The sequence below is a fragment of the Actinocatenispora sera genome, from assembly GCF_018324685.1.
GTDB classification, from domain to species: Bacteria; Actinomycetota; Actinomycetes; order Mycobacteriales; family Micromonosporaceae; genus Actinocatenispora; species Actinocatenispora sera.
Map to the genome: position 1 here is coordinate 6,952,869 of NZ_AP023354.1, position 91,370 is coordinate 7,044,238.

Consider the following 91,370-nt stretch of genomic DNA (forward strand, 5'->3'; position numbering starts at 1 on the left):
CGTGACCAACCGGACACACCTGGAAGCGGCCGACACCAAGGTGACCGGCGGCCAGTACGGCTTCGTGGTGGAGGACGCCGGCGGGCTGCTGGACAAGTGCGAGATCACCAACGTCGCCGACGACGGCATCATCGTTCGACTCGGCGCCGACCCCACGATCCGCAACTCCACCATCACGGGGTGTGGCTTCCGCGGGGTGTACGTGTACCAGTCGGGGCGCCCGACCATCGAGCGCTGCGACATCTCGCAGACCGCCGACGCCGGCATCTCCGTCGCGCACGGCAGCTCCCCGACCATCGACGGTTGCTGGATCCACGACACCCAGGGCGTCGGCATCATGTTCGGCCGGGGTTGCGGCGGCAAGGTCGAGGAGTGCCGGGTCGAGAACACCGCCAGCCCGGGCATCCACGTCGACGAGGGCGCCAACCCCAGCATCCGGGAGCCGCTGTCCACCGCGCACCGGCCGAAGGTCGGCGTGGCCGCGCTGGAGGGAGCCACCCAGCAGGACCCGGCCCAGATCGAGCGGCTGCTGTCCGAGCTGGACGCCATGGTCGGCCTCGCCTCGGTCAAGGCCGAGGTCCGGGCGCTGATCGACGAGATCCAGGTGAACGAGTGGCGGCGCAACGCCGGCCTCGCGGTCGGCGCGGTCAGCCACCACCTGATCTTCACCGGCGCCCCCGGTACCGGAAAGACCACGGTCGCCCGCATCTACGGGCAGCTGTTGAAGGCGCTCGGGGTGCTGCCGGCCGGCAAGTTCAAGGAGGTCGCCCGCCGCGACATGGTCGGGCAGTACATCGGCCACACCGCGGAGAAGACCTCCAGCGTGATCGAGGAGGCGATGGGCGGCGTGCTGTTCATCGACGAGGCGTACACGCTGTCCCGGGCGGCCGGCGGCGGCAGCGGCGACTTCGGCCAGGAGGCCATCGACACCCTGGTCAAGATGATGGAAGACCACCGCGACGAGATCGCGGTCATCGTGGCCGGCTACACCCAGGAGATGACCGATTTCCTGGACGCGAACTCCGGTCTGGCCTCCCGGTTCGCCAAGACGCTCGAGTTCGAGAACTACACTCCCAAGGAACTGCTGCTGATCGTCAGCCGGATCGCCAAGAACGACGACTACCTGCTCGGCGACGGGATGGACGACGCGCTGTACGAATGGTTCAGCCAGATCCAGATGGGCCAGAACTTCGGCAACGCCCGCGAGGCGCGCAAGCTGCTGGAGGGCATGCGCAAGGCACAGTCCGGCCGGCTGCGCAAGCTCGGCCGGATGCCCTCGCGAGACGACCTGCGCACCCTGGAGCTGGAAGACCTGCTCGGCGCCACCCAGTAGCGACGCCCGAGCAGCGGCTCGACGGGAATGGCTATCGTGGCGCGCATGGCTGTTCCCCGTGCCCGCACGTTCGACGAGGCGTACCTCTTCATGGAGTTGCGGCCGTGCGTCTGCGGCGAGGCGCAGTTCGACCGGCAGAGCGACCACAGCTCGACCGACGGCACGTTCGTCGTCCGCTACACCGGGCAGTGCCCGTCCTGCGGCCGGAGCCGGAGCTTCACGTTCGAGCTGCCGCCCGAGACCCCCGCGATCTCCTTCGACGTGGAGTACGGGTCGGGCAACGCCCCGTCCACCCTGCTCGACGCGGGCGAGTGGCTGGGCGCGGCGGAGTTGTTCGCGGTGAACGCGGACGCGGTGCAGAGCTCCGGCGACCTGTCCGACGACGATCTCAGCACCGTCTACCACCTGCTCTCGGCCGCCGCCGCGGCGACCGCGGAAGTACTCAAGTTCGCGCCGGCCGGGGTCGGTGAGGTGCCGGAGGCGGCGTTCTGGACACCGGTCGGCCGGCTCGCGCTGCAGGTGGCGCCGGAGCGGTTCCGGCGCGACGCGATCGAGGCGGAGCTCGCCGACCGCCGCCGGGCGCTGTCCGACTTCGAGCAGCGCCACGGGCCCGGCTGACCGACCGGCCGCGGAGCCTGGCCAGACGCCGAGTTGGCGGTCAGGTCGAAACGGCCTGACTGCTCAGCGAGCCGGCCGACCGGGCAGCTCGTCGGTGCCGGCGGCGTCCGGCAAGCTTCCGTCGTCGCGCAACCGGGACGGCCGGCGACCGGCGACCAGCGTCTCGATCGCCGCGTCCACCGTCGTGCCGAGCAACCACTCGCCGGTGTGGTCGATCGAGAACACCCGGCCCCGCTCATCCATCGCCAGCAGCGCGGCCGCGTCCCCTTCGACGCCGAGCGGGTACAGCGGCACGCCGAGGACGGTGGCCACGTCGGCGAGGGTCTCGGCACAGGCCGGCGCCAGCAGCGGATCGAACGCGAACGGCTGCGGTACCTGGTCGACGCCGGCCTCGCGGGGCACGATCGCCAGGCCGCCGAACTCGTTCAACGCCGCGATCGCGGCCGGGAACGAGCGCAGCCGCGCGCCGTTCGCCCCGACCCGGCCGTCGGTGCGACGGATCGCCTCCGCGGTCGCGGTGGACACGTCTCGCCCCGGCGCCCACCCAGCCGTTCGCAGCGCCGTCTCGGCGGCCCGGCTGAACCGCGCGGTCACCGCGGCACCTGCGCCAGGTCGAAGCCGAACCACCCCAGCAGGTACTGGCAGGACAGGCACGGCGGCACGGTCCGGCCACCGAGCTCGTCGCCGGGTTCGCACACCCGAAAGGTGACGATCTCGGCGCCACGGAACAGGCCGGTACGCGCCTCGTCGGCGGAGAACGCCGGACGCCGGTCCGCCCGGCGCTGGGTGTCCGCCCGGTGCAGCACGTCGGAGAACGCCGCGACCTCCGAGCATCGCTCGCCGGCCCGCTCCCGGTACCGCGCCGGCGCCGCGCCCAGCGCCGACGCCACCAGCGGATGCAGGTTCGGCTCGCCGTCGCCCTTCATGCTGCGACTGATCTGGACCCGGCCGTCGGCGAGCGTCAGATGGGTGACGTGTTCCGGGAAGCCGGACCGGGTCAGGTCACGACGCGTCTGACGGGCCGGATCCCAGGTACGCGGGGCGGGGATCTCCCGGGCCCGTTCGTCCCGAAACAGCTCGACGACGCGGGAGACCGGCAACGACGGCCACCACGACAGTTCCCCGGTCAGCTTGTCCATGACGCCGCGGCCGGCGCCCACCTCGCGCCGGTCACCGTCGGCCGGGACGGCCCAGAGCACGTAACCGAGATCGAACTCGTGCACCCGTGGCTGCCAGCGGGTGCCGTCCGGCCGGGTGCGGCCGACCCACTGGGCGGCGATCCGCCGCGCCTCGTCCAGCGTGAACACGACCCCTCCCGTACCGTCGCCGCCGGGTTGAGGCTACCGAACCGGTGCACCCGGCTCGGCGCACCGACTGCGGAGCGGGCACGACCGCCGCCGTGCGAGCCCGGGTTAGGGTTACCGGACGGATTCGAGGGCGGTGAGAATGGCAGAGCGGGCACGGGGACGCGCGACCGACGGCGCCGGCTGGCGGCCGCCGCGGCCGGTTCCCATCACACTCCCGGACGAGGTGGCCGGATTTCGGTTCGCCAAGGTGATCGACGGGTTCGACGACGATCAGCGGCCCCGGCCGTGGGCGGCCCGCCCGTGGATCGACGACGACGGGGAACGTGACCAGCTGCTGCAGTACCTGCAGGCCGGCGCCCCGCTGCTGCCCTCCGACGAACGAACCTACGATCTGTTCGATCCCACCAACCCCACGCTGCGCTGGGCGGTCCCGGTCCGATACCTGACCGACGGCGTCTGGGTCTGGTCGACGATCTCGACCTACCAGCTCGAGCATCGCCGGCTGGCCCCGCAGCCGGCGTTCCTGGACCACATCGTCGCCCAGGGCTACCGCTGCCCGCCCGTCCCGGAGGACGTCCGGCTGGCCGCCCGGGAGGCCCTGTTCGAGTACGGCCGGATCGAGCAGAAACTCCGTGCCGAGCACGCACAGCGGCAGTACCTGGAGTCCACGCCGGCCACGCTCGTGCGCGGCGAACTGTCCAACGAGCCGCCGACCATCCCGATGAACGAGGACCGGTTCGGTGAGATCGACCCCGATCATCCCCGGTTCCACCCCGACGTCGAGTCCGCGCTGCTGGACGCGGGCTGGCTGCCCGGTCGGGACGCGGCGGCCCGGGTCGATCCGTGGCTGGCCGAGTTCTGCGCCCAGACCGATCCGACGGGCGCGCGGCACGAGCTGTTCGATGCCGCTCGGGACCTGTACCGGGAGTTCGGGCTGCTCGACGTCGTGCCGTTCGGGCGGGGTGAGCAGGTCGGCGCCTTCCCGATCCACTTCTTCCCGGCCGACGTGCGGGTCGGGGAGGTGTCGGCGTTCTGGCACGCCGGCAAGCTCGGAATCCGGACCTTCCCGATCGGGCGTACCGGCGACGAGGGCAGCATCCTCATCGTCGATGAGGAGGGCCGGCTCTACCTGAGCCACCCGGCGGCGGAGTTCTTCCTCGGCACCGGCATCGAAGCGGCGCTGGAGGTACTGGTCCGCGGCCTGACCGCGGATCTGCTGGAGAGCCGGCTGGACGAACTGCGTTCGGGCCGGCTGCCGGGCGGGAGGCGAGGCACCGATGACTGACGACGCCAGCGACGATCTCCCGCTGATCCCGGGCGCCCGGTACGCGGCCCAGATCCGCCAGTTCGACCAGCCCTCGCTGCGGATGCGCTACCGCGAGGGCGTGGTGATCAACGCGTACGGGTTCCCGGAGTGGGATCTGCTGGCCCGCGCGATGGTCCAGCTTCCCGAGCCCAACCCGGAACTCACCATCGACGAGCAGCGGGTGCTCGACGTGCTCACCGGCAACGAGGTGATGGTGAAGGCGAACGACCCGCTGTGGGCGTTCACCGCCGACGACTACGTCGCCCTGAGCCCGCCCGGATGGGTGTGGGCGCACGTGCCGCGCAGCCGCACGCTGGCGTTGGTACCGGCGGAGGTGCACGCCGCGTTCCGGCACCTCGGTGGTGCCGCGCTGCTCAAGGTGCCGCGGGCGCGTCGTGGGGTGCGCATCGACGACGCCACCCCGGTGCCGATGGAGCACACCGAGCAGCTCGCCGACTCGCTCGTCGATCGGCTGGAACGGCGCCTCGGCTACCCGCTGCCCCCGGCCTACCGCACGTTCCTGACCGGTACCAACGGCGCGACGCCGACCACCCCCGGCATCCACCCCGACCAGGGGTTCGTGCTCGACCAGCCGTTCTTCGGCGTCGGTCGCGACGATCGGATGCAGGACCTGGTGTACGTCAGCGGGTGGTTCGACGACCGGCTGACCACCGACTTCCTGCCCATCGGGTACGTGCAGGGCGGGCTGCTCGCGGTCCGGGTGGCGGGCGGCGACGTCGGCTCGGTCTGGTACCACGACGACGACGACTATCGCGACGACGATCGGTACGACGCCGAGTTCATCTCGGCCAACCTGCTCTACCGGTGCGCGGACGACTTCGACGCGTTCCTGCACGCGCTCGCGGTCGCGCCGAAGTGGCTGTTGCAGCTGCTCGACGACGCGGTCGAGGCCGGACAGGCCCGGAAGCTGGATTCGGACAGCATGGGCGCCGCGCTGCCGCCCGACGCCCGACCGCCTCGCTGACCCACGGCCCGGCGCGGGCCGCGGGTCAGCATGCCGGCACCGTCAGGCACCACCCAGCGTGGGCTTGGGATGGGCGAGCTGCTCCGGCGTCGGCGCGTGGCTGGACACGACGGGGCCGCCCGGCGTCTCGACGGCGAACGCCTCCTCGCCGTTCATCCATGCCCGGATCTTCTCGAACTCCTCGTCGGCCTTCTTCCGGCGTTCCTGCTCGCGCTGTGCCGCCTTGCGCGCCGCCAGCTCGGCGGCGCTGTCGGTACCCGGACGGGAGCTCGACAGGTTCGCGCCGCTCGGCATCCGAGCCGGGCCGCGCAGGCTGTTCGGCACCTCGCTGGTGTCTGCCGGGGCGCCCGGGCGCATCCACTGCGTCGGGTTCTCCAGCACCGGCGCCGTTCCGGAGGGCGGCGGGACGAACACGTTGTCCGCCGGCAGACCGCCGGTCGGTCCACCCGGCCGGGACTGTTGCCGTTCGGGCTTCCTCCCCTGCTTCGGGCCGCGGTTGTTCAGCACCGGCTTCGTCGTGTTCGGCGGACCGCTGCCGGGCCGGCCGGAGAGCCGCTGGGCATCTTCGGACGCCGGATCCGGCGGCCGGATCCGCTTGTTGTCCAGCACGGACGGTGATGTCCCGCCCGATGGGCGCCGGAACGCGTTGTTCTCGTCCAGCTCACCCGGTGCGCCGGGTCGCTGCTGCTGCTGGCCCGGCTTGCCCTTGGTGCCCTGCGGGCTCCCCGGCGGGCGGGAGCCGGGCCGGCCGCCACCGCGACCGGCTTCCGGCTCGCCCGGTCGGCCGGGAGTCTTACCGGTGCGGGCCGGCTTCGCTGGGCTGGCTGGCGGGCGACTCGCGTTGGGGCGACCCCCGGGCGAGTCACCGCTCGGCGCCGTTGGTCGGCTCGCCCCGCGATCACCGAGCACACCAGATCGGTTGAGGCCCGGTGGCCGGTTGGCATTCGGCCGGAATGCGTTCTGGGTCGTCGGCCGAGGCGCAGGCGCCCTCCCGGGGCCGACCTCGGTCGGACCGGTTCGCGCCACCGGCACCGGCGGCGCCAGCGCTGGCGCGGGTGGCGTGCCAAGGGCCGGCGGCGCCGTGTTGGGGGCAACCGGCGGAGCACCGGGGGCAGGCGGTTGGTCGGTCACCGGCGGCGCGTCCAGGGCCGGAGTCTCCGGCGGCGGGCCCGGTTTGGCCACACTCGCATCGGTCATGTTCGGCGGTGGAGCCACGTTCGGCTTGGCCAGATTCGCCGGTTTGAAGGTCGGTGCGGGACCAGGACCGGGACCGGGACCGGGACCGAAATTCAGGTTGGGCGGCACGAATCCCGGGGCGTCCATGATGGCGTTGGAAGGACCCTCGTATCGAGTTGATGAGCCGTCGTAGAGCATGGTGATGGCGGTCTGGTAATCCTGTGCCATGGCGAATTCGATGTCCTGGGCCCGCAGGCTGTAGATCGCTCCAACATCCTTCATGTTGGAGATGAAATTCCCCTTCTCTTCCATCGTGCCATGGGCCATCAGCTCGTCCACGTTGCGAAATGACGGCCCACCGTTGGGGTCGCGGATCATCGTGTCCTGTTCCTTGAAATAGTTCACCGCCTCGCTACGCAGCTCATTCTTGTATTCTTGGTAGAGGACATCGATCTGATGATGGTAACCGGGGATGATGGTGCTCAGGTGGTTGAACGCCTTGATGTTCTGCTCCGCCGCCGTCATCCAGTCGCTCAACGACTTGAGCGTCGCCCCGGGGCCCATCATGACGAACGCCTTGGCCGCGTCGCCGGTCCAGCTGCCCTGGTCCAAAAGCTTGTCGGTCGGGTCCTTCACCCCGAAGAACAGATCGAACAGATTGCCGTGGATGGTGCGCCACTGGTCGGCGATGGCGCCGGCGCCTTTGGCGTTCTGGCCAAGGATCCGGTGCCGGATGTGCTCGATCGTGTTGCCTTCCATGATCTTGCTGTATTTATCGTCATCGCTGACGTAATGGGCCGCTTTATGAGCATCGTCGCCCGCGTCCGGGCTGTTCCTTCCCCACTGGCTGTCGCCGATGTTGCTGGGGTCGAGGTGCCATTCGTCGTCATCGGCGCCCGGCATCTTGCTGCGATCCATGGTGGGTCTGTAGCGGCTGATCTCGTCTTCGCCGGCATGTTGAGTGTTGTAGTGGGTGATGTCACCAGCACCCGTCCGGTAGGCCATCTGCCGGTTGGTGACGAGATCGGTGTTCTTGTTGGTCTCGTAACCGTAATATGCGCTGTTCAATTCAGGATCGTTCGAACCATGCCCCATGTTGTAACTCCCTACCGGCTCAAAACGCGGCGTCGCTGCGGCTCAGTACCCTGAGTAAGTCTTGTTGAAAGGCGCCTGACTACCGTCGATTCGATCGGCCTGGTTCTCCCAGCCCTCCATCGGCCCGGTGTCCTGAGCGTTCTTGTCCTCCTCGGGCACGTCCGAGTGCGCGACCGTGACCTTTTCATGCCCCTCGGCGTCCTTGGTCGTGGTCTTCAGATCGACCGAACCGTCGTCGTGGATGACATTCTCGACGGTGGTGTCGCCGTGGTGTTGGGTGACCGTTCGATAGCCATTACCGTATTCGGTGCTCTCGCTCTCGCCGGATCCCTTGATCTCGCTGCCGCCCTTGTCGTAGAACGTCGTCTTCGAGCGAACGACCGACATCCCGTTCGCGCCGATCGTCGTGTACGACTCGACGACCCGATACGAACCGTCGGCATAGGTGGTCGTCGTCAGATAACCGCCGGGCTGGTGGAACGTGGTCGCGTGCGGATCGTCCGGGTCGGTGATCGCGTCCGGCAGGTTCGACGTGGCTTTGGACTGGTTGTCAGCAACGGTGCCCTGGCTGAACATGTCCTTCGGGATCCCGTCCGGCCGCTCGGCGCCCGGGTTACCGGATGCGTAGGCCAGCGCGGCCGTCACGTCCTCTGCGCTGATCTTGCCGGCGCTGCCACCGTCGGTGAACATCAGGATCTGGCCAACGCCCTGTGCCTGCATCGCGCAGCACTGGATGCCGTTCGTGACGTCCGGAATGAACTGCTGGAACGCGGCGACGTTCTGGGCGAGGTAGCCGGCGACCTTCAGGCCCTCCTGAAACTGGCCGGCGGTGTCGCCGGTGACGGACCTGGTGAACGAGTTGTAACTCAGATCGCTCATCTGGTTCAGTGCCTGAGTGCCGGACAGCGTGGCCATCATCGGCGCCACCTGCGCTGGCTTGGTTTCCTTGCCGGTCGGTTCGACGGAAATTTTCACCAGCTGGCCGGCATACTTGATGATCTCGGTGCAGTCGGCATGGACCTTGTCGGTCATCGACGCTCTCCCTCGCGCTGGCGGCACGACTCACGCAAGCGGGGGCGCCGAGACATCGCCCGGCGCCCCCGCTGCCGTTTCCTGCCCAGGAGGTTAACCCGCGCCGGCAAGAGCGGAGAAGATCCTTCCGGTTACGACCCCAGCATCGGCCTCGGATGCGCGATCTCGGCGCGTGGCTGGTTCGACACGACCGGGCCGCCCGGCGTCTCCACCTGCCACGCCTCCTCGGCCTGCAGCAGCGCCCGGATCTGCTCGTACTCGGCGTCGACCTTGCGGCGGCGCTCTTTCTCCCGTTGGGCGGCCTTGCGGGCGGCGAGTTCGGCCGGACTGTTCGTGTTCGGCCGGGCGCTGGTCAGGTTCGTCTCCGGCCGCATCGCTCCGGACGGACGCAGTCCGCGCGGGATCTCGTTGCCGTCGGTCGGCACCGCCGGCCGGGCCCGCAGGGTCGGGTTCTCCAACACCGACGGCGCCGTGGCCGGCGGCTCACCCACCAGTTCGCTGCCCGGCCAGCCCGAGGCCGGCGGCGCGTGTCCGGTCCGCGGGTCCCGCTTCTCCGCTCCCGGCTTCTTCGGCTGGCGGTTGTTCAGGATCGGCTTCGTCGTGTTCGGTGGTCCGCTGCCGGGCCGCCCGGACAGCCGCGGGGTGTCGGTCGAGGCCGGGTCGGCGGTCGGCTGGTGCGAACCGGTCAGCACCGACGGGCTGCGCGGGCCCGAGTGGGTGAACGCCGTCGACTCCTCGGTGCTACCCGGAAATCCGGGTGTGCGCTGCTCGGACGCACGGTTGGGCCGACCGGGGCTGGCCGGGTTGCGACCGCCCGGCGGGCGGCCCTGGCCGCCCCGCTGCGGTTCACCGCCGGGACTGCCGGGCGACCGGCCGCGAGTCGGCTTGGCCGGGCTGGGCGGCGCCCCCCGGCCCGGGCTGGGCGATCCGCCCCGCCCCGGGTTCGGATGCTCACCGGCACCGGTCGGTGCGCGGCCCGGCCCCGACGGCCGGTTCGCGTTGCCGGTCCGGTCGCCCAGCACACCGGATCGGTTGAGTCCCTGCGGCCGGGACACGTTCGGCCGGAATGCGCGCTGCGCACCCGGCCCGGAACCCGGCGCCGGTCGCCCGGCCAGACCCGGCGGGCCAGTGGGCGCCGGCGCCGCCACCGGTACCGGCGGCGGTGCGCCAGGTGCCGGCGGTGCCGCGGGCGGCGCCTCCGGGGCAGGCGGGGTCGCGGGCGGCGCCGTCGGCAGGTCCGCCGACACCGGAGGCGGCGTCTCGACAACCGGTGGCGTGTCCGGCACCGCCGGCGGATCGGCGACCGGCGGCGGCTCGCTCGCCGGCCGGAACGTGCGCGGCGCGGGGCCGTTCGGCGTCGCCCTCGGGCCGGTCGGGGGCGCCGAGCCGGGCGGCCGGCCGGGCAGGTCGAGGATCGGCATCCCCGGAGCATCGATGATCGAGTTCCGGATGCCCTCGAACGTGGTGGACCGGCCGGACTGCAGGTTGCCGATCGCGGTCTGGTACTCCACCGCCATCGAGTGCTCGATGTCCTGCGCCATCAGGTCGTAGATCGCGCCGGCCTGCTTGACGCTCTGCATGAACCGCTGCTTGTCCTCCATCTGTCCGTGCTTGAGGAAGTCGTCCAGCTGCGTGTAGGTCTTGATCTCGTGGTGCCCGCCGCTGCGCGGCGCGTTGGCCTTGAGCCAGCGCTGCGCCTCCGCCGTCACCGCCGCCTTGTACTGCTCGTACAGGTCGGAGATCGCCTGCTGCTTGGTCGGGATGACGCTCGCGATGTGCTGGAAGCCCTCGATGTTGTACTGCGCGGCGTCGATCCAGTCGTCCAGCGACTTGAGCGCGGCACCGGGGCCATTCTGCAGGAACGCCTCGGCCGCGTCGCCGGTCCAGGCCTGCTTGGCGACCAGCGCGTCGGTCGGCCGCTGGATGTCGGCGGCCATCGTCTCCAGCGACTGCTTGACCTTCTCCCAGGCGTGCTGGATGGCCAGCACCTGGCCCTGCTTCTGGCTGTCGATGCGAGCCTTGACGTGCTCGATCGTGTTGCCTTCCATGATCTTCTTGTACTTGTCGTCATCGCTGACGTAGATCCCACCCGCGGCATGCGCGTCCCTGCCGTCCGGGTCCGGATGCGGGTTGGACAGATCGATGTCACCGTCGTTGCCGCCGGGCATCTGCGACCGGTCCATCGTCGGCTTGTACTTCCCGAACAGGTCGCTACCGGCGCCGTCGACGTAGTAGTGCGTCGGATCGGAGCCCGGGTCGGTCTTGTACTGCATGTGCCGGCTCTGGATCAGCTCGGTGTTGAGGTTGGTGTCGTAGCCGTACCGATGGTGGCCCTGCGGCGCCTGGTGCCCCATGGCGGTGCGTCCCTTCGCGAACCGGTTCCGGATGCTGGTCTGTCAGTAGCCGCCGTAGGCGCCACCGAGGCTTCCGCTGCCGTCGACGTGGGTCTCGTCGTACCAGCCCTCGATCGGTCCCTTCTCCGGCTCGTCCTGCCCGGTCGGGGCATCCTCGTGCTGCCGGTTGACGACCTCGTGACCCTGGCCGTCCTTGGTGGTCGTGGTGAGATCGACCGCACCGTCGTCGTGGATGGTGGTCGTGGAGGTGGTGTTGCCCTCGCTGCGGGTGGTGGTGCGGTAACCGTTGCCGTACTCGGTGTCCTCGGTCTGCGCGGTGTTCTTGATCTCCTTGCCGTCGGAGCCGTAGAACCGTGTCGTCTGGTGCACCGTGGAGGATCCGTTCGGCCCGGGCACCGTGTACGACTCGACCACCCGGTACGAGCCGTCGGAGTACGTCGTGGTGGTCGTGAACTCGCCCGGGTAGTGCGTCGTCGTCGCGTTCGGATCGTTCGGGAACGCGATCGCGTCGAACTGGTTGCCGCCCTGGTTGAAGTTCTCGATGTCCTGGTCGAGCTGGGTCTTGGTGCCGAGTACCTGCTTCGGGATGCCGTCCGGCCGCTCGGCGTTGGGATCACCCATCGCATAGGCCATCGCGTCGGCCACGTCGGTGGCGTCGAACTTTCCGGCGCTGTCCGCGTCGGTGTAGTGCAGGATCGTGGCGATCGCCTGCGCGGCCATCGCGGTGCACTGGATGCCCTTGCCGCACGCCTGGATGAACTGCTGGAACGACTTGGTATTCACGGCCAGATAGCCGCCCACCTGGTACGCCTCGGCGAAGACCTCCGGCCCGCCCAGCATGCCGGTAGTCGCCAGCTCGCTCATCTGCTGCAGGGCCTGGGTGCCGTTGATCGAGGAGGACATGAGGCTGTCCTTGCCGTGTTGCGTCCCGCTGCCGAAGCTCGAGATGCTCTTGGCGTAGTCGATGATCTCCGGGACCTTCGCCACCACACGGTCAGCCATCGGCACGCCCCCTTCAGCTTCGCGCACCGTCGGCGGCTCCCGCCACGATGCGATCGCCAGTATGTCCTCTTGGCGAGAATAACCGCCATGCGCAATCCGTGAAGTGAGCGGTGCCAGGCGCCGGGCGGTCAGACGACCGGGGGGAGCCAGGCGAGCTGGACCAGCCGGTTGCCGTGCCGGCGGGTGGTCAGCCAGCCCCGGCCCGGCGGCAGCAGCTGCGGCTTGACGTTGCCCAGCAGCGCACCCTCCTCGCGCGGACCGGACATCGTGATGCCGGGCGAGGCGAGCTCCCGGATCCGGGACATCATCGGCTCGTACAGGGCACGGCTGGCGCCGCCGACCCGGCGGGCGAGGATGACGTGCAGGCCGATGTCGCGGCTCTGGGCGAGGAACTCGGTCAGCGGCGACAGCACGTGCGAGGGCCCGGTCGCGACCAGGTCGTAGTCGTCGACCAGCACGTACAGCTCGGGGCCCTTCCACCAGCTGCGGTCGCGCAGCTGCTCGGGGGTGACGTTCGGGCCGGGCAGCCGCTCCTTCATCACCTCGACGACCTGCCGGATCATGTCCTTGGCGACCTGGGTGGAGTGGCCGTAGCCGATCAGGTGCGGCCCCTCCAACGAACCCAGCAGGCTGCGGCGCAGGTCGATCATCATGACCTTGGCCTCGGCCGGCGTGTACCGCTCGCTGATCGACCGCGCCAGGCTGCGCAGGAACGTGCTCTTGCCCGACTCGATGTCGCCGAACAGCAGGAAGTGCGGCTCCGCCGCGAAGTCCAGGTACACGGGCTGCAGGTCGTTCTCGGCGATGCCGATCGGGATGCCGCGCTGCAGGTCGTGCCCGGCTGCCGGCAGCGCCTCGTACGGCAGGCGGTCGGGCAGCAGGCGCACTCGGGGTGCCGGCTCGCCGCGCCACTCGTTGCGGACCGTCTGGACGAACTTGGCGATCCCGTCGGTGAGGTTGCCCGCGTCCTGCTGCCCGTCGATCCGGGGCAGGCCGGCGAGGAAGTGCAGCGCGTCGTGGGTGAGACCGCGGCCGGGCGTGCCGGTCGGTACGTTCAGCGCCGCCCGCCGGTTGATCTCGGAGTCGGCGGGGTCACCCAGCCGCAGCTCCAGCCGGGTACCGAACATGTCCCGCACCGCGGGCCGCATCTCCATCCACCGGGTGCAGGTGACGATCAGGTGGATGCCGTAGCCGAGGCCACGGTTGGCCAGCTCGGTGACGCCCGGTTCGAGGTCCTCGAACTCGTTGCGCAGGGTCACCAGGCCGTCGATGACCAGGAACACATCGCCGAACCGGTCCTCGGTGAACTTGCCGTCCCGCTTCATCCGGCGGTACGTGGCCATGCTGTCGATGCCGTTGGCGGTGAACCGCGCCTCCCGCTCGGCCAGCAGGGTGCGCAGCTCGGCGACGGTGCGGCGGACCTGGTTGGTGTCCATCCGGCCGGCGTTCCCGCCGACGTGCGGCAGCTCGCGCAGCGTGCTCAGCCCGCCGCCACCGAAATCGAGGCAGTAGAACTGCACCTCGCGTGGGGTGTGGGTGAGCGCGAGGCTGCCCATCAGGGTGCGGATGATGGTGCTCTTGCCGGTCTGTGGGCCGCCGACCACGACCACGTTGCCGGTGGCGCCGGACAGGTCGGTCCAGAGCAGGTCGCGGCGCTGCTCGAACGGCTTGTCGATGATGCCGGCGACACCGCGCAGGGTGCCCAGCAGCTCCGGGTCGGTGACGGTCAGGCCGCGCCGCGGGTCGGCGGACAGCGGCGGCAGGATCTGGTCCAGCGTCGGCGGCTCGGCCAGCGGCGGCAGCCAGACCTGGTGCGCCGGCACGCCCTGCCCCTCCAGCCGGGCGACGACCACGTCCAGCAGCGTCTCCCCGAGCACGTCGTCGTCCTGCTCCGGGGTCTGTGCCGGCTTCTCGTCGGTGACCACCGGCGGCGTCGCGTACCAGGTGGAGTACGCCTGCACCGGGTCGACCTGCCGGTCCTCCCGGCGCTGGTTGCCGACCCCACGCCGGTAGCGACCCGACACGTACGCGGCGCGGAACCGGACGAGCCCCTCGGTGCCGGCCTTGAGGTAACCGTGGCCGGGCGAGCGGGGCAGCTCGTACGCGTCGGGCACGCCCAGCACGCTGCGGCTCTCCATCGAGGAGAACGTCCGCAGGCCGATCCGGTACGACAGGTGGGTGTCCAGGCCGCGCAGCCGACCCTCCTCCAGCCGCTGCGAGGCCAGCAGCAGGTGCACGCCGAGCGACCGGCCGACCCGGCCGATCTGCACGAACATGTCGATGAAGTCGGGCTTCGCGGTGAGCAGCTCGGAGAACTCGTCACAGATGATCAGCAGGCTCGGCAGCGGTGCCAGCGGGACGCCGGCCGCCCGGGCCCGCTCGTAGTCGCGCTGCGAGGCGTAGTTGCCGGCCGAGCGGAGCAGTTCCTGCCGCCGGATCAGCTCGCCCTGGATCGCGTCCAGCATGCGGTCCACCAGGGAGAGCTCGTCCTCCAGGTTGGTGATCACCGCGCTGGTGTGCGGCAACCGGTCCAGCGTGGTGAACGTCGCGCCGCCCTTGAAGTCGACCAGGACGAAGTTGAGCACCTCGGAGCTGTGCGTCACCGACAGCGCCAGGACCAGCGTGCGCAGCAGCTCGGACTTGCCCGAACCGGTCGCGCCGACCAGCAGGCCGTGCGGGCCCATGCCGTCCTGCGCCGACTCCTTGAGGTCGAGCTCGACCGGGCGGCCGTCCGGGCCGATGCCCAGCGGGACCCGCAGCCGGTCCCGGTTCGGCCGGGTCGCCCAGGTGCGGCCGAGATCGAACTCGTACGGGTCGCCGATGTTCAGCAGTTCGGCCAGGCCGAGTTCACCCGACATCGGCTGGTCGGCGAGCGACGCGGCGGACAGCCGCAGCGCGGACAGCTGCCGCACCAGCGCCTCGCACTCGACCGGATCCAACCCGTCGGCGGTCCCGATCTCGGCGGTGCCGTCCATCGTCGTACTGGTCATGGTGCCGTCGTTGGCGACATCGAGCACCAGCGAGGCCTGATCCAGCAGTCGCGGCGGCGGGTTGGTCAGATCGATGATGGTGACGCCCTCGACGCCGCCCTCGGTCATCAGGTGGTCGGAACCGGCGGTGTCGCCGCCGTCGATCACCACCACCAGGTGGGTCGCCCCGGACGGCGGTGCGGTCGGGTCGAACCGCGGCCGGTTGACCAGGACGTCGTCCAGCATCGCCTCCAGCGCGGTGACCGTGGGGGCCACCAGCCGGAGCTGGCCGACCGCGTCGACCTTGGTCGGGTGCAGCGCGTGCGGCAGCCACTTGGCCCAGTCCCAGGCGGCCCGGCGGTCGTCCGACACGCACAGCCCCAGCAGCGCGTCGTCCGGCGCGTGGAACGTCCCGTACTGCCCGAGCATCGCCCGGACCAGGCCACGGATCCGCTGGTCCGAGCCGCGCAGGTAGACCCGCGAGAAGCCGCGCAGAGCCATCGCGACCGGCAGGTCGGGGACGATCGAGTAGGTGGTCACGAACCGCCGCAACGCCATCGCGCACAACGGTTCCAGTTCGTCGACCGAGCGGGTCTGCGGCGGCACCAGCGGGGTCGCGATCTCCTGCGGGCCGAGCCCGATGCGGACCACCGCGAAGTCGCCGTCGGTGCTGCGGCGTTCCCAGAGCCGGCCGCTCGCCGCGGTGGACCACAGCGCGCCCGGGTCGGGATGGCGGTAGTACATCGCCTCGCGCTGCTTCTCGATCGTGTTGCGCACCTGTGCCCGCAGCTGGCTCAGCTTGCGCATGAACTGGCGGCGTGCCTCGATCATCTCCTTCTTGCTCTGCCCGCCCCCCTGCTGGGTGAGCTGCACGGCGATCATGCCGAGGATCGACACGCCGTACATCCCGCCGGCGACGTAGGCCATCGGGCCGCCCCGTTGGGTGCCCATCATCAGCCCCATCGCGGCCGCGCCCGCGGCCATCGGCAGGATCATCATCATCCGCTGCCAGCCCTTGGCGTTGGGCTGCGGCGCCTCGGGTGGCGGATCGAGGATCACCTCGCCGGAGGGCAGCTCCGGCGAGGGGCGACGCGGCGGTCGCTTGACGATCTCGGTTCCCACCCGTACACCTCCTGCATCGGGTTGTCCGCCCCGCGCGACGCAAAGTCTCTGGAAGATCACTCTGAGCGAGGCGGATACGAGGGAACACCGGCCTCGACGGAACCCTACCTGCCGAGGAAAGCCTGTGTCGCAACGCAGGGATGTCTGAATCGGCGCGGTGCGCCCGGCTGCTACCTTGGGCACTCGTGACCACCGGCCCTCGCCGGTGTCAGCACCGTGTTTCCCGGTCGGAGGTGACCTTCAGTGACGGCCCCAGTGGGCACCTCGGTGGGCATGGGTCTCGCCCGCGTCACCGTCTCCACCCCCAAGCGCCGCATCGACGTCGCGCTGCCGGAAGACATCCCGGTCGCCGAACTGGTCCCCAACCTGCTCCGGCACGCCGGCGAGAACGCCGCCGACGAGGGCGAGCTGCACGGCGGGTGGGTGTTGCGTCGGGCAACCGGCGCCCTGCTCGTGCCCACCCGCAACCTGGCCGCCCAGGGGGTCCGCGACGGCGAGGTCCTGCACCTCGTGCCCCGGCGCACCGAATGGCCGGAGCTCGAGTACGACGACGTGGTCGAGACCATCGCCAGCGGCGCCCGGCGGTACGGGCGGTCCTGGGGCGCCGCCGCCACCCGGCGCTGCGCGATGGCGGTCAGTCCGGCGATCTTCCTGCTCGGCACCACGATGGTGCTGCTCTCCGACCCGCCGTGGCAGGTGCCCGGCATCGTCGCCATCGGCTTGGCGCTGATCCTGACCGTCGTCGGCATCACGCTGGCGCGGGCGATGTCCGATGCGGTCGCCGGCGCCGTCGTCGCCGGCAGCGGACTGCCGTTCGCCTTCCTGGGCGGCCTGCTGGTCGCCGCGCCGAACGTCCGGCTGACCTCGCTCGGCCTGCCACACCTGTTGCTCGGTTCGGTGTTGCTGCTGGTCTTCGGCGTGATCGGGTACGTCGGGGTCGGCGCGTTCTCCCGGCTGTTCGCCGCCGCGGTCGCGGTCGGGCTGCTCGGCGGCGTCGCCGGCCTGCTCGGGTTCTCCTCGATGCCCTCGGCCGGGATCGCCGCGGTGGTGCTGACGGTCGGCATCGCGCTGATGCCCGGGTACCCGCTGATGTCGCTGCGGATCGGCAAGCTGCCGCTGCCGTCGCTGCCACAGCGGGCCGAGGACATGCTGGCCGACCCGCCGATGCCGCAGCGATCCACCGTGTACGCGGCGGTGGCCCGGTCCGACGAAATCCTCACCGGCACCCTGCTCGGCGTCGGCATCGTGGCACTGGCCAGCATGGCTGCCCTGCTGCTCAACGGCACGGCGACCGGGGTGATCCTGGTGTTGGTCGCCTGCATCGCGATGCTGCTGCGGGCCCGGCTGTTCCCGACCCCGCGGCAGCGCGTCTCGCTGCTGGTCGGTGGCATCGTCGGGATCGCCATGGTGGCCGTGGCCGGCGGCCTGGTCGCCGACTCGAACCTGGTGCGCTTCCTGCTGCTGCTCGGTGTGCTGGTGGTCGGGGCGTTGGTGCTGGTCGCCGGCATGCTGTTCAGCAAGCGGCCGCCGTCGCCCTATCTCGGGCGCTTCGCCGACATCTTCGACGTGATCGCGATCATCGCGCTGGTGCCGATCACTTGCAGCCTGGTTGGCCTGTACTCCTACATCCGAGGCGTCTTCGCCTCGTTCGGCTAGGCCGTCAAGGCTCGGAAGGACCGCGGATGGCGTCCAGGAAGGACCAGCTTCACTCGTACCAGTTCCTGCTGCGACGGGTGATCTCGGCCGTGGTGATGCGCGAGACCGACCCGGCGCAGGCGCCGCTGCGGCGCGGTACCGGCGCGGCGTTCGCCGGGGTGATGATCGCGGTGATCGTCGCGGCCGCGTTCGGCGTGATCGGCATCTTCACCAAGGTCGGCAGCACGTCATGGAAGCAGGACGGCACCGTCGTGGTGGAGAAGGAGACCGGCGCGACCTACGTCTACAACAACGAGTTGCTGACCCCGACGCTGAACTACGCGTCGGCGCTGCTGCTCGCCGGCAAGGAGACCCCGACGACGGTGACGGTGCCGCGTGACTCGCTGGCCGCGGTCGGCCGCGGGATCATGCGCGGCATCCCGGACGCGCCGACCGCGCTGCCGGACGCGAAGCGGGTCACCGGGGTGCCGTGGACCCTGTGTTCGGTGCCGAGTCAGGACAGCAACGGCCACGCCGTCACCCGTACCAGCCTGGCCGTGGGCCGGGGCGCCAACGGCGGTGCCGCCCTGGGCGACAAGGGGCTGCTGGTGAAGGACTCGCAGAGCGGCGACACCTACCTGGTCTGGCACAGCACGCGCTACCAGATCAAGAGCCCGGACCCGGTCGTGGCGTCGCTGTTCGGCGCGCAGGTCAACCCGACGACGGTGGGCCTGGCCTGGCTCAACGGGCTGCCGGCCGGAATGGACATCGGTCCGATCGACGTGCCGGACCGCGGCAAGGCGTCCTCGGCGGTGTCCGGCCACACGATCGGCGACGTGTTGTTCGACCGCACCGGCTCCGGCGACAAGCAGTACTACCTGGTGCTCTCGGACGGCGTCGCCGCGATCACCGACCTGCAACGCTCGGTCCTCGCCGGGCAGTACACGATGCATCCGCAGGAGGTGCCGGCCGCCGAGATCAACGGGATGACCAAGAGCCACCAGCTCACCCCGCCGAGCAACACCGGGGTGCGGCCGCCGAGCTCCGCGCCGAAGCTGACCGACGCCGGGGCCACCAGCACCTGCGCGCTGTACGAGAGCGCAGCACAGCCGCCGCAGATCGTGGTCGGCGCGGCGGAGAGCGCCGTCAGTACCCGGACGCAGCAGCAGACCGGGGACGGCAACGCCCTCGCCGACGCGGTCTGGGTGCCGTCGGCGCACGTCGCCGTGGTCCGGGCGATGAGTTCCAGCAGCTCGCTCACCGGCACCTACGCCCTGGTCACCGACAACGGCGTGCGGTACGGCGTGCCCACCGTCGCCGCCCTGCACATGCTGGGGTACCAGGAGCAGCAGGCGGTGAGCATGCCGGCCGGTCTGGTCAGCCGGATCCCGGCCGGGCCGACCCTCGACCCGAAGGCCGCCGCGGTGGCGGTGGACATGCAGAAATCCGGTAACTGAGCGGTATCGGCGAACCCCGGCCGATGCCGTGAGGTGGCTCGGGGTTGACCGTGCGGGTTATCGTCTGGGCTGGCCGGCCATCAGGACGGCACCACAACTACTCGCCCCGCGGCTGGGGGGCACGCTCAGAGAATGAGGTGACACACCTTGGGAGATCGCGCTCATGTGGGGCAGGCCCAGATCACCGCTGCCGCCAAGAAGGCGGACGATGTCGGTGAGGGCATTGCCGGGAACCTCAACGTCCTCATGCAGCAGATCGAGGCGGCCGAGGCCGGCTTCAAGGGCGGCGGTGGCCGGGCGTTCCAGCAGAAGTCGCTCGAGATCCACAACGACCTGAAGACCATTCTTCAGAACCTCAACAGGCTGGCCAATGCGGCCGACTCGTCGGTCACCGACTACGGCAGCACCGACGCCGACATCGAGCAGGAAATCAACCAGGTCGGCGCCGCCTACGGCGGCGGCTCGGTCGCCGACGGCCTTCGCGCCTGAGCCCGGTCGAAAGGTAGCCACACATGGGGTACAGCGACGACGATCTCGTCTACCACTTCTCCGGCATCACCGACGTCGCCGATGCGATCAACCGGTTCTGCTCGGAGATGCAGAGCAACCTCGACGAGGTGGATTCCCAGTTCAAGGCGCTGCTCGCCGGCGACTGGAACGGAATGGGTGCCGAGGCGTTCGACAGCGTCAGCGCCAAGATCCACAGCGCGGCGAACGACCTGGAAGCCACCCTGCAGAGCCTGTCGCAGAAGGTCGGCGACGCGGCATTCAAGTTCAAGGACGCCGACGCCCGGGCCGCCTCGCGGATCTATCAGGGCTGACCCGTTCTCGCACGACATCGGGCCCCGGACCTCGTCCGGGGCCCGATGTCGTGCGATGCGCTCCGCGGGTCGTCCGACCAGTCAGGCCGACCCTGGCGTCAGCGGTCGACGTCGGGCGTCCGGACCAGCACGCCGGGCGTCCGGCATCCCGTCAGGCGACCGGCCTCAGGGCATCTTGTCGAAGAGCTCCACCGGCGGGGCCGGCAGATCGTCCTCCGGGCTGTCCCGGGGTGGGGTGGCCAGCCGGACCGACCAGCGGCGGCGCCGGCCCCGCGGGATCGCCACCGCGGCGCCGACCACGACGAGCCCGGCGAGCACGCTGAGCGCCGCGATGAGCAGCGCCAGCCGGCTGCTGCCGGCCCAGACCCGCCCGCGCTCGATGTCGGCGGCGCTGCGGCGCGCCCGCTGGTAGCCGGGCAGTGCGGCCGGGCTGTGCTCGGACATGGTCTCGGTGATCGCACGGTGCGGGTTGACCATGCCCGCGCCGTACTCGTGGCTGTTCGGACCGCCCGGAGTCGGCGACGCGGTCGCCTTGAGCCGGCGTTCGATCTGCTCCGGCCCGAGCTGCGGCCAGCGCGCCCGGATCAGCGCGACGGTGGCGCTGACCTCGGCCGCGGCGACATCGCTCCCGCTGGCCGTGGTCAGGCCCTTCTTGCGGGCGGTCGTCGTCACGCCGGCTCCCGGCGCGACCAGGTCGACGTACGATCCAGTAGCCGAGCCCTCCTGCAGGGTCTCGTCCGGGCCGACCGCGCCGACCCCGAGCACGCCCGGGTAGGCGGCCGGGTACGGCGTCTTCTTCTTCGGCTCGCTGGCCTCGACGCCGACCGCGGCGACCACCACCCGCCCCTTGTCCAGCGCGTACGCGACGGCCGACTTGAGCGCGCTGTCGTCGGTGTGCACGACGATCGAGACGTTGACGACCGAGGCACCGTGGTCCACCGCGTACCGGATGCCCTTCGCGACGGTGGCCGGATCAGGGGTTCCGTCGTCGCTCTGCGTCGTGTCGTCGATCTGCTTGGTGACGGCCACCGGGAGCACCTTGGCGCCCGGCGCGATGCCGTAGAAACCGACGCTGTCGCTCTGTTGCGCCACGATGACGCCGGCCATCCCGGTGCCGTGGCCGACGCAGTCGGTGTCGCCGTCGCCGCCGCCCTTGAGGAAGCTGGTGCCCGTGCCGACGTGCCCGTCGAGCTGCGCGTTCGAGGCGTCCACGCCGGTGTCGACGACGCCGACCAGCACGCCGGCGCCGGTCGTGAACGGCCACACCGACTGCGGGTCCAGCGCGAGCTGCGCCCAGGAGACGCCCTTGGCGGACTTGCCCGGCTGCGCGCACTGATCCTCGGCCAGCGCCGGCGCGCTCGGCGCGAACGTACCGGTCAACGCGGCGACGCAGGCGGCCACCAGCAGCGCCACCGGCCGGCTCGCACCGGCGCGCCGCATCCACCGCGGACGAGCCAACATGGCTGCCAGCCTACGGCGGCGCGGGCCGGCCGCGGCATCGGCATCGGTCGGGTTCACCGGCGGCTCGGTGCGCCGAAACGTTGCTGCTCCACCGATGTCGGGGACACCCACACGTACCGGTCGGCTCCCCCGCCGATCAGCGCGAACATGTCGTCGCGCAGCGCGGTGAGCAGCTGGATCGCGCTGCCGTCGAGCCGCAGCACCGAGCCCAGCGAGAACGACTCCTCCTTGCCGAGCCGCTGCAGCATCACCAGGTTGGACTCCTGTACCGCCGGGAACCCGTACGCGGTGAGCTGGTGCAGCACCGTCAGCTGCGTCTGCCACGGACCGAGGTCTGGCCGACGGGCGGCGCCGAGCAAGCCCATGTCGTAGATCAGCAGCGCCGGACGCAACGAGTTGGAGGCGACGGTGACCGGCCGCTCCTCCGGCATCACCGCCATCCGGTCGGACCGGCCGGTCGCCCACTGGCCGAAGCCGTTCCAGTGCTCGGGACGGCGGGAGAACACGACCACCCGGGCGCCGAGCGCGAGCGCCCGGAACGCGAGGAGCCGGGCGCCCCACAGCCCGCCGACGAAGGTGAGCCGGGTCGGCTCCGGCCGGAAGGTACGAATCTGGACCGGCTTGCGGTCCCGGTCGTGCCCCAGCAGCATGCCCACCGCCGGCATGCCGAACCCGATCTCGTCCAGCGCGGCATCGGAGGCCAGGTGCGAACCGATCCGCAGCGGCGGCAGCGGGCGGACCCGGCTGCCCAGCCGGGCCTGGTCGTCGGCCGGGCCGTACCCGCCGCCGTACACGGTGCCGTGGCCGGAATCCGGCGGTACGAGCGTGCCGGTCGCGGCAGGCGTGCGGGCACTGGCCGAGCCGCCCTGCGCAGCGTTCGCCGACTGCGTGACACCGCCGGCGTTGCCGGTCGGCGCGAGCAGCAGCGTGCCGCCGGTCTCGCCAACGATCTTGCTGGTCGCCGCGGTGTCCGGCGCCCCGCCCTGAGCCGGCTCCACGGCCGCGCGCTCGGCCGGCTGGACCCGTTGCTGCGGCCCGGGGTCGGCCACCGGTGCCGGTGGCGGGAGCGCACCGAGCACCGGGCCGGCGGACTGCTGGGCAGGCCACATCGGTCTGCCCGGCACCGGGGCGGCCGGTGGCATCGACCGCGCGACAGCGGGCCCGTCCTGGGCCTGATCGCGCGGCGTGTCCTGACCGCTCACGCCGCCTCCTTCCCGCATCGTCGGGTGGCCATCATCGCGCACCGCCGCCAGTCGGCGCGGTCGCGTACACCGCTGGTGCCTGTTCGCCGTCGAGCCGGAACACGCTGCCGCCGGCCCGGGAGACCGCCTGCTTCACCGCCGTGCAGGTTTGGGCGAGCAGTTCGGGCTCCGCCGCCACCCGCAGCAGGCAGCGCACCTCGATCAGCTCCTCGTACGGGGCGAGGACGATGGACAGGCTGGTCAGCGCGGCCGGCACCCGGCTCATCGCGTCGAGGAACGGGCCGCTGTCGCGCAGCCCGGGCCAGGAGCTGACCCAGAAGCACGCGTGCGCCAGGCTGGTCGACTGCCACGCGGTCCAGCGCTCCTTGACCGCGGGGGTCGGCCCGCCGGCGGCGGACTGGCTCAGCTCGCAGGAGCGGGTCAACGCGTCCAGCAGGCCGTCGCTGTTGAGCACCTGGAAGTCGAGGCCGGCCCGGCGCAGCGCCTTGCCGACCCGGCGAACCAGGGCGCCCAGCATGACCGGGACCTGCTCGGACTCGTCCGCGCCGCCGACCGACGCCTCGGCCACCGCCCGGGCGTCGAACCGGATCGCCACCCAGGTGGCCTGGTCGGCCGCGCTGGTCAGACCGAACTTCGCGACGAGCTCCCGGTACGACTCACCGGCGGCGCCGCCGGCCCGGACCGGCAGGGTGTGCCGAACCACCTGGACCACCGCGCCCGGCTGTTCGGCGTCCTGCGCCAGGCTGGCGAGCTTGGTGAGCGGTACCTGGCCGAGCGCGTCGCCGTTCACGCCCTGGGGCGGGACGACGGCCACCACCGCGAACGAGCCGGCGCCGTCCCGGCCGATCCCGACATCGATGCCGTTCGGACCTTCGACGGTCCGTACGGTCAGGTCGGGGACGAGCCGCCGGAGGGCGACCAGCCGCTTGTCGTCGGCGGCCGGCTGGCGCCCGGTCTTGCGGCGCAGGTACTGGCGGCGCAGCAACATCCGCTCCACCCACCAGCGGCCGCCCGACCGGGCGAACGTGATCACCACGATCGCGACGCTGAGCACGATGCCGCCGATGAGCGCGTACATCGACTGCCCGAGCAGCAGCAGGATCCCGACGATCAGCACCTCGATGAGCACGAGTTGCAGCACGTTGACCGGGCCGAGGTAGCCGTGCCGCCGGCGGCGCAGGAACGTCACCGGCCGGCTCGCGGCGGCGGGCTCGGCGCTGATCCGCGCCACCGCGCGCACCCGCGACGGCGGCTCGTTCATCGTCATCCGCAGACCCTTTCCGCCACGTGCCCCTGCGACCAGACCGGTCCCCCGCCATCCTAAGGATCACCGCACGGTCCATGCCATGCGTGGCCGCCCAGACCGTTACAAGATCAAGTAGTCGCGCGGACACGCACGGCGACAAGAGCGTCCCGACCTCCATACGGAGCCGTCGCGGGGCGCGACGTGGCGCGCCGAGTTCCGCGACCAGAGCGGTCCCGTCGCCAGGTCAGGCCAGTCCGTCGGTGGTCAGGCCGGTGCGGCGGGCCGGGCCGACCGCACCGTCGGGTCAGTCCGATGGGCCCGCGGGTCAGTCCGGTGGGCCCGCGGGTCGGGCCGGCCGCCAGGTCGGGTCAGGCTGGTGCCGCCGGCGGGTCGGGTCGGCCACGAAGTCGGGTCGGTCCGGTTCATGGGCGAGCGGGCCGGCCCGGCGGCGGCTCGGGCCGGTCCGGGCGCGGTCGGTCCGGTTCCGTCGGCCGGTCCGGCGGCGGGGCGGCGAGGGCGGTGGGGATGTCGCGGTAGACGTGCAGCTCGACGGTCCTGGTACGGCGCAACACGTCGCGCGCCTGACCGACGTTGCGGGCGAACCTCAGGTCGGCGCCGGAGCGGGCCAGCTCGGCGTGCAGCTGGCCGAACATCTGGGCCGCGGTGACGTCCACGAACGGTACGGTCTCCGCGTCCACGACGACCATCCGCACCGGCCGTTGTGCGGCGAGCGCACGGATCCGGGTGCGCACGAAGTCCGCGTTGGCGAAGAACAGGCCGGACTCGATCCGGCACACCAGCGCGTCGTCCGGCGGTACCGCGTGTGGGTCGCGCTCGACGTCGATCCACGCGTCGAGCCGGTCCGGGCGCCGGCCGAGCACCGCGACGTTGGGCCGCGACGACCGGTACAGCAACAGCAGCAGCGCCACCGAGATCCCGATGAACAGGCCCGGCAGGGTGTCGAAGACGACGACGCCGGCGAGCGCCGCCAGCGCGGCGACGAAGTCGGCCCGCGCCGCCTTGCCGTAGACGCGGCCCAGCCCGCGGGTCGACACCCGCCACAGCTCGCGCAGCGAGCCGAAGTCGACCAGCTCGACGACCGCGGCGATCACCACCGCGGCCAGGGTCGCCTCCGGCAAATTCTCGAACAGCCCGGTCAGGAACAGCAGGGTGAGCAGTGTCAGGCCGGCCACGGTGGCGCCGGACAACTGCGATCTCGCGCCCGCGCCGCCGTTCACCGCGGTCTTGGACAGGCTGCCGTTGACCACCATCCCGGACGCCAGGCCGCTACCGAGGTTGGCCGCGCCGATCCCGATCAGCTCGGCGTTCGGATCCACCTCGTACCCGTGCTGCGCCGCGTACGTCTTCGCCGCCCCGAGGCCCTCGACGAACCCCACCAGCAGTACGCCGATCGCCGGTCCGGCCAGCTGGACGTAGCTGTGCGGCCCCGGAAGGTGTTGCGGCACACCGAGATGCGGCAGCCCGGAGTCGACCTTGCCGACGATGTCGACGCCGTGCTGGTCCAGCCGCAGCGTGGTCGCCAGCAGGATCCCCGCGACCACGACCACCAGCGCACCCGGTACCAGTGGCAGCCACCGCTTCAGCACCAGCAGTACGGCGAGCGAACCGAGCCCGATCGCCACCGTCGCCGGTTGCGCGTGCCCCAGTTGGCCGACCACGTGGCCCAGCTTGCGGAAGAAGTCCCCCTCCCCCTTGCTGACGCCGAACAGCGCCGGCAGCTGACCGACGATGATGGTCAGCGCCAGGCCGATGATGAAGCCCTTCAACACCGGCGCGGAGATGAACGAGGCGACGAACCCGAACCGCAGCAGCCCGGCGACGACGCCGACGACGCCGACCATCAGAGCCAGCGCCGCGGTCAGCGCGACGTAGCCTGCGGTAGCGCCCTTCGCCATGCCGCCGACGATCCCGGCGGACAGCGCCGCGGTCGCCGACATCGGCCCCACGATCAGGTGCCGGGACGAGCCGAACAGCAGGTACAGCACCAGCGCCGGCACCGCCGCGTACAGCCCGACGACCGGCGAGACGCCGGCGATCCCCGCGTACGCCAGCGATTCCGGTACCAGCACCGCCCAGACCGTGACACCGGCGATCAGGTCGGCGCGCAACCACGCCGGCCGGTACCCGGCGAACGACGGGAACACGAACCCCCACCGGCGGCGTCCACCGTCCGGCCCGCTCGCGGCCACCGCTCACCGCTCCGGACTCGTCGCGCGCCCTGCCAACACGCCCATCCGTCCTCCCGGACGCCGCACCGTGCCTGACCCGATGCTAGGGCCACAGCCGTACGAAGTCCGGCGATCCGGTCTTCTCCCCGCGCCCTCCCTACCCGCCCGGCATGGCGGCGGCCAGCTCCTCGTCCGCTGGCCAGCCGGCGAGCCCGGCGCGGTCCGGATCGGGAACCGGCCAGTGCAGCCGCAGGTCGCGGCGGCGACCGAACAGGCGCAGCACCACAGCCGGCGAGCCGAGCGAGGCGTACGTCGGGCGCGCGTCGCGGCAGCCGACGAAGAACGTCCGGGTGGCGAACGCCAGCCCCCGGCCGAACGCCACGACGTCGGACCGGTCCGGCGCCACCTCGTACACGGCGAACATCCGCGGCGCCTCCACCACCGCCAGCCGCGTGCTCGCCGCCTGACCGCTGATACACCACTGGCGCTACATGCCGTCATCGGCGATGCCGCGCTGAGGCTCGCCGTTGGCGACGCCGACCTGCGCAGAGCGCAGTATCAGCATCTCGTAGATCTGGCGAAGCAACCCAACGTCACGATCCAGGTGATCCGCCCAGAGGACGGTCCGCACCGCGCGGGTACCGGCCAGTTCGTGATCCTGGAGTTCGACAAGGCCCGACCGATCGCGTATTCGGAACTACTCGATGGCGCCAGTTACGTGCAGGACCAGGATCAGGTCGCCACGTACAGGATGGCGACTGACAGTGCGCGCACTGTGGCGCTGTCACCGGAAAAGTCCCTGGCGTTGATCCGGTCGATGGTCAACGGAGGTACCTGATGGAGGCCGTCGTGGCCACGCCCGATCTCACCAACGCCCGCTGGTTCAAGTCCACCCGCAGCGCCAACAACGGCACCTGCGTCGAGGTTGCCTTCGTCGGCGACGCCGTGGCGGCCCGCGACAGCAAGAACCCCACCGGCCCCGCCCTCGTCGTCACCCCCGCCGCCTGGACCGCCTTCCTCAGCACGGTTCGCCGCTGAGCGTCTGGGGTCAGGTACCCAGGGCCGGACGGTACTGGCGGGCCAGGAACTGGCTGCAGTCGGGGCAGTCGGCGAGGACGGGATGGCGGCAGGTCACGATGTGGGTGAGGAAACCGTCGGCGGCACGGAGCAGGTCGATCCGGTCGTGGATCTCGGCGCGCTTGGTGTCGATCAGCGCGGCCCGGTCGGCGTTGTCACCCCGAGCGATGCGCCGGATCTGATCCAGCGAGAGCCCGGCGCGCTGCAGGGTCCTGATCATCCGAGCCTGGTCCAGGGTCTGGTCGTCGTAGCTGCGGTGGCCGGACGAGGTGCGCGTCGGCGCCAGCAACCCGAGCGACTCCCAGTGCCGCAGTACGTGCGCGGCAATGCCCAACGCGACCGCCGCATCACCGATCTTCACCCCGCGCCCCTTTACTTCAGGTCGACCTGAAGTTCTACGGTAACGCCGCCATCGCAGTGCCGAGGCCGGCGCCGCGGAAGCCTGCAACGATCGGGCGCGGACGAGTGTGTCCGTCGCTGCGGAGCGCAACCGTGGCCGCGGAACCGTGCGCCGTAGTCGCGGAACCGTGCGCCGCCGCCGCGGAAGCGTGCGCCGTCGTCGCAGCCGCGGTGGCGGTGGCGGGAGTCTGGGGTGGGTTGCCGCCGAAGCCAGCGGCGGGTCGCGCCGCCCGAAACCTGGGAGTGATGTCATGCCTGATCCGGTAGCCACACCGAGCCTGCTCGCCTGCTGTTCCGCCGCCGCGGGGCTGGCCGCCGGGATGGTACGGCCGCGCCGGCGCGACGAGCGGCTGCTCGCCTCGATCACCGACGCCGGCCTGCCGAGCCCGAGCCGTACGGTGCGGGTGACGGCGCTGCCGCAGGTGCCCCGGGAGGTACCGACCCCGATGATCGTCGAGGGCACCTTCGCCCCGAGGCGGATCACGAACGCGCTGACCTCGTTCGTTGTCCAGCATCCAGAAGCGACGTTCCTGGTCGACCCGAGCGTGTGCCGGGACGCCGAGCACCGGGCGATCGCCCAACTCCCCGCGGTACTGCGGATGGCGGTACGCCCGCCCGCCGATACGGTGGCCACCGTCGACGCGCTGGATTCCCTGCCACAGCTACCGAAGCCGGACTTCGCGCTGCCCACGCACGCGCACTGGGACCACGTGTGCGGCCTCCTCGACTTCCCGGGTCTGCCGGTACGGCTGCACCGCGCCGAACGCGAGTGGGTGCTGACCGGCCCGGTCGCGCCGGTCGGCGGGGTACGCGACGGGCTACGTGACCGTACGCTCGTCGACTACGAACTGGACGGGCCGCCGGTGTCCACCTTCACCCGCAGCCACGACCTGTTCGGCGACGGCACCGTCGTTCTGGTCGACCTCGCCGGCCACACCCCGGGCAGCGTCGGCGTGCTCGCACACACCGAACGCGGCTGGCTGCTGCTCGCCGGCGACGCCGCCTGGCACCAGCTGCAGATCGACACCGTCCGGCAGAAGGCCAGCTACCCCGGCAACTTCGCCGACGCGGACCGCGACGCCACCTTCCGCACCCTGCACCGCCTGCACCTGGCCCGCCGCCACCTCACCATCGTCCCCACCCACGACCCCACCGCCACCAGCCACCTGCTCCCCGGGGATCGCTGAACCGGCGGATACTCGTACCGGTGGTGGATCTCGACGCGCTGTTGCCTCCTTCCCGCACGCCGCGCGACTACCTGAACGCCGTCACCGACCCGCGCCTCGACGCGGCCGGACTGCGCCAGCTCGCCCGCAGCCCGTACGGCTTCGTGCGGCTCGCGGTCGCCCAGCAACCGCGAGCCGACGCATCGGTACTGGCCGAACTGCTCACCGAACCGCTGGCCCCCTGGGACGCCAACCGCCTGTACCGCCTGGTCGCCGAACATCCGAACGCCGACCGCGCCGTCCTGCTCCGGGTGCTCGACCGAACCGAGGAACTGCTGCGCGCCGGCTCCCGCCCGTACGGGGCCGCGATCGCCCTGGCCGTCCGCACCGAACTCACCCCCGCCGAGATCGACCGCCTGCGCCACCTGCCCGGCGCCTCCCGCCGCCTGCGCCGCGGCCTCACCCGAGCCCTCACCCACGCCCGAACCCCTCGGGGCCACCGTGAACGGATCGAGTGGTAGGCCAACGGTCGAGTTCCCGGGCGGGCGGATAGCATCCGCTGATGCCGCTGGCCAGGATCAAGCACGGAATCGCGTACGCACGGCAACCCGTTCGGATCGCTCGGTGGGGCGTGGCGGTCGCCGTACTGCTCGGCGTGGCGGTGGGCGCCGTGGTGGTTCACCAGGTGGACGGCGCGCGAGCGGACGTGCCGCATCCGGTCACCGGTACGGTCACGGCGGTCGACGAGGACGGTACGGCGCTCGGCTTCCGCGCCGACGACGAGCCACACGGTGGCACCACGGGGTACGCGCTCGGGCCGGTGGACTGGATCGACAGCGCCGGCACGACGCACCTGGCCGGCACGCATCCCTCCTGCCTCGCGCCGCTCTCGCACGGTCAGCACGTCGAGCTGTGGCTGCTGGACGTCCGCGATGCCAACGCCGGCCCGCGTCAGGTCATCACCCGCGTCCGCTGCCTGTCCGACTGACCAACCCGGGCCTACGGCGGCCTGCCGCATAGGATGGCGCGATGTCGTTCTCGGTACGGTGGATTCGGCTGACGTTGGTGGCGTTGGCAGTCGTCTTCGCGTTGTCCGCCTACGGGATCCGCGCGGTGCTGGACGGGCCGATCGAGCAGTACTCGGGTGCCGCGCTGTCGGGCGCCATCGTGTACGCGATCGTGCTCTTCATCCGTCCCTCGATCACCCCGTGGATCGCCGGCGTCATCGCCGTTGCGTACTGCTGGTTCATCGAGTTCTCGCAGCTCACCGCGATTCCTGCGACGATCTCCGCGCACAGCTGGTTCGCCGGTCAGCTGGTGGGCGCCCGGTTCGACCTCGTCGACGTCGCCTGGTACCCGATCGGCATCGTCCTGTACATGGCCGTGCACTGGTACCTCCGCACCCGCTCCACAAGAACGGCCGACGCCCGCTGAGCGCGGTGCTGGCCGGCGGTGCCGGAGTCGAGCTGGCCGCGGCTACGAGCGTCTGGCCGATCCTCGCGACGATCGCCTTCTCTCTCCTGATCATGCTGTTCGGCTACCTCGCATTGCGCGGGAAGATCCCCAACCGATGGCACACAACGGGCTGGTTCGAGCGCCTCAGCGAGGAAGCGAGAAGACGTCTCGACACCGTCGACAGGCTGTTCGGCGGGTCGCTGTTCCTCCGTGTGGGGCTGGTCCTGTTGGTGTACGCGCTCTACTGCTTGATCCTGTTCCTCGGCCGCCTGCTGTGATCCCGTACCCGCCACGCAGAGGCGAACCGCCGATCGGCAGAGCGGGGTTCGATACGAGGAACTTCGGCGGTTGGGCGAACGGAGCGCCGGATGACCGAGGAACTGACCGGCGTGCGCGACACGATCGCGCAACTGATCAAGGAACTCGTCCCGCCGCACGCCTCGGCGAAACGCATCTACGAGGTGGTCGACGCCAGCGGCTACAGCCGCACTCTGGTCGAGGCCGTACGCGGCGGCGAGAACATGTGGTCACGGCTCCCTCGATGACCTGCCTCCGGCACCACGTCCTCGACAGGGGGCGACGAACGTGTTCACCGATGTCGTTCCGCCGGTAGTTTGCGGGGACGCTTCCCGATCGGGACCGACCATGCGCGGACATCCACCTGGTGCTGGCCCCCGTACCCGCGGGCGGCTGGCGATGTCGGAGGCTGGCGATACGGTCTGCGCGATTCGTGTGTCGACCATGGAGGACATCGATGGGTGCGTCTGGTTGGGACTATTTCGTGGCCTATCAGCCTGATCTCAACGAGGCCTTGCGCGCGCTGCGGGACAAAGTGCTCGCCGAAGGCGACTACTGGTGGGCCGTGCCCGGCAAGCCGGCCAGCGCCTATGGCAACCGCCCCCGGAGCTTCGCGGAGTTGTTCGCCGACGAGGGAGTGCAGACGGACGGAACCCATTCCATCCTCGACATGGACCATGTGCTGGCCGATGGGGAAGATCCCGACTATGGCACGGTCCAGCCGGTCACCGACGACGAGGCGCTGCAGTACGCGGGAACCAAGACGCTGACCCGGGAGCACGTGGCGGCGATCGATGACCTCGTCACCCGACGCTGGTTCGGCCGATGCGCCATCCTGCACGACGCCTCCGGCACCCCCAACGAGATCTATTTCTGGGGCTATTCCGGAGACTGACCCTTTCCCGACAGCGGCGTGGACGTTGGATGGTCGTACGTGGCACAGGTGCCGCACCGCCGAGATCGGTTACGCCGCAACCACAAAGACGAAACCCCACCGGGAGACCTGCCCGGCGCCGCCCTGATCAGGGTGGGCGCTGGCCGCCCTTTGCTCTGCTTCCTCATGGGAAGCAGCCGACCCTTGCTCTCCATGAGGAAGCAGAGCAAAGGGGCGTGTAGGGCGGTACCGCGTCCGGCGTTGCGGGGAGGGAACCAACCACGGATGACTACTCAGCGTCACCAACGGTCTGGGGGAACGCAACACTGACCTCACAGACCACCGCGCGGCATCCGCTATGTGGCGGGTGAGGCTACAGCCAGCGCACACCGCCGGGACGGGGTGCGCGAGCAAACCGATGATCAGCTCGGCGAGCGGCAGGGCCTGAACCTGCCCGTTAATCTCTATCGCTGCTCTCTCGCGAGCAGCGGCACGCAACGAGATCGAGCGGGACTCCGTCGGACACGGAGGACCCGCCAGGTCTTTTGTTTGTGCTGGTCAGCGGCTGTTTACGCTGATGATGTGCTGGGTGCCCCCGGCAGGATTCGAACCTGCGCACACGGCTCCGGAGGCCGATGCTCTATCCCCTGAGCTACGGGGGCTCGGGACGGTGTGAAGAGTAGCAGGTGGGTCCGGCGGCGACCCGCGGCGGGTGGGCGTACCACGGTGGGAGTAGGCGGCGGGTCGATCCGGGGACGATGTGCCGGGCGGGGTCGCGGCCTACCGTGGGGCAGGTGCGGTGGGGTGTGGTGGGGCGGGTACGCCACGGTACGGCCGGCGATCCGGTCGACTGCGGCGACCCGGCGTGCCCGCCGGCGCAGCGGCTGAGTGGCTGGCCGGCGCGCGGCTGGACGGTACCGATGGTCGCGGTGCTGGTCGCGGCGGTGTCGGTGGTGGGCACGCACTACGCGGCGAAGCAGGTGCACGAGCAGCTGGACGTGCCGACGCTGGTGTTGCTGTTCGTCGGGCCGGTGGCGTTGCTGTTCAGCCGGCGCTGGCCGGCGGCGGTGCTGGTGGTGACGACGGTCGCCACCGTCGGCTACTACGGGCTCGGCTTCCCGTACGGGCCGCAGTTCACCGCGTTCGCGGTGGTGCTGGTGCTGGCGGTGGTGGCCGGGTACCGGGTGCTGGCGTGGGTGTGCAGCGTCGGCGCGTTGCTGGTCTACTTCCTGCTCTACTGGCTGATCGAGCACGGCCCGGTGGGCTGGACCTGGGTACTCGGGCACGTCGCCGCGGTGGCCGCGATCCTGGCCCTGTCCGAGCTGTACCGGGTGCACCGGCAGCGGGTGGCGGTGCAGCGCCGGATCCGGGCGGAGCGGCAGCAGCGGCAGGCGAACGAGGAGCGGCTGCGCATCGCGCAGGAGTTGCACGACGTGCTGGCGCACAACATCTCGCTGATCAACGTGCAGGCCGGGGTGGCGCTGCACCTGATGGACCAGCGGCCGGAGCAGGCCCGTACCGCGCTGTCGGTGATCAAGCAGGCGAGCAAGGAGGCGCTGGGTGAGATGCGCTCGGCGCTGGCGGTGCTGCGCGGCGAGACGTACGCGGCACACTCCCCCACGCCGGGCCTGGACCGCCTGGACGAGCTGACCGGCCGGTTGGTGTCGGCCGGGCTGCCGGTGCGGACCACGGTGACCGGGGCGCAGCGCCCGCTGCCGGTGGAGGTCGACCTGGCCGCGTACCGGATCGTGCAGGAGGCGCTGACCAACGTGTACCGGCACGCGCAGGCCAGCGAGGCGGTGGTGTCGCTGACGTACCGGCCGGAGCTGCTCACCGTGCTGGTGACCGACGACGGTACGGGCGGGCCGGGCGCGACGCGCTCCGGCGAGACGTGGTCCGACGGAGACGGTGTGGATCCGGCGGCGGACGGCGGCGACCCGATCGGCGCGGGCGGCGGGAACGGCATTCCGGGCATGCGGGAGCGGGCCACCGCGCTGGGCGGTAGCCTGACCGCCGGCCCGCTGCCGGGCGGCGGATTCCGGGTCGTTGCGACGTTCCCGCTGGACCGGGAGGCATCGTGATCCGGGTACTGCTGGCCGACGACCAGGCGCTGGTACGGGCCGGGTTCCGCGCGTTGCTGGATGCCGAGGACGGCGTCGAGGTGGTCGGCGAGGCGGCCGACGGCGACGAGGCGGTCACCCAGATCCGCCGGCTGGTGCCCGACGTCGTCCTGATGGACATCCGGATGCCGGGCGCGGACGGGCTCGATGCCACCCGCCGGATCGTCGCCGACGAGCGGCTCGCCGCGGTCCGGGTGGTCATCCTGACCACCTTCGAGCTGGACGAGTACGTGTTCGAGGCGATCCGCTCGGGCGCGTCCGGTTTCCTGGTCAAGGACACCGAGCCGGCCGAGCTGATCGCCGCGGTACGGGCGGTGGCGCGCGGCGACGCACTGCTGTCGCCGAGCGTGACCCGGCGGTTGATCGCCGAGTTCGCCCTGCGCGCCCAGCAGCCCCGGCAGTACCCGCAGCTCGCGGCGCTGACCGACCGGGAGCGGGAGGTGCTCACGCTCGCCGGGCAGGGGCTGTCCAACGAGGAGATCGCCGCGAAGCTGGTGGTCAGTCCGGCGACCGCGAAGACGCACGTGTCCCGCGCGATGGTGAAGCTCGCCGCCCGGGACCGCGCCCAGCTGGTCGTCATCGCGTACGAGTCGGGCCTGGTGCGTCCCGGCTGGCTGACCTGAGCGAGGCGGTGGGTGGCCGGACGCCGGGCCGATATTGCCCGCCGGGCCGACCGGTCGGTTGGCATGATGGCGGCCATGGCAGAGGAACGACCGCTCGAGTTGCGCCCCAGGTACCCGATTCGCACCCCGCGGTTGTTGCTGCGGCCGGTGACGGCCGACGACGTCGACGCGATGGTGGCGTACCGGGGGCGGGCGGATGTCTGCCGTTACCTGCCGTTCGAGCCGATGGACCGGGCCGAGGTGGTGGAGTCGATCGCCACCCGGTGGACCACCACCGCGCTCACCGACGCCGGCCAGGCGCTGCTGCTCGGGGTCGAGCTGATCGCGACCGGCGGGCTGATCGGCGATCTGGTGCTGTTCTTCCACAGCCGGGAGCACCGGGGCGGCGAGCTCGGGTACGTGATCAATCCCGACTTCGCCGGCCAGGGGTACGCGACCGAGGCGGCCGCGGCGCTGCTGGACCTGGCGTTCGACGGGCTGGGCCTGCACCGGGTGGTCGCCCGGCTGGACGAGCGCAACGACGCCTCGGCGCGGATGGCCCGTCGCCTCGGCATGCGCCAGGAGGCGCGGCTGGTGCAGAACGAGCTGTTCAAGGGCGAGTGGGCCACCGAACTGGACTTCGCGCTGCTCGCCTCGGAGTGGCCGGCGCACCGCGACCGGCTGGCCGCGGCCACCGCCGCGGCAGCTCGCTGACCCGGCCGCGACCGGTACCCGGTGTTGATCGTGGCGGGAGGGCGCCGGTACCCGCTTTACGGAACGACGTGGCGCCATGATCGACCGCTCGGGTCGAGGTGGGGCGCTACACCGGGTGGCGCGGGCGGGAAGGCGTGGCGAGGCTGTGCCGGACGCCGGTGAGCGGCAGTTCGGCCCAGACGACCTTGCCGCCGTCCACCGGTCGGGCGCCCCAGCGCAGCGAGAGCCGTTCGACGATCAGCAGACCGCGGCCGGAGGTGCGCAGCACGGTGGGCACCATCGTCGGGCAGGGCAGCCGCGGGTCGGTGTCGGCGACCTCGATCAGCAGCGAGTCGGCGCGCCGGCGCAGCCGGAGCAGCGCGGCGGAGCGGGCGTGCAGGAACGCGTTCGCGATCAGTTCGTGGCTGACCAGGGTGATCTCGCGGGCACGGGCGCCGAGCTGCCAGTCGCGGATGGCGTCCTCGACGAACCGCCGGGCCGCCCGCGCGGCGCCCCGATGCGGCTCGATCCGTAGCTCCCGATCCACGTCCATCGGTCGTTCGGATACCCACCGACCGGCGGTTTCATGCCACCGATCGCGGGATTCCCGCTCTGGTGCGGGTCCGCGCGGCGGCACTACGGGTTTTGCCAGACATATCCCTCGGAACTTCCGTTGCATAGCTTGATTCACTACCTTGACCGATGAAAGCCGTCATGCATAGGCTGCGGGCGTGGTGGAGTCGGTACCGGAAAGCCCGTCGTCGCGGCTGCTCGCCCTGTTCGCCGGGCAGCGGCTGACGCCGACGCAGCGGCGCATCGCGCAGTCGCTCGTCGAGCACGCGCCGCGCGCCGGCTACCTGTCCGCGAGCGAGGTCGCCGAGCTGGCCGGGGTCAGCCAGCCGTCGGTGACCCGCTTCGCCATCGCGCTCGGCCACGACGGCTACCCGGCGCTGCGCCAGCGCATCCGCGAACTGATCGGGCTCGACACCACCGGTACCGCCGAGACCACCGACGAGGCGCGACGCAACGAGTGGCAGCGCGCGGTCGCCGCCGAGCGGGACAACCTCGCCAGCCTGTCGGACTTCCTCGCCGACCCGAAGCCGGTACTGGCGGCCGCCGCGACCCTGTCCGCCTCCCGGCCACTGCCGGTGCTCGGGCTGCGCGCGGCGCGTCCGATCGCCGAGTACTTCGGTTACTTCGCCGCGAAGGTGCAGCCCGACGTGCGGGTCCTCAGCGGCGGCGGCAGCCAGCTGGTGGACCAGCTCGAACAGGCCACCGACGCCGGCGCCGAGGCGCTGCTGACGTTCGTCCTGCCGCGCTACCCGGCCGAGGCGCTGGCCGCGATCCGGGTCGCCCGCGACGCCGGGCTGACCGTGGTGACGGTGACCGACAGCCCGATGAGCCCGGCGGCGGACGAGTCCGACCTGGTGCTGCCGGCGCCCGTCGGTTCGCAGCTGGTGTTCGACGTGCACGGCGCGCCGATGGTTCTCGCGATGGTGCTGCTGCAGGCCATCTGCGATGCCCAGCCGGCGCGCACCCAGGGGCGGCTGGAGCAGTTCGAGGCGTCCGCGGCCCGCCGCGGACTGTTCGTACCATGAGGAGGCATCCTGTGTGGACGGTGCACGATGGACGGTGAGCGCACCGCGGTGGAGCGGCGATCGATCGACATCGTCCCGGAGGCCGAACGGCACGGGTCGGTGCGCAGCCTGTTCACCGTCTGGTTTGCCGGCAACATGCAGATCACCACGGTGGTCACCGGCGCGCTCGGCATTGCGCTCGGGCTCTCGCTCGGCTGGGCGCTGGTGGCACTGGCCGTCGGCAACCTGTTCGGCGCGGTGTTCATGGCGCTGCACTCGGCGCAGGGCCCGAAACTGGGTATCCCGCAGATGATCCAGAGCCGGGCCCAGTTCGGCTTCCGCGGCGCGATCCTGCCGCTGATCCTGGTGTTGCTGATGTACGTCGGGTTCTTCGCCTCGTCCGCCGTCCTCGGCGGCGACGCGTTGCACGCGGTCACCGGCTGGCCCGACGTGCTGTGCATCGTCCTGGTGTCGATCGTCTGCACGGTGCTCGCCGCGTACGGCTACCGCCTGATCCACAGCTACGAGCGGTGGATCAGCCTGATCAGCGGGATCACCTTCGTGGTACTGACGGTGCTGTTGCTGGTGCACCACCCCGTCGGCGCATCCGTCCACTTCGGACATGCGAGCTTCGGTAGCTTCCTCGCCGTCGTGGCGGTCGCGGCCACCTGGCAGATCACGTTCGCCCCGTACGTGGCCGACTACTCCCGCTACCTACCGCGCCGCACGTCCACCTCGGCCGCGTTCTGGTGGACGTACGCCGGCAGCGCGATCGGTGCGATCTGGATGATGTGGCTGGGTGCCGCGATCACCGCGGTGATCGTGCCGAAGGGCGCCGACGTCGCGTCGGTGCTCGGGCTGGCGCCGGCACACACCGGCGACATCGTCTCGGTGGTGCTGATCCTTGGCGTGATCGCCATCAACGTGCTCAACCTGTACGGCATGTTCATGTCGGCGACCACGACGCTCACCGCGATCCGGCCGTTCGGCGTGACCACGCGGTTGCGGGTGTGGTTCGTGGTCGGTGCCGCGGTCGTCGGCACCGCGGTGGCGCTCGCGGGCCGGGGCGATTTCCTGGCCAACTACGAGAACTTCATCCTGTTCCTCGCCTACTTCCTGATCCCGTGGACGGCGATCAACCTGGCCGACTTCTACCTGCTGCGCAAGGAGCGCTACGACCTGGCCGCGATCTTCGATCCGAACGGCAGGTACGGCAACGTCAACTGGCGGGCGATGGCCGCCTACCTGATCGGCGTCGCGGTCGAGATCCCGTTCATCTCCTCCAGCTTCTACACCGGCCCGATGGTGAAACACCTCGGCGACGCGGACATCTCCTGGATACTTGGCCTGATCGTGTCCGCGGCCCTGTACTACGTCCTGATGCGTCCGGTGGTACGCGCCGAGCAGGCGGCCGGGCTGTTCCGAGAAGAAAGCGAGGCGCTCACGTGACCGCACCGACCGAACCGATCCGCGCACCGCGCGGCAGCACCCTGTCGGCGCGGAGCTGGCAGACCGAGGCGCCGCTGCGGATGCTGATGAACAACCTCGATCCGGAGGTGGCCGAGCGCCCCCAGGATCTGGTGGTGTACGGCGGATCCGGCCGCGCGGCACGCTCCTGGCCGGCGTACCACGCCATCGTGCGCACCCTGCGTACGCTCGGACCGGAGGAGACGCTGCTGGTGCAGTCGGGCAAGCCGGTCGGCGTGCTGGCCACGCACGAGTGGGCGCCGCGGGTGCTGATCGCGAACTCCAACCTGGTCGGTGACTGGGCCAGCTGGCCGGAGTTTCGCAAGCTGGAGCACCTCGGCCTGATGATGTACGGCCAGATGACCGCCGGGTCCTGGATCTACATCGGCACCCAGGGCATCCTGCAGGGCACCTACGAGACGTTCGCTGCGGTCGCCGCCAAGCGGTTCAACGGCACCCTCGCCGGCACGCTGACGCTGACCGCCGGTTGCGGCGGCATGGGCGGCGCGCAACCGCTCGCCGTGACGATGAACGACGGTGCCTGCCTGATCATCGACGTGGACCGCACCCGGCTGCAGCGCCGCGTCGACACCCGCTACCTGGACACCATCGCGGCCGACCTGGACGAGGGCATCGCCCTTGCGGTGCAGGCGAAGAAGGACCGGCGCGCCCTGTCGGTGGGCGTGGTCGGCAACGCCGCCACGCTGGTACCGGAGATCCTGCGCCGCGGGGTGCCGGTGGACATCGTCACCGACCAGACCTCCGCGCACGACCCGCTGTCGTACCTGCCGGAGGGCATCGATCCCGGCGACGCACCCGACTACGCGGCGAAGAAGCCGGAGGAGTTCACCGACCGGGCCCGCGCCGCGATGGCCAAGCACGTCGAGGCGATGGTCGGGTTCCTGGACGCCGGCGCCGAGGTCTTCGACTACGGCAACTCGATCCGCGGCGAGGCGCAGCTCGGCGGGTACGACCGCGCGTTCGCCTTCCCCGGCTTCGTACCGGCCTACATCCGGCCGCTGTTCTGCGAGGGCAAGGGCCCGTTCCGGTGGGCGGCGCTGTCCGGCGACCCGGCCGACATCCACACCACCGACCGCGCGATCCTCGATCTGTTCCCGGACAACGAGCAGCTCGGCCGGTGGATCCGGATGGCCGGCGAGCGGGTCGCGTTCCAGGGGCTGCCGGCGCGCATCTGCTGGCTCGGCTACGGCGAGCGCGCCCGGGCCGGCGCCCGGTTCAACGAGATGGTCGCCGACTGCCGGCTGTCCGCGCCGGTGGTGATCGGCCGCGACCACCTGGACTCCGGCTCGGTCGCCTCGCCGTACCGGGAGACCGAGGGGATGGCCGACGGCTCCGACGCGATCGCCGACTGGCCGCTGCTCAACGCGCTGGTGAACACCTCGTCCGGGGCGACCTGGGTGTCCATCCACCACGGCGGCGGGGTCGGGATGGGCCGCTCGATCCACGCCGGTCAGGTCACCGTCGCCGACGGCACCCCGCTGGCCGCCGCGAAGCTCGACCGGGTGCTGACCAACGACCCGGCGATGGGCGTGATCCGGCACGTGGACGCCGGGTACGAGCTGGCCGAGCACGTCGCCGAGCGAGACGGGCTGCGGATCCCGATGCGCGAGGGCGATGTGCAGTGACCACTGTGGACGAACGGGACGCGTTCCGGACGCTGTGGGAGCAGCTGCTGCCGATCGGTGCCGCCACCGACGGCGGCTACCTCCGGCACGGGTACACCGACGCGGAGCAGGCCTGCCGGGACTGGTTCACCGACCAGGCCAAGTCGCGGGCGATGGCGGTGGAGACCGACGGCAACGGCAACCTGTGGGCCTGGTGGGGCGACCCGACCGCCGGCAACGCGCTGGTCACCGGCAGCCATCTCGACTCGGTACCGCACGGCGGCGCGTACGACGGCCCGCTCGGCGTGGTGTCCGCGTTCCTCGCCGTGGATGCGTTGCGGGCGCAGGGCATCACACCGTCCCGTCCGATCGGTGTGGTCGCGTTCTGCGAGGAGGAAGGGTCCCGGTTCGGCGTCGCCTGCCTGGGTTCCCGGCTGCTGACCGGCGCGCTCCCGGTCGAGCGCGGCGCCGCGCTGACCGACCCGACCGGTACCACTTTGGTCGACGCGATGGCCGCGGCCGGCACGGACACCTCGCGGCTCGGCCCGGATCGGGCCCGACTGGACCGGATCGGCCACTACGTCGAGCTGCACATCGAGCAGGGCAAGGGGCTGGTGGACACCGGCGCGCCGGTCGGCGTCGGTACCGGCATCTGGCCACACGGCCGGTGGCGGTTCGACTTCACCGGCACCGCCGACCATGCCGGTACCACCGCGATGGCCGACCGGCACGACCCGATGCTCAGCTACGCGATGACCGCGCTGGCGGCGAACAAGCAGGCCCGGCTGCACGACGCGCGGGCCACGTTCGGCCGGATCGCGGTGCGGCCCAACGGAACCAACGCGATCCCGTCGGCGGTGACCGGCTGGCTGGACGCCCGCGCCGCGGACGCGACCGCGCTGGAGTCGATGCTGATCGAGCTGGAACGCCAGGCCCGGGACCGGGTGGGCCGGGACGGCACGGCGCTGACGGTGACCGCCGAGTCGGTCACGTCGCCGATCCGGTTCGACGCCGCGCTGGCCCAGCGGCTCGCGGCCAGCCTCGGCGGCGCCGGCATCGCGCCCGGCAGCACCGCGCCGCTGCCGCTGCTTGCCACCGGCGCGGGGCACGACGCGGGGATCCTGTCCGATGCCGGGGTGCCGACCGCGATGCTGTTCGTCCGCAACCCGACCGGCGTCTCGCACTCCCCCGCCGAGACCACCGACGACTCCGACTGCCTGGCCGGGGTGCGGGCGCTGACCGCGGCGCTGCGGGAGCTCGCGTGAGCACGTACTGGTGCGAGCACGCCTGGCTCGGCGATCCGCTCCGGCCGGCCGAGCCCGGCGTGCTGATCGAGGAGTCCGCGGGTCGGGTCACGGCCGTGTCGTCCACTGTGGACTCTGCGCCGGCCGGTTCGCACCGGCTGCCCGGGCTCACCGTGCCCGGGTTCGCCAACGCCCACTCGCACGCGTTCCACCGCGCGCTGCGCGGGCGTACCCAGGACGGCGGCGGCACGTTCTGGACCTGGCGGGAGCGGATGTACCAGGCGGCAGCGCGGCTGGACCCCGACTCGTACCTGCGACTGGCCCGCGCGGTCTACGCCGAGATGGCGCTGGCCGGAGTCACCGCGGTCGGCGAGTTCCACTACCTGCACCACGAACCGAGCGGCGCCGGCTACGCCAACCCGAACGCGATGGGCGAGGCCCTGATCGAGGCGGCCCGGCAGGCCGGCATCCGGATCTGCCTGCTCGACACGCTGTATCTGGCCGGCGGCCTCACCGACCGCGGCTACCAGCCGCTGTCGCCGGTACAGCAACGGTTCGCCGACGCCGACGTCGACGCCTGGCAGCGCCGGTACGAGAAGATCCAGCTCGCGCCGCACGCCACCCGCGGCGCCGCGATCCACTCGGTCCGGGCGGTACCGGAGACCGCGCTGCGCGGCTTCGCCGACCGGGTCGGCGACGAGCCGCTGCACGTGCACCTGTCCGAGCAGCAGGCCGAGAACGAGGCGTGCCGGGCGTTCCACGGGCGCACGCCGGCGCAGCTGCTGGCCGAGCACGGCCTGCTCGGGCCCCGCCTCACCGCCGTGCACGCCACCCATCCGACCGACGGTGACATCACCGCGCTCGGTACCGCCGGCGCCGGGGTCTGCCTGTGCCCCAGCACCGAGCGGGAGCTGGCCGACGGGATCGGCCCGGCGCGCGCACTGGTCGACGCCGGCTGCCCGCTCAGCCTCGGCAGTGACAGCCATGCGGTGATCGATCCGCTGGCCGAGGCGCGGGCGGTGGAGATGCACGAACGGCTCGCGACCGAGCGGCGCGGTCACTTCACCGCCGGCGAGCTGCTCGCGGCCGCGACCGGTACCGGACATGCCGCGCTCGGCCGCCCCGACGCCGGCCGGCTCGCCCCCGGTGCGCCGGCCGACCTGGTCACCGTGGCGCTCGACTCGGTGCGTACCGCCGGGGCGAACGATCCGCTCGCCGCCGCCGTGTTCGCCGCCACCGCAACCGACGTGCGTTCGGTCGTGGTGAACGGCCGCCCGGTCGTCGAGGACGGCCGGCACCTGATCGTCGACGACGTCGCCGGCGAACTGTCCGCCACCATCCGGGAGGTACTGGCATGACCGCGAGCTTCGCGCGCGGCGGAGACGCAGCCGGCACGGCCCCCGGCGGGCGGCCCGGCCGCGCCGCCCGCACGGTGGTCGGCGCCACCGGCTCCGGCCCGGTCGCGACCGGCACGGCGAGCGCGGAGGTGCCGGCATGACCTCGCTGCTGGTCGACCGGATCGGCGAGCTGGTCACGAACGAACCCGGTGGCCGCGATCCGCTGGCGATCCGCCGGGATGCCGCGGTGGTGGTCGTCGACGGCCAGATCGCCTGGATCGGCCCGACCGGCGGCGCGCCCGCCTGCGACGTCCGGGTCGACGCGTCGAACCGGGCCGTGATCCCGGGTTTCGTGGACAGCCACACGCACCTGGTGTTCGCGGGTGACCGGTCCGGGGAGTTCGCCGCCCGGATGGCCGGCGAGCCCTACACCGGCGGCGGGATCCGGCGCACGGTGGCCGCCACCAACGCGGCGCCGGACACCGAGCTGTCGGCGAACCTCGCCTACCTGCAGCGGGAACTGACCCGGCAGGGTACGACGACGTTCGAGACGAAGTCCGGGTACGGCCTCGGGGTGGACACCGAGGCCCGACTGCTGCGCATCGCGCGCGGCGTCACGCCGGAGACCACGTTTCTCGGCGCGCACGTGGTTCCCGACGAGTACAAGGACCGGCCGGACGACTACGTGGCGCTGGTGTGCGGACCGATGCTCGACGCCTGCGCGCCGCACGCCCGCTGGGTCGACGCCTTCTGCGAGCGCGGCGCGTTCGACGCCGACCAGTCCCGCGCGGTGCTCACCGCGGGCGTTGCCGTGGGGCTGGCGCCGCGGCTGCACGCGAACCAGCTCGGCGATGGGCCCGGGGTACGGCTCGGGGTCGAGCTGGGCGCCGCCGCGGTCGACCACTGCACCCACCTGTCCGACGCCGACATCGACGCGCTGGCGGGCGGCGACACGGTGGCCACGCTGCTGCCCGGCGTCGAGTTCTCCACCCGCTCGCCGTACCCCCCGGCGCGCCGGCTGCTGGACGCCGGCGTCACCGTCGCGCTCGCCACCGACTGCAACCCCGGATCGTCGTTCACCTCATCGATGCCGTTCTGCGTCGCGCTGGCGGTCCGCGAGATGCACCTGACACCCGCGGAGGCGCTGTGGTGCGCGACCGCGGGCGGCGCCGCGGCGCTGCGCCGTACCGACGTCGGCACGATCACCGCCGGCGCGTCGGCCGACCTGGTCGTGCTCGACGCGCCCAGCCATGTCCACCTGGCCTACCGGCCGGGAGTCCCGCTCGTCCACACCGTCGTGGCGAACGGGGAAATCGCTTACCAGCAGGGGAATTCGTGATGAAGCAGGTGACCGTCGGCCCGGATTCGGTGACGCCGGAGCAGGTGATCGCGGTGGCCCGGCACGGTGCCCGGGTCGAGCTGTCCGAGGCAGCGCTGGCCGCGATGCGGGCCAGCAGGTCCATCGTGGACTCGATCGAACGGGACGAGCGCGCCGTGTACGGCGTGTCCACCGGGTTCGGCGCGCTCGCCAACACGTTCATCGAACCGGCCCGGCGGGCCGAGCTGCAGCATGCGCTGATCCGTTCGCACTCGGCCGGGATGGGCGATGCGATGCCCACCGAGGTGGTCCGGGCGATGATGCTGCTGCGCATCCGGTCGCTCGCGATGGGCCGGTCCGGCGTCCGGCCGCTGGTCGCGCAGTCGTTGGTGGAACTGCTCAACGCAGGCATCACGCCGTGGGTGCCGCGGCACGGTTCGCTCGGCGCGTCCGGCGACCTCGCCCCGCTCGCGCACTGCGCGCTGGTGCTGCTCGGCGAGGGCTGGGTACGCGCCGCGGACGGCCGCCGCATCGCCGGCGCCGAGGCGCTCGCCACGGCCGGCCTGGCCCCGATCGCGTTGGCCAGCAAGGAAGGGCTGGCGCTGATCAACGGTACCGACGGCATGCTGGGGATGCTGCTGCTCGCGATCGCCGACGCCCGGCACCTGTTCACCATGGCCGACGTGACCGCCGCGCTCGCGGTGGAGGCGATGCTCGGCTCGGACCGGCCGTTCCTGCCCGAGCTGCACGAGATCCGGCCACACCCGGGCCAGGCGGCGTCCGCGGCGAACATCCACCGGCTGCTGGCCGGATCGTCCATCATGGACTCGCACCGCGACGATCTGACCCACGCGGTACAGGACGCGTACTCGATGCGGTGCGCGCCGCAGGTCGCCGGTGCGGCACGGGACACGCTGGACTTCGCGGTCCAGGTGGCCGCGCGCGAGCTGGTGTCGGTGGTGGACAACCCGGTGGTGCTGCCGGACGGCCGGGTCGAGTCGACCGGCAACTTCCACGGGGCGCCGCTCGGGTTCGCCGCCGACTACCTGGCGATCGCGGCGAGCGAGGTCGGTTCGATCTCCGAGCGCCGGGTCGACCGGCTGCTGGACGTGGCGCGCTCGCGCGAGCTGCCCGCGTTCCTGTCGCCCGACCCGGGGGTCAACTCCGGCCTGATGATCGCGCAGTACACCGCCGCCGGCGTGGTGGCGGAGAACCGGCGGCTGTCGGTACCGGCGTCGACCGACTCGATCCCGACCTCCGGCATGCAGGAGGACCACGTCTCGATGGGGTGGTCGGCGGCGCACAAGCTGCGTACCGTGCTGGCCAACCTGTCGCACCTGCTGTCGGTCGAGCTGCTCGCCGCCTGCCGGGGCCTGCAACTGCGCGCACCGCTGGCGCCGAGCCCGGCCGGTGCCATCGCGGTACGCCGGATCGCCGAGGTCGCCGGGGATCCCGGGCCGGACGAGTTCCTCGCGCCGATCCTGGAGCACAGCCGCTCGCTGCTGGTCGGTACGGAGCTGCGTACCGAGATCGAGGCCGCGATCGGCCCGCTGGCCTGACGCCCGCACCCGCGCCGCCGACCGCGCGGTAGGTCGGCGACACGCCGGGGTCAGCCGCGCCGGCAGCTCCCCCGCGTGCCGGCCCACCGCGTGCGACGCGGCTGGGTCAGCATGTGCGCCACCTGGCGGGGTCAGCCGCGCAGCAGGCCGCGGGCGAACGCGGTGGCGACGGCGGCGGCGCGGTCGTTGACGCCGAGCTTCGCGTAGATGTGCAGCAGGTGCGTCTTGACCGTCGCCTCGCTGATGAACAGCCGCCCGGCCGCGTCGCGGTTGGTGCAGCCCTGCGCGATCAGCCCGAGTACCTCCAGCTCGCGGTTGCTGAGCGGTTCGGTGGCCGGCTCGCGTATCCGGCCCATCAGCCGGCCGGCGACCGACGGGGACAGCACCGCTTCGCCGCGGGCCGCGGCCCGGATGGCCTCGCACAGCTGGTCCCGCGGGGTGTCCTTGAGCAGGTAGCCGGTGGCGCCGGCCTCGATCGCCGGTACCACGTCCTGGTCGGTGTCGTAGGTGGTGAGCACCAGCACCCTGGCCGGCAGGCCGCGGGCGGCGAGCCGGCGGATTGCGGCGACCCCGTCGACGCGTGGCATCCGCAGGTCCATCAGCACCACGTCGGGAGCCTGCACCGCGGCCACGTCCACCGCCTCGGCGCCGTCGCCGGCCTCGCCGACCACCTCGATGTCGCCGGCGTCGGCGAGCATGCCGCGCAGCCCGTTCCGGACCACCGGGTGGTCGTCGACGAGCAGCACCCGGATCATGCCGCGGCACCCGCCGGCACCGCCGGTACCGTCGCCGAGACCGCGGTGCCGGAGCCCGGTTCGGACTCGATGGTCAGCTCACCGGCCACCCGGGCCACCCGCTGCCGCATCCCGATCAGTCCGAACCCGCCGTCGCGGCGGCCCGCCACCACGGCATCGTCGACGGGTGAGCCACCGTCGCCGGGCCCGGCGCCGCCCCGCGCTGCCGGATCCGGCCGGCACCCGTCGGCCGGTGTCGCGGCGGCGGGGTCGAAGCCGACCCCGTCGTCGCGCACGTCCAGACTGATCACGTCCTCCATGTACGACAGTGTGACGCCGACCCGGGCCGCCCGCGCGTGCCGGGCGACGTTGGCCAGCGCCTCCTGCGCGATCCGCAGCAGGGTCGCCTCGATCTCCGGGTGCAGCGGCCGGGCGGTACCGGTGGTGACCAGGGTGGCGCGGGGCGCTTCGCGCTCGGCCCACGCCTCGATGGTCCGGCGCAGCGCGACCGGCAGGGTCGCGTCCTCCAGTTGCGGCGGCCGCAGCGCCTGCACCGAGCGGCGCGCCTCGCCCAGGCTGTCCCGCGCCAGCCCCAGCGCGGTCTGCACGTACCCGGTCGAGTCGGGTACCCGCTGCGCCGCCTGCAACTGGGTGATGATCCCGGTCAGGCCCTGCGCGATGGTGTCGTGGATCTCCCGGGCCAGCCGGGCCCGCTCGTCGCGTACCCCGGCTTCGCGGGCCTGGGTGAGCAGCTGCGCGTGCAGGCCGGCGTTCTCCCGCAGCGTCTCGGACAGCTTCCGGTTCGCCTCGGCCAGCTCCACCAGCGCCACCCGGCGCTGCTCGTTGCGCACCGCCACGTACGTGAACGAGGCGCCCATGGTCCCGGCGAGCACCAGGTTCAGCAGCAGCATGACCAGGTAGGCACCGACCAGAGCGCCGGAGACGTTCTGGAACCCGCCGACCTGGGTACCGGCGAGCAGCGCGGCGGTGACGGCGACACCGATCCCGGTGGTGATCCGGCCACCGAGCAGGTTCGCCCGGAAGAAGTCGACGAAGCCGAGCCAGGCGAACAGCCCCCACCACGGGTTCAGCACGACCAGCAGCGCGGTCAGGGCCAGCCGGACGAGCAGGGAGAACGTGGCCAGCGCGGGACGTTCCCGCTCCCACTGCGGGTGCAGGGTCTCGAACCAGCACACCCAGGCCACGGTGACCAGGGCGGCGCCGCCGATCCACAGCATCCGGGCCGCGCCGAAGCCGCTGACCATCGCGAGCAGCACCGCGGCGGCCGCCAGCACGTACGGCAGCAACCGGTAGATGGTCGAGAACCGGTCCTCCCAGGATGCCGGCCGTCGGTCGGGGCGGTGCAGCGCGCCCTCCGGGCCGGCACCCGACCGGGGCTGCTCGGACGCCACCACGACCCCCATCTCGCTCAGCTGTCCCACCGGAACGAACGCACTGCCACGGTACCGAACACGACCGCGTACCCGGCGAGTACGGCGAGGTGCACCCAGCCCGGCCAGGAGCCCGCGGCCGCGTCACCGAGCGCCTGGGTGGCCGCACCGGCCGGGGTGAACTCGGCGATGTGGCGCAGGGCGGCCGGCATCGCGGCGATCGGCAGCCACAGCCCGCCGAAGAACATCAGCGGGAAGAACAGGATCATCCCCAGCGCGTTGCTCACCTTCGTGTTCGGCGCGACCGCGGCGACCATCATGCCCAGCGCCAGCATCGCGCACAGCACCAGCAGGAACGCAACCAGGTAGCCGAGCGGCGCTCGCGGCAGCGCGACCCCGAGCCCGATCCGACCGATACCCAGCAGCAACAGCAGCACCAGCACCTCGACCGCGACGTTGACCACGACCTGGGCCAGCAGCAGCCGGGACGCCGGCATCGGCGTGGTGGCCAGGCGGCGCAGCACACCGCGCTCGCGGTAGAGGCTGATCGCGGCGGGCAGGGTGTTGACCGCGGTCATCGTCACCACGAACAGGATCATGATCGGCACGTACAGGTCGATCACCCGCAGGCCACCCAGATCGTGCTGATGCACCCGGAACGCCGGCACGCAGCCCAGGATGACCAGCAGCAGGGGCGGGAACGCGATCGCCCACAACACGGCCATCGGCTCGCGGCCGAACAGCTTCGCCTCGATGCGGACGAGCACGGCGAACGACGACATCACTGGTCTCCCTCGGTGTTCGACGTCAACGCCAGGTAGGCGTCGTCCAGGCTGGCGCTGTCCAGCCGCAGGTGTTCGGCCAGGATGCCGGCCGCCGCGAGGGTGCCGACCACCTCGGCCAGCACGTTGCCGGTACCGGTGACGTGCAGTTCCCTGCCGTCCCGCCGGATCGACGTGACGCCGGGCAGCGCGGCCAGCAGCGCGGTGTCGACCGGCTTCGACGGCAGGAACCGCAGCTGCTGGCGGTTGTCCACTGTGGACACCAGGCCGTCCGGGGTGTCGAGCGCGGCGAGCCGGCCCGCCTTGATCACCGCGACGCGGTCGCACAGCCGCGCCGCCTCCTCCATGAAATGGGTGACGAGCAGGATGGTCACCCCGTCGGCGCGGATCTCCTCGATCAGGCTCCAGGTGTCGCGGCGGGCCTGCGGATCCAGCCCGGTGGTCAGCTCGTCGAGCACCGCGATCCGGGGTCGGCCGATCAGCGCCAGCGCGATCGCCAGCCGCTGCTTCTGCCCGCCCGACAGCTTCTGGTACCGGGTGCGCAGCCGGTCGGCGAGCCCGAGCCGCTCGACCAGCGCGCGCCAGTCGGCCGGATCGGCGTAGCAGGACGCGTACAGCTTCAGCGCCTCGGCCACGGTGATCTTGTCCGGCAGCGCGGACTCCTGCAGCTGCACGCCGAGCACCCGCCGCACCCGGTCGCGCTCGGCGCGCGGGTCGGCGCCCAGTACCGAGACGGTGCCGGCGTCGCGCGAGCGCAGCCCGCTGATGCACTCGACGGTAGTGGTCTTGCCGGCCCCGTTGGGCCCGAGGATGCCGAAGATCTCACCCCCTGCCACGTCGAACGACACGTCGTCGACGGCGACCTTCTCCCCGTACGTCTTGCGCAGCCCGCGCACCTCGATGACCGGCACGGCCGGCCTCCCTCCCGACGTCTTCTCCGTCGGGTACGACGCTAGGAGCGCCACGGCGCGACCGGATCGACCACGAGACCGCACCGGTACCGGCAGGGCGGTGGAGGCCGGTCATCCACCGATCGGTGGATGACCGGCCCGGTTCACGGCTTGGGTACGTCGCCCAGCTTGTCCACCTCGCGGGTCAGCGCCTCCAGCACCGAGCGCAGCTGTACCTCGGTGACCTCGGCGAAGGTACGCAGGTAGGTGACCTTCTGTTCCAGCGCGGCACGGTCGGCCTCGGTGGCGTGCGCGGGCAGCGCATCCGCGGCCCGTTGCGCCTCCGACGCCGCCTGCTTCGCCTGGTCCTGCGCGTGCTGCAGCAGGTCCTCGTACCGCTGCCGGGCCTGCCCGACGAGCTTGCGGGCGTACTCCTCCGCCTGCGCGACGTGCGAGTCGGCGGCCTGCTGCGCCTGGCTCATCAGGTTGACCGCCTCGACGCTGACCCGGGACCGCTGCGCCTCCGCGTCCGGGTCCTGGCCGTGGTCCCGGTAGTAGTTGGTCAGCCGGCCGATCTCGGCGCGCAGCGCCGCCTTCTCCGCGTCGGCCGCCGCGAGGTCGTCGGCGACGCGGTTGAGGAACATCCGCACCTCGTCCTCGTGGAAGCCGCGGCGGCCGAACGGCGGCCGGGAGAACGTGGTGGTCCGCACCCGTTCAGCGCTGAGCGGCACCCGCCTCGGGGCACCCTGGTCGGTCACGGTCACTGTCCCCACCTTCCCCCGGCGATACCGGCCGGCGCGGTCACCGCCGGCTCCGGCGTCGGTTCCGCGCCGGCCGTGAACTCGTCGTACCGGACCTGGTCGGCGGACACGCCGGCCGAGGTCAGCGCGGACACCGTGTGCCGCACCATGTTCGCCGAGCCGCACACCAGGCAGCGCCGGTCGGACCAGCCGCCGGCGCCGGCCGCGACGTCGCCGACCAGGCCGCGCTGACCGGAGAAGCTCGCATCGTGCGACACGACCGGCACGTACCGGAACCACGGCCGGGCCGCGGCAAGCGCGCCGAGCAGCTGGTGCTCGTACAGGTCGGCCTCGGTGCGCGCGCCGTGGAACAGGTCGACCCGCCGCTGCGTCCGGTCGGCCTGCCACTGGCGGTCGATCTGTTCCAGCAGCGCCCGCAGCGGCGCCAGCCCGGTGGCACCGGCGACCATCAGCAGGTCGGTGCCGTCCTCGGGCAGCAGGAGCGCCGCCCCGACCGGGGCACCGATCCGCAGCGTGTCACCCAGGGCGGCAGACTGCACCAGCGCGGTGCTCACCTGCCCGCCGTCGACGATCTTGACGTGCAGTTCGAGCGTGTCGTCGGTGCGCGGCGCGTTCGCCGGCGTCAGGTACCGCCAGGCGCGCGGCCGCCGGGAGAACTCGACCGCCGCCGACTGACCCGGCTGGTACGGGTAGGGGTGGTCGGTGCGCACCTGCAGCACCGCCACGTCCAGCCCGCGCCGTTCGATGCCGACGATCTCGGCGTTCCACCACGGGGGAGCGTGCTTCGCCGACTCCGCCGCGGCCTCGATCATCACCTGGGCGACCAGCCCGTACGCCTCGGCCCACTGCCCGGCGAGCGCTTCTGTCCACTGTGGACCGGAGAAGTGCGCCAGGGTGGCGAGCAGCGACTCACCGACGGCCGGATAGTGCTCGGCCAGTACGGCGAAGCGTCGGTGGTCGCGGCCCAGCTGCTGGACGAACGGCAACACCTCGTCCAGCCGGTCGACGTCGCTGACGATGCGGCCGAGCGCGGCCACCAGCTTGTCGCGCTGACCGGCCATCGACATCGGAAACATGCCGCGGGTCTCCGGATGGGTCAAGAACAGGTGCGAGTAGAAGAACAGCGGCACCTCGTCGCCGTGCCGCGCCGTGTTGGCCCAACTGTCCTTGAGTGCCTGCGGATCCATCCGACTCAGGCCTCGACGATCTCCGTTTTGGTACCGCCGAGCACGTCACCGACCCGGCCGATGATGTCCTCCGAGACGCGCGCCTCGCGCAGCGCGGCGACCAGGTGCACCACCACCCGGCCGAAGTGCTCGGAGCTGATGCCCATGCCGCGGTGCGCGGCGCCGAGCGCGCGCCCGTCGTACTCGGCGGGGCCGCCCAGCACCTGGGAGATCAGCAGCGCCTGGTGCCGTTTGAGCCGGACCAGATCGGAACCGACGAAGTAGTCGGCCAGCTCCGGGTCGGCGAGCACCAGCTCGTAGAACCGACCCACCACCTGCCGGACCGCTTCGCCGCCGCCGATGCGTTCGTAGTCGCTCGTGTCCTCGCCCACATCATCCTCCATGTCATGATTTATCGACGATGGTCGATGGAGTGTAGTGAGCGAGCAGGGTCGGCGACACCCCGAAACCGCCCCAGTTGCGAATCGGGTGAGATAACTCAAGAATCGGTAACGTCCCGCGATTACCCGGCAGAACGCGCGGTCGGTCCAAAGTGGACGTTCAGGACTCGGGGCGTTCCGGCGGGCCGGCCGTGGACGTCAGGACTCGGGATGTTCCGGCAGGCCGGCGCGACGCCGCAACGCGGCCAGATCGGTCAGCACGATCGAGCGCCCCTCGGTGCGCAGCCAACCGCGGTGCGCGAACGTGCGGATCACCTGGTTGACGCTCTGCCGCGAACCGCCCACCAACTCGGCCACCCGACCCTGGCTCAACCCGACCGGGTCGTGCTCGTCCTCGACCGAGGCGAGCAGCCGCACCAGCGTCTTCGCCACCCGGCCGGGCAGATCCAGGAAGATGTGATCGGCCTTCTGCTCGGTCAGCCGCCGGGCCATCGCGCCCATCGCCCGGAACACCTCGTCCATCAGCCGCCGGTCGGTGTGCACCAGATCGAGGAACGCGGTGCGCGGCAGCACCAACGCCTCGGTCGGCGCGATCGCCTCCACCGAGGCCGACCGGGGCGCCCCGTCGAGCAGCGAGATCTCCCCCAGCACGTTCGGCGCGCGCACCAGGGTCAGCACCGCCCGGTCACCGGCCGGCCCGGACCGGTACACCGCGACAGCGCCGTGCCGGAGCACGAACAGCACGTCGCCCGGGTCGCCCTCGCGGAACAGCACCTGGGCCTCCCGGTACACCCGGGATTCGGCGCTCGCGGCGAGGCGGCGCCGGCTGCGCAGATCGAGCCCGGCGAACAAGGCGACCCCACGCAACGGGTCGTTCGGAACAGCGCGCCAGCGATCCAACCGTCCCGACCTCCCCCCGAAAGGGTCACCTTCCTCCAGAAGGCTAGCGTGTACCCCCTGCACGACAGAGTTCAACGAACTGAACTCAGGACGTGGCACGATGCACGTACGGATTCGGGCTAGGGGGTGGGCCGGACGTGGCGGCCATGAGCAAGGTGGGCTGGAAGCTGACGGGGCTGGCATTCGCGCTGCCGCTCGGGTTCGTCGCGCGCAAGGCCGTCGCCGCCGGGTGGCGCGCGGTGCGCCACGACGATCCGCCGCAGCACGCGGACGACTTCGAGGCGAGCTGGGGCGAGACGCTCGCCTGGGCGGCGCTGTCCGGAGTGGCCATCGCCGCCGCGGAACTGGTCGCCGCGCGCGGCGCGGCGCGCGTGTGGCGCCAGCTCACCGGCAACGAACCTCCAGGTCACGAGCACGAACCGGCCGAAATCGAGGCCTAGCGGCTGGCACCGGAAGGTCGCGACAGCCCTCCACCGCCTTCCGGTCGGAGCCTGCCCGGGCAACCCGTCACCCGGCGTCGGGCAGCCTGCCCGCAGCGGGGAGGATGGGGGGATGACCGACCTGCTGAACCGTTCCCTCGCTGACACCGACCCCGAGGTCGCGACGGCCATCGGCGCCGAGCTGCACCGGCAGCAGTCGACGCTGGAGATGATCGCCTCGGAGAACTTCGCCCCGGTCTCGGTGCTGTCCGCGCAGGGTTCCGTGCTGACCAACAAGTACGCCGAGGGCTACCCCGGCCGCCGCTACTACGGCGGCTGCGAGCATGTCGACGTGATCGAGCGGCTGGCGATCGAGCGGGTCAAGGGCCTGTTCGGCGCCGGGTTCGCGAACGTCCAGCCCCACTCCGGCGCGCAGGCCAACGCCGCCGCCATGTTCGCCACGCTGACCCCGGGCGACACCATCCTCGGCCTGGACCTGGCGCACGGCGGCCACCTGACCCACGGCATGAAGATCAACTTCTCCGGCAAGCTGTACCACGTGGTCGCCTACCACGTCGCCGAGACCGACTACCGGGTCGACATGGCCGAGGTACGCCGGCTCGCGGTCGAGCACAAGCCGAAGATGATCGTCGCCGGCTGGTCGGCGTACCCCCGCCAGCTCGACTTCGCCGCCTTCCGCCAGATCGCCGACGAGGTCGGCGCGCTGCTGCTGGTCGACATGGCGCACTTCGCCGGGCTGGTCGCCGCCGGCCTGCACCCGAACCCGGTCGAGCACGCCGACATCGTCACCACCACCACGCACAAGACGCTCGGCGGCCCGCGCGGCGGCGTCATCCTGACCAACAGTCCCGAGCTGGCCAAGAAGATCAACTCGGCGGTGTTCCCCGGCCAGCAGGGCGGTCCGCTGGAGCACGTGATCGCGGCCAAGGCGGTCTCGTTCAAGGTCGCCGCCTCCGAGGAGTTCGCCGACCGGCAGCGGCGCACCCTGACGGGCGCCAAGATCCTCGCCGAGCGGCTGAGCGCGCCCGAGCTCGCCGCCGCCGGCGTGCGGGTGCTCACCGGTGGCACCGACGTGCACCTGGTGCTGGTCGACCTGCGCGACTCCGAGCTGGACGGCCGGCAGGCCGAGGACCGGCTGCACGACCTCGGCATCACCGTCAACCGCAACGCGGTGCCGTTCGACCCGCGCCCGCCGATGGTCACCTCCGGCCTGCGCATCGGTACCCCGGCGCTCGCCACCCGCGGCTTCGACACCGACGCGTTCACCGAGGTCGCCGACATCATCGCCGGCGCGCTGTCGGCGGACTTCGACGAGGCCCGCGCCGCCGCGCTGCGCGACCGCGTCGCCGCCCTCGCCGACAAGTACCCGCTCTACCCGTCACTGTGACGCTTCGCCCGGCCCGGTGAGTGGTGCGCCGCCGTTCGGCGCACCGCTCGCACCGCGTTGATCAAGGGCTCACGGGATCGGTGTCGAGGCGGGCGCTCTCCCCGGCACCTGCCCCCTGATCGACCGCGCTGGAGGTAGGTGCGCGGCGGCGGTGCGCGACCAGCAGCGCCGCCGGTACCGCGACCAGCGCGCCGGCGCCGAGCGCGAGCGGCGGGTAGCCGGCGACCCCGAGCACCGCGGTCGAACCGAGCGTCGCGGCACCACCACCGGCCCAGGACCAGCTCTCCACCAGGCCCTGCACCCGCGCCTCCACCGCGCTGGGCAGCCCGCGTACCAGCAGCGAACTGGCCCCGACGAACGCCAGGTTCCAGCCGTACCCGAGCACGAACAGCGCCACCGGCAACCCCGGCCCGGCCGACCCGGCGGTACCGGTCACGAGCACGCCGGCGAGCGCCAGCGTGGCCAGGCCGACCGCGACGACCGTACGGCCGCCGAACCGGTCGGCGAGCCGGCCGGACAGCGGCGCGAGCGCGAACATGCCCAGCGTGTGCGTCGACACCACCAGCCCGACCATCCCCATCGGCTGCCCGTGCTGGTGCATCGACAGCGGGGCCGCGGTCATCACCGCGGTCATCACCACCTGCGCCGTCAGCATCGCGGTCAGCGCGAGCCGGATGTCCGGGCGGGCCAGCAGCGACCGCAGCGGCCACGCCGCCGCGAGCCCGGCCTCCTCCGAGCCGACCGGCGGGCGCCTGGCCACCAGCGCGAACGCGACCGCTGCGGCCGCGAGACAGGCCAGCGCCAGGGCGAAGGCGCCGGTCAGCGGCGGCCACCCGGACCGGCCCGGCCAGCCGGTCGCCGGGCCCAACAGCAGCGGACCGCCGACCGCGCCGACGGTGCCGGCCCACACCACCGCGCCGAGCGCCGTCGCCCGCCGGCCCGCGGCGAACTCCTCCGCCGCCGCGTACCGGGCGAGCTGGGCCGCGGCGTTTCCCACGCCGACCAGCAGCATGCCGGCCAGCAGCACCGGCACCGAGCCGACCCCCGCACCGGCGGTCGCCATCGCCGCGCCCGCGGTACCGGTGAGGGCGCCGGCGCGCAGGCCGCTACGCCGGCCGTGCCGGGCCATCAACCGGCTCAGCAACAGCACGCCGGCGGCGGTGCCGGCGACCCCGGCGGTACTGCCGAGGCCGGCCCAGCCGGTTCCGAGCCGGTCGGCGACGAGCAGCGTCGCGGCGGTACCGGCCACGGTCATCGCGGCGTTGACGCAGGCCGCGCCGAGAAACAGGGCGCCCATCGTGCGCCGGCGCGCCGGCGGGGGTACGGGGTAGGTTGCCATGCGAAGCAGGCTAGGAAAGTCGCGCCGCCAGGTGAATGGCCGACGGGTGGAGTTTCCGGCCCCGCACCTCTCGTACGGAAGGAGGTTGCCGGCGATGACCTTCCGTCCGGACGTCACGCTCGACGACCTCGACTGGCGGATCCTGCACGAGCTGCAGACCGACGGCCGCCAGTCGTACAAGTCGCTCGCCCGGAAGGTGAACCTGTCGCCGCCGGCGGTCGCCGACCGGGTCCGGCGGCTGCAGGACACCGGCATCATCACCGGATACCAGGCCCGGCTGGACCCGGCCCGGGCCGGGCTGCCGCTCACCGCGTTCCTGATGCTGCGGTGCGCGCCGGGCCGGTGTCTGCTGCGCACCGCACGCGCCGCCGACTACCCGGAGATCGTCGAGGTGCACAAGCTCGCCAGCGAGTCGTGCACGCTGCTCAAGGTGCGGGTCGCGTCGATGGCGCACCTGGAGGGGTTCCTGGAACAGCTTGGCGAGCGGCACGGCGAGGCACGGTCGCACATCGTGCTGTCCACCCCGTACGAGCGGCACGAGGTCGAGCCGCCGCCCACCGCGCCGGGGCAGGTCACGGCCGCGGACGGCTGGTGACGCGGTGCGGCGGGGCGGTGGGCCCACCGCACCGCGTGCTCAGTCGGTACTGCCTTCCTCGTCGCCGGCGCGCACGGTGACCACTCCGTCGATCTCGGACAGGCTCGCGGCGAGATCGCCCGGGTCGCGCACGCCGCGCAGCGTCAGCGCGACCTGCACCCGCCCGCCGGTACCCTCCTCGACCTGCTCGGTGGAGATCTCCGCGACGGTGATGCCGCGGTCGGTGCAGGCGGCGAGCGCGTTGCGCAGCACGCCCTGGCCGCCGCGGTAGGTCATCGTCAGGTTCGACGGCGCCCACTTCGAGCGCGGCAGCAGCCGGCCGACCGCCGGATAGCCGTACAGCACGAGGAAGTGGCCGGCGGTCACCACGATCGCGAGCAGCCACAGTCCGGCGCCGCAGGCCATGCCGACGGCAGCCGACATCCAGATCACCGCGGCGGTGGTCAGGCCGCGGACCGCGTCGCGGCGGACGAAGATCAGCCCGCCACCGATGAAGCCGATGCCGGACACGATCTGCGCCGCGATCCGGGACGGGTCGAGCCCGACGTGCGGGCCGATCACGTCGCTGAACCCGTACTTGGAGATGAGCATGATCAGCGCCGCGCCGACGCCGACCAGGGTGTGCGTGCGCAGCCCGGCGGCCTTCTGCGCCAGCTCGCGCTCCAGCCCGATGACCGTACACAGCACCAACGCCAAGGCGAGCTCGCCGATCTGCGTCCAGCCCTGCCCGATGGGCTCACCAAACGCCACTATATTGGTCATACCGGTTGAGGATCCTCCTTCCCCTCGCGGTATCGCGAGACGGGTAAGCGTAGCGGAAGATCCCCGAAGGTCGCGTTAAATGAACCGTAAGATCACAGCGACATCCGTTCATTTCGCATCGGCATAACACTCGACGGTGGCCACGTCGAGCGGAAAGTGCACCGGCGTCGGGCCGAACAGCAGCCGCGTCGCCTCCTGCGCCGACGCGGTCACGGCCGCGGCCACCTCCGCCGCCACCTCGCGCCGGCAGTGCACCACCACCTCGTCGTGCTGGAAGAACACCAGCTCGGTGCCGGCCATCGAGGTCAGCCGCCGGCGCAACTCGGCCAGCAGCAACAACGCCCACTCCGCCGCCGTCGCCTGGATGACGAAGTTGCGGGTGAACCGGCCCCGAGCCCGCGCCGACGACGCCGACACCGGTTCCGCCGCCTCGGCCGGCTCCCCCGGCCCGGCCACCGGTGTCGACGCCGGCGGGCAGGTGCGCCCCAGCAACGACCGCACCAGCCCACCCTGCTCACCGACCCGGGCCGCCGCCTCCACGTACCCCACCGCGTCCGGGAACCGGCGCCGCAGCGTGGCGAGCAGCGCGCCACCGGCGCCCGTGGTCCCGCCGTACATCGCGGCGAGCAGGGCGATCTTCGCCTTGCCCCGGTCGCCGTCGAACGCCGAGGCGGCGAGCGCGCCGTACATGTCGCCGGGGCCGGCCGCGGTCGCCATGCCGCGATCGCCGGACAGCGCCGCCAACACCCGCGGCTCCAGCTGACCGGCGTCGGCCACCACCAGCGTCCAGCCCGGGTCCGCGACCACCGCGCGGCGCACCGCCTTCGGGATCTGCAGCGCGCCGCCGCCGCGCGTCCCCCAGCGGCCCGACACGACCGCACCCGCCACGTACTCCGGCCGGAACCGACCGCCGACCACCCAGTCGGCGAGGAACTGCCAGCCGTTCGCGACGTGCAGCCGGGACAGCTCCTTGTACCGCAGCAGCGGCGCCACCGCCGGATGCTCGACCTCGCGCAGCACGTACGCCCGGGTCGAGGTCACCGTGACCCCCACCTTGCGGAACGCGGCCACCACCTCCGCCGGCGAGTCGGGGTTGAGCCGGAACCCGAACGCCGCGTCGATCTGCGCCGCCAGCCCGGCCAGCATCGGCGGCCGGCCGCCCCCCACCGGGCGGGCACCGAGCGCCTCGGTCAGCAGCCGGTCGTGCACGTCGGCCCGCCACGGCAGACCCACCGCGCCCAGCTCGGCCGCGGCCAGCGCACCCGCCGACTCCACCGCAACCAGCAGGCGGAACCGGGCCGGATCGGGCAGCGCGGCGATGCGGGTCTGCTGGTCGGCATGCACCTCGGCCACCGCGGCCAGCGGCGACGACGCCCCGGGCAGCGGCTCCCGGACCGGCGCGAACAGCGCCGGCTGGGTGGGCCGGCCCGGCTGCGGGGCGCCCGTCGACGGCTCGTCGTCCGGCACCGGCAGGTCGTGCAGCCGGGCCCACGCCGCCGGCAACGCCCGCGGCTCACCCCAGCGCCCGGCATGCCCCAGCAACAGACCCTCCGCCAGCGCCAGATCGTGGCACCGGGCCACCCGGGCACCCGCCCGCAGCAGGCCCGGGTAGCAGCGCGCGGTGTCCGGCCAGACCCACCGGACGTCGGCCGCCTCGCCCGCGGCGACCGCCGTGGCCAGCGACGGCACCGCCGTCGCGGCGCCGAGCGCGCCGGACGGATCGAGGCCGGCGAGCGCACCGCCGCCGGACTCGTCGTCGTACACCGCCCATCGCACTCCCCGATCCTGCACCCACCCACCGACAGGACCCGGGCTGCGGGTACGCGACGGGGCCCGCCGGAGATCCGGCGGGCCCCGTCCTCGTCGTACGGGTTACTTCGCTGCCGCGAGAGTCGCGGTCGCGGTGTGCGTCTTGCCGTTGCGGGTGTAGGTGACCTTCACCTTGTCACCCGGCTGGTGCTGGGCCACCACCGAGACCAGCGCGTCGGAGCTCGCCACCTTGGTGTCGTCGACCTGGGTGATCACGTCACCCTTCTTCAGCCCCGCCTTGTCCGCAGGGCCACCCTTGGTGACCGCGGCGACCAGCGCACCGCTCCCGTTGCCGTTCGAGTCACTGGCGGTCGCCACCGACACGCCGAACAGCGGGTGCTGCACCTTCTCGCCCTTGATCAGCTTGTCCGCGGTCGCCTTCGCGACGTTGATCGGGATCGCGAAGCCGATGCCGATGCTGCCGCCCTGGCCGCCGCCCGAGCTGTCCGACGAGCGGATCGCGCTGTTGATCCCGATCACCTGACCGGACATGTTCAGCAGCGGACCGCCGGAGTTGCCCGGGTTGATCGCCGCGTCGGTCTGGATCGCGTTCGGGATGGTGATCGCGCCGCTGCCCTGCTGCTGTTGCTGCTTCTGCGGGTCCTGGAAGTCGAACGGGTTCTGCCGCTGCGGCTGCTGTTCGGTGGACACCGTGTAGCTGCGGTTGAGCGCCGACACGATGCCCTGGGTGACCGTGCCCTCCAGCCCGAGCGGGCTGCCGATCGCCACCACGCCGTCGCCCGGCGCCAGCTTGTCGCTGTTGCCGATGACCGCCGGCTTCAGGTGCGACTTGCCCTGCGCCTGGACCACGGCCAGGTCGCCGGACGGATCGCGCCCGACGATCTTCGCCGGCGCCGTGGTGCCGTCGTCGAAGGTGACCTGGATCGACCCGTTCCCGTCCGCGGCCGCCTCGACCACGTGGTTGTTCGTCACGATCATGCCGTTGGTCGAGATGATGACGCCGGAACCCTCGTCACCCGAGTCGCCCGCCTGCACCTTCAACGAGACCACGCTCGGCCGGACCTGCTTCACCATGTCGGCGAGCGAGCCGCCCTTGACCGACACCGGGCTCGACACGACCGTCGACTCCATCGGCGTGTTCCCGTCCAGCGCGTGCACGGTGGCACCGCCGACCAGACCGCCGGCGAGCACCAGGATCACCGCGGCGGCACCGGCCGCGACCCACCGACGAGCCCTGCTCGGCGGCTTCGGGCCGTACGGCCCGGGCTGCTGCCAGGCCGGCATGCCGTACCCGGCCGGCGCGTACGCCGGGATCTGCTGGGTGGCACCGAACTGACCGGTGGCGTCGGTCGGCCCACCGACCGGCTGTCCCGGACCAGGTTGGCCGGGCACCGGCTGGCCCGGACCGGGTTGGCCGGGCGCCGGCTGGCCGGGCGCGGGTTGGCCGGCGACCGGCTGGTACGGGCCGGGCGCGGGCTGCTGCCCGTACGATCCCAGGGCCGGCTGCGGCGCCGCGGCCGGCGGCTGGCCGTACGTGTCGGTGGCGTACCCGGACGGCTCGCTGGCGTACCCGGCTGCCTCGGTGCCCTGCCCGGCGAGCTGGTCGGTCCGGTCGGTCGGCGTTCCCGTCGCCCGGTCGGCCGCGGCCGCGGGCTGCGCCCAACCGGCCGGCGTCGCGTCACCGGCCGGGACGGAAGGATCCGCGGCGGCCTGCTGCGGGCTGGCGTACTCCGGCGGGGGCGCGCCCTCGGCCCACTGCCGCTCACCGCCCGACGCGCCAGGGGGTACCGCGTCGGGCGTGCTCGATGCGTTCGCGCTGGCCGCCGGGACCACCTGCGTCACGTCCTCGCCCGGCGGCGTGTCGACCGGCTCCGGCGCCCCGGTGGTCGCGGGCTGCGCGGCGGCGACCTCGTCGGTACCGGCAGCGGCCGGCGGCGGGGTCGGGTCGGGCGCTGCCGGGCCGGCAGCGGCCCGGTCCGCGGCGGACGGTCCGGCCTCGGCCGGGGTGGCCGGCCGATCCGACCCGACGGCGGGCCGCTCGTCGGTGCGGCCGGGGTCGCGGTCCTGATCGCTCATGGCCGGTCTCCGCTTCGCCGCACCCGGCCAGCGCCGCACTGCTGGTTCGCTCGCTGTCGCTCGCTCATGGGGTCAGATTTGCTCGGCACCCTGCGGTCGGCCTGGGGTCTTGCTGAGAATCCCCTGGGAGCGTGAATCCCGTCCGGGGATCATTGTCCGAATCGTTCGGACAGTGACCCCGCAGTTACTCGAATCGATGCGTGCCCGGCGCGGCGGTCACTCGCGCAGCGTGCTCGGGTCCACCGTCGGAGCCGGCAGGCCGAGGGCGGCGACCGCGGCGCGCGCGTCGCCGGTGAGCGGTACGCCCCCTGATCGTAGAACGCGGTGAGGTCGGCGCCGTCGACCCGGCTGGTGTACGGCGCGAGGAATCCGAAGCGGACCTCGGTAAGGGCCGGAGCGAACTGGAACGACGACACAGCGATTACTGCGCCGCGAAGACACAGCGGCCGCGGCACCGTCGCCGGTGCCGCGGTGGCGCCGCGGTCAGGTCAGCGTTCGACCTGCCCGCGCGCGAAGTAGTCCACCAGGTCCGGGTCGAGCGGCGGAACCTCGTACGGCCTTCCGTTGTCCCGCAACGACTTCGTCGCCTGCACGCCTGCCGCCACGCTCATCCGGGCGGCCACCGGCGAGGTGTCCGTCGCGCCGCCCTCGCGAACGAACCGGCAGAACTCCGCGATGATCTTCGGATCGGCGCCGCCGTGCGAACCGCCCGAGTCCGGCACCCGGTACTCGATGTCGGCCTCGGGCCGGTACCCGGATCGCTTGGCGTTCCACACCTTCACCACGTCGCCCGGCCCGTCGCCGAAGTTCTCCAGCCGGCCGGCGTCGCCGATGACCGTGTAGTTGCGCCAGTAGTCCGGCGTGAAGTGGCACTGCTGGTACGCCGCGAGCACGCCGTTGTCCAGCCGCATGTTGACCAGCGACACGTCCTCCACGTCCACCACGTCGTTGAGGTCGCGCTGGGAGCGCGGCGGCCAGTTCGTCGCGGGTGACAGCCAGTCGTCGGGCTTCGGCTCGCCGGGCGCGCGGCGCGGCAGGTCGCCGTACACCTTGAGGTCGCCCAGCGCCTGGACCTGTTGCGCGTAGCCGCCGGCGATCCAGTGCAGCACGTCGATGTCGTGCGCCGCCTTCTGCAGCAGCAGGCCGGTGGTGTTGCGCCGATCCGCGTGCCAGTCCTTGAAGTAGAAGTCGCCGCCGTGCCCGACGAAGTGCCGGACCCACACCGTCTGCGGGGTACCGATGTCGCCGCGCGCGACGATGTCGCGCATCAGCCGCACCACGCCCATGTGCCGCATGTTGTGCCCGACGTAGATCCGGGTGCCGGTCTGCCGCGCGGTACGCAGCATCGTGTCGCACTGCTCGATCGTGATGCCGAGCGGCTTCTCCACGTACACCGGCTTGCCGCCGCGCAGCACGTCCAGCGCGATCGCCTCGTGCGTGTGGTCCGGGGTGTTGACGATGATCGCGTCCACCCCGGGCGCGGTGATCAGGTCGTGGTAGTCGGCGGTCACCAGCTCGGCGCCGAACGTCGCCGCCTCCCCCGCCCGTACCTGCTCGTCCAGGTCGCAGACCGCGACCACCCGCGAGCCGGCCCCGGGCCGGTGCGCCGCCACGGCAAGGCTGCGGCGCAACCCGAACCCGATCACGCCCAGCCGTACGTCGTCGCCCATCGCTCCCCCATCCTCGTTCGCCTCGACCGCATCCTGCCCCGGCCCGGCGACGCCTCCGCGACCGGGCACGCGCCGTCCCACCAGCGCCAGCGGGCGCACCTCCGACGCGTCGTGCAGCAGCTGCGCGTACTCGACCCGGCCGGCGATTCCGGGCAGCCGCAGGTGCCGCATCGGCCAGGCGAACAGGTCTCGGCCCGACCTGCCGCACATCGCGTGACGGCACGCGGCCGAAGGATAGGGTGACGAGATGAATCGCCGAGGCTCCACCGGAAACGGTCGCCGCGGCGACCCGCAGCGGGCCGATCCGACACCCCACATCGTGGCCCGGGCCTCTGTCTGCCCGCCGAACCCCGGCCGGCGGCGCTGAGCCGCGGCGCCATCCCGACCCGCCGCGACGACGACCGGCGCCCCGACCTCCGCCCGACACCGCAGCTGGGAGCACCACCGCATGACCGACACGCCGCCGTACCTCGTGCTGCCACCGCTGGAGCGGTCGCTGTCCACCTGCACCGGCTGGGGTCGGCAGCACTGGGAGACGCTCGCCGACCACCTGCTCGGCTCGGTCACGCCCTACGCGACGGCCGGGGGCGGGCAGTTCCGCCTGCCGGGCCGCAACAGCCGCTCCGGCGTGGTGTCCGACGGGCTGGAGGGCTTCGCCCGGACGTTCCTGCTCGCCGCGTTCCGGATCCGTGGCGCCGGCGGGCAGGGCGTTGCCGGGCTCATCGAACGGTACGCGGCGGGCCTGGTCGCCGGCACCACCCCCGGCCGGGACGACTCCTGGCCGGTGATCGTCGACCGCTCCCAGCAGATGGTGGAGGCGGCGTCGATCGCGCTGGCGCTGCACGAGACCCGGCCGTGGATCTTCGACCGGCTGTCGACCGCCGAGCAGGACAACGTGCGCACCTGGCTCGGTGGCTTCGTCGGCAAACGCACCTGGGACAACAACTGGATCCTGTTCCAGGTCGTCACCGAGCAGTTCCTGGCCACCGTGGACGGTCCGCACGACCCGGCCGAGATCGAGCGCGGCCTGGACACGATCGAGCCGTGGTACCGCGGGAACGGCTGGTACTCCGACGGCGCCGGCGCGAACTTCGACTACTACATCGGCTGGGCCATGCACCTCTACCCGTTGCTGTGGACCAGGATGGTCGACGACGACGGCGGCCGGGGCGCGGCGTACCGGCAGCGGCTGCGCGAGTTCCTGGCCGGCTACCAGCACTTCTTCGGCGCCGACGGCGCGCCGGTGCACCAGGGCCGGTCGCTGACGTACCGCTTCGCCTGCGCGGCGCCGCTGTGGCTCGGCGCGCTGTTCGACGCGACCCCGCTCACACCCGGGCAGACCCGGCGGCTCGCCTCCGACGTGGTACGCCACTTCGTCGAGCGCGGCGCCCCGGACGAACGCGGCCTGCTCACCCTCGGCTGGTACGAACCGTTCCTGCCGACCACCCAGGACTACTCCGGCCCCGGCTCACCGTACTGGGCGAGCAAGGGGTTCCTCGGCCTGCTGCTGCCGGCCGACCATCCGGTGTGGATCGAGCCGGAACGGTCGGTGCCCAACGACCTCGCCGACCAGGTGGTCGCGTTGCCGGAGCCGGGATTCCTGCTCTCCTCGACCGTGCACGACGGCATCGTACGGCTGCTCAACCACGGCAGCGACCACAATGCGGCGCCGCCCGCGCCGGCGCACGACGACCCGCACTACGCCAAGCTCGCGTACAGCACGCACACCGGGCCGGAGGCGGCGCCCGCGGCCTGGCACGCCGACGTGGACAACCATCTCGCGCTGCTCGCGCCGGACGGCACGGCCTCGCGCCGGGCCCGGATCGAACGCGTCGCGCTCGGCGACCGGTTCGCCGCGTCCCGGCACACCGCGACCGTCGGCGACACCGAGTACCGGGTGGAGACCGCGACGGTGGTCCGCGGCTGCTGGGAGGTGCGCGCGCACCTGGTTTCCGGGCCGGCCCGCGCGGCGGTGCGCGAGGGCGGCTACGCGATCGCCGACCGGATCCCACCGTCCACAGTGGTCGGTGACCGGTTCGCCCTGGCACGCAGCGGATCGGCGGTCAGCTCCACGCTGGTCGGGCTGGCGGGGTGGGCCGGCGCCGGGGTGCACGCCGACGTCGACGCCAACGCGTACGGGCCGTGCTCGGCCACGCCGCTGCTGCGCGGCGCGCATTCCGGCGGCGAGACGGTGTTCGTCGGCCTCGCGGTGCTCAGCGGCGACGCCGTGCACCCGGAGGCGCTGGCAACCGGTTTCGCGGTGCTTGTGGCCGGCCGGACCGTGGTGGTGCGTTACCCGGACGGCGAGCTGGTCCGCCTGGTGCTCGGCGACCTGCCGGCCGGCGCGGTGCGCTACCAGCGACACGCCAGCGACGGGCCGGGTGCGTCCCTGCGCGCCTGAGGCGAACCGGTCCGGTCAGCGCGACCGGGGTGGCGCCGCCGGGTCGTCTTCCGTGGACGAGCCGACCCCCGACGTGGCACCGGCACCCGGCTCGTCCGCGGGGTCGCCGGCATCCTCGCGCGCCGCCTCGGCATCGGCCGGCACCGCACCATCGGCGGACGGCTCCGCCGTCGACGGCCCGGCGCCGCGCGGCGGCTCCGCCACCGACCCCCCGGCACCGCCCGGCGACTCCGCGGCCGGCGACTCCTCATCGCCCGACGCGTCCACCGTCGACGGCCCGGCAGCAGCCGGCAGCTCCGCGCCGTCGCCCGGCGACTCCACCGTCGACGACGCGGCGTCGGCCGACGGTGCCGCGGTCGATGATTCGGGGCCCGGCCCCCGGTCGCCGGGTGCCTGCAGCGGGTCCCCGGTCGGCTCGTCGCCCTGCTCGGCCGGCGGCTCGTCGGTGTGGCCGGAACCCAGCGCGATCGGCTCGCCGGCAAGGTCGACGTCGTCGAGCTCGGCCGGCTCCGGCGGGAGGTCGGTGTCGTCCGGGGCGAGCGGCAGGGTGACCCGGAACGTGGCGCCCTCGCCCGGCGCCGTCTCCACGTCCACCCGGCCGTGGTGTGCCGCGACCAGCGAGGCGACGATGGCCAGGCCCAGGCCGGTACCGCCGGCCTCTCGCGACCGTGCCTTGTCGACCCGGTAGAACCGCTCGAACACGCGGTCTCGTTGCTCGGGGGTGAGCCCGGGCCCCTGGTCGGCGACCTCGACGACCGCCGCGCCGTTCGCGGTGCGTACCCGGATCTGCACCGAGGTACCGGCCGGGGTGTGCGCCAGCGCGTTGTCGACCAGGTTGCGCAGCACCTGGCGCAGCCGCGGCTCGTCGCCCAGCACCACCGGCGGACCGTCCGAGCCGGCGCCGACGTGCAGCGACACGTCGCGGTCCGGCGCGATCGCGCGGGCCGACTGCACCGCGTCGGCCGCGATCGCGAGCAGGTCGACCGGCTCGGAGGCGACCGGGCGCTGCTGGTCCAGCCGGGCCAGCATCAGCAGGTCCTCGACCAGCAGCCCCATCCGGGACGCCTCGGCCTCGATCCGGCGCATCAGCCGGTTCGCCTCGGCCGCACGCTCGTCACCGTGCTCGACCGCGCCCGGGGCGGTGTCCAGCCGCTGCCGGTACAGCTCCGCGAAGCCGCGGATCGTGGTCAGCGGGGTGCGCAACTCGTGGCTCGCGTCGGCGACGAAGCGGCGCATCTTCTCCTCGGACCGGTGCGCCGCGGCGGCCGAGGCCCGGGCCGCGTCCGCGGCGCGCCGGGCGGCGTCGGCGGACCGGCGCGCGGCGTGCTCGGACCCGGCCTGCGCGGAGAACGCCGCCTCGATCTGGCCCAGCATCGCGTTCAGCGCCCGCCCGAGCCGGCCCAGCTCGGTCCGCGGGTCGCGTTCGGGCACCCGCAGGCCGAGGTTGCCGGCGGCGATCGCGCCGGCGGTTCGTTCGATGTCCCGCAACGGGTGCAGGCTGTAGGTGACCACCGCCGCGCCCACGATCGCGAGCAGCACCAGCACCGCCGCGCCGACGATCACCTCGATCGTGATCAACCGGCTGATGGTGGCGTTCACCGAGTCCATCGACGCGGAGATGATCAGGTACTGGTTGGAGTCGCCGAGCTTCAGCGGCTGCACCAGCACCCGCCAGCGGTGCGCGCCGTCGTTCGATCCGGTACTGAACGGCTTTCCGGCCGCGGCGTTGAGCGCGGCGGCGGTGTGCGGGTAGACCGGATAGTTCGTCGGGTGCTGTTCCCCGCTGCCCGTCATGCTGTAGCGGGTGCCGTCGTCCTGCCGGGTCTCGAAGGTGTACTGCGCCTTCAGCGTCATCGGCGACTCGGAGCTGGACGGCACCAGGTCCTGCACGTTGAAGATGATCTTCTGCGAGCCGCCGGTGTTCGGCATCGCGTTGATCTTCTGCTCGATCCTGGTGCGCGTCTGGTGGTTGAGCGAGTTGAGCTGGTCGTCGACCCGCGCGGTCAGGTAGCCGCGCAGGAACATCACGCTGGCCGCGCCGATCAGCACCAGCCCGGCGAGCACCAGCACCATCGCGGCGGCCACCATGCGGCTGGCGAGCGGCATCCGGCCGACCGTGGTCCGCAGGAAGCCACGCACCCCGCGACGCCGGTGCGGCGGCGCCATCCTGGTCGGATCGGCGTAACTCACTGGCTTTCCCGCACTTCCCCCGTGGCCGGCACTCGGCCGGTCACCGTGATGTTCGTGATCAGCTCGGCATCCGTAGCACGTACCCGACGCCGCGCAGCGTGTGGATCAGCCGCGGTTCACTGGTGTCGACCTTGCGCCGCAGATAGGACACATAGGACTCGACGATCGAGTCGTCGCCGCGGAAGTCGTAGTTCCAGACGTGGTCGAGGATCTGCGCCTTGGACAGCACCCGGCCGGCGTTGGTCATGAAGTACCGCAGCAGCTTGAACTCGGTCGGCGACAGCTTGATCAGCTTGCCGCCGCGGTAGACCTCGTGCGTCTCCTCGTCCAGCTCGATGTCGGCGAAGGTGAGCCGCGGCGGCGGCTCGAACTCCCCGCCGGTGCGGCGCAGCACCGCCCGGATCCGGGCGATGACCTCCTCCAGGCTGAACGGCTTGGTCACGTAGTCGTCGCCGCCGAGGGTCAGGCCGCGCACCTTGTCCTCGGTGCCGTCCCGGGCGGTCAGGAACACGACCGGGGTGCGGTCGCCGCCGGAGCGCATCCGCCGAGCCACCTCGAACCCGTCCATGTCGGGCAGCATCACGTCGAGCACGACGAGGTCGGGGCGGCGACGCTGGACCGCCGTCGTGGCCTCCTGGCCCCGGGTCGCGGTGCTCACCTCGAAGCCGGCGTAGCGCAGGCTCGCCGACAGCAGTTCCAGAATGTTCGGGTCGTCCTCGACGACGAGCAGGCGCGCCTCGCTCTGCCGCCCGCCCGCACCGGCCCTCGGCTGAGCAAGATCACTCGGTCCCGCGGATGTTCCTGTGGCCATGTGACCCATCATTACCCAGAAGCTCTGGGCCGCCACTGACGAAAGCCTGTGAGTTGACTGGAAATCACCGCGGTATGAGCGTGCCGCCGAGCCGGCGATGTGAGACGGTTGGTGCATGACGAGGAATGCACACCGTCACCAACTGTCCCGTTTGACGTCACGTGGCGTACAGGTACGGTGAAGGCGACCTCGCACCCACGGACGGCAACCTCATGACACAGCTGACGATATCTCCCCGTTTCGCGGGCCGGCCGGACAGCGCCAGTCCCGGCTACGTCGCCGGACAGCTCGCCAAGCTCGCGCACAGCGCCAACGGCACGGTCGTGACCATACACACGCCGCCGCCGCTGTCGCGACCGCTCGACATCGACACCGAGTCGTCCCGCACCGGCGACGTCCACCTGTACGACAGGGAGTTGCTGATCGCGAGCGCCCGGCCGGCCGAGCCGTTCGACGCGCTCGTCCCGCCGGTCGGCTTCGAGGTCGCCGAGCTGGCCTCGGCCGGCTACCCGGGCTTCACCGAGCACCCGTACCCGAAGTGCTTCGTCTGCGGTCACCAGCGAGACAAGGGCGACGGGCTGCGGCTGTTCCCCGGCCGGCTGGACGACGGCACCGGCCGTACCGCCTGCCCCTGGGTCCCGGACGACTCGGCCACCGACGCCGACGGGCAGGTGCCGGAGGAGATCGTCTGGGCCGCGCTGGACTGCCCGGGCGGCTGGACCGTCGAGCACGAACACCGGCCGCAGGTGGTCGGCCGGATCGCGGCCCGGGTCCGGGACGTGCCGAAGCCCGGCGAACACTGCGTGGTGATGGGCCGTAGTCTGGGCTCGGACGGCCACAAGACGTACGTGGCGACGACCATCTACGGTCCGGACGGCGCCATCCTCGGGCAGGCCCTCGCCACCTGGCTCACCCTCCGCGACTGATCCGTCGGTACGATCTGCGCCCGTCACCAGACACGCCCCAGGGCCGCGACGCCACGACGGAGGTTGACGTGCGGGTACGGATGGCCGGCATCGTGCTCGGCCTGACCGCTCTGCTGGCCGGTACGGCCACTGCCTGTGGCGGGCCGGACCTCGCCATCGACGAGACGACCGCGTCCGCGATCGACGTACCGGCCCAGGTCGGCCAGCCGGACGAGGTCGCCTGGAGCGTGCCCGCCACCGTCGAGTCCGGTACCGCGCCGCTCGCCGCCGGTGCCGGCCTCATCTACGGCACCTCGTCGACCGCGAAGGGGCTGCCCGACCAGGTCGTCGCGATCGACGGCCGCACCGGCAAGCAGCGGTGGCACTACGCCCGGCGGGGCGCCCGGTCGAGCCTGGTCCGGCTCGCCGCGAGCCCGGACGGCAAGCGCCTCGCCGCCTGGTTCGAGCGCGACAGCCAGCAACTGCTCGTGGTGTTCGACGCGATGACCGGAACGGTGAAGTGGCACCGGTCGCTCGGTTCGCCGGGCGACGGGTACCGCTCGGTCGACCGGATGTGGGCCACCGACCACACGCTGATCACCCACGCGGACCGGATCGCGCACGGCATGTTCCGCCTCGACGGGTACGACATCGACTCGGGCAAGCACCTGTGGCACTGGCGTCCCGGGCCCGACTCGCACCAGTTCGCGCTGCTCGGCGCGGACGACGCGGCGACCGCCGATTCGATGCTGCTTCCGGTGCAGCGCAACGACTCCGACTCGCTCTCGGTGGAGCTGGTCGACCTCGACGACCGCGCCGGCACGCCGCGCTGGCGGCACGACTTCGTCACCGACGCGCAGCCGATCGGCCCCGGTACCCAGGTGCTGGCCCGGGTCGACGCGTTCCCGCAGGATCCGGACCGCGTCTGGTTCTCCGCCGGTGTGATCGGTGGGCCGCAGTTCGCCGGCGCGGTGTCGGCGGCCGACGGCACCGCGCTGTACAAACTGCCCACCCCGACGTACGGGCTGCCCGACACGCACCTGACCGTGGGCTTCACCCCGGCGGCCGACATGTACGCGGCGCAGGTCGCCAACGACCGGGTGGTGCCGGCGTCCACCCGCGACCCGCGTACCGGAAAGGACACCAGCTGGCCCGACTTCACCGGGCTGAACGCCGCGCTGCTCGCCGACGGCGGCACCGTGCTGGAGGCACACCGCAGCGGCAAGCGGTACGCGGCCGTCGTCTGGTCGCTGCCCGGCCGCAAGCGGCTGGGTTCGGTGTCGATCCCGGGCGAGGTGAACGAGATCATCGCGGTGCCGGGCGCGGTCGTGCTGTACGACTCGGTCGCCCGCCGCCTCACCGGCCTGCGCTGACCCGAGACCCGCGGCCGAAAAAGCCGCCGGCGACCCAACCGATCGTCCGCGTCCCGCCCTTTTGTCAGTGGGGAGTCAAGGGAGGTTGGATGCGGGCCGATCGGGAACGCGAGTACGTGGCGTACGTCGAGGCGAGCATGGTTCGCCTGCGGCGCACGGCCTACCACCTCAGCGGCAACTGGCACGCCGCGGAGGACCTGGTGCAGGAGACGCTGGCCAAGCTGTACCAGCACTGGAACCGGGTACGAGGCGTCGAGTCGATCGACGGCTATGTCCGGAAGATGCTCTACCGCACGTTCTTGGCGCAGACGAGGCGGGCCTGGTACCGCCGGATCTTCCTCACCACCGAACCGCCGGACGGACCGGCGCCGGGCGCGCGCGACCCCGACGACCGGTTGGACCTGACGGCGGCGCTGGCCCGGTTGCCCGCCGGGCAGCGGGCGGTGGTGACGCTGCGGTACCTGGAGCGGCTCGACGTGAACGAGACCGCCCGCGTTCTCGGCCGCTCCCCCGGCACCGTCAAGAGCCAGACCGCGAACGCGCTGGCGAACCTGCGCACGCTGCTCCCCGGCTACCGGGACGAGCCGCGACGCGCGGAAGCGAAGGGATGAGGCATGTCCGATCCACGACTGCAGGAACTGTTCGACGCACCGGACACCACCGATGAACCGCCGATGTCGGCAGGTTTCGCCCAGAGCACGCTCGAACGGGGGCGCCGGCGGACCCGGCGCCGGCGCGCCACCCAGGCGGTCGCGACCGGCGGGGTGGCCGCGGTGGCCGCGCTCGCCGTCGGTGGCGCGGTGGTGCTGGGCGGCGGCGCCGCGCCCGACGGCGCCCGGCCGCCGGCCGCGGCCGGCACCCACTCGGCTTCCACCGGCCAGCCGGCGACGGCCACCGAGTTGCTGAACCGCGCCTCGCTGGCCGCCTACCACCAGAACCGGACGATCCGGCCGGACCAGTTCATCTACCAGAAGACCACGGTCAAGCTGCGGGAGCCGGCGCCCGACGTGGACGGCGCACAGCTGCACGGCGACGTCGAGTCCAACCTGCGCGGCGTCAGGACCGTCCAGCGCAGCGGCACCGACGAGAGCTGGTTGTCGGTGGACGGCAGCAAGCAGGGCTGGGCCACCGGATCACTCAAGGGTGGACCCGGCGTCGCCACGACGCGGATCGAGCACCCGACCCTCGACGAGCCGACCTACCAGTACCTCACCACGCTGCCGACCGACCCGGACGCCCTGATGCGCAAGATCGATGCGGCCGCGCAGCAGCGGGCCGATCAGAAGCCGGGACAGCAGAAGCGGTTGAACGTGATGCGGTTCGAGGTCATCGAGAACGTGCTGAACGTGGGCATCGTGCCACCCGAGCTGGCCCGCCCGCTGTACACCGACCTCGGCCGGCTGTCCGGCGTCGAGCTGGTCCGCGACGCCACCGACGCGGCCGGCCGGAAGGGGGTCGGGGTGGCGATCACCGACCCCGACAGCCAGATCCGCTACACGATCATCTTCGACCGGCACGACTACCGGTTCCTCGGCTTCAAGACCGACGACCCGGCCACCGGAAAGTACCTGACGTGGACGGCGGTCCTGGCCGTCGACGTGGTCGACCACGTGAAGTGACCCGGACCGTCGGCCGGAGCCCCACGCCGGCCGGCCGCCGGCACTGACAGCACGCGGACGGCGGTTGCCCGGGCAGCCGCCGTCCGCGCGTGTGCCGGGCCCCCCGCACGGGCGGGCCGAAGTTGGGGATTGCGCGGCCGATGTGGTATTCACCTGCCGTGACGATCGGAACGGTGGGACCTGCTCGCAACGAACCCGACCGCCTCCGGTCGCTACAGGACGAAGCCGAGCAGCTACTCAAGGAGCATCGCGCCGACGAGGCGTCGGTGCCGCTGCGCGAGCTCGCGCGCCGGCAACCCGACCACGCCCGTACCTGGCTGCGGCTGGCCGCGGCACTGCTCGCCGGCAACGGCGGTACCGCGGCCGACACCGAGGCGCGCGACGCCGCCGAACGGGCCGTCGCGCTCGACCCGGCCAGCGCGATCGGGTACCGGATGCTCTCCGAGGCGGCGCTGCGGCTCGGCGACCGGGACGCGGCACTGAACACCATGCGGGCGGCGGTGTCGGCCGCGCCGGACAGCTGGGTCACCCATCTCGACCTGGCCGCCGCGCTGGTCGAACGGCCCGGCGGCGGGGTGGAGGCCTGGCAGCTGGCCAAGCGCGCCGCGTCGATCGCGCCGCAGCGTGCCGAGCCGCACGTCCTGCTGGGCGACCTCGCGCTGCGGGCCGGCGACATGGACAAGGCGGCCGCCGGGTACGCCGACGCGCTGGACCGGGCGCCCGGCGACGTGATGGTCACCCGCAAGCTGGCCGAGCTGCACCACCGGCTGGACGGCGGCCCGGCCGCGGGGCTGCGCGCCGCCGGCCCCGAGGCCGACCCGGCGATGGCACCGAGCGACCCGTGGGCGGGCGAACCGGACACCTTCCGCGCCTACGCCCCGGACACCGGCCGGCACGACGCGACCGCCTCGGGCCGGCCGCCGGCGCCGGACCCGCAGCCGGCCGACCCGAACGGGGCCGAACCGGCCCTCGGTGCCCACCGGCCGGCCCGCGTGCTCGGCAACTGCCTGTCCGTCCTGGGCATCCTCGCCGCGGCGGTGGCCGGCATGCTGCTCGTGTTGCGGCCGTCCGGCGCGACCGGGTGGTACCAGGCGGTCACCGGGATCGCCGCGGTCGGCCTGGTGGTGGTCACGGTGCTGCTGCTGGCGGGCAGTGCGGCCGGCTGGCGCCAGCTGACCGGCGGGCGCGGCGGGCTCGTGGCCAGCCTGATCTTCGGCGTCCTCGCGGTACTCGCCGGCCCGATCGGCGCCATCGCCGGCTCGGTACCGGTCTTGCTGGTCGCCGTCGCGCTCGGCGTGCTGGGCTGCCTGTGCGGTCACCTCGTCGCCCGCGGCGCGGTCCGCCGGGACCGGGCCGGCACGCCGGCCCGCCGGACCACCGGCCGCCACGGCCGCTGACCCGCGCGGCACGCTCCTTCCGCGGCGTTGATCGTGGATGGCGTCGACCGGCAACCGCTCTCCGCACGGATCGCACGGATCGCACGGATCGCACGGATCGCACGGTGATCAACTCGCGCTGCACCATGATCGACACGTGCCCGGGCGGGTGCGGCATGGTAGGTAGTACGGCATGACGTCGGATGTGATCGTGGTCGGTGCCGGCCACAACGGGCTGGTCGCGGCAACCCTGCTGGCGCGTGCCGGCCTGACCGTGCAGGTACTGGAGCGCGCCGAGGTCGTCGGTGGCGCCTGCCGCACCGAGGCACCGTTCGGCAAGACTCCCGGGGTCCGGGTGTCGTCCGGGGCGTACCTGCTGGGGCTGATGCCGCCGGAGCTGATCGCGACGCTCGACATCGACCTGCCGCTGGTCCGGCGCGACCCGCACTACTTCCTGCCCGCGCGCGACGGGCGGTACCTGCTGCTCGGCGGCGACCGGGCGGCTGCCCGCCGGCAGTTCGCGGAGTTCTTCACCGAGGCCGACGACCGCGCCGACGAGGCGCTGCGGGCCGAACTGTCCGCACTGGCGAACGACCTCGCCCCGGCCTGGCTGGCCGAGCCGCTGCCGGTGGAGCAGACCGCCGAGCGGTACATCCGGCCGCAGCTGCGGGACACGTTCGTCGACCTGGTGCGCGGCTCGGCGATCGACTACCTGTCCCGGTTCGGGTTCGCCTCCGAGCAGGTGATCGCGATGTACGCGGTCACCGACGGGATGCCGGGACTGACCGGCTCGCCCTGGACGCCCGGCAGCGGCCACAACATGCTGGTGCACAACATGTGCCGGCTGCCCGGCGCGGACGGCACCTGGATGGTGGTCCGCGGCGGCATGGGCACCGTCACCCGGACGCTGGCCGCGGCCGCCACCGCCGCCGGCGCCACCATCCGTACCGGCGTGACCGTCGACGAGATCACCACCGCCGGTGGCGCCGTCACCGGGGTGCGCGCCCGCAGCACCGGCGGCCCGGACACCGACGCGGCCGAGTACGGCGCGAGCGCGGTGCTGGTGGCGACCGACCCGTACCGGCTGCCGGCGCTGCTCGGCGCGACCTGCCCGCCGGAGCTGGCCGACCGGATCGACGGGTACGCCCGGCGCTCCGGCGGCCAGACGATGAAGGTCAACCTGGCGCTGTCCGACCTGCCGCGGTTCGCCGCGCTGCCGCAGCCGCGCGGCCAGCACGGCACCACCGTGCACCTGCTGCCCGAGCCGGCCGCGGACGGCTCGGTGCTCACCGCGGTACGGCAGGGGTTCGACGCGGCCGCCGCCGGCCGGCTCGATCCGCTGCCGCCGGTCGAGTGGTACCTGCACTCCACCCTCGACCCGTCGCTCGGCGACGACGCGGGCCGGCACTCCTCGGCGCTGTTCGTGCAGGGCGTGCCGCACACCCCGGCCGGCTCCGACTGGGCCACCGAGAAGGACGGGTACGTGCGGCGGCTGCTGGAGTTCGTCGACGGCTACGCGCCGGGCGTCGGTGACCTGGTCGACGACGTGTACGCGCTGGCGCCGCCGGACATCGAGGCACACTTCGGCATCACCGGCGGCAACATCTTCCACGTCGACAACGCGATCAGCTTCACCGACCGGATGCCGTACCGCACCGGCGTGGCCGGCGTCTACGCGGGCGCCGCCGGCTGCTTCCCGGCCGGCTCGGTGATCGGCTGCGCCGGCCACAACGCCGCCCACGCCCTCCTCGCCGACCTGCACTGACATGGACAAACTTTAGCCCGAGCTATAGTCTAGCGATGTCCACCAACGGGGAAAGATGGACCATCCGGGTCACTAGCGAGGTTCGCGCGTGGCTTCGTGAACTCAATACAGCCCAGCCCAGCACCTACCGAGACGTCAACGCAGCCATCGACCTGCTTGCGGAAATCGGTCCGGCACTGGGCCGGCCACTGGTCGACACGCTGCATGGATCCGACGTACACAACCTGAAAGAACTGCGCCCCCGATCGGGCAGGGAGATGGCACTGCGAATTCTGTTCGCGTTCGACCCTTGGTCGCAGGCGATTCTGCTGACCGCCGGCAACAAGGCGGGTAACTGGTCAGCCTGGTACACCGAGGCGATCCCGGTCGCCGAGAAGGCATATGCGGCTTGGCTGATCGCGGAAGCTCAGCGCCGGAAGGAGACGGATCGATGACCGAGTTCTACGACTGGGACGACGTTCGGGCCGAGTTGCACGACGGCGATGACGAGGCGCTGGCGCAGGCGCGGGCGCGCACCGAGGCGTGGATCAGCGCGTATCACCTCGCGGAGGAGCGGAAGCGACTCGGGTTGACGCAGCGGGATGTTGCCGAGGCCATGGGCGTCACACCAGGGCGAGTCAGTCAGATCGAGAACGGCGACCTCGACGTCAACGAGGTAGCCACGCTCGGTCGCTATGCACAGGCGCTGGGCGCGAAACTGCGGATCATCTTCGACTACGGGACGGACATGCGGCAGATCGCCTGAGTCGACGCGAGCCTCGCGCCGACACGGCGGCGGTGACGGGATATTCGATAAGGCGCCGGTTGCAGGGGCGGTAGGGTGCCGGGCATGGGAGCCATGAACATCCGGCTGCGCCAGCACTGAGCGCGGCCTGATCAGCGGCCCGGACGCCCGCTCGCGGCGCCTGGCCGGCAAGGCGTTTCGCCGCGCTCGACAGCGGTTGTCGATCGACACCGTCCCGTGCGCGGCCGTCCGTTGCTTCCCTTCCTTCGCATCGCTGGCTGGCTGCCGCCGTGGCTCGCGCCCGGGACCCTGATCCCGGGAGTACCTGCCATGCGTGCACCTGCAAGCAACCCGTCCGGCGTGCACTTCCTGCGCGACCGCACCGTCATCGCCGGCCTGCTGCGGTCGGCCCGGCCGCGCGGCGGTGACCTCGTCCTCGAACTCGGCGCCGGCCCCGGCGTGCTGACCGCGGCGCTGGCCGGTACCGGCGCCCGGATCGTCGCGGTGGAGCGGGACGCGGCGTTCGCGGCCCGGCTGCGGCGCCGGTTCGCGCAGCGGCCGGTCACCGTGGTCGAGGACGACCTTCGCCGGGTGCGGCTGCCGCGCCGGCTGTTCGCGGTGGTGGCGAACCTGCCGTTCGCCACCGGTACCGCCGTGCTGCGCCGGCTGCTGGGCGGCCGGGACGTGCCGCTGCGCGGCGCCGATCTGCTGGTCGAGTGGGGGTTCGCGCGCCGCCTGACCCGGCCGGTACCGCGGGACGCCGAGACCGCGTGGTGGGCGGCGCGGTACGAGCTGCGGATCGCCCGGCGGGTGCCCGCCACCGCCTTCGCCCCGGCGCCGCGGGTGGCCGCCGCGCACCTGGTGGTACGGCCGCGCCAGCTGGACCGGCGGGCGCTGCCGGTGCTGCGCGCGCTGCTGACCGACGCGTACCGCCGGCCCGCCGCGCCGCTGACCGCGGTACTGGCCGCGCACGTGCCCGCGGCCAGGGCGCACCGGTTGGCGCGCAGCACCGGAATCGCACCGCCGGCGATCGCCGGTGCCGTACCGCCGTCGGTGTGGGCCGCGCTGGCCGCCGCGGCGGTTGTCGCCGAACCCGCCGCGCGCGCCCGGTCCATCTCCTAGTGTCGCTTCCAGGAGCCTTGCTTTCGTCCGGGAACCCTGCTGCGGGTGGTTCCGGCGAAGCGTCGATCGAGCGGGCCGGAGGTCGCGGTGACAGCGGTGCAGACCCGGAGCGGACCACTGGACGAGGCGGAGCTCGCCGGCCTGGACGCCTACTGGCGGGCGTCGAACTACCTCGCCGTCGGGCAGATCTACCTGATGACGAACCCGCTGCTGCGGGAGCCGCTGGCGGCCGAGCAGGTCAAGCCGCGGCTGCTCGGGCACTGGGGTACCACGCCGGGGCTGAACTTCTGCTACACCCACCTGAACCGGATCATCCGGCAGCGCGAACAGAAGATGATCTTCCTGTGCGGCCCGGGCCACGGCGGTCCGGCCGTGGTCGCCCAGTCGTACCTGGAGGGCACCTACTCGGAGCTGATGCCGCACATCGGCCGGGACGAGGCGGGCCTGGCGGCGCTGTTCCGCCAGTTCTCGTTCCCGGGCGGGATCCCCAGCCACGCGGCCCCGGAGGTACCGGGGTCGATCCACGAGGGCGGCGAGCTCGGCTACGTGCTGTCGCACGCGCACGGCGCCGCGTTCGACAACCCCGACCTGGTGGTGGCCGCGGTGGTCGGCGACGGCGAGGCGGAGACCGGCCCGCTCGCCACCGGCTGGCACGGCAACAAGTTCCTCAACCCGGCCACCGACGGCGTGGTGCTGCCGATCCTGCACCTCAACGGGTACAAGATCGACAACCCGGCGATCCTGGCCCGGATCCCGGACCACGAGCTCGTCGCGCTGCTCAACGGGTACGGCTGGCACGCGCACCTGGTGGCCGGGGACGATCCGGCCACCATGCACCAGCTGATGGCCGCGACGCTGGACGCGGTGTTCGACGAGATCGCCACCATCCGGCACGACGCCCGCAACGGTGCCGGGATCGAGCGGCCGGCCTGGCCGATGATCGTGCTGCGCACGCCGAAGGGGTGGACCGGCCCGGTCGAGGTGGACGGCAAGCAGGTGGAGGGGTCGTACCGGGCGCACCAGGTGCCGATCCCGAACGCGCGCACCGACGAGAAGCATCGGCAGCAGCTGGAAGAGTGGCTGCTGTCGTACCGGCCGGAGGAGCTGTTCGACGGCGAGGGCCGGCTGCGTCGCGCGATCGCCGAGCTGGCGCCGCGCGGCCAGATCCGGATGAGCGCCAGCCCGCACGCCAACGGCGGGCTGCTGCTGCGCGAGCTGCGGCTGCCGGACTTCCGCGACCATGCGCTACCGGTACCGTCGCCGGCCACCACGACGGCCGAGTCGACCCGGGTGCTCGGCGGCTGGCTGCGCGACGTGATCGCGGCGAACCCGGACAACTTCCGGCTGTTCGGACCGGACGAGACCGCGTCCAACCGGCTGTCGGCGGTGTACGAGACGACCGACAAGGACTGGCAGGCCGCGCTGTACCCGTCCGACGACCGGCTCGGCCCCAACGGCCGGGTGGTCGAGGTGCTCAGCGAGCACCAGTGCCAGGGCTTCCTGGAGGGCTACCTGCTGACCGGCCGGCACGGGCTGTTCGACTGCTACGAGGCGTTCATCCACATCGTCGACTCGATGTTCAACCAGCACGCCAAGTGGCTCAAGACCACCCTGTCGATCCCGTGGCGGCAGCCGGTGTCGTCGCTGAACTACCTGCTGTCCAGTCACGTCTGGCGGCAGGACCACAACGGCTTCTCGCACCAGGACCCGGGCTTCATCGACCACGTGATGAACAAGAAGGCCGAGGTGACCCGGGTCTACCTGCCACCGGACGCGAACACCCTGCTGTCCACGATGGACCACTGCCTGCGCTCCCGGCACTACGTCAACGTGGTGGTGGCCGGCAAGCAGCCGCAGCTGCAGTACCTGACGATGGAGCAGGCGATCGCGCACTGCACCCGCGGCGTCGGCATCTGGGACTGGGCGTCCAACGACGACGGCGACCCCGACGTGGTACTCGCCTGTGCCGGCGACGTGCCGACCCTGGAGACGCTCGCCGCCGCCGCGCTGCTGCGCGAGCACCTGCCGCGGCTCGCGGTACGGGTGATCAACGTGGTCGACCTGATGCGGCTGCAGGACGAGCGCGAGCACCCGCACGGGATGTCCGAGACCGAGTTCGACGCGCTGTTCACGCCGGACAAACCGATCATCTTCGCCTACCACGGCTACCCGACGCTGATCCACCGGCTGACCTACCGGCGCAGCAACCACGCCAACCTGCACGTCCGCGGGTACAAGGAGAACGGCACCACGACCACCCCGTTCGACATGGTGATGCTCAACGACCTGGACCGGTACCACCTGGTGATCGACGTGATCGACCGGGTGCCGTCGCTGCGCAGCCGGTGTGCCGGGCTGCGGCAGCGGATGGCCGACGCCCGGCTCGCGGCCCGCGCGTACACCCGGGAGCACGGCCTGGACGACCCGGCGATCAGCGAGTGGACCTGGCCGTACGGCGAGACCCGCTGACATGCGGGTGCTGGTGGTCAACGCCGGCTCGTCGAGCGTGAAGGTACGACTGCTCGACGGTGACACGGTCACGGGCGGCGCCGATCTGCCGGCGGCCGCCGACGAGTTCGCGGTCGCGGGGTTGCGGCAGGCGCTGGCGCGGCTGGATGCCCCGGACGCGGTCGGGCACCGGATCGTGCACGGCGGCCGCGAGTTCCGCGGTCCGGTCCGGATCGACGACAAGGTCCGGGCCGACATCGCCGGGCTGCGCGACCTGGCGCCGCTGCACCAGGACGCCGGCCTGGCCGGCATCCGCGCGGTCACCGAACTGCTGCCCGGCATCCCGGCGGTGGCCTGCTTCGACACCGCGTTCCACGCCGACCTGCCGGCCGCCGCGGCGACCTACCCGGTACCGGCGGAGTGGCGGGAACGGTACGCGGTGCGCCGGTACGGCTTCCACGGCCTGTCGCACCGCTACGCCGCGCGCCGCGCCGCCGAGCTGGCCGACCGCGACCCGGCCACCGCCCGGGTGGTCAGCTGCCACCTCGGGTCCGGCGCCTCGCTGTGCGCGGTGGCCGGCGGCCGCTCGGTCGACACCACGATGGGCTTCACCCCGCTGGAGGGCATCGTGATGAGCACCCGGTCCGGCACCGTCGATCCCGGCCTGGTCACCTGGCTCGCCGCGAACACCGGGCTGGCCGTCGACGAGATCGGCCGCGATCTGGAGCAGCGGTCCGGGCTGCTGGCCCTGGCCGGTACCGCCGACATGCGCGAGGTGCTCGCCGCCCGCGAGGCCGGCAGCCGGTCCGCCCGCCGCGCCCTCGACGTGTACCAGCACCGGCTGCGAGCCGGGATCGCGGCCATGGCCGCGGCGCTCGGCGGCCTCGACGTCCTCGCGTTCACCGGCGGCATCGGGGAACACGCCCCGGCGGTACGGGCCGATGCGGCCGCCGGGCTCGCCTTCCTCGGCGTCGAGATCGACCCGGTACGCAACGACGCCGCGGACGGTGACGCCGACGTGTCCGCCGCCGGCTCCGCGGTACGCACCGCGGTGGTCACCGCCCGCGAGGACGCCGAGATCGCCGCCCAGGTGCGTACCGTCCTGACCGGCTGACGGCGGCCCGCGGTCGGGGCCCGGGCCCGGGGACGTCGGCGAGGGCGTGCCGGGCGGCGCGGCTGGCCGGTACATGTAACACTCGGTGGTCCTTACCGCCCTGCGCCGCCGCGGCGCAGCCACGCCTGCTGGGGAGGCTCGCGTTTTCATGGCTGACGGCCAGATCGTCGTCTCCGGCCTGACGAAACAGTTCCGTCGGGTCAGAGCCGTCGACAATCTCTCGTTCACGGTGGAACCCGGCCGGGTGACCGGGTTCCTCGGCCCCAACGGGGCCGGCAAGACCACCACGCTGCGGATGCTGCTCGGCCTGGTGGCGCCGACCGCCGGCCACGCCACCATCGGCGGGCGGCACTACGCCGACCTGCCCGATCCGCTGCGCGTCGTCGGCGCCGGTCTGGAGGCGGCGAGCTTTCACAAGGGCCGCACCGGACGCGACCACCTGCGGGTGCTCTGCGCCGCGGGCGGCCTGTCGTACCAGCGGGCCGACGAGACGTTGGAGATGGTCGGGCTGACCCCGGCCGCCAAGCGCAAGGTCAAGGGCTACTCGCTCGGGATGAAGCAGCGGCTCGGCATCGCCGCCGGCATGCTGGGCGACCCGTCCGTGCTGATCTTCGACGAGCCGGCCAACGGGCTGGACCCGGAAGGCATCCGGTGGATGCGTGACCTGCTGTCCGGCTTCGCCAAGCAGGGTCGCACCGTGCTGGTCTCCAGCCACCTGCTGTCCGAGGTGCAGCTGTTCGCCGACGACGTGGTGATCATCGCGGCCGGAAAGCTGATCCGGCAGGGCCCGGTCTCCGAGCTGACCGACGCCGACGGCATGCAGCGGGTCCGGGTGCGTACCCCCGAACCGCAGAAGCTGCTCGCCGAGCTGAAGGCACCCGGCACCGCGGTGCAGACCGAGGACGACGGGGCACTGCTGGTCACCGGCGTCCCGGCCGCCGCGGTCGGGCGCGCCGCGCTCGTCGCCGGCGTCGAGCTGCACGAGCTGTCCCCGCAGCGCGCCGACCTGGAGCGCATCTTCCTGGAACTGACCAGCGGGAAGGCGGGCATCCGATGAACCGGATCATTCGCAGCGAGTGGCTCAAGGTGCGCAGCACCAACCTGTGGTGGCTGATGCTGATCGGCGTCCTCGCGTTCACCGCGATCGCCATCGCGTTCAACATGCTCACCGGCTACGTGGAGCTGAACCCCGGCGCCAACCAGGGGGTTCCGGACGTCAGCCCGGAGTCGATCGCCACCAACCTCTACACCTCGGGCCAGTACTTCGGCACGCTGCTGGCGATGGTGTTCGGGATCCTGATCTTCACCAACGAGTTCTTCCACCAGACCGCGACGGCGACGTTCCTCGCCACCCCGAAGCGCACCCGGGTGATCGGCGGCAAGCTGATCGTGGCAATCGTCGTCGGCGTGATCATCGCGCTGATCACGACCGTCCTGGCGGTGCCGTCCGGGCTGGGCTTTCTGGCCAGCCAGCACGTCGATACGTTCCTCGGCAACGGCGACGTGCTGAAGTCGATCGGGCTCAACTGGCTCGCCTTCGCGATCTGGGCGGTGTTCGGTCTCGGCCTCGGCGCGCTGCTGCGCAGCCAGATCCTCGCCGTGATCATCGGCCTGGTGGCGATGCTGATCGGCCAGACCGTGATCCAGATCGGCCTGGGTCTGATGGCGCACTACTTCCACGCGGACTGGCTGAACAAGGTGCCGGACTGGCTGCCCAGCGGTGCGTCGACGATCATGACCTCACCCGGTGGCGCCGACGGCATCGCGTGGTGGGCCGGCGCGCTGGCGCTGCTCGGTTACGGCGTCGTCGCCGCGGTGATCGGCACCCTGATCACCCGCCGCCGCGACATCAGCTGACCCCGGCACGGCCCGGACCCGGCGCGGTCGGCGTGGACCTCTGTCCCGCCGGCCGCGCCTCGTTCGTCCCGGGCGACGCGATGCAAGTCACGAGACGTAACTTGCACGTGACGGCGATCGTTTTCCAATCTGTGAAACACGCCACCTCGGTGGACAAAGCGCCTGCGTGGTCGGTCCCATCACACCAACCCGTTGGTACGGGCGCGTAGCCTGGAATGCCGGGCGTTCAGCGTGGCGGCCGCGCGATTCGCGGCCGAGAAGAAATCACGTCGGAAGAGGCGATAACGGCCGTGTCGAGCCAGAGCAACGGACAATCAACCCCCACCGCGTCCGGCGAGTCGGAGACCAGTCTGCTCGCGGGATTCGGACCTAACGAGTGGATCGTCGAGGACATGTACCAGCGGTACCTGTCCGATCCCTCCAGCGTCGACCCCGCGTGGCACGACTTCTTCGCCGACTACAAGCCGGCCGCCGACACCGGCAGCACCGCCAGCAGCTCCGCCTCCGGCAGCGAGGCCAGCACCACCGCCCCCGCCGGCAGCAACGGCACGGCCGCCGGCAGCGCTACCGCGAGCGCGCCGACGAGCCTCGCTCCGGCCGACGCGAAGCCGGCGACGAGCGCCCCAGCCGCACCCGTGAAGCCGGCGACGAGCGCCCCGGCCGCCCCCGCCGCACCGAAGCCGGCCGCCGCGAAGCCGGCGCCGGCCGCGCCGAAGCCGGCCGACGGTGCCACCAGCAAGACGATCCGCGGCGTCGCTGCCAAGATCGTCAGCAACATGGACGCGTCGCTGACCATCCCGACCGCGACCAGCGTGCGGGCGGTGCCGGCCAAGCTGATGGCCGACAACCGCATCGTGATCAACAACCACCTGGCCCGCTCCCGTGGCGGCAAGGTCAGCTTCACCCACCTGATCGGCTTCGCGGTGGTCCGGGCACTCGCCGACTACCCGGAGATGAACAACTCCTACGCGGTCGTCGACGGCAAGCCGACCCTGGTCAGCCCCGAGCACGTCAACCTCGGCCTGGCGATCGACCTGGCCAAGCCGGACGGTTCGCGCACCCTGATCGTGCCGAGCATCAAGCACACCGAAACGATGGACTTCCGGCAGTTCTGGGTGGCCTACGAGGACCTCGTCCGCCGGGCCCGCAAGAACGAGCTGACCATGGACGACCACGCCGGCGCGACGATCTCGCTGACCAACCCCGGCGGCATCGGCACGGTGCACTCGGTGCCGCGGCTGACCGGCGGCCAGGGCACCATCATCGGCGTCGGCGCGATGGAGTACCCGGCCGAGTACGCCGGGATGTCCGACGAGGAGCTGGCCAAGCTCGCCATCAGCAAGATCATCACCCTGACCTCGACGTACGACCACCGGATCATCCAGGGCGCGGTGTCCGGCGAGTTCCTGAAGCGGGTGCACCAGCTGCTGCTCGGCGGCGACGGCTTCTACGACGAGGTGTTCACCGCGCTGCGGGTGCCGACCGAGCCGGTCCGCTGGGTGCGCGACACCGCGCGCAGCGCCGACGGCCAGATCGAGAAGAACGCGCGGGTCATCGAGCTGATCGAGGCGTACCGGGTGCACGGGCACCTGATGGCCGACACCGACCCGCTCGAGTACCACATCCGGAAGAACCCGAACCTGGACATCCTGCAGCACGGGCTGACCCTCTGGGACCTCGACCGCACGTTCCCGGTCGGCGGGTTCGCCGGCAAGCAGAAGATGAAGCTGCGCGACATCCTCGGCGTGCTGCGCGACTCGTACTGCCGCCGGGTCGGCGTGGAGTACATGCACATCCAGGACCCGGAGGAGCGGCGCTGGCTGCAGGACCGGGTCGAGGTCAAGCAGCCCGCCCCGTCGACCGACGAGCAGAAGCACATCCTCGGCCGGCTCAACGTCGCCGAGGCGTTCGAGACGTTCCTGGCCACCAAGTACGTGGGGCAGAAGCGGTTCAGCCTGGAGGGCGGCGAGACGCTGATCCCGCTGCTGGACGGGATCCTGCGCGACTCGGCGACCGAGGGCATGGACGAGGTCGTCATCGGCATGGCGCACCGCGGCCGGCTCAACGTGCTCGCCAACATCGTGGGCAAGCCGTACGAGAAGATCTTCAGCGAGTTCGAGGGCAACATCGACCCGAAGTCGGTGCAGGGCTCCGGTGACGTCAAGTACCACCTCGGCATGGTCGGCAAGTTCACCACGCCGGACGGGCAGTACTCGACCACCGTGTCGGTGGCGGCGAACCCGAGTCACCTGGAGACGGTCGACCCGGTGCTGGAGGGCATCGTCCGGGCCAAGCAGGACCGCATCGACCTCAAGCTCGAGGGGTACACGGTGCTCCCGGTCGCCGTGCACGGCGACGCGGCGTTCGCCGGCCAGGGCGTGGTCGCCGAGACGCTGAACCTGTCCCAGCTGCGCGGCTACCGCACCGGCGGCACCGTGCACGTGGTGGTCAACAACCAGGTCGGCTTCACCACCTCCCCGGAGTACTCCCGCTCCTCGCTCTACTCGACCGACGTGGCGCGGATGATCCAGGCGCCGATCTTCCACGTCAACGGGGACGACCCGGAGGCGTGCGTGCGGGTGGCGCGGCTGGCCTTCGAGTACCGCCAGACGTTCAACAAGGACGTCGTGATCGACATGGTCTGCTACCGCCGTCGCGGCCACAACGAGGGCGACGACCCGGCCATGACGCAGCCGCTGATGTACAAGATCATCGACAACAAGCGCTCGGTCCGCAAGCTGTACACCGAGGAGCTGATCGGCCGCGGCGACCTGACCCTGGCCGAGGCCGAGGAGGCCCTGAAGGACTTCCACGACCAGCTCGACACGGTGTTCAAGGCGACCAAGGAGGCCGCCAAGACCACCAAGCAGCTGCCCCGCAAGCGCGAGCCGGAGCCGGAGCCGGTGGTCGACACCGCGACCGACGCGGCGACCATCGAGCGGATCGGCCGGATCCACGAGGAGCTGCCCGAGGGGTTCGTGCCGAACCCGCGGGTGGCGAAGATCCTCAAGCGCCGGGTGCAGATGGCCACCGAGGGCCCGATCGACTGGGCGATGGGTGAGCTGATCGCGTTCGGTTCGCTGCTCACCCAGGGCATCGGGGTGCGGCTGTCCGGGCAGGACTCGCGCCGCGGCACGTTCGTGCAGCGGCACTCGGTGGTGGTGGACGCCAACACCGGCACCGAGTTCACCCCGCTGACCAACGTCGGTACCGACCAGGCCCGGTTCTTCGCGCAGGACTCGCTGCTCAGCGAGTACGCCGCGATGGGTTTCGAGTACGGCTACTCGGTCGAGACGCCGGACGCGCTGGTGGCGTGGGAGGCGCAGTACGGCGACTTCGCCAACGGTGCCCAGTCGATCATCGACGAGTTCATCACCTCCGGCGAGGCCAAGTGGGGCCAGCAGACGTCGGTGACGCTGCTGCTGCCGCACGGTCTGGAGGGCCAGGGCCCGGACCACTCGTCCGGCCGCATCGAGCGGTACCTGCAGATGTGCGCCGACGACAACATGCGGGTGGCGATCCCCACCACCCCGGCGAGCTACTTCCACCTGCTCCGCCGGCAGGGGCTGACCACGAAGCGCAAGCCGCTGATCGTGTTCACCCCGAAGGTGCTGCTGCGGCACAAGCTCGCGGTGTCGTCGATCGCCGACTTCACCAGCGGTACGTTCCAGCCGGTCCTGGCCGACCCGGGCATCAAGGGTCAGCCGCTGGATGCGAACGGCGTGAAGCGGGTGCTGCTCTGCTCCGGCAAGGTGTTCTACGACCTGCTGGAGGCGCGCGAGCAGCGCGGTCTGACCGACGTGGCGATCCTGCGCGTCGAGCAGCTGTACCCGCTGCCGATCGAGGAGACCCGGGCCGCACTGGCCGGGTACCCGAACGCCGAGGACTTCGTCTGGGTGCAGGACGAGCCGGCGAACCAGGGCGCCTGGTCGCACATCGCGCTCAACCTGCTCGAGCACCTCGACGGGGTGCGGCTGCGCCGCATCTCCCGTCCGGCCGCCGCGGCCCCGGCCGCCGGTTCGAACAAGGTGCACGGCTGGGAGCAGCAGGCGCTCATCGAGGCCGCGCTGCCCACCCCGCAGTAACCGTGGCCGTCGGCTCCCGCCATTCGCTCGGATGGCGGGAGCCTTCGCGTAGAGGGAACGACAGCATGTACTTCACGGATCGCGGCATCGAGGAACTGTCCGATCGGCGCGGCGAGGAGTCGGTGTCGCTGGAGTGGGTGGCCGACCGGCTGCGCGACTTCGTCGACATCAACCCCGAGTTCGAGGTACCGATCGAGCGGCTGGCCACCTGGCTCGCCCGCCTCGACGACCCGGACGACGACTGATCACTCGCGGAGTCAGGAAGCCGCCCCCGAGCGATCCGGGACGAGCAGAAGCTTACCGATGGTAGCCCGGTCGGCAAGGTGGCGGTGCGCCCGAGCGGCTTCGGCCAGCGGATAGCGGGAGTGCAGCCGCAGGCGGAGCCGACCGGCGGCGACCCAGGCGAGAAGGTCGCTGAACCGGGCCTCCAGCTCGGCCCGGTCGGCGACGAAGTCCGCGAGCGTGGGGCGGGTCAGCAGCACCGACCCGGCCCGGGCCAACCGCTGCGGGTCCAGCGGTGGCACCTGACCGCTGGACCCGCCGAACAGCACCAGCGTGCCGCGCCGCCGCAGCGCCGCCAGCGAACCGTCGATCGTGCTCGCGCCCACCCCGTCGTACACCGCGTGGGCTCCGGCTCCGTCGGTCAGACGCCGCACGTCCGCGGCGAAGTCCTGGTAGCCGAGCACGTGGTCCGCCCCCGCGTCCCGGGAGGCCTCGGCTTTGGCGGCGGAGGACACGGTGGTCAGAACCCGCGCACCGCGCATCCTGGCAAGCTGGGTGAGCACCAGGCCCACCCCGCCGGCACCGGCGTGGATCAGCACCGTGTCGCCGGGAGCGATGCGGTACGAGGCGGTCGCGAGGTAGTGCGCGGTCAGCCCCTGCACGGGGAGCGCGGCGGCCAGCTCGTCGTCGACGCCGTCCGGGACGGGCAACGCCTTCGCGGCGGGCACGGCAACGTACTCGGCATACGAGCCGGACACGCCCTCCCAGGCCACCCGGTCGCCGGGCCGGAACCCGGTCGCGTCCGAGCCGGTGGCCACCACGCGGCCGGCACCCTCGCCGCCCGGCACGAACGGCATCGAGCACGGGTACACGCCCGAACGCTCGTAGACGTCCACGTAGTTGACTCCGGCGCGGGACACCTGGACCAGCACCTGGTCCCGGGCCGGTCGAGGGGTCTCCACCTCGCGGTACTGCAGGACCGCCGGGCCCCCCGGTGACGAGACCACGATCGCCTTCACCGGTGGAAGCCTTCGATGACGCGCTGGACCCGCAGACCGGCGGCGAAGTCGGCCAGCGTGCTCGGCCGACCGCGGACCGCCCGGGCGAACTCGGTCAGCCGGGTTCGCTCATCGCCCCGCGGACCGTTCAGCGAGACCTCCACCCAGCCGGACCCGTCGCCTTTCCACAGCCGCCCCCATTCGGTGATCCGGTAGGAGGTGCGAGACCCGTACAGCGTCCACCCGTAGCTTTCCGGCCCGGCCGCCACCTGCCCGGAGACCCGCACCGGCACCCCACCGGCCGTGGCCAGCAGCCCGCTGGCGGCGACCTCCGCGCCGGAACCGTAGGTGGTCCGGGTGTGCAACGGGGTCAACGGACCGAGCAGGCGGTCGGTCAGGAACAGGTAGTGCGAGGCAACCTCGCGCAGGAAACCGCCCTGCTCCCGCCCCGCCACCCAGCCGGCCTCGCGTTGGATGGCGCGGGGCCACTCCGGGAACAGGAACCGGACGTCGACGCCGAGTACCGTCCCGACCTCCCCGGTTCGCAGTGCCCGGCCGACCTCGACCGCGGCGGCCCGGTCGGACAGCACGAAGTTCAGCGCGTTGACGGCTCCCAGATCGGCGGCGACCGCGACCATCTCGGCGCCCTGGTCCGGATCGACGGAGAGCGGCTTCTCACAGAAGACGGCCTTGCCCGCCCGCATGGCCGCGACGGCGTAGCCGGCATGGGTCGAGGGCGGCGAGGCGATGTACACCGCGTCGATGTCCGGGTGGTCGACGATCTGGCGGGCGTCCGGCGTGTCCGCGATCCCCGCGGGGCCGGGGCGGGCCGGGTCGGCGACCAGTGTCACCTCGAAGTCGGGGTGGTCGACCGCGATGCCGAGCATCTCGGAGCCGATGATGCCCAGGCCGATGATGCCGAGGCGAACAACCTGCGTAGTCATGCGAACCAGGCTGCCGGCCGAGCTCACATCAGCACAAGCGACGATTTCTTACCGGCGATGAAGTGTCACTGTAGTATCGACCGGTGCTCGACGTTCACCGGCTCATCGTGCTCCGCTCGGTGGTGGAGACCGGCTCGATCCAGGCCGCCGCCGCGCACCTCGGCTACACGCCCTCGGCGATCAGCCAGCACGTGGCCGCGCTCCAGCGCGAAACGGGCACCGTGCTGATGGAGCGGGTCGGTCGGGGCATCCGGCCGACCGAGGCGGGGCGGCTGCTCGCCAGCCACGCCCGGCGGATCCAGGGCCAGATCTCGGCCGCCGAGACCGCCCTCGCCGACCTGCGCACGGGCCGCACCCAGCACCTGGTCGTCCGCTACTTCGCCACGGCGGGCGCGGTGCTCATCCCGCCGATCATGGCGGAGTTCGGCCGTCGCTTCCCCGGCGTACGGGTCGATCTGCGGCTCGGCAAGGGCCTCGGCAACGAGGGCGCCGACGCCGAGATCCTGGTGCTCCCCGGCACCGCCGGGGTACCGGCCGGGTTCCGCGGCATCCACCTGCTCGACGACCCGTACGTCGTGGTGCTGCCGCCGAACCATCCGCTCACCGGCGAGGACGAGGTCGAGCTGGCCCGACTGGAGCGTGAGCCCTGGATCGACAACGAGTCGCCCAGCACGCTGTGCCGGGAGATCGTCCTCGACGCGTGCGGGGCCGTCGGGTTCACCCCGCACTTCGCCGTGGAAGCCCACGACTACTCCTCCGCCGTGGCCTTCGCAGCCGCCGGGCTGGGCGTGACCGTCGTCCCCCGGCTCGCCCTGAGCGCCATCTCCGCCGGCGACCTCGCCTGTCGTCCGGTCATCCGCCCGGCGCTGCACCGCGAGATCTACGTCGTGGTCAAGGAACACGCCATGGACCAGCCGACGCTCGCCGCGTTCGTCGCGATGCTCCGCACCGCCGCCAGCGACAGAGGCGCCGCTGGCGGCCGATGAGGCGTGCGCCCACCGTGCGTGCTGCCGGGCTCAGAACATGGCGTAGTTGGACCAGCCGGTGGCGATCTGGGTCTTGACCGACCAGGTGGCGTGGCCCGACCCGTCGTAACGCCAGATCGTGCCGGCCGAGTCCCGGGCGATCAAGTCCGGGACCGCATCACCCGTGATGTCACCAACACCGATGATCGAGTTGTACTTCGCCCACCCCGACTCGACCCGCACCTTCGTGGCGAACCTGCCGTCCTTGGTGCCGCGGTAGAACCACATCACCCCGTCACCATCCACCGCCATCAGATCCCCGCAGCCGTCGCCGTCCACATCACCGACGCCGATCAACTTCACGTACTTGTTCCAACCCGAGGTGAACCGCACCCCGGCCACAAACTGCGAGTTTCCGGTACCGGCCTTGAAGTACAGCACCCCCGCGCTGTTGCGCACCACCAGGTCGTCGATACCGTCGTCGTTCAGATCCCCCACCGACACGATCGCCGTGAACCCCCCGTACCCCGACCCGATCGTCACGTGCCCGGCGGTGGTCCGGTTGAAGACCGCCTCGCCGCCGCCGAGGTAGCCGCCCACGTCACCGGTACCGTTGCGTACCAACAGGTCGTTGTAGCCGTCGCCGTTGAGGTCACCGAACGGGATCAGCATCGTGTACGTGCGGCTGGTGGTGCCGAGCGGCCACGTCTCGGTGTAGCCGCCCTCGTTGTGCAGCATGCCGTCGCTGTTGCCCACCCACCACGAGGCATGGTCGTCCTCGGAGGTGTTCACCGCCAGGACGGCGCCCGAACCGAGGCAGGAGTAGTCGCGGTACAGGCTGGTGCCGCACACCATCGTCACCACACCGGAACCACCGGGCACGGGCGTCGCGGTGCCGTCGACCACGGCATCGAACTGCCACCGGTACTGCCCGTTCGGCGCCCAGGAGCCGTCGGCGAGATGCCCGTCCCAGTTCTGGTACGCGCCGGACCGCGCCGGGCCGCCGGTCACCGAGCGCACGACCTGGCCCGTCGCCACCCGGGTGATCGTGAAGCGCCACCCGGTGATCGGATGGTTCACCGAGAACGACGCGTTCCAGTCGCTCGCGCCGCCCTGATGCGGGGAGATGCTCGAACCGCTGGCGACGCTCGTCGCCACCAGCGGGGACGCCGGGACGCCGGACGCCAGCACGTGCACCGAATCGTCGGCCGCCACGTACGCGATGTCGCCGCTGTAGCGGTCCACCGTCCAGTCGATCCCGCGATCGTCGGTGAGCGTCGTCGAGGGAAGCGCGGCGACCTGCTCCGGCGCGGCCGCGGCATCGGTGTGCACATCCACCAACTGCAGCGCGTCCGCGGTCCGCAGCACCAGGTAGCCGTCACCGAGCAGGGCCGAGCCGCCCGGTACGGCGAACGAGGCACCCGTCGTCAGGTCGTACACGCCGGCGGTGGTGCCGCCGCACGACCAGTAGAGCCAGTGCTGCGCCGCCTGCACCTCGTCCGGCTGGCAGGCGCTCCCGGTCTGGATCGCGCCGAGCGTCGTGACACCGGTCGATGCCAGCCGGTACTGCGTGATCGTGCCCGCGCAGGTGGACCGCCACAGGCTCGTGCCCCACAACGCCGCACCGGTGACCGGGCCGACCGTCAACGGATCGGCGTACCCGGGCCGCACCGCGTACTGCTCGCCGGTCGCGGTGCTGTCGACGAGCACCCAGCCGCCCGAGACGTCGACCAGGCTGACCCCGGTCGCGGCCAGGTCCACGCGCGAAACCCCGTGGACCGTATCGACGTCCTCCCGGATCGTCGTGTGCCCGGCGGTGTCGGCGGACAGGTAGGTCAACCCGTCCGCGTTGCCGTCCAGGGCACGCACGCACTGGCTGCCCGGGGCGCACCGCACCGCGGTGGATGCCAACGTCCCGCCGTCGACCTGGCCGTACGGGGCCGCCGTCGGGTCGGCGTCCGGGGCGATGCCGTGGTTGTACAGGTGCAGATCGGTGCCACCGGACATGGTCGGGTTGCTCTCGATGTGCCGCAGGTTGCCATGCGCCATCGCCAGCCCGGCGTTGGCCTGCGGCACCGGCGGCAGGGCCAGCACGGTCGCGTCCGCGAGCCCGCCGTCCGCCCCCGGCGTGAACCGGTGAACGGCGGCGTGGGCGTCGTCCGTCCCACCGGTGACCAGCACGCTGCCGTCGGCCGCCTGCACCGGGGTGGACGCGTAGCTGGCCAGCAGCGAGGTGGGGCCGCTCCCGTCGAAGGGGATGTCGACGA

At 72.1% G+C, this 91,370-nt stretch carries 78 protein-coding genes, 1 tRNA gene and 2 pseudogenes (1 of these 81 only partly in view); 48 read left to right on the forward strand and 33 right to left on the reverse strand.

Going from position 1 to position 91,370, the window contains the following annotated elements; all coding sequences use genetic code 11:
• Nucleotides 1-1,333: the 3' portion of a right-handed parallel beta-helix repeat-containing protein gene (locus tag Asera_RS32450; protein WP_030445121.1), read on the forward strand. It extends 350 nt beyond the left edge of the window; 1,333 of the gene's 1,683 nt are visible here — the last part of the coding sequence; its start codon lies beyond the left edge, outside the window; it ends in the stop codon at nucleotides 1,331-1,333.
• A 45-nt stretch (nucleotides 1,334-1,378) separates the two neighbouring features.
• A complete protein-coding gene (locus Asera_RS32455; RefSeq protein ID WP_157034683.1) occupies nucleotides 1,379-1,951 on the forward strand; it encodes a hypothetical protein in 573 nt (190 codons plus the stop codon).
• Nucleotides 1,952-2,014: 63 nt separating this feature from the next.
• On the opposite strand, the gene Asera_RS32460 is transcribed toward Asera_RS32455, so the two are convergent.
• Together Asera_RS32460 and Asera_RS32465 are read right to left on the reverse strand one after the other, a co-directional pair.
• On the reverse strand, nucleotides 2,015-2,545 hold the full coding sequence (locus Asera_RS32460; protein WP_051801928.1) for an SUKH-3 domain-containing protein: 531 nt from the start codon (nucleotides 2,543-2,545) through the stop codon (nucleotides 2,015-2,017).
• Nucleotides 2,542-3,258 carry a YwqJ-related putative deaminase gene (locus Asera_RS32465; protein ID WP_030445118.1) on the reverse strand — a complete coding sequence of 239 codons (717 nt, stop codon included), beginning with the start codon at nucleotides 3,256-3,258 and terminating at the stop codon, nucleotides 2,542-2,544. The genes Asera_RS32460 and Asera_RS32465 overlap by 4 nt, the downstream gene beginning before the upstream one ends.
• 223 nt (nucleotides 3,259-3,481) lie before the next feature.
• Between Asera_RS32465 and Asera_RS32470 the strand changes: the two genes are divergently transcribed.
• Nucleotides 3,482-4,543, forward strand: a complete 1,062-nt coding sequence (locus Asera_RS32470; RefSeq protein ID WP_157034682.1) for an SUKH-3 domain-containing protein — start codon at nucleotides 3,482-3,484, stop codon at nucleotides 4,541-4,543.
• Nucleotides 4,536-5,549, forward strand: a complete 1,014-nt coding sequence (locus tag Asera_RS32475; protein ID WP_051801926.1) for an SMI1/KNR4 family protein — start codon at nucleotides 4,536-4,538, stop codon at nucleotides 5,547-5,549. Before Asera_RS32470 ends, Asera_RS32475 begins: the two co-directional genes overlap by 8 nt.
• 42 nt (nucleotides 5,550-5,591) lie before the next feature.
• Here the strand turns inward: Asera_RS32475 and Asera_RS32480 are convergent, their stop codons facing one another.
• The 5 genes from Asera_RS32480 to Asera_RS32500 all read right to left on the reverse strand — a co-directional run bounded on the left by Asera_RS32480 (nucleotide 5,592) and on the right by Asera_RS32500 (nucleotide 16,299).
• Complete coding sequence (locus tag Asera_RS32480; protein ID WP_157034681.1) at nucleotides 5,592-7,820, reverse strand: hypothetical protein; 2,229 nt, start codon at nucleotides 7,818-7,820, stop codon at nucleotides 5,592-5,594.
• Between the two features lie 42 nt (nucleotides 7,821-7,862).
• The gene (locus tag Asera_RS32485; protein WP_030445113.1) at nucleotides 7,863-8,852 is read right to left on the reverse strand and encodes a hypothetical protein; all 990 of its coding nucleotides are present in this window, start codon (nucleotides 8,850-8,852) and stop codon (nucleotides 7,863-7,865) included.
• Between the two features lie 131 nt (nucleotides 8,853-8,983).
• Nucleotides 8,984-11,206 carry a WXG100 family type VII secretion target gene (locus tag Asera_RS32490; protein WP_035295620.1) on the reverse strand — a complete coding sequence of 741 codons (2,223 nt, stop codon included), beginning with the start codon at nucleotides 11,204-11,206 and terminating at the stop codon, nucleotides 8,984-8,986.
• A 42-nt stretch (nucleotides 11,207-11,248) separates the two neighbouring features.
• Nucleotides 11,249-12,208: a hypothetical protein gene (locus tag Asera_RS32495; protein WP_157034680.1), complete on the reverse strand. Its 960-nt coding sequence runs from the start codon at nucleotides 12,206-12,208 to the stop codon at nucleotides 11,249-11,251.
• 128 nt (nucleotides 12,209-12,336) lie between these two features.
• Nucleotides 12,337-16,299, reverse strand: a complete 3,963-nt coding sequence (locus Asera_RS32500) for a type VII secretion protein EccC (RefSeq protein ID WP_030445111.1) — start codon at nucleotides 16,297-16,299, stop codon at nucleotides 12,337-12,339.
• A 243-nt stretch (nucleotides 16,300-16,542) separates the two neighbouring features.
• Here Asera_RS32500 and eccD point away from each other — a divergent pair, with 243 nt between their 5' ends.
• The 4 genes from eccD to Asera_RS32520 all read left to right on the forward strand — a co-directional run bounded on the left by eccD (nucleotide 16,543) and on the right by Asera_RS32520 (nucleotide 20,212).
• The gene (gene eccD, locus Asera_RS32505; protein ID WP_211255500.1) at nucleotides 16,543-17,955 is read left to right on the forward strand and encodes a type VII secretion integral membrane protein EccD; all 1,413 of its coding nucleotides are present in this window, start codon (nucleotides 16,543-16,545) and stop codon (nucleotides 17,953-17,955) included.
• A gap of 26 nt (nucleotides 17,956-17,981) precedes the next feature.
• Nucleotides 17,982-19,391 carry a type VII secretion protein EccB gene (gene eccB, locus Asera_RS32510; RefSeq protein ID WP_030445109.1) on the forward strand — a complete coding sequence of 470 codons (1,410 nt, stop codon included), beginning with the start codon at nucleotides 17,982-17,984 and terminating at the stop codon, nucleotides 19,389-19,391.
• Nucleotides 19,392-19,556: 165 nt separating this feature from the next.
• Nucleotides 19,557-19,880: a WXG100 family type VII secretion target gene (locus Asera_RS32515; protein ID WP_030445108.1), complete on the forward strand. Its 324-nt coding sequence runs from the start codon at nucleotides 19,557-19,559 to the stop codon at nucleotides 19,878-19,880.
• A 23-nt stretch (nucleotides 19,881-19,903) separates the two neighbouring features.
• Nucleotides 19,904-20,212: a WXG100 family type VII secretion target gene (locus Asera_RS32520; protein WP_030445107.1), complete on the forward strand. Its 309-nt coding sequence runs from the start codon at nucleotides 19,904-19,906 to the stop codon at nucleotides 20,210-20,212.
• Nucleotides 20,213-20,377: 165 nt separating this feature from the next.
• On the opposite strand, the gene mycP is transcribed toward Asera_RS32520, so the two are convergent.
• From mycP to Asera_RS32545, 5 genes are all read right to left on the reverse strand, one after another.
• Nucleotides 20,378-21,673: a type VII secretion-associated serine protease mycosin gene (gene mycP, locus Asera_RS32525; RefSeq protein WP_157034679.1), complete on the reverse strand. Its 1,296-nt coding sequence runs from the start codon at nucleotides 21,671-21,673 to the stop codon at nucleotides 20,378-20,380.
• 53 nt (nucleotides 21,674-21,726) lie between these two features.
• Entirely contained in the window at nucleotides 21,727-22,875 is a 1,149-nt protein-coding gene (locus Asera_RS32530) for a hypothetical protein (protein WP_157034678.1), read from the reverse strand.
• A 31-nt stretch (nucleotides 22,876-22,906) separates the two neighbouring features.
• Entirely contained in the window at nucleotides 22,907-24,142 is a 1,236-nt protein-coding gene (locus Asera_RS32535) for a type VII secretion protein EccE (RefSeq protein ID WP_030445104.1), read from the reverse strand.
• Between the two features lie 401 nt (nucleotides 24,143-24,543).
• Nucleotides 24,544-26,331 carry a SulP family inorganic anion transporter gene (locus Asera_RS32540; protein WP_244844125.1) on the reverse strand — a complete coding sequence of 596 codons (1,788 nt, stop codon included), beginning with the start codon at nucleotides 26,329-26,331 and terminating at the stop codon, nucleotides 24,544-24,546.
• Nucleotides 26,332-26,467: 136 nt separating this feature from the next.
• The gene (locus tag Asera_RS32545) at nucleotides 26,468-26,734 is read right to left on the reverse strand and encodes a hypothetical protein (RefSeq protein ID WP_157034677.1); all 267 of its coding nucleotides are present in this window, start codon (nucleotides 26,732-26,734) and stop codon (nucleotides 26,468-26,470) included.
• 36 nt (nucleotides 26,735-26,770) lie between these two features.
• Between Asera_RS32545 and Asera_RS33475 the strand changes: the two are divergent.
• Nucleotides 26,771-27,148: pseudogene (locus Asera_RS33475) on the forward strand (DUF5753 domain-containing protein); the annotation flags it as partial.
• Nucleotides 27,148-27,348 (forward strand): DUF397 domain-containing protein, encoded by a 201-nt coding sequence (locus tag Asera_RS32555; RefSeq protein ID WP_030445101.1) that lies wholly within the window; start codon nucleotides 27,148-27,150, stop codon nucleotides 27,346-27,348. The pseudogene Asera_RS33475 and the gene Asera_RS32555, both read left to right, overlap by 1 nt.
• Nucleotides 27,349-27,358: 10 nt before the next feature.
• Here Asera_RS32555 and Asera_RS32560 read toward each other — a convergent pair whose 3' ends face one another.
• Nucleotides 27,359-27,748 carry a MerR family transcriptional regulator gene (locus Asera_RS32560; RefSeq protein WP_035295616.1) on the reverse strand — a complete coding sequence of 130 codons (390 nt, stop codon included), beginning with the start codon at nucleotides 27,746-27,748 and terminating at the stop codon, nucleotides 27,359-27,361.
• Between the two features lie 289 nt (nucleotides 27,749-28,037).
• Here Asera_RS32560 and Asera_RS32565 point away from each other — a divergent pair, with 289 nt between their 5' ends.
• The 7 genes from Asera_RS32565 to Asera_RS32595 all read left to right on the forward strand — a co-directional run bounded on the left by Asera_RS32565 (nucleotide 28,038) and on the right by Asera_RS32595 (nucleotide 31,599).
• Complete coding sequence (locus tag Asera_RS32565; protein ID WP_030445099.1) at nucleotides 28,038-28,973, forward strand: MBL fold metallo-hydrolase; 936 nt, start codon at nucleotides 28,038-28,040, stop codon at nucleotides 28,971-28,973.
• A gap of 20 nt (nucleotides 28,974-28,993) precedes the next feature.
• On the forward strand, nucleotides 28,994-29,473 hold the full coding sequence (locus Asera_RS32570) for a hypothetical protein (RefSeq protein WP_244844126.1): 480 nt from the start codon (nucleotides 28,994-28,996) through the stop codon (nucleotides 29,471-29,473).
• Between the two features lie 41 nt (nucleotides 29,474-29,514).
• Entirely contained in the window at nucleotides 29,515-29,940 is a 426-nt protein-coding gene (locus tag Asera_RS32575; protein WP_030445097.1) for a hypothetical protein, read from the forward strand.
• A 41-nt stretch (nucleotides 29,941-29,981) separates the two neighbouring features.
• Nucleotides 29,982-30,386, forward strand: a complete 405-nt coding sequence (locus tag Asera_RS32580) for a ribosomal maturation YjgA family protein (RefSeq protein ID WP_030445096.1) — start codon at nucleotides 29,982-29,984, stop codon at nucleotides 30,384-30,386.
• Nucleotides 30,387-30,391: 5 nt separating this feature from the next.
• A complete protein-coding gene (locus Asera_RS32585) occupies nucleotides 30,392-30,685 on the forward strand; it encodes a hypothetical protein (RefSeq protein WP_030445095.1) in 294 nt (97 codons plus the stop codon).
• Between the two features lie 90 nt (nucleotides 30,686-30,775).
• The gene (locus Asera_RS32590) at nucleotides 30,776-30,952 is read left to right on the forward strand and encodes a hypothetical protein (RefSeq protein WP_157034675.1); all 177 of its coding nucleotides are present in this window, start codon (nucleotides 30,776-30,778) and stop codon (nucleotides 30,950-30,952) included.
• Nucleotides 30,953-31,161: 209 nt separating this feature from the next.
• Nucleotides 31,162-31,599: a hypothetical protein gene (locus Asera_RS32595; protein ID WP_030445094.1), complete on the forward strand. Its 438-nt coding sequence runs from the start codon at nucleotides 31,162-31,164 to the stop codon at nucleotides 31,597-31,599.
• A gap of 569 nt (nucleotides 31,600-32,168) precedes the next feature.
• On the opposite strand, the gene Asera_RS32600 is transcribed toward Asera_RS32595, so the two are convergent.
• Nucleotides 32,169-32,240, reverse strand: a tRNA-Arg gene (locus tag Asera_RS32600).
• A gap of 132 nt (nucleotides 32,241-32,372) precedes the next feature.
• Between Asera_RS32600 and Asera_RS33760 the strand changes: the two genes are divergently transcribed.
• From Asera_RS33760 to Asera_RS32615, 3 genes are all read left to right on the forward strand, one after another.
• A complete protein-coding gene (locus tag Asera_RS33760) occupies nucleotides 32,373-33,659 on the forward strand; it encodes a sensor histidine kinase (RefSeq protein ID WP_280529756.1) in 1,287 nt (428 codons plus the stop codon).
• On the forward strand, nucleotides 33,656-34,321 hold the full coding sequence (locus Asera_RS32610) for a response regulator (protein WP_030445092.1): 666 nt from the start codon (nucleotides 33,656-33,658) through the stop codon (nucleotides 34,319-34,321). Before Asera_RS33760 ends, Asera_RS32610 begins: the two co-directional genes overlap by 4 nt.
• A 75-nt stretch (nucleotides 34,322-34,396) precedes the next feature.
• Entirely contained in the window at nucleotides 34,397-35,014 is a 618-nt protein-coding gene (locus Asera_RS32615; RefSeq protein WP_030445091.1) for a GNAT family N-acetyltransferase, read from the forward strand.
• A gap of 106 nt (nucleotides 35,015-35,120) precedes the next feature.
• Here Asera_RS32615 and Asera_RS32620 read toward each other — a convergent pair whose 3' ends face one another.
• Nucleotides 35,121-35,546, reverse strand: coding sequence for an ATP-binding protein (locus Asera_RS32620; RefSeq protein ID WP_051801921.1), 426 nt, complete (start codon nucleotides 35,544-35,546; stop codon nucleotides 35,121-35,123).
• A gap of 178 nt (nucleotides 35,547-35,724) precedes the next feature.
• Between Asera_RS32620 and Asera_RS32625 the strand changes: the two genes are divergently transcribed.
• Genes Asera_RS32625 through hutH form a run of 8 tightly spaced genes read left to right on the forward strand, consistent with a single transcriptional unit; the run spans nucleotide 35,725 to nucleotide 45,120 of the window.
• Nucleotides 35,725-36,591, forward strand: a complete 867-nt coding sequence (locus tag Asera_RS32625; protein ID WP_030445089.1) for a MurR/RpiR family transcriptional regulator — start codon at nucleotides 35,725-35,727, stop codon at nucleotides 36,589-36,591.
• A gap of 27 nt (nucleotides 36,592-36,618) precedes the next feature.
• Complete coding sequence (locus Asera_RS32630) at nucleotides 36,619-38,019, forward strand: purine-cytosine permease family protein (RefSeq protein WP_051801920.1); 1,401 nt, start codon at nucleotides 36,619-36,621, stop codon at nucleotides 38,017-38,019.
• The gene (gene hutU / locus Asera_RS32635; protein ID WP_030445087.1) at nucleotides 38,016-39,683 is read left to right on the forward strand and encodes a urocanate hydratase; all 1,668 of its coding nucleotides are present in this window, start codon (nucleotides 38,016-38,018) and stop codon (nucleotides 39,681-39,683) included. Before Asera_RS32630 ends, hutU begins: the two co-directional genes overlap by 4 nt.
• Nucleotides 39,680-40,927 (forward strand): allantoate amidohydrolase, encoded by a 1,248-nt coding sequence (locus tag Asera_RS32640; protein WP_035295613.1) that lies wholly within the window; start codon nucleotides 39,680-39,682, stop codon nucleotides 40,925-40,927. Before hutU ends, Asera_RS32640 begins: the two co-directional genes overlap by 4 nt.
• A complete protein-coding gene (locus Asera_RS32645; protein WP_030445085.1) occupies nucleotides 40,924-42,264 on the forward strand; it encodes a formimidoylglutamate deiminase in 1,341 nt (446 codons plus the stop codon). Before Asera_RS32640 ends, Asera_RS32645 begins: the two co-directional genes overlap by 4 nt.
• Nucleotides 42,261-42,404: a hypothetical protein gene (locus Asera_RS32650; protein ID WP_157034673.1), complete on the forward strand. Its 144-nt coding sequence runs from the start codon at nucleotides 42,261-42,263 to the stop codon at nucleotides 42,402-42,404. The genes Asera_RS32645 and Asera_RS32650 overlap by 4 nt, the downstream gene beginning before the upstream one ends.
• Complete coding sequence (gene hutI / locus Asera_RS32655) at nucleotides 42,401-43,582, forward strand: imidazolonepropionase (RefSeq protein ID WP_030445084.1); 1,182 nt, start codon at nucleotides 42,401-42,403, stop codon at nucleotides 43,580-43,582. Before Asera_RS32650 ends, hutI begins: the two co-directional genes overlap by 4 nt.
• Nucleotides 43,582-45,120: a histidine ammonia-lyase gene (gene hutH, locus Asera_RS32660; protein ID WP_030445083.1), complete on the forward strand. Its 1,539-nt coding sequence runs from the start codon at nucleotides 43,582-43,584 to the stop codon at nucleotides 45,118-45,120. The genes hutI and hutH overlap by 1 nt, the downstream gene beginning before the upstream one ends.
• Before the next feature lie 131 nt (nucleotides 45,121-45,251).
• Here hutH and Asera_RS32665 read toward each other — a convergent pair whose 3' ends face one another.
• The 8 genes from Asera_RS32665 to Asera_RS32700 all read right to left on the reverse strand — a co-directional run bounded on the left by Asera_RS32665 (nucleotide 45,252) and on the right by Asera_RS32700 (nucleotide 52,145).
• Nucleotides 45,252-45,875, reverse strand: coding sequence for a response regulator (locus tag Asera_RS32665; protein WP_030445082.1), 624 nt, complete (start codon nucleotides 45,873-45,875; stop codon nucleotides 45,252-45,254).
• Entirely contained in the window at nucleotides 45,872-47,296 is a 1,425-nt protein-coding gene (locus Asera_RS32670; protein WP_244844127.1) for a sensor histidine kinase, read from the reverse strand. Before Asera_RS32670 ends, Asera_RS32665 begins: the two co-directional genes overlap by 4 nt.
• The gene (locus Asera_RS32675; RefSeq protein ID WP_030445080.1) at nucleotides 47,284-48,027 is read right to left on the reverse strand and encodes an ABC transporter permease; all 744 of its coding nucleotides are present in this window, start codon (nucleotides 48,025-48,027) and stop codon (nucleotides 47,284-47,286) included. The genes Asera_RS32670 and Asera_RS32675 overlap by 13 nt, the downstream gene beginning before the upstream one ends.
• Nucleotides 48,027-48,938, reverse strand: a complete 912-nt coding sequence (locus Asera_RS32680) for an ABC transporter ATP-binding protein (protein WP_030445079.1) — start codon at nucleotides 48,936-48,938, stop codon at nucleotides 48,027-48,029. The genes Asera_RS32675 and Asera_RS32680 overlap by 1 nt, the downstream gene beginning before the upstream one ends.
• Before the next feature lie 143 nt (nucleotides 48,939-49,081).
• Nucleotides 49,082-49,681 carry a DivIVA domain-containing protein gene (locus tag Asera_RS32685; RefSeq protein ID WP_030445078.1) on the reverse strand — a complete coding sequence of 200 codons (600 nt, stop codon included), beginning with the start codon at nucleotides 49,679-49,681 and terminating at the stop codon, nucleotides 49,082-49,084.
• The gene (locus tag Asera_RS32690; protein ID WP_051801919.1) at nucleotides 49,678-50,865 is read right to left on the reverse strand and encodes a globin domain-containing protein; all 1,188 of its coding nucleotides are present in this window, start codon (nucleotides 50,863-50,865) and stop codon (nucleotides 49,678-49,680) included. Before Asera_RS32690 ends, Asera_RS32685 begins: the two co-directional genes overlap by 4 nt.
• Nucleotides 50,866-50,870: 5 nt before the next feature.
• On the reverse strand, nucleotides 50,871-51,248 hold the full coding sequence (locus Asera_RS32695; RefSeq protein WP_030445076.1) for a group I truncated hemoglobin: 378 nt from the start codon (nucleotides 51,246-51,248) through the stop codon (nucleotides 50,871-50,873).
• Nucleotides 51,249-51,443: 195 nt separating this feature from the next.
• A complete protein-coding gene (locus Asera_RS32700; RefSeq protein ID WP_030445075.1) occupies nucleotides 51,444-52,145 on the reverse strand; it encodes a Crp/Fnr family transcriptional regulator in 702 nt (233 codons plus the stop codon).
• A 146-nt stretch (nucleotides 52,146-52,291) separates the two neighbouring features.
• Between Asera_RS32700 and Asera_RS32705 the strand changes: the two genes are divergently transcribed.
• A complete protein-coding gene (locus Asera_RS32705; protein ID WP_035295609.1) occupies nucleotides 52,292-52,585 on the forward strand; it encodes a DUF4235 domain-containing protein in 294 nt (97 codons plus the stop codon).
• A 112-nt stretch (nucleotides 52,586-52,697) separates the two neighbouring features.
• A complete protein-coding gene (gene glyA, locus Asera_RS32710) occupies nucleotides 52,698-53,972 on the forward strand; it encodes a serine hydroxymethyltransferase (protein WP_030445073.1) in 1,275 nt (424 codons plus the stop codon).
• A gap of 61 nt (nucleotides 53,973-54,033) precedes the next feature.
• Here glyA and Asera_RS32715 read toward each other — a convergent pair whose 3' ends face one another.
• The gene (locus Asera_RS32715; protein WP_084131015.1) at nucleotides 54,034-55,311 is read right to left on the reverse strand and encodes an MFS transporter; all 1,278 of its coding nucleotides are present in this window, start codon (nucleotides 55,309-55,311) and stop codon (nucleotides 54,034-54,036) included.
• A gap of 94 nt (nucleotides 55,312-55,405) precedes the next feature.
• On the opposite strand from Asera_RS32715, the gene Asera_RS32720 reads away from it, so the two are divergent.
• Nucleotides 55,406-55,906, forward strand: coding sequence for an Lrp/AsnC family transcriptional regulator (locus Asera_RS32720; protein ID WP_030445071.1), 501 nt, complete (start codon nucleotides 55,406-55,408; stop codon nucleotides 55,904-55,906).
• Nucleotides 55,907-55,945: 39 nt separating this feature from the next.
• Here Asera_RS32720 and Asera_RS32725 read toward each other — a convergent pair whose 3' ends face one another.
• From Asera_RS32725 to Asera_RS32740, 4 genes are all read right to left on the reverse strand, one after another.
• Complete coding sequence (locus Asera_RS32725; RefSeq protein ID WP_244844128.1) at nucleotides 55,946-56,656, reverse strand: MgtC/SapB family protein; 711 nt, start codon at nucleotides 56,654-56,656, stop codon at nucleotides 55,946-55,948.
• Between the two features lie 120 nt (nucleotides 56,657-56,776).
• On the reverse strand, nucleotides 56,777-58,444 hold the full coding sequence (locus tag Asera_RS32730; protein ID WP_030445069.1) for a bifunctional 3'-5' exonuclease/DNA polymerase: 1,668 nt from the start codon (nucleotides 58,442-58,444) through the stop codon (nucleotides 56,777-56,779).
• 96 nt (nucleotides 58,445-58,540) lie between these two features.
• Nucleotides 58,541-60,514, reverse strand: a complete 1,974-nt coding sequence (locus Asera_RS32735) for a trypsin-like peptidase domain-containing protein (protein ID WP_051801916.1) — start codon at nucleotides 60,512-60,514, stop codon at nucleotides 58,541-58,543.
• A 488-nt stretch (nucleotides 60,515-61,002) separates the two neighbouring features.
• Nucleotides 61,003-62,394, reverse strand: a complete 1,392-nt coding sequence (locus Asera_RS32740; RefSeq protein ID WP_211255499.1) for a Gfo/Idh/MocA family protein — start codon at nucleotides 62,392-62,394, stop codon at nucleotides 61,003-61,005.
• 238 nt (nucleotides 62,395-62,632) lie between these two features.
• Here Asera_RS32740 and Asera_RS32745 point away from each other — a divergent pair, with 238 nt between their 5' ends.
• On the forward strand, nucleotides 62,633-64,585 hold the full coding sequence (locus tag Asera_RS32745) for a DUF2264 domain-containing protein (RefSeq protein WP_084131014.1): 1,953 nt from the start codon (nucleotides 62,633-62,635) through the stop codon (nucleotides 64,583-64,585).
• Nucleotides 64,586-65,116: 531 nt separating this feature from the next.
• Here the strand turns inward: Asera_RS32745 and Asera_RS32750 are convergent.
• Nucleotides 65,117-66,751: pseudogene (locus Asera_RS32750) on the reverse strand (sensor histidine kinase); the annotation flags it as partial.
• A gap of 82 nt (nucleotides 66,752-66,833) precedes the next feature.
• Nucleotides 66,834-67,586: a response regulator transcription factor gene (locus Asera_RS32755; RefSeq protein WP_084131013.1), complete on the reverse strand. Its 753-nt coding sequence runs from the start codon at nucleotides 67,584-67,586 to the stop codon at nucleotides 66,834-66,836.
• Nucleotides 67,587-67,798: 212 nt separating this feature from the next.
• Here Asera_RS32755 and Asera_RS32760 point away from each other — a divergent pair, with 212 nt between their 5' ends.
• The 15 genes from Asera_RS32760 (at nucleotide 67,799) to Asera_RS32830 (ending at nucleotide 86,219) form a co-directional block, all read left to right on the forward strand.
• Nucleotides 67,799-68,512, forward strand: a complete 714-nt coding sequence (locus Asera_RS32760; RefSeq protein WP_030445063.1) for a hypothetical protein — start codon at nucleotides 67,799-67,801, stop codon at nucleotides 68,510-68,512.
• A gap of 68 nt (nucleotides 68,513-68,580) precedes the next feature.
• Nucleotides 68,581-69,864, forward strand: coding sequence for an outer membrane protein assembly factor BamB family protein (locus Asera_RS32765; protein WP_157034671.1), 1,284 nt, complete (start codon nucleotides 68,581-68,583; stop codon nucleotides 69,862-69,864).
• An 89-nt stretch (nucleotides 69,865-69,953) separates the two neighbouring features.
• Nucleotides 69,954-70,475, forward strand: a complete 522-nt coding sequence (locus Asera_RS32770; protein WP_084131012.1) for a SigE family RNA polymerase sigma factor — start codon at nucleotides 69,954-69,956, stop codon at nucleotides 70,473-70,475.
• Nucleotides 70,476-70,478: 3 nt separating this feature from the next.
• Nucleotides 70,479-71,483: a CU044_5270 family protein gene (locus Asera_RS32775; protein ID WP_030445060.1), complete on the forward strand. Its 1,005-nt coding sequence runs from the start codon at nucleotides 70,479-70,481 to the stop codon at nucleotides 71,481-71,483.
• A 173-nt stretch (nucleotides 71,484-71,656) separates the two neighbouring features.
• Nucleotides 71,657-72,880 (forward strand): tetratricopeptide repeat protein, encoded by a 1,224-nt coding sequence (locus Asera_RS32780; protein ID WP_157034670.1) that lies wholly within the window; start codon nucleotides 71,657-71,659, stop codon nucleotides 72,878-72,880.
• A 172-nt stretch (nucleotides 72,881-73,052) separates the two neighbouring features.
• Nucleotides 73,053-74,624: a phytoene desaturase family protein gene (locus Asera_RS32785; RefSeq protein WP_030445058.1), complete on the forward strand. Its 1,572-nt coding sequence runs from the start codon at nucleotides 73,053-73,055 to the stop codon at nucleotides 74,622-74,624.
• Nucleotides 74,625-74,659: 35 nt separating this feature from the next.
• Nucleotides 74,660-75,058, forward strand: a complete 399-nt coding sequence (locus Asera_RS32790) for a type II toxin-antitoxin system RelE/ParE family toxin (RefSeq protein ID WP_030445057.1) — start codon at nucleotides 74,660-74,662, stop codon at nucleotides 75,056-75,058.
• Nucleotides 75,055-75,369: a transcriptional regulator gene (locus Asera_RS32795; protein WP_030445056.1), complete on the forward strand. Its 315-nt coding sequence runs from the start codon at nucleotides 75,055-75,057 to the stop codon at nucleotides 75,367-75,369. Before Asera_RS32790 ends, Asera_RS32795 begins: the two co-directional genes overlap by 4 nt.
• 309 nt (nucleotides 75,370-75,678) lie before the next feature.
• The gene (locus tag Asera_RS32800; protein WP_030445055.1) at nucleotides 75,679-76,470 is read left to right on the forward strand and encodes an rRNA adenine N-6-methyltransferase family protein; all 792 of its coding nucleotides are present in this window, start codon (nucleotides 75,679-75,681) and stop codon (nucleotides 76,468-76,470) included.
• An 87-nt stretch (nucleotides 76,471-76,557) separates the two neighbouring features.
• Nucleotides 76,558-78,939, forward strand: coding sequence for a phosphoketolase family protein (locus Asera_RS32805; protein ID WP_030445054.1), 2,382 nt, complete (start codon nucleotides 76,558-76,560; stop codon nucleotides 78,937-78,939).
• A gap of 1 nt (nucleotide 78,940) precedes the next feature.
• On the forward strand, nucleotides 78,941-80,032 hold the full coding sequence (locus tag Asera_RS32810) for an acetate/propionate family kinase (protein ID WP_030445053.1): 1,092 nt from the start codon (nucleotides 78,941-78,943) through the stop codon (nucleotides 80,030-80,032).
• 148 nt (nucleotides 80,033-80,180) lie between these two features.
• Nucleotides 80,181-81,089, forward strand: coding sequence for an ABC transporter ATP-binding protein (locus tag Asera_RS32815; protein WP_030445052.1), 909 nt, complete (start codon nucleotides 80,181-80,183; stop codon nucleotides 81,087-81,089).
• The gene (locus Asera_RS32820; RefSeq protein ID WP_030445051.1) at nucleotides 81,086-81,889 is read left to right on the forward strand and encodes an ABC transporter permease; all 804 of its coding nucleotides are present in this window, start codon (nucleotides 81,086-81,088) and stop codon (nucleotides 81,887-81,889) included. The genes Asera_RS32815 and Asera_RS32820 overlap by 4 nt, the downstream gene beginning before the upstream one ends.
• Nucleotides 81,890-82,179: 290 nt before the next feature.
• Nucleotides 82,180-85,974: a multifunctional oxoglutarate decarboxylase/oxoglutarate dehydrogenase thiamine pyrophosphate-binding subunit/dihydrolipoyllysine-residue succinyltransferase subunit gene (locus Asera_RS32825; protein ID WP_425305965.1), complete on the forward strand. Its 3,795-nt coding sequence runs from the start codon at nucleotides 82,180-82,182 to the stop codon at nucleotides 85,972-85,974.
• Between the two features lie 65 nt (nucleotides 85,975-86,039).
• Complete coding sequence (locus Asera_RS32830; protein ID WP_030445049.1) at nucleotides 86,040-86,219, forward strand: DUF6104 family protein; 180 nt, start codon at nucleotides 86,040-86,042, stop codon at nucleotides 86,217-86,219.
• Nucleotides 86,220-86,231: 12 nt separating this feature from the next.
• Here Asera_RS32830 and Asera_RS32835 read toward each other — a convergent pair whose 3' ends face one another.
• Nucleotides 86,232-87,215 carry a quinone oxidoreductase family protein gene (locus tag Asera_RS32835; RefSeq protein ID WP_030445048.1) on the reverse strand — a complete coding sequence of 328 codons (984 nt, stop codon included), beginning with the start codon at nucleotides 87,213-87,215 and terminating at the stop codon, nucleotides 86,232-86,234.
• Nucleotides 87,212-88,138, reverse strand: coding sequence for a Gfo/Idh/MocA family protein (locus Asera_RS32840; protein WP_030445047.1), 927 nt, complete (start codon nucleotides 88,136-88,138; stop codon nucleotides 87,212-87,214). Before Asera_RS32840 ends, Asera_RS32835 begins: the two co-directional genes overlap by 4 nt.
• An 83-nt stretch (nucleotides 88,139-88,221) precedes the next feature.
• Here Asera_RS32840 and Asera_RS32845 point away from each other — a divergent pair, with 83 nt between their 5' ends.
• Nucleotides 88,222-89,124 carry a LysR family transcriptional regulator gene (locus Asera_RS32845; protein WP_030445046.1) on the forward strand — a complete coding sequence of 301 codons (903 nt, stop codon included), beginning with the start codon at nucleotides 88,222-88,224 and terminating at the stop codon, nucleotides 89,122-89,124.
• 30 nt (nucleotides 89,125-89,154) lie between these two features.
• Here the strand turns inward: Asera_RS32845 and Asera_RS32850 are convergent.
• Nucleotides 89,155-91,370, reverse strand: a 2,216-nt coding sequence (locus tag Asera_RS32850; protein ID WP_212804789.1) for an FG-GAP-like repeat-containing protein, incomplete at its 5' end; no start/stop codon positions are given.

Excerpts from the sequence above, each read along its gene's own strand:
- eccB (WP_030445109.1), top strand. The coding sequence starts at position 17,982 with ATGGCGTCCAGGAAGGACCAGCTTCACTCGTACCAGTTCCTGCTGCGA.
- Asera_RS32785 (WP_030445058.1), top strand. The coding sequence starts at position 73,053 with ATGACGTCGGATGTGATCGTGGTCGGTGCCGGCCACAACGGGCTGGTC.
- hutH (WP_030445083.1), top strand. The coding sequence starts at position 43,582 with ATGAAGCAGGTGACCGTCGGCCCGGATTCGGTGACGCCGGAGCAGGTG.
- Asera_RS32580 (WP_030445096.1), top strand. The coding sequence starts at position 29,982 with ATGTCGTTCTCGGTACGGTGGATTCGGCTGACGTTGGTGGCGTTGGCA.
- Asera_RS32535 (WP_030445104.1), bottom strand. The coding sequence starts at position 24,142 with ATGACGATGAACGAGCCGCCGTCGCGGGTGCGCGCGGTGGCGCGGATC.
- Asera_RS32565 (WP_030445099.1), top strand. The coding sequence starts at position 28,038 with ATGCCTGATCCGGTAGCCACACCGAGCCTGCTCGCCTGCTGTTCCGCC.
- Asera_RS32810 (WP_030445053.1), top strand. The coding sequence starts at position 78,941 with ATGCGGGTGCTGGTGGTCAACGCCGGCTCGTCGAGCGTGAAGGTACGA.
- Asera_RS32705 (WP_035295609.1), top strand. The coding sequence starts at position 52,292 with ATGAGCAAGGTGGGCTGGAAGCTGACGGGGCTGGCATTCGCGCTGCCG.
- Asera_RS32740 (WP_211255499.1), bottom strand. The coding sequence starts at position 62,394 with ATGTGCGGCAGGTCGGGCCGAGACCTGTTCGCCTGGCCGATGCGGCAC.
- glyA (WP_030445073.1), top strand. The coding sequence starts at position 52,698 with ATGACCGACCTGCTGAACCGTTCCCTCGCTGACACCGACCCCGAGGTC.
- Asera_RS32490 (WP_035295620.1), bottom strand. The coding sequence starts at position 11,206 with ATGGGGCACCAGGCGCCGCAGGGCCACCATCGGTACGGCTACGACACC.
- Asera_RS32495 (WP_157034680.1), bottom strand. The coding sequence starts at position 12,208 with ATGGCTGACCGTGTGGTGGCGAAGGTCCCGGAGATCATCGACTACGCC.
- Asera_RS32720 (WP_030445071.1), top strand. The coding sequence starts at position 55,406 with ATGACCTTCCGTCCGGACGTCACGCTCGACGACCTCGACTGGCGGATC.
- Asera_RS32520 (WP_030445107.1), top strand. The coding sequence starts at position 19,904 with ATGGGGTACAGCGACGACGATCTCGTCTACCACTTCTCCGGCATCACC.
- Asera_RS32795 (WP_030445056.1), top strand. The coding sequence starts at position 75,055 with ATGACCGAGTTCTACGACTGGGACGACGTTCGGGCCGAGTTGCACGAC.
- Asera_RS32800 (WP_030445055.1), top strand. The coding sequence starts at position 75,679 with ATGCGTGCACCTGCAAGCAACCCGTCCGGCGTGCACTTCCTGCGCGAC.
- Asera_RS32735 (WP_051801916.1), bottom strand. The coding sequence starts at position 60,514 with ATGAGCGATCAGGACCGCGACCCCGGCCGCACCGACGAGCGGCCCGCC.
- mycP (WP_157034679.1), bottom strand. The coding sequence starts at position 21,673 with ATGTTGGCTCGTCCGCGGTGGATGCGGCGCGCCGGTGCGAGCCGGCCG.
- Asera_RS32775 (WP_030445060.1), top strand. The coding sequence starts at position 70,479 with ATGTCCGATCCACGACTGCAGGAACTGTTCGACGCACCGGACACCACC.
- Asera_RS32590 (WP_157034675.1), top strand. The coding sequence starts at position 30,776 with ATGACCGAGGAACTGACCGGCGTGCGCGACACGATCGCGCAACTGATC.
- Asera_RS32485 (WP_030445113.1), bottom strand. The coding sequence starts at position 8,852 with ATGACCGACAAGGTCCATGCCGACTGCACCGAGATCATCAAGTATGCC.
- Asera_RS32675 (WP_030445080.1), bottom strand. The coding sequence starts at position 48,027 with ATGTCGTCGTTCGCCGTGCTCGTCCGCATCGAGGCGAAGCTGTTCGGC.
- Asera_RS32840 (WP_030445047.1), bottom strand. The coding sequence starts at position 88,138 with ATGACTACGCAGGTTGTTCGCCTCGGCATCATCGGCCTGGGCATCATC.
- Asera_RS32695 (WP_030445076.1), bottom strand. The coding sequence starts at position 51,248 with ATGGAGGATGATGTGGGCGAGGACACGAGCGACTACGAACGCATCGGC.
- Asera_RS32820 (WP_030445051.1), top strand. The coding sequence starts at position 81,086 with ATGAACCGGATCATTCGCAGCGAGTGGCTCAAGGTGCGCAGCACCAAC.
- Asera_RS32455 (WP_157034683.1), top strand. The coding sequence starts at position 1,379 with ATGGCTGTTCCCCGTGCCCGCACGTTCGACGAGGCGTACCTCTTCATG.
- Asera_RS32745 (WP_084131014.1), top strand. The coding sequence starts at position 62,633 with ATGACCGACACGCCGCCGTACCTCGTGCTGCCACCGCTGGAGCGGTCG.
- hutI (WP_030445084.1), top strand. The coding sequence starts at position 42,401 with ATGACCTCGCTGCTGGTCGACCGGATCGGCGAGCTGGTCACGAACGAA.
- Asera_RS32715 (WP_084131015.1), bottom strand. The coding sequence starts at position 55,311 with ATGGCAACCTACCCCGTACCCCCGCCGGCGCGCCGGCGCACGATGGGC.
- Asera_RS32665 (WP_030445082.1), bottom strand. The coding sequence starts at position 45,875 with ATGATCCGGGTGCTGCTCGTCGACGACCACCCGGTGGTCCGGAACGGG.
- Asera_RS32615 (WP_030445091.1), top strand. The coding sequence starts at position 34,397 with ATGGCAGAGGAACGACCGCTCGAGTTGCGCCCCAGGTACCCGATTCGC.
- Asera_RS32595 (WP_030445094.1), top strand. The coding sequence starts at position 31,162 with ATGGGTGCGTCTGGTTGGGACTATTTCGTGGCCTATCAGCCTGATCTC.
- Asera_RS32815 (WP_030445052.1), top strand. The coding sequence starts at position 80,181 with ATGGCTGACGGCCAGATCGTCGTCTCCGGCCTGACGAAACAGTTCCGT.
- Asera_RS32620 (WP_051801921.1), bottom strand. The coding sequence starts at position 35,546 with ATGGACGTGGATCGGGAGCTACGGATCGAGCCGCATCGGGGCGCCGCG.
- Asera_RS32830 (WP_030445049.1), top strand. The coding sequence starts at position 86,040 with ATGTACTTCACGGATCGCGGCATCGAGGAACTGTCCGATCGGCGCGGC.
- Asera_RS32650 (WP_157034673.1), top strand. The coding sequence starts at position 42,261 with ATGACCGCGAGCTTCGCGCGCGGCGGAGACGCAGCCGGCACGGCCCCC.
- Asera_RS32755 (WP_084131013.1), bottom strand. The coding sequence starts at position 67,586 with ATGGCCACAGGAACATCCGCGGGACCGAGTGATCTTGCTCAGCCGAGG.
- Asera_RS32475 (WP_051801926.1), top strand. The coding sequence starts at position 4,536 with ATGACTGACGACGCCAGCGACGATCTCCCGCTGATCCCGGGCGCCCGG.
- Asera_RS32790 (WP_030445057.1), top strand. The coding sequence starts at position 74,660 with ATGTCCACCAACGGGGAAAGATGGACCATCCGGGTCACTAGCGAGGTT.
- Asera_RS32630 (WP_051801920.1), top strand. The coding sequence starts at position 36,619 with ATGGACGGTGAGCGCACCGCGGTGGAGCGGCGATCGATCGACATCGTC.
- Asera_RS32555 (WP_030445101.1), top strand. The coding sequence starts at position 27,148 with ATGGAGGCCGTCGTGGCCACGCCCGATCTCACCAACGCCCGCTGGTTC.
- Asera_RS32690 (WP_051801919.1), bottom strand. The coding sequence starts at position 50,865 with ATGGATCCGCAGGCACTCAAGGACAGTTGGGCCAACACGGCGCGGCAC.
- Asera_RS32770 (WP_084131012.1), top strand. The coding sequence starts at position 69,954 with ATGCGGGCCGATCGGGAACGCGAGTACGTGGCGTACGTCGAGGCGAGC.
- Asera_RS32760 (WP_030445063.1), top strand. The coding sequence starts at position 67,799 with ATGACACAGCTGACGATATCTCCCCGTTTCGCGGGCCGGCCGGACAGC.
- Asera_RS32480 (WP_157034681.1), bottom strand. The coding sequence starts at position 7,820 with ATGGGGCATGGTTCGAACGATCCTGAATTGAACAGCGCATATTACGGT.
- Asera_RS32545 (WP_157034677.1), bottom strand. The coding sequence starts at position 26,734 with ATGTTCGCCGTGTACGAGGTGGCGCCGGACCGGTCCGACGTCGTGGCG.
- Asera_RS32575 (WP_030445097.1), top strand. The coding sequence starts at position 29,515 with ATGCCGCTGGCCAGGATCAAGCACGGAATCGCGTACGCACGGCAACCC.